This window comes from Williamsia sp. D3 (genome assembly GCF_000506245.1).
GTDB classification, from domain to species: Bacteria; Actinomycetota; Actinomycetes; order Mycobacteriales; family Mycobacteriaceae; genus Williamsia; species Williamsia muralis.
Map to the genome: position 1 here is coordinate 403,146 of NZ_AYTE01000031.1, position 98,328 is coordinate 501,473.

Annotated in this window: 82 protein-coding genes and 7 pseudogenes (1 of these 89 cut by a window edge); 19 read left to right on the forward strand and 70 right to left on the reverse strand. The window is 65.2% G+C overall.

The window, feature by feature from the left end; translation table 11 throughout:
* The 17 genes and pseudogenes from gltB to hisD form a co-directional block, all read right to left on the reverse strand.
* Window positions 1-3,932, reverse strand: a pseudogene (gene gltB / locus W823_RS49875) (glutamate synthase large subunit) (it extends 639 nt beyond the left edge of the window).
* Window positions 3,933-4,080: 148 nt separating this feature from the next.
* A complete protein-coding gene (gene lgt, locus W823_RS59005; protein ID WP_023960955.1) occupies window positions 4,081-5,502 on the reverse strand; it encodes a prolipoprotein diacylglyceryl transferase in 1,422 nt (473 codons plus the stop codon).
* Window positions 5,499-6,338 (reverse strand): tryptophan synthase subunit alpha, encoded by an 840-nt coding sequence (gene trpA, locus W823_RS49885; RefSeq protein WP_051406641.1) that lies wholly within the window; start codon window positions 6,336-6,338, stop codon window positions 5,499-5,501. The genes lgt and trpA overlap by 4 nt, the downstream gene beginning before the upstream one ends.
* On the reverse strand, window positions 6,331-7,620 hold the full coding sequence (trpB, locus tag W823_RS49890) for a tryptophan synthase subunit beta (protein ID WP_023960960.1): 1,290 nt from the start codon (window positions 7,618-7,620) through the stop codon (window positions 6,331-6,333). The genes trpA and trpB overlap by 8 nt, the downstream gene beginning before the upstream one ends.
* A 14-nt stretch (window positions 7,621-7,634) precedes the next feature.
* The gene (gene trpC / locus W823_RS49895; protein WP_030172965.1) at window positions 7,635-8,453 is read right to left on the reverse strand and encodes an indole-3-glycerol phosphate synthase TrpC; all 819 of its coding nucleotides are present in this window, start codon (window positions 8,451-8,453) and stop codon (window positions 7,635-7,637) included.
* Window positions 8,454-8,594: 141 nt separating this feature from the next.
* Window positions 8,595-9,377 carry a Trp biosynthesis-associated membrane protein gene (locus W823_RS49900; protein WP_023960963.1) on the reverse strand — a complete coding sequence of 261 codons (783 nt, stop codon included), beginning with the start codon at window positions 9,375-9,377 and terminating at the stop codon, window positions 8,595-8,597.
* Entirely contained in the window at window positions 9,374-10,930 is a 1,557-nt protein-coding gene (locus W823_RS49905) for an anthranilate synthase component I (protein WP_030172960.1), read from the reverse strand. The genes W823_RS49900 and W823_RS49905 overlap by 4 nt, the downstream gene beginning before the upstream one ends.
* Before the next feature lie 45 nt (window positions 10,931-10,975).
* Window positions 10,976-11,185, reverse strand: a pseudogene (locus W823_RS49910) (4-oxalocrotonate tautomerase family protein); the annotation flags it as partial.
* A 45-nt stretch (window positions 11,186-11,230) separates the two neighbouring features.
* Complete coding sequence (gene hisI, locus W823_RS49915) at window positions 11,231-11,578, reverse strand: phosphoribosyl-AMP cyclohydrolase (RefSeq protein ID WP_023960969.1); 348 nt, start codon at window positions 11,576-11,578, stop codon at window positions 11,231-11,233.
* Window positions 11,579-11,609: 31 nt separating this feature from the next.
* A complete protein-coding gene (gene hisF / locus W823_RS49920) occupies window positions 11,610-12,383 on the reverse strand; it encodes an imidazole glycerol phosphate synthase subunit HisF (protein WP_023960971.1) in 774 nt (257 codons plus the stop codon).
* Complete coding sequence (locus tag W823_RS49925) at window positions 12,380-13,240, reverse strand: inositol monophosphatase (RefSeq protein WP_023960973.1); 861 nt, start codon at window positions 13,238-13,240, stop codon at window positions 12,380-12,382. The genes hisF and W823_RS49925 overlap by 4 nt, the downstream gene beginning before the upstream one ends.
* Window positions 13,241-13,253: 13 nt before the next feature.
* Window positions 13,254-13,994, reverse strand: coding sequence for a bifunctional 1-(5-phosphoribosyl)-5-((5-phosphoribosylamino)methylideneamino)imidazole-4-carboxamide isomerase/phosphoribosylanthranilate isomerase PriA (priA, locus tag W823_RS49930; protein ID WP_023960975.1), 741 nt, complete (start codon window positions 13,992-13,994; stop codon window positions 13,254-13,256).
* An 8-nt stretch (window positions 13,995-14,002) separates the two neighbouring features.
* The gene (locus W823_RS49935) at window positions 14,003-14,257 is read right to left on the reverse strand and encodes a hypothetical protein (protein ID WP_023960977.1); all 255 of its coding nucleotides are present in this window, start codon (window positions 14,255-14,257) and stop codon (window positions 14,003-14,005) included.
* Window positions 14,258-14,294: 37 nt separating this feature from the next.
* On the reverse strand, window positions 14,295-14,954 hold the full coding sequence (hisH, locus tag W823_RS49940) for an imidazole glycerol phosphate synthase subunit HisH (protein ID WP_023960979.1): 660 nt from the start codon (window positions 14,952-14,954) through the stop codon (window positions 14,295-14,297).
* A complete protein-coding gene (gene hisB, locus W823_RS49945) occupies window positions 14,951-15,571 on the reverse strand; it encodes an imidazoleglycerol-phosphate dehydratase HisB (protein WP_023960981.1) in 621 nt (206 codons plus the stop codon). The genes hisH and hisB overlap by 4 nt, the downstream gene beginning before the upstream one ends.
* Window positions 15,568-16,698, reverse strand: a complete 1,131-nt coding sequence (locus tag W823_RS49950; protein ID WP_023960983.1) for a histidinol-phosphate transaminase — start codon at window positions 16,696-16,698, stop codon at window positions 15,568-15,570. The genes hisB and W823_RS49950 overlap by 4 nt, the downstream gene beginning before the upstream one ends.
* Entirely contained in the window at window positions 16,695-18,041 is a 1,347-nt protein-coding gene (hisD, locus tag W823_RS49955) for a histidinol dehydrogenase (protein WP_031332961.1), read from the reverse strand. The genes W823_RS49950 and hisD overlap by 4 nt, the downstream gene beginning before the upstream one ends.
* A gap of 110 nt (window positions 18,042-18,151) precedes the next feature.
* Here hisD and W823_RS49960 point away from each other — a divergent pair, with 110 nt between their 5' ends.
* Window positions 18,152-18,568 (forward strand): phage holin family protein, encoded by a 417-nt coding sequence (locus W823_RS49960; RefSeq protein WP_023960987.1) that lies wholly within the window; start codon window positions 18,152-18,154, stop codon window positions 18,566-18,568.
* Window positions 18,569-18,581: 13 nt separating this feature from the next.
* On the opposite strand, the gene W823_RS49965 is transcribed toward W823_RS49960, so the two are convergent.
* The 3 genes from W823_RS49965 to nadA all read right to left on the reverse strand — a co-directional run bounded on the left by W823_RS49965 (window position 18,582) and on the right by nadA (window position 21,640).
* Window positions 18,582-19,595 (reverse strand): NAD(P)-dependent alcohol dehydrogenase, encoded by a 1,014-nt coding sequence (locus W823_RS49965; RefSeq protein ID WP_200866401.1) that lies wholly within the window; start codon window positions 19,593-19,595, stop codon window positions 18,582-18,584.
* Window positions 19,596-19,754: 159 nt separating this feature from the next.
* A complete protein-coding gene (gene nadC, locus W823_RS49970; protein WP_023960991.1) occupies window positions 19,755-20,624 on the reverse strand; it encodes a carboxylating nicotinate-nucleotide diphosphorylase in 870 nt (289 codons plus the stop codon).
* Window positions 20,621-21,640, reverse strand: a complete 1,020-nt coding sequence (gene nadA, locus W823_RS49975; RefSeq protein ID WP_023960993.1) for a quinolinate synthase NadA — start codon at window positions 21,638-21,640, stop codon at window positions 20,621-20,623. The genes nadC and nadA overlap by 4 nt, the downstream gene beginning before the upstream one ends.
* A gap of 192 nt (window positions 21,641-21,832) precedes the next feature.
* Between nadA and W823_RS49980 the strand changes: the two genes are divergently transcribed.
* Complete coding sequence (locus W823_RS49980) at window positions 21,833-22,528, forward strand: NUDIX domain-containing protein (protein WP_023960995.1); 696 nt, start codon at window positions 21,833-21,835, stop codon at window positions 22,526-22,528.
* Between the two features lie 16 nt (window positions 22,529-22,544).
* Here the strand turns inward: W823_RS49980 and W823_RS59390 are convergent, their stop codons facing one another.
* Genes W823_RS59390 through W823_RS50015 form a run of 9 tightly spaced genes read right to left on the reverse strand, consistent with a single transcriptional unit; the run spans window position 22,545 to window position 29,622 of the window.
* Window positions 22,545-22,970, reverse strand: coding sequence for a MarR family winged helix-turn-helix transcriptional regulator (locus W823_RS59390; protein WP_023960997.1), 426 nt, complete (start codon window positions 22,968-22,970; stop codon window positions 22,545-22,547).
* Window positions 22,970-24,460 (reverse strand): MFS transporter, encoded by a 1,491-nt coding sequence (locus W823_RS49990; protein ID WP_023960999.1) that lies wholly within the window; start codon window positions 24,458-24,460, stop codon window positions 22,970-22,972. Before W823_RS49990 ends, W823_RS59390 begins: the two co-directional genes overlap by 1 nt.
* A gap of 54 nt (window positions 24,461-24,514) precedes the next feature.
* Entirely contained in the window at window positions 24,515-24,736 is a 222-nt protein-coding gene (locus W823_RS49995; RefSeq protein ID WP_023961001.1) for a hypothetical protein, read from the reverse strand.
* Window positions 24,727-25,107 carry a DUF2567 domain-containing protein gene (locus W823_RS50000; protein ID WP_023961003.1) on the reverse strand — a complete coding sequence of 127 codons (381 nt, stop codon included), beginning with the start codon at window positions 25,105-25,107 and terminating at the stop codon, window positions 24,727-24,729. Before W823_RS50000 ends, W823_RS49995 begins: the two co-directional genes overlap by 10 nt.
* Entirely contained in the window at window positions 25,104-25,340 is a 237-nt protein-coding gene (locus tag W823_RS50005) for a hypothetical protein (protein WP_023961005.1), read from the reverse strand. The genes W823_RS50000 and W823_RS50005 overlap by 4 nt, the downstream gene beginning before the upstream one ends.
* Before the next feature lie 29 nt (window positions 25,341-25,369).
* Entirely contained in the window at window positions 25,370-26,383 is a 1,014-nt protein-coding gene (gene bioB, locus W823_RS50010; protein WP_023961007.1) for a biotin synthase BioB, read from the reverse strand.
* A gap of 60 nt (window positions 26,384-26,443) precedes the next feature.
* Complete coding sequence (bioD, locus tag W823_RS0130185) at window positions 26,444-27,133, reverse strand: dethiobiotin synthase (protein WP_031332965.1); 690 nt, start codon at window positions 27,131-27,133, stop codon at window positions 26,444-26,446.
* Window positions 27,134-27,136: 3 nt separating this feature from the next.
* Window positions 27,137-28,318 carry an 8-amino-7-oxononanoate synthase gene (locus W823_RS0130190; RefSeq protein WP_031332967.1) on the reverse strand — a complete coding sequence of 394 codons (1,182 nt, stop codon included), beginning with the start codon at window positions 28,316-28,318 and terminating at the stop codon, window positions 27,137-27,139.
* Complete coding sequence (locus tag W823_RS50015; RefSeq protein ID WP_023961009.1) at window positions 28,315-29,622, reverse strand: adenosylmethionine--8-amino-7-oxononanoate transaminase; 1,308 nt, start codon at window positions 29,620-29,622, stop codon at window positions 28,315-28,317. The genes W823_RS0130190 and W823_RS50015 overlap by 4 nt, the downstream gene beginning before the upstream one ends.
* Before the next feature lie 182 nt (window positions 29,623-29,804).
* On the opposite strand from W823_RS50015, the gene W823_RS0130195 reads away from it, so the two are divergent.
* From W823_RS0130195 to xylB, 5 genes and pseudogenes are all read left to right on the forward strand, one after another.
* The gene (locus tag W823_RS0130195) at window positions 29,805-32,033 is read left to right on the forward strand and encodes an acyltransferase family protein (protein ID WP_031332969.1); all 2,229 of its coding nucleotides are present in this window, start codon (window positions 29,805-29,807) and stop codon (window positions 32,031-32,033) included.
* Between the two features lie 105 nt (window positions 32,034-32,138).
* A complete protein-coding gene (locus W823_RS59350; protein ID WP_023961012.1) occupies window positions 32,139-32,267 on the forward strand; it encodes a hypothetical protein in 129 nt (42 codons plus the stop codon).
* Entirely contained in the window at window positions 32,267-34,672 is a 2,406-nt protein-coding gene (gene glgX / locus W823_RS50020; protein ID WP_051406643.1) for a glycogen debranching protein GlgX, read from the forward strand. Before W823_RS59350 ends, glgX begins: the two co-directional genes overlap by 1 nt.
* A 70-nt stretch (window positions 34,673-34,742) precedes the next feature.
* Entirely contained in the window at window positions 34,743-37,061 is a 2,319-nt protein-coding gene (gene treY / locus W823_RS50025; protein WP_023961016.1) for a malto-oligosyltrehalose synthase, read from the forward strand.
* A gap of 57 nt (window positions 37,062-37,118) precedes the next feature.
* Window positions 37,119-38,515: pseudogene (gene xylB, locus W823_RS50030) on the forward strand (xylulokinase).
* Window positions 38,516-38,600: 85 nt separating this feature from the next.
* Here xylB and W823_RS50035 read toward each other — a convergent pair.
* Window positions 38,601-39,470 (reverse strand): aldo/keto reductase, encoded by an 870-nt coding sequence (locus W823_RS50035; RefSeq protein ID WP_023961018.1) that lies wholly within the window; start codon window positions 39,468-39,470, stop codon window positions 38,601-38,603.
* Window positions 39,471-39,578: 108 nt separating this feature from the next.
* On the opposite strand from W823_RS50035, the gene W823_RS50040 reads away from it, so the two are divergent.
* The gene (locus W823_RS50040; protein ID WP_023961020.1) at window positions 39,579-39,950 is read left to right on the forward strand and encodes a VOC family protein; all 372 of its coding nucleotides are present in this window, start codon (window positions 39,579-39,581) and stop codon (window positions 39,948-39,950) included.
* 16 nt (window positions 39,951-39,966) lie between these two features.
* Here W823_RS50040 and W823_RS50045 read toward each other — a convergent pair.
* Both W823_RS50045 and W823_RS50050 read right to left on the reverse strand, forming a co-directional pair.
* Window positions 39,967-41,459 (reverse strand): annotated as a pseudogene (locus W823_RS50045) (mannitol dehydrogenase family protein).
* A complete protein-coding gene (locus W823_RS50050) occupies window positions 41,456-42,505 on the reverse strand; it encodes an NAD(P)-dependent alcohol dehydrogenase (protein WP_235189617.1) in 1,050 nt (349 codons plus the stop codon). Before W823_RS50050 ends, W823_RS50045 begins: the two are co-directional and overlap by 4 nt.
* A gap of 109 nt (window positions 42,506-42,614) precedes the next feature.
* On the opposite strand from W823_RS50050, the gene W823_RS50055 reads away from it, so the two are divergent.
* From W823_RS50055 to W823_RS50075, 5 genes and pseudogenes are all read left to right on the forward strand, one after another.
* Window positions 42,615-43,607 (forward strand): sugar-binding transcriptional regulator, encoded by a 993-nt coding sequence (locus W823_RS50055; protein WP_023961024.1) that lies wholly within the window; start codon window positions 42,615-42,617, stop codon window positions 43,605-43,607.
* Window positions 43,607-44,986 (forward strand): sugar ABC transporter substrate-binding protein, encoded by a 1,380-nt coding sequence (locus W823_RS50060; protein ID WP_023961026.1) that lies wholly within the window; start codon window positions 43,607-43,609, stop codon window positions 44,984-44,986. Before W823_RS50055 ends, W823_RS50060 begins: the two co-directional genes overlap by 1 nt.
* A gap of 4 nt (window positions 44,987-44,990) precedes the next feature.
* The gene (locus tag W823_RS50065; RefSeq protein ID WP_023961028.1) at window positions 44,991-45,956 is read left to right on the forward strand and encodes a carbohydrate ABC transporter permease; all 966 of its coding nucleotides are present in this window, start codon (window positions 44,991-44,993) and stop codon (window positions 45,954-45,956) included.
* Window positions 45,956-46,831, forward strand: a complete 876-nt coding sequence (locus W823_RS50070) for a carbohydrate ABC transporter permease (RefSeq protein ID WP_023961030.1) — start codon at window positions 45,956-45,958, stop codon at window positions 46,829-46,831. Before W823_RS50065 ends, W823_RS50070 begins: the two co-directional genes overlap by 1 nt.
* Before the next feature lie 60 nt (window positions 46,832-46,891).
* A pseudogene (locus W823_RS50075) lies at window positions 46,892-48,000 on the forward strand (ABC transporter ATP-binding protein).
* Between the two features lie 17 nt (window positions 48,001-48,017).
* Here the strand turns inward: W823_RS50075 and W823_RS56790 are convergent.
* The 9 genes and pseudogenes from W823_RS56790 to W823_RS50105 form a co-directional block, all read right to left on the reverse strand.
* Entirely contained in the window at window positions 48,018-48,854 is an 837-nt protein-coding gene (locus tag W823_RS56790; protein ID WP_023961031.1) for a hypothetical protein, read from the reverse strand.
* Between the two features lie 73 nt (window positions 48,855-48,927).
* Complete coding sequence (locus W823_RS50080; RefSeq protein WP_369792654.1) at window positions 48,928-50,082, reverse strand: MlaD family protein; 1,155 nt, start codon at window positions 50,080-50,082, stop codon at window positions 48,928-48,930.
* A gap of 10 nt (window positions 50,083-50,092) precedes the next feature.
* Window positions 50,093-51,208 carry an MlaD family protein gene (locus W823_RS50085; protein ID WP_023961033.1) on the reverse strand — a complete coding sequence of 372 codons (1,116 nt, stop codon included), beginning with the start codon at window positions 51,206-51,208 and terminating at the stop codon, window positions 50,093-50,095.
* Entirely contained in the window at window positions 51,205-52,332 is a 1,128-nt protein-coding gene (locus tag W823_RS0130220) for an MCE family protein (protein WP_031332982.1), read from the reverse strand. Before W823_RS0130220 ends, W823_RS50085 begins: the two co-directional genes overlap by 4 nt.
* Window positions 52,326-53,307 (reverse strand): annotated as a pseudogene (locus tag W823_RS57450) (MCE family protein). The gene W823_RS0130220 and the pseudogene W823_RS57450 overlap by 7 nt, the downstream one beginning before the upstream one ends.
* Before the next feature lie 32 nt (window positions 53,308-53,339).
* Window positions 53,340-54,359, reverse strand: coding sequence for an MCE family protein (locus tag W823_RS50090; protein WP_023961035.1), 1,020 nt, complete (start codon window positions 54,357-54,359; stop codon window positions 53,340-53,342).
* Entirely contained in the window at window positions 54,359-55,660 is a 1,302-nt protein-coding gene (locus W823_RS50095) for an MlaD family protein (protein WP_023961036.1), read from the reverse strand. The genes W823_RS50090 and W823_RS50095 overlap by 1 nt, the downstream gene beginning before the upstream one ends.
* 3 nt (window positions 55,661-55,663) lie before the next feature.
* Window positions 55,664-56,530 (reverse strand): ABC transporter permease, encoded by an 867-nt coding sequence (locus W823_RS50100; RefSeq protein ID WP_023961037.1) that lies wholly within the window; start codon window positions 56,528-56,530, stop codon window positions 55,664-55,666.
* Window positions 56,530-57,336, reverse strand: coding sequence for an ABC transporter permease (locus W823_RS50105; RefSeq protein ID WP_023961038.1), 807 nt, complete (start codon window positions 57,334-57,336; stop codon window positions 56,530-56,532). The genes W823_RS50100 and W823_RS50105 overlap by 1 nt, the downstream gene beginning before the upstream one ends.
* A 386-nt stretch (window positions 57,337-57,722) precedes the next feature.
* On the opposite strand from W823_RS50105, the gene treZ reads away from it, so the two are divergent.
* The gene (treZ, locus tag W823_RS50110) at window positions 57,723-59,468 is read left to right on the forward strand and encodes a malto-oligosyltrehalose trehalohydrolase (RefSeq protein ID WP_031332984.1); all 1,746 of its coding nucleotides are present in this window, start codon (window positions 57,723-57,725) and stop codon (window positions 59,466-59,468) included.
* A gap of 35 nt (window positions 59,469-59,503) precedes the next feature.
* Here the strand turns inward: treZ and ilvA are convergent, their stop codons facing one another.
* From ilvA to lspA, 7 genes are all read right to left on the reverse strand, one after another.
* Window positions 59,504-60,877, reverse strand: a complete 1,374-nt coding sequence (gene ilvA / locus W823_RS50115) for a threonine ammonia-lyase IlvA (RefSeq protein WP_081729859.1) — start codon at window positions 60,875-60,877, stop codon at window positions 59,504-59,506.
* A gap of 23 nt (window positions 60,878-60,900) precedes the next feature.
* Entirely contained in the window at window positions 60,901-61,338 is a 438-nt protein-coding gene (locus W823_RS50120) for a nitroreductase family deazaflavin-dependent oxidoreductase (protein ID WP_023961041.1), read from the reverse strand.
* A gap of 86 nt (window positions 61,339-61,424) precedes the next feature.
* On the reverse strand, window positions 61,425-64,973 hold the full coding sequence (gene dnaE / locus W823_RS50125; protein WP_023961042.1) for a DNA polymerase III subunit alpha: 3,549 nt from the start codon (window positions 64,971-64,973) through the stop codon (window positions 61,425-61,427).
* A gap of 156 nt (window positions 64,974-65,129) precedes the next feature.
* Entirely contained in the window at window positions 65,130-66,428 is a 1,299-nt protein-coding gene (locus W823_RS50130; RefSeq protein ID WP_369792649.1) for a protein kinase, read from the reverse strand.
* A 1-nt stretch (window position 66,429) separates the two neighbouring features.
* Window positions 66,430-67,116 carry a hypothetical protein gene (locus W823_RS50135; protein ID WP_023961044.1) on the reverse strand — a complete coding sequence of 229 codons (687 nt, stop codon included), beginning with the start codon at window positions 67,114-67,116 and terminating at the stop codon, window positions 66,430-66,432.
* Between the two features lie 3 nt (window positions 67,117-67,119).
* Entirely contained in the window at window positions 67,120-68,046 is a 927-nt protein-coding gene (locus W823_RS50140; RefSeq protein WP_023961045.1) for an RluA family pseudouridine synthase, read from the reverse strand.
* Window positions 68,039-68,719, reverse strand: a complete 681-nt coding sequence (gene lspA / locus W823_RS50145) for a signal peptidase II (protein ID WP_369792650.1) — start codon at window positions 68,717-68,719, stop codon at window positions 68,039-68,041. Before lspA ends, W823_RS50140 begins: the two co-directional genes overlap by 8 nt.
* Window positions 68,720-68,743: 24 nt before the next feature.
* Here lspA and W823_RS56800 point away from each other — a divergent pair, with 24 nt between their 5' ends.
* Window positions 68,744-69,727, forward strand: a complete 984-nt coding sequence (locus W823_RS56800; RefSeq protein ID WP_023961047.1) for a hypothetical protein — start codon at window positions 68,744-68,746, stop codon at window positions 69,725-69,727.
* A gap of 65 nt (window positions 69,728-69,792) precedes the next feature.
* Here the strand turns inward: W823_RS56800 and W823_RS50155 are convergent, their stop codons facing one another.
* A complete protein-coding gene (locus W823_RS50155) occupies window positions 69,793-70,335 on the reverse strand; it encodes a hypothetical protein (RefSeq protein ID WP_023961048.1) in 543 nt (180 codons plus the stop codon).
* 147 nt (window positions 70,336-70,482) lie between these two features.
* Here W823_RS50155 and W823_RS50160 point away from each other — a divergent pair, with 147 nt between their 5' ends.
* Window positions 70,483-71,415, forward strand: a complete 933-nt coding sequence (locus W823_RS50160; protein WP_023961049.1) for an asparaginase — start codon at window positions 70,483-70,485, stop codon at window positions 71,413-71,415.
* 63 nt (window positions 71,416-71,478) lie between these two features.
* Here W823_RS50160 and W823_RS50165 read toward each other — a convergent pair whose 3' ends face one another.
* Together W823_RS50165 and W823_RS50170 are read right to left on the reverse strand one after the other, a co-directional pair.
* Window positions 71,479-73,044: an HNH endonuclease signature motif containing protein gene (locus W823_RS50165; RefSeq protein ID WP_081729863.1), complete on the reverse strand. Its 1,566-nt coding sequence runs from the start codon at window positions 73,042-73,044 to the stop codon at window positions 71,479-71,481.
* A 136-nt stretch (window positions 73,045-73,180) separates the two neighbouring features.
* A complete protein-coding gene (locus W823_RS50170; protein WP_023961053.1) occupies window positions 73,181-73,840 on the reverse strand; it encodes a 1-acyl-sn-glycerol-3-phosphate acyltransferase in 660 nt (219 codons plus the stop codon).
* Window positions 73,841-73,893: 53 nt separating this feature from the next.
* Between W823_RS50170 and W823_RS59700 the strand changes: the two are divergent.
* Window positions 73,894-74,052, forward strand: a pseudogene (locus W823_RS59700) (TetR/AcrR family transcriptional regulator); the annotation flags it as partial.
* Window positions 74,053-74,151: 99 nt separating this feature from the next.
* On the forward strand, window positions 74,152-74,466 hold the full coding sequence (locus W823_RS59705; RefSeq protein WP_369792655.1) for a TetR-like C-terminal domain-containing protein: 315 nt from the start codon (window positions 74,152-74,154) through the stop codon (window positions 74,464-74,466).
* A gap of 3 nt (window positions 74,467-74,469) precedes the next feature.
* Here W823_RS59705 and W823_RS50180 read toward each other — a convergent pair whose 3' ends face one another.
* Together W823_RS50180 and W823_RS50185 are read right to left on the reverse strand one after the other, a co-directional pair.
* On the reverse strand, window positions 74,470-75,831 hold the full coding sequence (locus W823_RS50180) for a DNA polymerase IV (protein ID WP_038254064.1): 1,362 nt from the start codon (window positions 75,829-75,831) through the stop codon (window positions 74,470-74,472).
* 67 nt (window positions 75,832-75,898) lie between these two features.
* Window positions 75,899-76,360: a nitroreductase/quinone reductase family protein gene (locus W823_RS50185; RefSeq protein WP_023961059.1), complete on the reverse strand. Its 462-nt coding sequence runs from the start codon at window positions 76,358-76,360 to the stop codon at window positions 75,899-75,901.
* A gap of 114 nt (window positions 76,361-76,474) precedes the next feature.
* Here W823_RS50185 and W823_RS50190 point away from each other — a divergent pair, with 114 nt between their 5' ends.
* Window positions 76,475-77,221, forward strand: coding sequence for a WHG domain-containing protein (locus W823_RS50190; protein ID WP_031332990.1), 747 nt, complete (start codon window positions 76,475-76,477; stop codon window positions 77,219-77,221).
* On the opposite strand, the gene ileS is transcribed toward W823_RS50190, so the two are convergent.
* From ileS to W823_RS50255, 17 genes are all read right to left on the reverse strand, one after another.
* Complete coding sequence (gene ileS, locus W823_RS50195; RefSeq protein WP_304413081.1) at window positions 77,218-80,448, reverse strand: isoleucine--tRNA ligase; 3,231 nt, start codon at window positions 80,446-80,448, stop codon at window positions 77,218-77,220. The two genes, W823_RS50190 and ileS, sit on opposite strands and share 4 nt — an antisense overlap.
* 239 nt (window positions 80,449-80,687) lie before the next feature.
* Window positions 80,688-81,044, reverse strand: a complete 357-nt coding sequence (locus W823_RS50200) for a hypothetical protein (protein WP_023961062.1) — start codon at window positions 81,042-81,044, stop codon at window positions 80,688-80,690.
* Window positions 81,045-81,064: 20 nt separating this feature from the next.
* The gene (locus W823_RS50205; RefSeq protein ID WP_023961064.1) at window positions 81,065-81,889 is read right to left on the reverse strand and encodes a DivIVA domain-containing protein; all 825 of its coding nucleotides are present in this window, start codon (window positions 81,887-81,889) and stop codon (window positions 81,065-81,067) included.
* A 338-nt stretch (window positions 81,890-82,227) separates the two neighbouring features.
* On the reverse strand, window positions 82,228-82,509 hold the full coding sequence (locus tag W823_RS50210) for a YggT family protein (protein WP_023961068.1): 282 nt from the start codon (window positions 82,507-82,509) through the stop codon (window positions 82,228-82,230).
* 66 nt (window positions 82,510-82,575) lie between these two features.
* The gene (locus tag W823_RS50215) at window positions 82,576-83,301 is read right to left on the reverse strand and encodes a cell division protein SepF (protein ID WP_023961070.1); all 726 of its coding nucleotides are present in this window, start codon (window positions 83,299-83,301) and stop codon (window positions 82,576-82,578) included.
* Between the two features lie 97 nt (window positions 83,302-83,398).
* Complete coding sequence (locus W823_RS50220) at window positions 83,399-84,160, reverse strand: YggS family pyridoxal phosphate-dependent enzyme (protein WP_023961072.1); 762 nt, start codon at window positions 84,158-84,160, stop codon at window positions 83,399-83,401.
* A complete protein-coding gene (gene pgeF / locus W823_RS50225) occupies window positions 84,147-84,860 on the reverse strand; it encodes a peptidoglycan editing factor PgeF (protein ID WP_051406644.1) in 714 nt (237 codons plus the stop codon). Before pgeF ends, W823_RS50220 begins: the two co-directional genes overlap by 14 nt.
* 14 nt (window positions 84,861-84,874) lie before the next feature.
* Complete coding sequence (ftsZ, locus tag W823_RS50230; RefSeq protein ID WP_023961076.1) at window positions 84,875-86,074, reverse strand: cell division protein FtsZ; 1,200 nt, start codon at window positions 86,072-86,074, stop codon at window positions 84,875-84,877.
* A gap of 203 nt (window positions 86,075-86,277) precedes the next feature.
* Window positions 86,278-87,276, reverse strand: coding sequence for a cell division protein FtsQ/DivIB (locus tag W823_RS50235; protein ID WP_081729864.1), 999 nt, complete (start codon window positions 87,274-87,276; stop codon window positions 86,278-86,280).
* Window positions 87,273-88,793: a UDP-N-acetylmuramate--L-alanine ligase gene (murC, locus tag W823_RS50240; protein WP_023961080.1), complete on the reverse strand. Its 1,521-nt coding sequence runs from the start codon at window positions 88,791-88,793 to the stop codon at window positions 87,273-87,275. The genes W823_RS50235 and murC overlap by 4 nt, the downstream gene beginning before the upstream one ends.
* Window positions 88,790-89,947 carry an undecaprenyldiphospho-muramoylpentapeptide beta-N-acetylglucosaminyltransferase gene (murG, locus tag W823_RS0130225; protein WP_031332997.1) on the reverse strand — a complete coding sequence of 386 codons (1,158 nt, stop codon included), beginning with the start codon at window positions 89,945-89,947 and terminating at the stop codon, window positions 88,790-88,792. The genes murC and murG overlap by 4 nt, the downstream gene beginning before the upstream one ends.
* Entirely contained in the window at window positions 89,944-91,731 is a 1,788-nt protein-coding gene (gene ftsW, locus W823_RS0130230; protein WP_031332998.1) for a putative lipid II flippase FtsW, read from the reverse strand. The genes murG and ftsW overlap by 4 nt, the downstream gene beginning before the upstream one ends.
* A complete protein-coding gene (gene murD, locus W823_RS50245) occupies window positions 91,731-93,212 on the reverse strand; it encodes a UDP-N-acetylmuramoyl-L-alanine--D-glutamate ligase (RefSeq protein WP_023961084.1) in 1,482 nt (493 codons plus the stop codon). The genes ftsW and murD overlap by 1 nt, the downstream gene beginning before the upstream one ends.
* The gene (mraY, locus tag W823_RS50250; RefSeq protein ID WP_023961086.1) at window positions 93,209-94,297 is read right to left on the reverse strand and encodes a phospho-N-acetylmuramoyl-pentapeptide-transferase; all 1,089 of its coding nucleotides are present in this window, start codon (window positions 94,295-94,297) and stop codon (window positions 93,209-93,211) included. The genes murD and mraY overlap by 4 nt, the downstream gene beginning before the upstream one ends.
* Before the next feature lie 32 nt (window positions 94,298-94,329).
* On the reverse strand, window positions 94,330-94,788 hold the full coding sequence (locus W823_RS0130235; RefSeq protein ID WP_051406628.1) for a hypothetical protein: 459 nt from the start codon (window positions 94,786-94,788) through the stop codon (window positions 94,330-94,332).
* Window positions 94,785-96,389 (reverse strand): UDP-N-acetylmuramoyl-L-alanyl-D-glutamate--2,6-diaminopimelate ligase, encoded by a 1,605-nt coding sequence (locus tag W823_RS0130240; protein WP_031333002.1) that lies wholly within the window; start codon window positions 96,387-96,389, stop codon window positions 94,785-94,787. The genes W823_RS0130235 and W823_RS0130240 overlap by 4 nt, the downstream gene beginning before the upstream one ends.
* 23 nt (window positions 96,390-96,412) lie before the next feature.
* A partial coding sequence (locus tag W823_RS50255; RefSeq protein ID WP_023961088.1) for a penicillin-binding protein 2 occupies window positions 96,413-98,328 on the reverse strand: 1,916 nt, incomplete at its 5' end.

Sequence of the window (98,328 nt, forward strand, 5' to 3'; positions counted from 1 at the left end):
CCGGCAGACCCCGTCAACGACACCGTGATCGTGTCTTCAGCCAGACCCTCTGCGCCATACCGTCGCGTCACCTCAGACCCCAGCAGGGTTCCGACCGTCCGGTTGACGTTACGAACGGGCAGGTCGAGGGTCACCGGGTGCGCATCTTCGAGCGCTCCCTCCGCCAGCTGGATCAACGTCTGGTCCAGCGCCTTGTCGAGGGCGTGGTACTGCTCGCGGGTCCGCCGCCTCGGCGAGTCGGTATCGGCCGTGTGGAAGATCGGCGACAGGTCGATCCCCTTCGACTTCCAGTGCGCCACCCCGGGGGCGGTGTGGAGCGCATCGGAACGTCCGATCGCTTCATCGAGGGTCCGGAATCCGAGCATTGCGAGATGCTCGCGGACATCCTCGGCGACGAACTTGAAGAAGTTCACGATGTGCTCGGCCTTGCCCGTGAACCGGGCTCGCAACTTGGGATTCTGTGTAGCCACACCCACGGGGCAGGTGTCGAGATGGCAGACCCGCATCATGATGCAGCCGGCCACGATCAGCGGAGCGGTGGAGAATCCGAACTCCTCGGCGCCGAGCAAGGCCGCGACCATGACATCTCGGCCGGTGCGCAGCGCCCCATCGCACTGAACGGTGATCCGGTCGCGTAAACCGTTCAGCATCAACGTCTGTTGGGCATCGGCGAGACCGATCTCCCACGGGGTGCCCGCGTGTTTGAGCGAGGTCAGCGGGGAGGCACCCGTCCCGCCGTCGTGGCCGGAGATGAGCACCACGTCGGCGTGGGCCTTGGACACACCGGTCGCGACCGTACCCACACCCATCGCGCTGACGAGCTTCACGTGGATGCGCGCCTGCGGGTTGGCGTTCTTGAGGTCGTGGATCAGCTGGGCCAGATCCTCGATCGAATAGATGTCGTGGTGCGGGGGCGGCGAGATGAGCGCGACGCCCGGCGTGGAGTGCCGTGTCTTGGCGATCCACGGGTACACCTTGTAGGCGGGCAGTTGCCCACCCTCACCCGGCTTGGCACCCTGCGCCATCTTGATCTGGATGTCGGTCGCGTTGACGAGGTAGTCGCTGGTGACACCGAAGCGCCCCGAGGCCACCTGCTTCACCGCGCTCCGGCGCGTGGGGTCGTAGAGCCGATCGGTGTCCTCACCGCCCTCACCCGAGTTCGATCGCCCACCGATGCTGTTCATGGCGATGGCGATCGTTTCGTGTGCCTCGGCCGAGATCGACCCGTAGCTCATGGCGCCGGTGTTGAACCGCGTCATGATCGACTCGACCGATTCGACCTCGTCGAGTGGGATCGGTTCGCGACCCTCGGTGTCGAACTCGAACAACCCACGCAGTGTGCCGCCCTCGCGGGAGAGCCGGTTCACCTCGTCGGTGTATTTGCGATAGACGTCGGTTCGGCCTGACTTGCTGGCGTGCTGCAACAAGAACACCGTCTCCGGGCTGAACAGGTGCAGCTCACCTTCACGGCGGTACTGGTATTCGCCACCCACCTCGAGCCGGCGGTAAACCTGCTCGGTGGGGTTGGGCGGGTAAGCCCGGTGGTGACGGATCCGGACCTCCTCGGCCAGTTCGTCCAGTCCGACCCCGCCGATGCGCGACACCGTACGGGTGAAGTACTCCTTCACGAGGTCGCCGGAGAGTCCTACGGCTTCGAAACACTGTGCAGCCGTGTAACTCCCGACGGTCGAGATGCCCATCTTGCTCATCACCTTGAGCACACCCTTGCCCAGTCCCTGCAAGTAGTTGCGGACCGCCTTCGACGGGGTGACGCCGGTGAGTTCGCCTTCGCGGACAAGGTCTTCGATGGTCTCGAATGCCAGATACGGGTTCACTGCCGCGGCTCCGAAGCCGATGAGCAGCGCGACGTGATGCACCTCGCGCGCATCACCGGTCTCGACGACAAGACCGACCCGAGTGCGTTCTTTCGTGCGGATCAGATGGTGGTGCACGGCAGACGTCGCGAGCAACGACGGGATCGGCGCATTGTCCCGGTCGGCCTCGCGGTCACTGATCACCAGCGTCGAATAGCCGTTCGCGATCGCCTCACTGGCCCGCCTGCGCAGTTCTTCGAGCGCGCGTTCCAGACCCGGTCCCCCTTCGGCGACCGGGTAGTGCGCGCGCAGCACCTTGGCAGCCAGGCCCCGATGATTGCCGTCGTCGTTGATGTGCACGATCTTGGCGAGTTCATCGTTGTTCAACACCGGCCAGGGCAGCAGGATCTGCCGGCACGACGCCGCACTCGGGTGCAGCAGATTCTGCTCGGGACCCATCACCCGAGCCATGGAGGTCACGATCTCCTCGCGGATCGCATCCAGCGGTGGATTGGTGACCTGGGCGAACAGTTCCACGAAGTAGTCGTAGAGCAGACGCGAACGCTGTGAGAGCACGGCGATCGGGGTGTCGGTGCCCATCGAGCCCAGCGCCTCGTACCCGGAGGCAGCCATCGGGGTGATCAGTACGCGCAGGTCTTCTTCGGTGTACCCGAACGACACCTGCCTGCGGACCACACTTTCGTGCGTCGGTAGAAACCGGGGACGTTCTGGGAGCCTGGCCAGTTCGAGCAGTCCGGCGTGCAGCCACTCCTCGTATGGCTGTTCGCCGATCAGCTGGCCCTTGATCTCCTCATCGGTGATCCGCCGGCCCTCCGCGGTGTCGATCAGGAACATCTTGCCCGGCTCGAGTCGGCCCTTGGCGACGATGTCGTCGGTGGGGATGTCGAGCACGCCTGCTTCGGAGGCAAGGACCACTCGTCCGTCGCGGGTCTGCCACCAGCGCCCGGGCCGCAGCCCGTTGCGGTCGAGCACAGCACCGACCATCGTGCCGTCGGTGAAGGTGACGCAGGCCGGACCGTCCCATGCCTCCATCATCGAGGCGTGGAACTGGCAGAACGCGCGGCGCCGAGGATCCATGTCCGGCACGTTCTCCCAGGCCTCGGGCACCATCATCATCACGCAGTGCGGCACGCTGCGGCCACCGAGGTGCAGCAGCTCCAACACCTCGTCGAGCGACGCGGAGTCGGAAGCATCCGGGGTGCAGATCGGGAACAGCCGCTTGAGGTCGCCGGGGATCAGGTCGGTGTCCAGAAGCGCTTCGCGGGCCCGCATGCGATTCCTGTTGCCCCGAACGGTGTTGATCTCCCCGTTGTGGGCGACAAACCGGAACGGGTGCGCCAGGGGCCAGGACGGGAAGGTGTTGGTGGAGAATCGCGAGTGCACGATCGCGATGGCACTCTCGGCCCGCTCATCGCGCAGATCCGGGTAGTAGAGCGGCAACTGCTTGGTGGTCAGCATGCCCTTGTAGACGATGGTGCGACTGGACAGCGAGGCGAAATACAATCCGCTGCCGTCGACCTCGAGGTCCGGTGTGACCCGCTCCGCGCGTTTACGCAGCGGGTACACGAGCCGGTCGAGCTCCAGCCCCGACGGTGCGATGCCGTCGTCGTCGAGTGGACCGCTCACGAACAGCTGGCTCATGAACGGCATGCAGCCCCGCGCCGTCTCACCGATGTCGGCTTCATCCACCTCGACGGGCAGGTCTCGCCAGCCCAAGATCCGGAGGTTCTCCTCGGCGGCGATGTCCTCCACCCGGGTGATCGCACGTCGTCGGGCGTCCGGATCGGCAGGAAGAAAACAGATTCCCGCAGCAAAAGTGTTCTCGCCGTTGAGGTTTGCCGGAGGCAGGTCGAACTCCACCACCTCACGTAAAAAGGCGTGGGGAACCTGCATCAGAATGCCCGCGCCGTCACCGCTGTTGGTCTGAGCTCCAGCCGCGCCGCGGTGATCGAGGTTCTCGAGGGCAAGAAGGCCGTCGGCGACGATCGAATGGGAACGCCGTCCGTGGATGTCGGCGACCATCGCCACACCACAGGAATCGACTTCGTTGTCCGGGTCGTACAGACCCTGGGCTTCGGGGAGCTGAGAGAACAGCAAATCCGACCTCCACGCCTAGCCCCCGCCTCGCGAGGGAACCAGCCAGCAATCCTCAGGACGTCTCTGGCCCGTGGGGTGAATACGACGCTGCGAACTTCACAGTGGCGTAAGTTCCGATGTTAGCAGCAAAGGTGGAGGAAAGACCGGGTCAATTGGAGCTCTCGTCGGCCCCGGTTGCGGTGTCGGGCTTGGGCTTCCGATACGGCTTCGCGGCCTTGTCGAGCTTCGAGTCCCCGGGGGTCTCGATGTCGGGATCCGGGGGCAGATCGTCCGGGGGCGGCGGAGGCAGTTCTGTCTCGGGCTCGGATTTGTCCGTCGCCGAGGTTTCCTGCTCGGTGGTCTCGGTGGTTTTTGCTGCGGTGACTCCTGCAGTCGCAGGCTTGTCCACCGTCTCGGTATCCGCGGCATCCGCCGACTCGGCCGCGCCGATCTCAGCCGGTGCATTCGCATCGGGTGCGGTCTCGACCGGTGTGGTCTCGTCCGGTGTTGCCTCCGCGGTCGTCGTCGACGGCGCGTCGGACTCGAGCCCGGCAACCGGTCCAGCCGAGTCGGCCGACTTGTCGAGATCGACGCGCTGTGTTCGGGTCGCACCGTCGTCGGAGTTCTTCGCGGTGCCCGCCGCAGCAACCGTCGCCGGTTCGCGTTCGTCTTCGACGTACCCGTCGACGGGGTGCTCGGTGGGTCCGGCCTCGGGGGCCGCACCTGGGTGATAGATCTCGTGCGGCGTCTCCCGGCCCTTGGGCGCGATGACCACGTACAGAGCCGCGCAGACGAACACCAGCGCCGAGGTGAACAGGTTGATCCTGATGTCCCACAGCATGGTGGCCGGGTCTGTCCGGAGGGTTTCGATGACAAAGCGCCCGACGCAGTAGCCGGCCACATAGAGCGCGAACAGCCGCCCGTGGCCGATCCGGAACCGCCGGTCGATGATGATCAGTGCAGCCACGATCAGCAGGTTCCACAGCAGCTCGTAGAGGAACGTCGGCTGCACTATCGCGTAGACCTCGCCGGTGGACTTGCCGTCGATGAGGTTGGGGCTGGTGAAGCCCGAGGAATCCGACCTCTCGTAGATCTTCAGACCCCAGGGCAGATCGGTCCGGTCTCCATAGAGTTCCTGGTTGAACCAATTGCCCAGCCGACCGATGGCCTGGGCGAGCAGGATCGGTGGAGCGATGGCATCGCCGAAGGGCGGAAGCTTGATCCCGGCGCGGCGGGCCCCGATCCATGCGCCGAGGGCACCGAAGGCAACGGCGCCCCAGATACCCAGTCCGCCGTCCCAGATCTTGAAGGCGTCGACCGGCTCCTTCGCACCGTCGCCGAAGTACGTGTTCCAGTCGGTGATCACGTGGTAGATGCGGCCACCGATCAGACCGAACGGCACCGCCCAGATGGCCACGTCCAGCACTTCGCCATCACGGCCGCCCCGTGCCATCCAGCGTCGGTTGCCCCACCAGATCGCGACGACGATGCCGACGATGATGCAGAGCGCGTAGGCCCTCAGCGGGAAGGGACCGAGATGCCAGACCCCCTGCGACGGGCTCGGGATGTACGCCAGCAGCTCAGTGGTCACGAAGGGACCTCGGTCGACACCGGGTCTTGCCCGGCGTACGTCGCCCGGACGCCCTCGGCAAGCTCGGCAGTCAGTGCGCGAAGCGCGTCGCCGCCCTTGGCCACCGCGCTCACCAGAGCGGATCCGACGATCACGCCGTCGGCGTATCCGGCGATCTCGGTGGCCTGCGCCTTGCTGCGTACACCCAGTCCGACCCCGATCGGGATGTCCGAGTGCAGACGGATGCGGGCACAGAGCTCCGGGGCCATGGTGGAGACGCTGTCGCGGGCGCCGGTGACGCCCATCGTGGAGGCCGCGTAGACGAAGCCGCTGCTGGCCTCCAGTGTCATGGCCAACCGCTCCTCGGTCGACGACGGTGCCACCAAGAAGATGCGGTCGAGATGGTGCTCGTGGGACGCAGCGATCCAGCTGTCTGCTTCCTCGGGGATCAGGTTGGGCGTGATCAGGCCCAGGCCGCCGGCGCCGGCGAGGTCACGCGCAAACGCATCGACCCCGTATTGGAGAACGGGGTTCCAGTACGTCATCACCACTGCGTTGCCGCCCGCGTCGGAGATCGCCTCGACCGCGGCGAACACGTCCCGGACGCGCACACCCGAGCGCAGTGCCTGATCTGCCGCGTCCTGGATCGTCGGTCCGTCCATGACCGGGTCGGAGTACGGGACCCCGACCTCGATGATGTCGCAGCCGGCGTCGACCATGGTGCGCATCGCGTCCAGCGACCCCGGAAGATCCGGGTACCCCACCGGCAGGTACCCGATCAGCGCGCTGCGCTTCTCCTCGCGGCAACGGGCGAACAGGGGGCCGAGCCGGGAGTCGGCCGTCGGGGATTCAGACATGACCATCCACTTCGAAGAGGCCGAACCACTTGGCGGCGGTGTCGACGTCTTTGTCACCACGTCCGGACAGATTGACCACGATGATCGAGTCGGGACCGAGTTCCTGGCCGAGTTTGAGGGCACCGGCAACGGCGTGCGCCGATTCGATCGCCGGGATGATGCCCTCCTTGCGACTCAGAAGCGCCAGTGCGTCCATCGCCTCTGTATCGGTGATCGGCCGGTACTCGGCCCGTCCGATGTCCTTGAGGTGTGCGTGTTCGGGCCCGACTCCGGGGTAGTCCAGTCCGGCCGAGATGGAGTGCGACTCGGTGGTCTGACCGTCGCTGTCCTGCAGGAGGTAGGAGTACGCACCCTGGAAGGCGCCCGGGGTTCCGCCGGTGAACGTTGCCGCGTGCCTGCCGGTGTCGACGCCGTCACCGGCAGCCTCGTAGCCGATCAGCCGAACATCGGTGTCCTCGAGGAACGGGTGGAAGATGCCGATCGCGTTCGACCCGCCGCCGACGCAGGCGACGACCGCGTCGGGCAGTCGACCCGCCGCTTGCTGGATCTGCTGGCGTGCCTCGAGCCCGACCACTCGCTGTAGGTCTCGGACCATCATCGGGAAGGGGTGTGGACCGGCCGCGGTACCGAAGCAGTAGTACGTGTCGTGGGCGTTGGTCACCCAGTCACGCATCGCCTCGTTGATGGCGTCTTTCAAAGTCGCCGAGCCGGTTTCGACCGCAACGACCGACGCACCGAGCAGTCGCATCCGGGCGACGTTGAGCGCTTGCCGCTCGGTGTCGACGCGACCCATGTAGATGATGCATTCCTGGCCCAGCATCGCGCAGGCGGTCGCGGTGGCCACACCGTGTTGGCCGGCACCGGTTTCGGCGATGATGCGGTTCTTGCCCATCTTCTTTGCGAGCAACGCCTGACCGAGCACGTTGTTGATCTTGTGAGAACCCGTGTGGTTCAGGTCTTCTCGTTTGAGGAAGATACGTGCACCGCCCGCGAGCTCGGAGAGACGCCGGGCTTCGTACATCGGTGAGGGGCGACCGGTGTAGTCGCGCTGGAGCCGGTCGAGCTCCCCGAGGAACTCGTCGTCAGAACGCACCTTCTCGTAGGCGGCGGTCACTTCCTCGATGACGGCCATCAGGGCCTCGGGGACGTGCCGTCCGCCGTAGACACCGAAGTGCCCGCCGCGATCCGGTTCGAACGACGTCCGGGAGGCGAGCCCGGCACTGGCCGGGGGCAGATCCGAGAACGACTGGGACGGTGAAGCAGATGAGGACGAAGACGTCATGTTGCGGCGAAGGCCTAACGGACTGGTTTGGGACAGGACGGGTGGGTTCCGGCGGTCACCAGTTCGGATACCGCGGCGCGCGGGTCACCTGAGGTGACCAGCCCCTCCCCGACCAGCACGGCATCCGCGCCGGCGCCGGCGTAGGCCAGCAGGTCGGCGGTGCCGCGTACTCCGGACTCGGCGATCCGGATGACCTCGGTGGGCAGGCCGGGAGCGATGCGCGCAAAGCTGTCCCGGTCGACTTCGAGGGTTTTGAGATTGCGGGCGTTGACGCCCACCACCGACGCACCGGCCTGTAGGGCCCGGTCGGCTTCTTCTTCGGTGTGGACCTCCACGAGTGCGGTCATCCCGAGCGACTCGGTGCGGTCGAGCAGCGACGCCAGGACGTTCTGTTCGAGCGCGGCGACGATGAGCAGGATGACGTCGGCGCCATGAGCTCGCGCCTCGTGGATCTGATAGGGCCCCACGATGAAGTCTTTGCGGAGGACGGGCACCTGTACCGCGGCGCGAACCGCGTCGAGGTCAGCGAGCGAACCGCGGAACTTCCGTTCCTCGGTGAGCACACTGATGATCCGGGCTCCGCCGGATTCGTATGCGGTGGCCAGTGCGGCCGGATCGATGATGTCGGCCAGATCGCCCTTGGACGGGCTGGCCCGCTTCACCTCGGCGATGACACCGATGCCTGGTTCCCGCAACGCGGCTTGGGCGTCCTTGGGTTCCGGCGCTTTTGCCGAGGCGGCCTTGATGGACGCGAAGTCGATCACGGACTCACGTGCGGCGACGTCTGCTTTCACCCCGGCAAGTATCGAGTCAAGGACGGTTTGCGTGCTCATGATCAACCCCTTTCTCACGCTACTGGCGAGGTTGCGCACAACACGCTAACGGCCACAGCTGCTCGTGATTTCCGTACACAAAGGGTAGCTGCGCTGCCATACCGTTCGGATTCGGGGTACCAGGCCGGTACGTGAGACGCGTCACGGTTGCCGATCGGACGGACCGACGGTCGGATCATCGCCTGTGTCGAGGGCGTCCCAGAGCATGCGTTCGTTGTTCGGCGCACCGTCCGCGGCCCCCTCGGTGGGCGAGGTGCGTCCACCCTCATGGGGGTCGTTCGAGCCGGAAACTCGCCCCGACTTCTTGTCGGCTTCCCGCTTGGCGAACACCTGCTCCTCGAGCTCGGCCCGGCGTGCCGCAGGCGATTTGTACTTCGACGACATGGGGGCATCCAGTGCGGCCGTCTGCAGCATGACCACGGCCCCGAGCACTGCTGCCAGCGCACCGAGAAGCACGACAATGCCTGGCAGCACCGAGGTGTCGACCTCGAGCGGCTGATACCGCGCCGGCATGTCGATCACCTTCGCGGCGTAGGTCGTGTGGTCATCGCCGGTGAGAAGGGTGATCGCGGGCAGGATCCCGAGGACGGCGATTGCCGCGACGATGACGGCGGCGATTCGCAGCGCCCAGCCACGCAGGGAGGCGGCCGCAGCGATCCCGGCCAGCAGTACGATCGCGAGCGGGGTCAACAGCAGCGTCCAGTCCGACCCTTTGACCGTGAATGTGCGAGGCGGCGCCATGCCGTCTGCGGCGATCAGTTCGGCCCACGTCATGCGGGAGGCGGCCCAGAACGCAACCGCCGCCACGCCGAGCAGAACGGCGATCACGCCGAGCCGCCGGCCACGTCCACCACCGCGACGACCGGCCACCGCCTCACCGGACGGCAGTTCGCCGGGGTTCGTCGTATCGCCGGGTTCGGTCATCGGTTGCCACCCACTCGTGACATCGTCTCGGCGGCGGCGATGGCCTTGAGGACACCTCGCGCCTTGTTGCTCGCCTCGTTGTACTCGTAGTCAGCCTGGCTGTCGGCCACCACGCCTCCTCCGGCCTGCACGTAGGCCCGCCCCTCGGTCATCACCGCGGTACGGATCGCGATGGCGGTGTCCGCATCGCCGGCGAAGTCGAGGTAACCGACCACACCCCCGTACAGGCCACGCCGCGTCTTCTCGTGCTCGTCGATAAGTTCCATCGCGCGCACCTTGGGTGCTCCGGTCAGGGTGCCCGCCGGGAAGCACGCGTTCACCGCGTCGAGAGCGGTGCTGTCATCACGCAGGTGGCCCGACACCGTGGACACCAGGTGCATGACATGGCTGTACCGCTCGATGTGGCGGTAGTCGCTGACCTGCACGGTGCCCGGTTCACACACGCGGCCGAGATCGTTGCGTCCCAGATCCACGAGCATCAGGTGCTCGGAGTTCTCCTTCTCGTCCGCCAGCAGGTCCTTCTCGAGCAGCAGGTCGTCCGCCTCGGTGTCCCCACGCCAGCGGGTACCCGCGATCGGATGAGTGGTTGCCACCGAATCTTTAACGGTCACAAGCGCTTCCGGACTGGATCCGACGATGGTGAAGTCCGGGCGTCCGATGCCGGGGATACGTAGGAGGTACATGTACGGGCTGGGGTTCGTGGTGCGCAGCACCCGGTACACGTCGATCGGATCAGCATCGGTCTGCATCTCGAAACGCATGGACGGTACAACCTGGAATGCCTCGCCGGCCTCGATCTCCGACACGAGGCTGGTGACGATGGTGCCGTACTCCTCACGGGTGCGCTGAGCAGTGAACTCGGGTTCGACCGGCCGATAGGTGGACACCGTCGAGGGCGCCGGAGCAGCGAGCGCCTCCGTCATCGTGTCGAGCCGGGCGAGCGCATCGGCGTAGGCGAGCTCGGCGCGTTCGGCGGTGCCGTCCCAGTTGACCGCGTTGGCGATCAGCGTGATGGTGCCCTCGTGGTGGTCGACCGCCGCGATGTCGGTGGCGAGCATCATCAGCATCTCGGGCAGGTGCAGATCGTTCTCGGTGGTGTCGGGCAAGCGCTCGAGCCGCCGAACGGCGTCGTACGCCAGGAACCCGACGAACCCGCCGGTCAACGGAGGCAAACCGGGCAGCCGGTCCGTCGCCAGGATCTTCAATGCCTCGGCGAGTGCGGCAAGTGGGTCGCCGCCTGACGGCGCGCCGGCCGGCCTGGTCCCCCACCACGTCGCCTCACCGTCCACGGAGGTCAACGCCGACGGTGAACCCGCCCCGATGAACGACCATCGCGACCACGAGCGCCCGTTCTCCGCCGACTCCAGCAAAAAGGTCCCGGGCCGGTCACCGGCCAGTTTGTGGTACGTCGACAGCGGGGTCTCCGCGTCGGCGAGAACCTTGCGGGTCACCGGGACCACCCGATGGTCGGCGGCGAGGTCGAGGAACTCGGCCAGCGTGGTGGTGTCTGAGAAACCCCCGGCGGGTGCGGCGGCTGTGGTCTTGTTCGGCATCCAGCCCATCATTTCATCAACGGACTTCGTCCCGGTCGGCCGCCGCTATTGACCGAGCGGTTCCCCACCCACACCCCACTGCGTGCGCGGTATCTCGGTGATCGTCACCCACACGGAATCAGGGTTCTTCCCGGTCGCGCGGGCGTAGGCCTCGGTGACCGCGGCGATGGTCTCGCGCTTGACCCGGTCGCTGAGTCCCGGGGTCTGAGAGATCTGGATCAACGGCATGTCGGCCTCACTGTTTCGCTGGGTTCTGCGTCGCTGGAATGTGCGGTCGGTATGGGTTCTGACAGGAGTTGCTCACGAGATGGAGGTGAAGAGAACGTCCGCGTCGAAACAACTGTGGTCGCCGGTGTGGCATGCCCCGCCGGTCTGCTCGACCGTGAGCAGCACGGTGTCACCGTCACAGTCCAGGCGCACCTCGAGAACCTTCTGGGTGTGGCCACTGGTGGCGCCCTTGATCCACTGCGTGCCGCGTGATCTGGAGAAGTACGTGGCCTCACGGGTGGTCAATGTTCGTTCGAGGGCGTCGTCATCCATCCACGCGACCATCAGCACATCGCCGGTCCCGGCTTCTTGCACCACCGCGCAGATGAGACCGTCGGCATTGCGCTTGAGCTTGCCGGCTGTCTCCGGGTCGAGCGACATGGGAACTCCTGGGGTTGAAACGGGCCGCGCGCTAGCGAACCGGAATGGACTCGGCCCGCATCGCGTCCTTGACCTGGCCGATGGTGAGCTGGCCGAAATGGAACACCGAGGCGGCCAGCACCGCGTCTGCCCCGCAACGCACCGCAGGGACAAAATGTTCCAGCGCGCCCGCTCCGCCACTGGCGATCACCGGGACCTGTACCGCTGCCCGGACAGCAGTGATCATGTCGAGATCGAAACCGTTCTTGGTGCCGTCCGCGTCCATCGAGTTCAGCAGGATCTCCCCGACCCCGAGGTCCTGGCCGCGTCTGGCCCATTCGACCGCGTCGATGCCGGTGCCCTTACGGCCTCCGTGGGTGGTGACCTCCCAACCCGATGGGGTCGGTGACTCGCCGTCGGGCACAGTGCGGGCGTCGACGGACAGCACGATGCACTGCGATCCGAAGTGCCGGCTCATCTCGCCGAGCACATCGGGGTTGGCGATGGCGGCGGTGTTCACACCGACCTTGTCCGCACCGGCCCGCAGCAGTCGGTCCACGTCGGCGACCGTGCGGACACCGCCGCCCACGGTGAGCGGGATGAACACCTGATCGGCGGTGCGCTTGACCACGTCGAGCATGGTGCCGCGGTTACCACTGGAGGCGGTGACGTCGAGGAAGGTGAGCTCGTCGGCCCCGTCCGCGTCGTATGCCGCGGCCAGTTCCACAGGGTCGCCGGCGTCGCGCAAGTTCTGGAAGTTGACCCCTTTGACCACACGGCCGGCATCGACGTCCAGACACGGGATGACCCGTACGGCGACCGTCATCGGTATTTCTCCTTCGGAACCTCGAACGCACGTGGATCGCCGAGCTGCGAGATGAGCTCGACCAGTTCGCCGTGCACCCCTGGCCCAGCGGCCAGGATGGACGGCGAGTTGACCGTCCACGGTTCGCCCGCGAGGTCGCTGATCTGACCACCCGCAGCGAGCACCAGCGCGGCGCCCGCCGCGTTGTCCCAGGCGTGGTGGCCGAAGCTGATCGCGCCGTTGATCTGGCCACCGGCGGTCAGGGCCAGGTCGAAGCCGGTGCTGCCGAACAGACGCAGTCGGGCAGTCCGTCTGCTGAGCTCGCCGAGCAACTCCACCCGGAACGACCCGGGGTAGCGTCCGCGGCTGTCGAGGTTGAAGGCACCGAAGGCCAGCATCGCTTCATCGAGCCGCAGGGTCGGCAGCGGATCGAGCAGCTTGCCGTTGCAGGTGAGTCCGCCACCCACGAACCCGGCGTACTTCAGATCCGAGAGCGGGAGCCAGGTGAGTCCCAGCACCGGCAGTCCGTTGTGCAGCAGCGCCAGCAGGATCCCGGCCACCGGCACACCGGCCGAGTAGTTGAACGTGCCGTCGATCGGATCGACCACCCAGACGGTGCCTTCGGTGAGGTCGGGGCCGCCGTACTCCTCACCGTGCACACCGATCCCGGTGCGCTCCTGCAGTTCGGCCGAGATGATCCGTTCCAGCTCCAGATCGAACTCGGTGGCAAAGTCGGTGTGGCCCTTGGTGATCGCGCTGGGTGCACCCAGACCATCACGAAAGCGGGCGGTGACCGAGTCGAGCACGTCGGCCGCGGTGGCGAGCAGACGGTTCGGATCGAGATCGGCCGGGAAACCGGGGACGTCGGTGGCGGTCATGCGGGTTCGACGTTCATGACGACACCGCCGCGAGCGCCTCCACCAGGGTGAACCGCCCGGCATACAGTGCCTTGCCCACGATGGCGCCTTCGACGCCACCCTCGACCAGGCCGGCGATCGCCACGAGGTCGTCAAGAGTCGACACCCCACCTGAGGCGACGACGGGGGCATCGGTCTTCGAGGTGACCTCGCGCAGTAGTTCGAGATTGGGCCCGGTGAGGGTGCCGTCCTTGGTCACGTCGGTGACGACGTAGCGGCTACAGCCGTCGCGCTCAAGCCGGGTCAGAACCTCCCAGAGGTCGCCGCCGTCGGACACCCATCCCCGTCCGCGCAGCCGGTACGAGCCGTCGACGAACTGGACGTCCAGACCCACCGCGATCCGGTCGCCGTGTTCGGCGATCGCGCGCGAGCACCACTGTGGGTTCTCCAGTGCAGCAGTGCCGAGGTTCACCCGCGCACAGCCGGTGGCGAGCGCGGCCTTGAGGGAATCGTCGTCGCGGATACCGCCCGACAGTTCGACCTTCACGTCCAGCTCACCGATCACCTCGGCCAGCAACTCGCGGTTGCCGCCCCGGCCAAACGCCGCGTCGAGGTCCACCAGATGCACCCACTCGGCACCGTCGCGCTGCCACGTCAATGCGGCCTCTCGCGGAGAACCGTAGGACGTCTCGCTGCCTGCGGCGCCCTGCACCAGCCGCACCGCCTGGCCATCGGCCACGTCGACCGCCGGAAGCAGTTCAAGTCGTGAGCTCATGCTGTGTGTCAATCCCTTTCGGTGTTCTTCGGGTCGATCTCGGCGTCATCGGCATGGGCTGCCCGGTCAACCATCCGGTTGGCCACAATACCCATCGCCGCGACCGCGACCACCAGTGCCAGCAGAGCGACGACCAGGGCGGCCAGCGGTGCGACCTGCGCCAACCAGATCACCACGGGCACCGAGAGCACCAGAACCGCCGTGCCGGCGCCGAGTGCGAACACGGCGAGTCGGGCAAAAGAGAACTGGCGCGCCGGGCTCATCGCCGTCCGCGCGTGATCGCGGTCGGGCAGGTCGAGCTCACTTCAACGACCGCACCCAGTTGCGCAGGAGCCGGGCTCCGGCGTCACCGGACTTCTCCGGGTGGAACTGGGTCGCACTCAGTGGGCCGTTCTCGACGGCGGCGAGAAATCGACCACCGTGTTCGGACCACGTGAGCTTGGCGGGTTTGAAATGTCCCTCGGAGTGCAGTTCCCATGTCTGCGCCGCATAGGAGTGCACAAAATAGAACCGCTCATCGGCGGGCATGCCCTCGAAGAGGACCGAATCCGGCTCCGCCTCAACGGTATTCCAGCCCATGTGTGGGAGCACCGGGGCCGGCAGCGCACTGACCGTGCCCGGCCACTGTCCGCACCCGTCGGCCTCGACACCGAACTCGACGCCCCGTTCGAACAGGATCTGCATCCCGACGCAGATGCCCAGCACCGGGCGACCGCCGGCGAGCCGGTCATCGATGATGCGGTCGCCTTTGATCTCGCGCAGCCCTTCCATACACGTGGCGAAGGCTCCGACACCGGGCACGACAAGTCCGTCGGCCTCCAGGGCCGTGTGTGCGTCCGAGGTGACGGTGACGTCGGCACCGGTGCGCTCGAGCGCTCGCTGCGCCGAGCGCAGATTGCCTGATCCGTAGTCGAGGATGGCGACTGTGCGGCCTTCGGTGCCGCTTCCGGTGTTGCTCACAGCGCACCTTTCGTCGAGGGAACCCCGCTCACCCGCGGGTCTGGTTCCACCGCGGCCCGTAGAGCGCGTGCCACTGCCTTGAACTGCGCCTCGGTGATGTGGTGGGGGTCGCGACCGTACAGCGTGCGGACATGCAGTGCGATCTGTGCGTTCATCGCGAGGGATTCGAACACGTGCTTGTTGATCACCGTGTGGTACGGCACACCCGGATTGCCACCGATCGTGCTGGTGAGAAGGTGGCCGGGTTCTCCGGTGAACACGCAGTAGGGTCGGCCCGAGACGTCGACGATCGCCTGCGCGAGTGTCTCGTCCATGGGGATCCATGCGTCGCCGAAGCGACGGATACCCGACTTGTCACCCAGCGCCTGTCGAATCGCCTGGCCGAGCACGATCGCGGTGTCCTCGACGGTGTGATGCGCCTCGATCTCCACGTCGCCCTTCGCCGCGACGGTCAGGTCAAAACTGCCGTGTGCCCCGAACGCGGTGAGCATGTGGTCGTAGAAGGCCACCCCCGTGGAGATCTCGGTGTTGCCGGTGCCGTCGAGGTTGATCTCGACGGTGATGGCTGATTCGCGGGTGGTGCGCTCGATCCGAGCGACGCGAGCCTGGGTTGTCATTGGTGTTGTCCTCCTACGAGGTCGGAGCCGGCCAGTTCGGCACTGCGTGCCAGCAGTGCGTCGTTCTCGGCGGGCAGGCCGATGGTCGCACGCAGATGCCCGGCGATGTGCATGTCCCGGATCAGCACACCGCCGTCGAGATAGTGCTGCCAGCTGGCTGTGGCGTCGGCGAAGTCGCCGAACAGGATGAAGTTGGCGTCGGAGTCCACCACGTGGAAGCCGAGGTCGGTCAGTCCCGCGGTGACCCGTTCGCGCTCGGCGACGATGGCCGAGACTCCCGCGAGGGTGTCGTCGGCGTGCCGCAGTGCCGCGCGCGCGGCGGCCTGCGTGATCACCGAGAGGTGATACGGCAGACGGACCAGCAGCAGGGCGTCGATCATTGCCGGGTCGGCGGCCAGGTAACCGAGCCGTCCTCCGGCGAACGCGAACGCCTTGCTCATGGTTCGGCTGACAACAACCGTGGCCGGGAACTCCTCGATCAGCGCCACAGCGCTCGGTGCCGCGGAGAACTCCGCATAGGCCTCGTCGACGATGACGATGCCGGGCGCCGCCGCTGCGACTGCCCGCATCTCGTCCAGCGGTATCGAGCCACCCGTCGGATTGTTCGGCGACGTCAGGAACACCACGTCGGGCCGCAGTTCCTCGATCGCGGCCAGTGCCACGTCGAGGTCGAACGAGAAATCGGCGCTGCGCTTGGCCTCGATCCAGGTGGTGTCGATACCCGTGGAGATGATCGGATGCATCGAGTACGAGGGCACGAATCCGAGTGCCGTTCGTCCGGGCCCACCGAAGGCCTGCAACAACTGCTGCAACACTTCATTGGATCCGTTTGCTGCCCACAAGTTCTCGACACCGAGCCGAATGCCGGTCCGGGTGGTGAGGTATGCGGCCAGATCCGTACGCAGGGCAACGGCGTCGCGATCGGGATAGCGGTGCAACTGACTTGCCGCAGCACGCACCGACTCTGCCAGGTCGTCGACCAGCGCCTGCGACGGTGGGTGCGGGTTCTCGTTGGTGTTCAGCCGATATGGGACTTCCAGTTGCGGTGCGCCATAGGGTGATTGGCCCCTCAGCGACTCGCGGAGCGGAAGGTCGTCCAACCCGATGCGGCTGCTGGGAGCGCTCACCGCTGCTCGCCGCCGGTACTGTCCACCGCGCCGGCGAACCGCAGGCGGACAGCTTCGCCGTGGGCGGGAAGATCCTCGGCACGCGCAAGTGTCTGCACATGCCCGGAGACCTCTTTGAGAGCGGCTTCGTCGTAGTCGATGACGTGGACGCCACGCAGGAATGTCTGTACCGACAGTCCCGAACTGTACCGAGCCGACCCCGATGTGGGCAGCACGTGATTGGAACCCGCGCAGTAGTCACCCAGACTGACCGGCGAGAACTCGCCGACGAAGATGGCGCCGGCGCTGTGCACCTGCGCCGCAACACCCTTGGCGTCGCGGGTCTGGATCTCGAGGTGCTCGGCCGCGTAGGCATTGACCACCCGCAGTCCTTGCTCGATGTCGTCGACGAGGATCACACCTGATTGCGATCCGCCCAGCGCGGTGCGTACCCGTTCGCTGTGTGTGGTGCGCTCGATCTGTACGTCGAGCTCGGCCTCCACGGCATCGGCCAAAGCCGTGCTGTCGGTGACCAGGACAGACGCCGCCATCACATCGTGCTCGGCCTGACTGATGAGGTCGGCGGCCACATTGACCGGGTTCGCCGAATCGTCCGCGAGGATCGCGATCTCGGTGGGCCCTGCCTCCGAGTCGATCCCGACAACGCTGCGGCACAACCGTTTTGCGGCGGTGACATAGATGTTGCCGGGGCCGGTGATGAGGTCGACCGGGTCGAGGTCGGTGCCATCGGTGTCGGTGCCGCCGTAGGTGAGCAGTGCCACCGCCTGCGCGCCGCCCACCGCCCACACCTCGGTGACCCCGAGGAGCGCGCACGCCGCCAAGATGGTCGGGTGTGGCCTGCCGCCGAACTGTGCTTGAGGCGGGGAACTGACCACCAGGGTGTCGACGCCGGCTTCCTGGGCCGGCACCACGTTCATCACGACGCTGGACGGGTACACGGCGTTGCCGCCGGGCACGTACAGACCCACACGGCTCACGGGGATCCAGCGCTCGGTCACCGTTCCGCCTGGACTGACCTCGGTTGTCACATCGGTGCGGCGCTGGTCGGCGTGCACCTTCCGAGCCCGGTCGATGGACTCGGTGAGTGCGGCGCGGACGTCCGAGTCGATGTCGGCCAGGGCCTGGTCGATCAACTCGGCCGGGACCCGCACGGTGTCGGGTGCGACGCCGTCGAACTTCTTCCCGTACTCCAGGGCGGCCTCGGCCCCGCGGTCGCGGATCGCGTCGATCACCGGCTTGACCTGTCCGAGGACTGCGTCGACGTCGGTCGCGCCGCGCGGCATCGCCCGGCGCAGTTGAGCAGTGGTGGCACGGGCACCGCGTAGGTCGGTGCGGGCAAGCATCGGCGAATACTCCTGACGGGTGGGTCGGCGATCCACAGTGCGCTATGGATCCGAGTTCAAGGATATGCGGTGCGGCCAGCCGTTTTCACCGGCGGCCCTAGGATCAGGACATGGTCTTCGTCGTCCGCCTGCTGATCAACGCCATCGCGATCTGGATGGCCGCGGCGCTCGTCACCGGCATCTCGATCGCCACCGACGGCCGCGACACGTCCGCACAGGTCCTGATCGTCCTGTTCATCGCCCTGGTGTTCACCGTGGTGAACACCGCGATCAAGCCTGTGGTGAAACTGCTGTCGATTCCCCTGCTGATTCTCACACTCGGCTTGTTCACGCTGGTCATCAACGCTTTGATGCTGCTGCTGACCGCGTGGATCACCGACTCCACCGAGTTCGGGCTCAGCATCGATGGGTTCTGGACCGCGGTGTGGGGGTCGGTGATCATCTCGATCGTCAACTTCCTGCTCGGCGCGCTTGTTCCCGATCGCAGATCGAGGGACCGCAGACAGGCGCGTCAGACGTTCAGATGACGACCGGCGGGGTTCACAGCGTCGAGTTGTCGATGACAAACCGGTAGCGGACGTCGGAAGCAATCACCCGCTCGTAGGCCTCGTTGATCTGCTGTGCGGGAATGACCTCGATCTCCGAACCCAGATCGTGCTCGGCGCAGAAGTCCAGCATCTCCTGGGTCTCGGCGATGCCACCGATCATCGATCCGGCCAGCGAACGCCGGTTCGCGGTCAAGGACATCGCCCGGACCGAGATCGGCTTCTCCGGCAGCCCGAGTTCCACCAGCGTGCCGTTCAGCGCGAGCATGCCCATGTACTTGTTGATGTCGAAGTTGACCGACACCGTGTTGATGATGAGATCGAACTTTCCGCGCAGCTGCTTGAACGTTGCCGGGTCGTCGGTGGCGTAATAGTGCTGCGCGCCGAGCCGCAATCCGTCTTCCATCTTCTTGAGGGATTGCGAGATCACACTCACGTCGGCGCCCATGGCCGCAGCGATCTTGACGCCCATGTGACCCAGTCCCCCGAGGCCGATGATCGCGACCCGTTTGCCCGGCCCCGCACCCCAATGCCGCAGAGGCGAGTAGGTGGTGATGCCGGCGCACAACAGCGGAGCGGCCACGTCGAGTCCCAGGGAGTCCGGGATCCGGAGCACGTAGTTGGCATCGACCACCACTTCTTGTGCGTATCCACCGGTGGTGGGTTTGCCGTCGCGGCCGGTGGCGTTGTAGGTACCGACCATCCCTCGCGTGCAGTACTGCTCCTGCCCGAGAATGCAGGCCTCACACTCGCGGCACGAGTCGACGAAGCAACCGACCCCCACTCGGTCGCCGACCTGGTACTTGGTCACCTCGGCACCGATCTCGGAGACCGTTCCGGCGATCTCGTGGCCGGGGATCACCGGGTATGTGGTGTACCCCCACTCATTGCGAGCGGTGTGGATGTCCGAGTGACAGATGCCGGCGTACGCAACCGCGATGCGAACATCGTGCGGACCCACCTCACGAGTGTCGATGGTGGTGGGGACCAGCTCTTCCGTCGCGGACATCGCGGCGTAGGCATTGACGGTCGGCACGTGTTCTACCTCCAGGGGATCGGGTGGGTGGTGCGAATGAATGGCGTCGAGCGCCGTATTCAATCGTACAGACGCATATGTCCCCGGCCCCTGGTCGGAAACTCGGGCCGACGAGCCCACCCCTGGTGAGGACTAGTCGCCGACCCAATCGAATCCGAGGTCGAGCGCGATGACCGAGTGGGTCAACGCTCCGACAGCAAGGTAGTCGACACCGGTTCGGGCGTAGTCCTCGGCGACATCCAGACTCAGACCACCCGAGGACTCGAGTTTGGTCTTCGGCGATCGCGAGTTCCGGCGCTGCACCGCCATCTGGGTCTGCCACAACGGGAAGTTGTCCAGCAGAACCAGCTCCGCCTCCAGCAGCAGTGCCTCGTCGAGCTGTTCGAGCGAGTCCACCTCGACCTCACACGGCAGGTCTGGCGACGCGGCACGCACCGCCTGCAACGCGGCCGTGACAGACCCCGCCGCGGCCACGTGGTTGTCCTTGATCAGTGCAGCGTCGCCCAATCCCATCCGGTGGTTCTCTCCCCCGCCACACCGCACCGCGTATTTCTGGAGCGATCGCATGCCGGGCAACGTCTTTCGGGAATCACGGACCTTGGCGCCAGTGCCATCGAGTTCGGCGACCCACTGCGCGGTGGCGGTGGCGATCCCCGACAGGTGACACAGGAGGTTCAACGCAGTGCGTTCGGCGACAAGCAGTCCACCGATCGGGCCTCGCAACGTCGCGACGACCGTGCCCGGTTCGACCACCGCGCCGTCCTCGAGGCGGTCGAGCACCTCGTACGCGCCGCTGCCGATCACCGCATCGAACACCTGTAGTGCAACGTCGAGGCCGGCCAGTACACCGGATTGCCGGCTCCCGAGGGCCACGGTCGCAACTGCTCCCTCGGGAACCGTTGCGGCCGTGGTGACGTCGGGTCCGTAGCGCAGATCCTCGTCCAGTGCGGTCGCGATCAGTGCGGCGACCTCAGCGGTGCCGGCAGGGTTGCCCGCCGTCACTCCCCCGACCCCGGATTGCCGATCTCGATCATTCGCTGCACGCTCAGCCGGGCGCGCTCGGCCGTGGCGGCGTCGACGTGCACCTCGTCCTTGCCCTCCGTGAGGCAACGCAGCAGAGCGGCCGGGGTGATCATCTTCATGTACGGGCAGGACGCGCGGTCGTTGACTGCCTGGAAATCGACGTCCGGGGCAGCCTTGCGCAGCTGGTGAAGCATGCCGACCTCGGTGGCCACCAGCACCTGCGTTGCGCCGGTGGCGCGGGCGGCGTCGAGCATCCCACCGGTGGAGAGGATCTTGACCTTGTCCGCCGGCACGAAGCCCTCGCCCGCGAGGTAGAGAGCCGAAGTGGCGCAACCACATTCGGGGTGCACGTACAACTCGGCGTCCGGGTGGGTCCGAGACTTCTCCGTCAGCTCATCACCGTTGATACCGGCGTGCACGTGGCACTCGCCGGCCCAGATCTGCATGTTCGTGCGGCCGGTCACCCGCTTGACGTGGGCTCCCAGGAACTGGTCGGGGAGGAAGAGCACCTCACGGTCGGGGTCGATGGAGTTGACCACATCGACGGCATTCGACGACGTGCAGCAGATGTCGGTGAGACCCTTCACCTCTGCCGTCGTGTTGACGTAGGAGACGACCACCGCATCCGGATAGTCGGCCTTCCAGGCCCGCAGGTCCTCGGCGGTGATGGAGTCCGCGAGCGAACATCCGGCTCGCTCGTCCGGGATGAGCACCCGCTTGTCGGGGCTGAGGATCTTGGCCGTCTCCGCCATGAAGTGCACGCCGCAGAAGATGATCTCGTCGGTCTCGGCCTCGGCCGCAATGCGCGACAGTGCAAGGGAGTCGCCCACGTGGTCGGCGACGTCCTGGATGGCAGGCAACTGATAGTTGTGAGCCAGCAAGGTCGCGTTGCGCGCCTTGGCCAGGCGCTTGATCTCGGCGAACCATTCGGGCGTGGGGTCGACTCCGGTGTAGAGAGGTGCGGTAGAGCCGATCGGGAGTTCCGTGGTGGTCATGTCCAACCACCTCCTGTTCGTGGCGCCGACCTACGGTGGCCGGCCTGGGATACTGGGCTGGGGTTTTCGACTGTAGATCGAAAACCTCGACCCGATCGTAGCACTCGCCCGCCACGGGCCATCGAAAGGCCGCATCCGCGACGCCCTCGACATGGTCAAACAGGGCACCGCACACCCACTACACTCGCAGCCATGCCTGCGCCGAGCGTCTTCCATGAAGTGCTCTGCGCCGTGTTCCAGGTGCGCGAATCGAGCGACTCCGACGCTCCCCAGCTCTCGGTCTTGCTGTGGCAGCGGGCGTTCGACCCGCAGGCCGGATCGTGGTCGCTACCCGGCGGCGGCCTTCGAGCCGACGAGGACCTCAAGACCTCGGCGCTTCGGCAGTTGGCCGAGAAGGTCGACGTGCGCGAAGTCGCCCACCTCGAGCAACTGTCGGTCTTCTCCGACCCCACACGGATGCCCGGACCGCGTGTCATCGCGTCCTCATATCTCGGTATGGTGCCGTCCGACTCACAGCCGAATCTGCCACCCGACACCCGGTGGCACCCGGTCTCGCAACTGCCGGAGATCAGTTTCGACCACAGCCAGATCGTCGAACGGGCACGGTCGAGACTGGCTGCGAAGTTGTCGTACACGAACATCGCGTTTGCCCTCGCGCCGGCCGAGTTCTCGATGTCGGCACTGAGCGACATATACTGCGCAGCCCTCGGCTACCCGGTGGACTCGACCAATCTGCTGCGCATCTTGTCCCGCCGCGGCGTGATCACGGCAACCGGAACAGTCGGTCGGACCGGCCCATCGGGTGGGCGGCCGCCGGCGCTCTACCGTTTTGCCGACAAACAACTGCGCATCACCGACGAGTTCGCGACGCTTCGCCCGCCGCCCTGACCCGCCGCGGAGGCGATCACCCGGTCCGCGTGTGTTCGGCCAGTTTGGCCAGGAGAACCGCGAGGGAAGCCACCTCGTCGTCGCTGAGCGCGTCGAAAGGCAGGGGCGCCGGATCCTCGACCGCTCGTGCCGCATCGAGCATCTCCCGCCCCGCCTCGGTCAGCGACACCACCTTGCTGCGCCGGTTGGCCGGGTCCGTTCGACGGTCCACCAGTCCCCGCTGCTCCAGCTCTGTCACGGCCACCGTGGCGGCAGGTGCGTCCACCGTGGCCGCCGACGCCAGCTGTTTCATGGTGAGTGGACCCCCGTCGAGCCGGCTCAGCATCCGGAATCGACTGAACGGCAATCCCGTTTGGTCGATCACCGCGCGGCGCCACGTCTCGCGGTTGCTGTGCACCAGCGTCGTCATCGTGCGCCACACCTCGTCACGCTGATCCCCCATCACCGACTCCTGCCGCCGGCGGGGGTGTGATGCGTCGGCTGGACGATCGGCTTCTCGTCAGACTCGGCGAACAGGTCGGCAACCCCCGACGCGGTGCGCGCCGACGCCGCGGTGGTGGAGAAGATCCCCAGTCCTGCGATGGTGAGGGCGAGTCCCGCCGTCACCCACCACAGCGGAGCCATCGCGGTGACGGACACCGGTGTCTCGGGCCCGGCCGCGATCACCGATCCGGCGATGGTCCCCGACAGTGCCACCCCCACGCTGATCCCGAGTTGGCGGCTCGTCGATGCGATCGCCGACGCAGCACCTGCGCGCTCGCGCGGCATCCCGCTGACGGCAGCCGTGGTGATCGGCGCGTTCACGGTTCCGAAACCGACCCCGAACATGCCGAAGACGATGAGCATCTGCCAGTTGGGAGTGTTCGGTCCCAGTTGCGTGAGCAGGCTCGATGCCAACGCGAGCATCACACCCGCGAACACCAGGGACGGGCGCGTTCCATAGCGGCCCACCAGGCGTCCGGACAACGGCGAGCAGATGATGGTGCCGATCGCGATCGGCAGAAACATCAGACCTGTCTCCACCGGGGAATAGCCGCGGATTCCCTGGAGGTAGATCGACATCATGAACAGGAACGCGCCATAGGCGGCAAAGGCGCAGATGCCGGTGACAGTGGCCGCCGAGAACGGGATGCTGCGGAAGAACCGTAGTTCGATGAACGGGTCGGTCCGGCGCAGTTCGTAGGCGCAGAAACCGCCGAATGCGACGATCGCCACCACAAAGATCCCGATCGTCCGCCAATCGGTCCAGCCCATGCCGGGTCCCTCGATCAACCCGATGACAACACCAGCCATGAACGTGATCGCCAGGCCTTGTCCGATGGGGTCGAGTCCGCGAACGCGTTGCGACTTCGATTCGGGCACAACAACAATGGTGGCGATCACCGCGATCAGGCAGATCGGGAGGTTGATCAGGAACACCGACTGCCAACTGAACAGATCGATGAGCACGCCGCCCACGATCGGGCCGAGCGCCATCGAGACCCCGACCACCGCACCCCAGACGCCGACCGCCCGAGCACGTTCGACCCGGCCGGAGAACGTCTGGGTGATGATGGACATGGCCACCGGGTTGAGCATCGAACCGCCCACCGCCTGGAGGAATCTGGCGGCGATGAGGACCTCGACATTGGGTGCCAGGCTGCACAGAAGCGAGCCCAGAGCGAACAACGTCAGGCCGATCTGGAACACCCGCCGCCGCCCGAATCGGTCTGCGGTGGTTCCGGCGAGCATCAGCAAACTGGCCAACACCAGCGTGTAGACATCGATCACCCACTGCAATTCGGTGGGCGTGGCTTTGAAGTCACTCCTGATCGACGGGATCGCGACGTTGACGATGGTCGCGTCCATCGAGACGATCAGCAGGCTGAGACAGCAGGTGGCGAGAATCGCCACCTTGCGATTGCGGCTGAGATCCTCGGCTGGTTTGGTCACGAAACTATTGTGAAACTACAACTGTTTCTGCGCAAGTGCCTGTGCAGGACGCCACTATCGGTGCGACGCACTCGCTTCGACGGGGGCACCCTCGTCGGTCGTCGACTCGCGGGGTTCGCCGCGTTCAAGAGCGACCAGCAAGATGATGGTGACCAGCGCGGTCAGAGGCGCGATCACCAGTAGTGCCCACGAGAATCCCACTCCCCCGGAGATGTCGAGCTGGGCGCCGACGATACGCAGGCTGGGCGGCTGAGTGAACTCCTGCCCTACGGCCACCCCATCTCTTCCCGAAAAGCGCAGACGCGCAATGGCATCGCCACCCATACCGCCCCGACACCGGCCATGATCGTCGACACGGTCAACACCACCACGCCCAACGGACCACGGAGTGACGGAGATACCCAGAGCACCACGGCCAGCACCACACCGGCGGCCAGTGCCACACAGAAGAAGATCGCCAGGGCGGAGAACTCGGTGCCGGCGTCACCGATGGCAACCGCCCGGCCCGATTCGATCACCCGGCCGTCGATGCCCGGGGTGAGCAGGCCCCAGATCACTCCCCATGCGATCCCGACCAACACAATCCCCGCCACGACCAGCGCGGCCGCCGATGCAGGAGGCGACAACGCCCGGCGCGGACCGGTCAACGCTGCGCCAGCTCCACCGAGTCGACCGTGCCGTGTCGTGAGCAGCGCGCCGACCATCCGTCAGGACGGACCTGAACGACCATCCGGCGCCCACACTGGCCGCAGTATCGCGGCGGTTCCAGGCCCAACTGCGCGGCCTTGGGCACCGAGTCCGGGTGCTCGAGCTCCAACCGCACGCCCGTGTACACCCCGAAGGTGAGAGGCGTGGCCAGCGGCGCGGGGATGTCGGTCATCGTCGGAGCGTTCCTTGAGATGCGAACTGTCAGATCGAGTCGTTGAGGGCCTTGATCGGCATCTGCAGCTCTTCGAGCAGATCCAGATCGGTCTCGGCCGGACGGCCGAGGGTGGTCAGGTAGTTACCGACGATGACCGCGTTGATCCCGCCGAGGATGCCCTGCTTTGCGCCGAGGTCACCGAGGGTGATCTCCCGGCCACCGGCGAACCGCAGGATGGTGCGAGGCAGTGCCAGACGGAAGGCGGCCACGGCTTTGAGGGCTTCGGCAGCCGGCAACACGTCGAGGTCCCCGAACGGGGTACCCGGACGCGGGTTGAGGAAGTTGAGAGGAACCTCGTCGGGATCGAGGGCAGCCAGATCCGCGGCGAACTCGGCTCGCTGTTCCAGCGTCTCGCCCATGCCGAGGATGCCGCCGCAGCAGACCTCCATACCGGCTTCGCGGATCATCTTCAGGGTGCCGAAACGCTCTTCCCAGCTATGGGTGGTGACGACGTTCGGGAAATGCGAGCGCGCGGTCTCGAGGTTGTGGTTGTAGCGATGCACGCCCATGGCCTTGAGCTCGTCGACCTGTTCCTGGGTCAACATGCCCAGGCTGCAGGCGATCTGGATGTCGACCTCGGCGCGGATCGCTTCGATGCCGGCAGCAACCTGAGCCATCAGCCGCTTGTCGGGACCGCGTACCGCCGCCACGATGCAGAACTCGGTGGCACCGGACTTGGCAGTCTGCTTGGCGGCCTCGACCAGAGCCGGGATGTCGATCCACGCACTGCGCACCGGTGATGCGAACAAGCCGGACTGCGAGCAGAAATGGCAATCTTCGGGGCAACCGCCGGTCTTGAGGGAGATGATGCCCTCGACCTCGACCTCTGGCCCGCAGTGCTTCATCCGCACGTCGTGCGCGAGCTGAAGAAGATCGGTCAGTTTGTCGTCGGGCAGCTGCAGGATCTGCAGTGTCTGCTCTTGAGTGAGCCCTTCACCGCGTTCCAACACCTGCTCGCGCGCGACGTCCAGAATGTCTGTGCGTACTGGTGCCTGGGTCACGTGGGGCCTCCCTCTTGTCATGAATATTGCAGTCTCAGTGTGCCCTATCACCGTGGGCGCTCAGTTTGGGGTGGGACACATGGCGGTCAGCCACTCACGATCGAACCATCCAACTGCCTGCGACACGAAGGCCTGACGGTCTAGGGTGCCCGCCCCGGCGGGCACTTTCCCGACGATGGGCACGCCGGTGACCTGCGGCAAGTCCTCGAGATTGCATCTTTCGGCAAGATCTGGATCGCCGGGCCAGGACCCGATCACGACCCCCGCACACTCGAGTCCCGCCCCGGTGATCGCCCGGACGGTGAGTTCGGTGTGGTTCAGACTGCCCAGTCCGGGCGCAGCGACCACGAGCACACGCGCGCCGATGGCATCGGCGACATCGAGAATGGTCAGGTCGGGAGCCAGCCGGACCAGTACGCCGCCGGCGCCCTCGATAAGGACAAGATCGGACCCGGCCAGACCGTCCACTGCCGCGACGACGTCGGACAACAGCACCGGCTGGACGCCTTCGTTACGGGCCGCACGCTCGGGGGCCAGTGGATCGCGGAAACGGGCACCTTCCGCCGTTGTCCTGACGCCGGCGAGACGCACGACTTCATCGATGTCGCCGGGATCGTCCGGACCGACCCCGGTCTGGGCGGGTTTGCACACGGCGACATCGAGGCCACGGGCCATCACCGCCGCAGCGAGGGCCGCAGTGGTGACGGTCTTGCCCACTTCGGTGGACGTACCGGTGATGACCAGATTCACGGATCAGAGCCCGTTCAGCACGGCGGTCACCACGCCGGCCACCGTGCGGATGTCGTCGTCGGTGAGATCGGCGCGCACGGTGAGACGCAGGCGAGAAGTTCCAGGCGGTACCGACGGCGGCCGGAAACACCCGACCAGCACACCCTGTTCGCGACACCGTTGCGCCGCCAGCAGAGCCTGAGCGGGATCGCCCACGATGATCGAGACGACGGCGGCCTCTGGCGGTTCGCCGCCACACAAGTGCGCCAGCAGTGCCGCGTTCGCCCGTACCCGTTCGGACAGACCCGGTTCGTCGCGGAGCACCGCGAGGGCGGCCTGGGCGGCTCCCGCCGCGGCCGGCGCCAGCCCGGTGTCGAAGATGAAGCTACGGGCCCGGTCGATGAGGTGGTCGCGGACCGCCTCTGTACCGAGCACCACTCCTCCTTGTGCGCCAAGGGATTTCGAGAGCACTGTGGTGGTCACCAGATCAGGGGCGCCGGCCAGACCCACCTCGTCCAGCACGCCGCGCCCGCCGGAGCCACGCACGCCCAACGCGTGCGCCTCGTCCACCAGCAGGGTTGCTCCGTGCTCGCGGGCGGCGGCGTACAACTCGGCAACCGGCGCGATCTGACCGTCGATCGAGTAGACCGAATCGGTGACGATCATGGCCCGCTGTTCGCTGCGTTCGGCGAGCTCGCGCCTGACGGCCTCGTGGTCGCCACGATCGACCACCACCACTCGTGCGCGCGAGAGCCGGCAGCCATCGATCAGCGATGCGTGGGCGCCACCGTCGCTGATGATCACGTCTCCGCGTCCCATCAGAGCGGCCACCGCCCCGACGTTGCCGAGATATCCGGACGAGAAGACCAGCGCCGCCGGGTAACCGAGGAACTCGGCCAGATCCCGCTCCAGCGCCTCGTGCAGGGCGGTGGTGCCGGTGACCAGCCGCGACGACGTGGAGCCCGCACCCCAGGTGTCGAGCGCGGCGTGCGCGCCGGCCAGGACCCTGGGATCGGAAGAGAGCCCGAGATAGTCGTTGGACGCCAGATTGATCAGCGCGTTGTCCGCCACGCGCGGCACCAAGGTGCGGTGCAGCCCGGCGGCTTCACGGACGTCGGCAGCCTCGGCCAGCCAGTCCAGGGCGCTGTCCGAATCGGTGTTTCTGTCGGTCGGGGCAAGTGGTTTCACTGACAAACAGAGTCTCATAACGCTTCGGCTGCGGCCGGCGAGGGTTGAGCCGTGCAGGCACGGACCGCAGCCGACACCCCACCGATCAGAACGTCGAGGTCGTCGTCGGTACACACATACGGAGGCATCGTGTAGATGTTGTCGCGGAAAGGCCGCAGCCACACCCCCGCCGACACCGCGGCGTCCGTCGCCACAGCCATGTCGACGGGGTGGTCGAGTTGCACCACCCCGATGGCACCCTGCACCCGGACGTCACGGACGCCAGGGAGGTCGGCGAGAGGGCCGAGTCCTTCCCGTAGTCGATCGGCGATGTGGGCGACCCGATCGCGCCACCCGGACGCGAGGAGCAGCTCGGTGGATGCCACGGCCACCGCACACGTGAGCGGGTTCGCCATGAATGTCGGCCCGTGTGCCAGTACCCCCACGTCGGACCGCGAGATCGTGTCCGCGATGTCGCGGGTACACAACGCTGCTGCCATGGACAGATAGCCGCCGGTGAGCGCTTTGCCGATGCACATGATGTCCGGGGACACCCCGGCGTGGTCGGCGGCGAACAACTCTCCGGTGCGGCCGAACCCCGTGGCGATCTCGTCGAAGATGAGGAGTACACCCTGCTCATCGCAGATCCGGCGCAGCTCGCCGAGGTAACGGGGATCGTGAAATCGCATCCCGCCGGCGCCCTGGACCACCGGTTCGACGATCACGGCGGCGAGTTCACCGCGATGCTCGGACACGAGGTCCTCGAGCTCTGTGACGTACTCCACGCTGAACTCGGACGGCGGCGCCGATGCGAACACCTGACTGGTGAGCACGTCGGTCCACAGCGAGTGCATCCCGCCTTCCGGGTCACAGACGCTCATAGGGGTGAAGGTGTCGCCGTGATAGCCGCCGCGCCACGTCAGCAGGCGGGTGCGGCCGGCTTCGCCCCGGGCCCGCCAGTACTGCAGCGCCATCTTGACCGCGACCTCGACCGACACCGACCCGGAGTCGCAGAAGAACACGGTCTGCAGCGGATCGGGGGTTATCTCGACGAGCAGCTCGGCCAGCCTGGCTGCAGGTTCGTGGGTGAGGCCACCGAACATCACATGCGCCATCGAGTCGAGCTGGGCGCGCGCCGCAGCGTCGAGCACCGGGTTCCGATAGCCGTGGATCGCGGCCCACCACGAACTCATGCCGTCGACGACCGTGGTCCCGTCCGCGAAGGTCAGGCGGACACCCGACGCAGATCGGACGACGCGGGGAACGGGGTCCGGATGCGGCATGGTCCCGTATGGATGCCAGATCATCTCCGAGTCGATCCGGGTGACCTGTTCTTCCGCCATGGGAGGCCGATTGATCTGAGATTCGGGCAATGTGGGCACCTACCCACCCTAATGAGCGCGCCGCGGCGTTCCAGGCCGGGGATTCTAAGGTGCAACAGGTAGATTACGTGCCGGAACCGCCCACCCCGCTGCTGTGACGACACCGATTTCAGCGCCACCGGACAAGTGAGACTAGAGAGCAGTTGACAGCCGCACCCAGCGTTGAGAAGAGGCCACCGGCGGTACCCGCCGACACGGTCCCCAGTTACCGCACCGACCTCGACGGTCTGCGGGGCCTGGCCATCGTCTTGGTGGCGTGCTTCCACATCTGGTTCGGGCGGGTGTCCGGTGGTGTCGACGTGTTCCTCACCCTGTCGGGGTACTTCTTCGTCGGCTCCCTGCTGCGGCACGTCATCGTCAGCGCACAGAACGAGCAGGCCGGACTCTGGCCCGCGATCAACCCGGTCAAACGACTCACCCGGCTCGGCAGGCGACTGCTGCCCGCGCTCGTCGCGATCCTGGTTGTCATCAGCCTCGGTACGTTGCTCATCTTCCCCGAGACCCGCTGGCGGGCGACGGGCCAAGAGGTCATCGCGAGCCTGTTCTACTACCAGAACTGGCATCTGGCGTTCAATTCGCAGGACTACACGGCGGCCAGTTCGGCGAACAGTCCTCTGCAGCATCTGTGGTCGATGTCGGTACAGGGCCAGTTCTTCGTGCTGACCATGCTCACCGCCCTGGCGGTCGCCGGGATCATCACGGTGTTGGTGCGTGCCGGAGTGCGCAAGCTGGCCGACCCCACGGTCATCCGTATCCTGATCGGCGTATCGCTCCTCGGGGTGGCGGCCGTGTCGTTCTACTGGGCGCACATGCGGATGGACGTCAACCAGCAGTTCAACTACTACGACACCATCTCCCGCGTGTGGGAGCCTCTCGCCGGCGGTCTACTCGCCGTCTGGATGCCGAAATGGCGGGTTCCCAACGTCATCCGCAACATCGTGGCCGTCGCCGCCCTGGGACTGATCATCACCTGTGGCTGGTGGATCGTGGGTGTCGAGCAGTACCCCGGACCGTGGGCGCTGGTTCCCGTGCTGTCGACGCTCGCCATCATCTGGTCGGGTGCGACCGCGCTGCAGCACGGCCCGAAGTCGGGACAACCGGTCGTCAATCACGCACTGTCCGCCCGACAGATGGTGTGGCTGGGGTCGATCTCCTATTCCCTCTACCTGTGGCACTGGCCCCTGCTGATCTTCTACCTGACGTGGCGTGACAAGAACCATGCATCGATCGTCGAGGGAACCGTTCTCATCGCGGTGTCCATCGCAATGGCGTGGCTGACCAAGAGGTACATCGAAGAGCCACTGCGGGCACCCCGGTCGGTGTCGATCCACAAAGAAGATCCGCCGCACAAGGGCACCCCGACGCGTCACCACCACCCGACGCACGCAGCCACCGTGAACCCGTGGCGAGCCCGACTCCTGGACTACACCACCGTGGTGACCAGCGTGCTGATCGTGAGCGCGGTGGTCATGACGGTCGGTTTCAAGGCCTGGGACTACCACGTGACCCACATGACGGTGGACACCACCAAGCTCGATCCCCGTGTCTATCCCGGCGCCCGGGCGCTCCTCGACAACGCCCCGGTTCCCCACGTCGACCCCCAGCCATCTGCACTACAGGTCGTCAACGACCTGCCGGTGACCTCGTTCAATGGCCACATCAGCGACTTCGACGACACCGGGGTGCACGTCGGGGTGTACGGCGATCCGTTGGCCACCAAGACGATTGCGCTGGCAGGTGGCTCGCACGCGGAATACTGGATCACGGCGCTCGACATCATCGGCAAACAGAACCACTTCAAGGTGAAGACCTATCTGAAGATGGGCTGTCCGCTGTCCACCGAGCTGGTGCCGAAACAACGCGGAGTTCCCTATCCGCAGTGTCATGACTGGGTGCAGAAAGTGGTCCCACAGATCATCGCCGACAAGCCGGATGCACTGTTCACCAACACAACCCGGCCCCGCGACGACGGGCCCGGCGACTGGGTGCCAGGCGACTACCTGCCGATCTTCGACCAGTTCGCCCAGGCGAACATCCCCATCCTCGGGATACGCGACAGCTCGTGGCCCCACAACGCCGACGGACCGATCAACACCCCGGACTGCCTGGCCAACACCCGCGACAGCGACAACTGCGACACCGCGCGTTCGGCCTCCTTCGCGCCGACAAACCCCACGCTCGACATCGTGGCGGACCACCCGAACGTCTTGCCGCTCGACCTGACGGACGGCATGTGCAACGACACGACCTGCCCTGCTGTGGTCGGGAACATCACCGTCTACCACGACTGGCATCACTTGAGTGCGACGTATGTGCGCAGTCTCACAGCCGAATTGCAGCGTCAGATGCAAGCCGCGCTGCCCTGGACCTGAGGCACCCTCTACTCTTCCGGTGATCTGGTGCGATGGCTCCGCACTGACAGTGCCGCGGGCCTCCGCGAACAGTAGGGTCATCAACATGAAAATGCGAGGGTGCCCATGACATCAACCCCCGGAAGCGACGCGTCGTCCGCCAGAACCGTGGACGACTCGACCGGCTCGGACGACGTCGCGGTGGCCGTACACGGCACCACCGCCGACGCACGGGCGGCGTGGTCGAGGAGCTGATGGTGTGGCCGGGCAGCGCATATCCCCTCGGCGCGACGTTCGACGGAGCGGGTACCAACTTCTCGCTCTTCTCCGAAGTGGCCACCGCCGTGGACCTGTGCCTGATCGGTCCTGACGGGTCTGAGACACGCGTGCCCCTCGAAGAGGTCGATGGCTACGTCTGGCACGCCTACCTGCCGTCGATATCGCCCGGTCAGCTCTACGGCTATCGGGTCCACGGCCCCTACGACCCTCGCCAGGGCCATCGCTGCGACCCCTCAAAGCTGTTGGTCGATCCGTACGGCAAGGCATTCCACGGCGAGTTCGACGGAGACGCGTCCCTGTACTCGTATCCCATCGTGCTCGACGAAACTCCGCAGGACCAGGAGTCAACCGAGCCCGCGGCCGACACGAACGGCGGCAACGACGCGAGTACGCAGCCCGACACCGACACCGACACCGAGACGCCGGGTTTGCTCGATACCGGTTCGGAGAACGGCGGCACCGCAGCGTCAGACCAGCTCACAGACCCGTCCGCCGACGTTGAAAACGTCGCGACTGCAACCACTCTCAAGTCCTCGGTTGACGACACCGACGATGGCCCGGCAGAACCCGCACAGGAGACCACGCCCCAACCGCGATCAGAATCGACGCCCGACCCCCTGTTCGGCGAACCTCCCAGACTCGACTCGCTCGGGCACACGATGACGTCGGTGGTGATCAACCCGTTCTTCGACTGGCAGCACGATCGGTCTCCCAATCGCCCGTACTACGAGACCATCATCTACGAAGCCCACGTCAAGGGCATGACGGCAACCCATCCCGAAGTGCCCGAACAGCTCCGCGGAACGTACGCCGGCCTCGCCCATCCGGCGATCATCGACCACCTCACGTCCATGGGCGTCACGGCCATCGAACTGATGCCCGTGCACCAGTTCCTCCAGGACCAGACCCTGCTCGATCAGGGTCTGCGAAATTACTGGGGGTACAACAGCTTCGGCTTCATGGCACCCCACGCCGACTATGCAGCCAACCAGCGGGCCGGCGGTGCGGTCCCGGAATTCAAGGCGATGGTGCGGGCATTCCACGAGGCCGGGATCGAAGTGATCCTCGACGTGGTCTACAACCACACCGCCGAGGGCAACCATCGCGGTCCGAGCATCGCCTTCCGCGGCATCGACAACGCGGCGTACTACCGACTCGTCGACGGCGAACCCTGGCACTACATGGACTACACGGGCACCGGAAACAGTCTGAACGTGCGCCATCCGCACACGCTGCAGCTGATCATGGACTCGCTCCGGTACTGGGTGCTCGAGATGCACGTCGACGGTTTCCGGTTCGACCTGGCCTCGACACTCGCCCGCGAGCTGCACGACGTCGACAAGTTGTCGGCCTTCTTCGATCTGGTGCAACAGGATCCGGTGGTCAGCCAGGTGAAGTTGATCGCCGAGCCATGGGACGTGGGCGAGGGCGGCTACCAGGTGGGCAACTTCCCAGGACTGTGGACCGAGTGGAACGGGCAATACCGCGACACCGTGCGTGACTACTGGCGCGGCGAGCCCGCGACACTCGGAGAATTCGCATCGCGGCTGACCGGCTCGTCAGATCTCTACGAGGCAACCGGGCGCCGTCCCAGCGCCAGCATCAACTTCGTGACGGCGCACGACGGCTTCACCCTGCGAGATCTCGTGTCCTACAACGAGAAACACAACGAGGCGAACGGCGAGGACAACCGGGACGGGGAAAGCCACAACCGTTCGTGGAACTGCGGTGTGGAAGGTCCCACCGACGACCCCGACATCGAGCGTCTTCGTGCGCGTCAGCAGCGCAACATCTTGGCAACGCTGATGCTGAGCCAGGGCACCCCGATGATCGCCCACGGCGACGAGATCGGCCGCACCCAGAACGGCAACAACAACGTCTACTGCCAGGACGGCCCGATCGCGTGGATGGATTGGGAACTGGCGGAGAAGAACTCAGATCTGCTCGAGTTCACCCGACGGGTCATCGCCTTGCGCTCGTCGCATCCGGTGTTCCGCAGGCGCCGATTCTTCGCCGGGCGCCCGATCCGGTCCGGCAACCAGGCACGTGACATCGCCTGGCTCACGCCCAGCGGCGAGGAGATGACCGAGGAGGACTGGGACAGCGGTTTCGGCAAATCCCTGGCCGTCTTCTTGAACGGATCCGGCATCAACGAGAAGGACGTCCGCGGACGGCTGGTTGTCGACGACGATTTCTTGATGTGTTTCAACGCGCACTACGAACCGATCGTCTTCCGGGTGCCGACCGATTTCTACGCCAACGAGTGGACCGGCGAGCTCGACACCGCCCACCCGACCGGCTCGAGCACGGTCAACGCGAAAGCCGGCAGCGCACTGTTGGTTAGGGAACGGTCGTTGTTGGTACTCCGCAAAGTGAATTGATCTTCGATCTTGTGCCAACGCCTTGGCCGGACACCGATACCGGCCTGGCTCGACAACCGCTGGAGTACCCATGATCCTGCCGCTGACGGCCACCTACCGGCTTCAGCTGCACGGCGAGTTCACCTTCGCCGACGCAATTGAACAGCTCGACCACATCGAAGGGCTGGGCGTCAGCCATCTGTACCTGTCGCCGATTCAGACCGCCCAACAGGGCTCGACGCACGGGTACGACTGGGTTCCGCCGCCCGCGGTCGCCGAGTCGCTCGGTGGAATCGAGGGATTGCGGGAACTGCGGTCGGCTGCAGCCGACCGCGGCATCGGCGTGATTGTCGACATCGTCCCCAACCACACCGGTGTCGAGGACCCCCGGCAGAACCCGTGGTGGTGGGACGTCTTACGCAACGGCCGGACGTCCGAGTACGCCGACTACTTCGACATCGACTGGTCGGCGGACAACGGGGCCGACGGCAAGATCGCGCTGCCGGTCCTCGGCTCCGCCGACGACGTGGCATCGCTCGAGGTGGACACAAGTGGGGACGAACCAGAACTCTCCTTCTACGAACACCGGTTCCCGCTCGCCCCCGGCACCGAAGCCGGCCAGTCCGCCCAAGAGGTCCATGACCGGCAGCATTACCGGCTGGTGCCGTGGAACATCGGCGTCATCGGTTATCGCCGTTTCTTCTCCGTCAATGGTCTGGCGGGATTGCGACAAGAGGACCCCGCCGTCTACGCGGCCACCCACGACCTGATCCGTCAGCTCGTCGCGGAAGACCTCGTGGACGGTCTTCGCGTCGACCACCCGGACGGTCTTGCGGATCCCCAGGATTATCTGCAGCGGCTGCGTGCGGACATCGGACCGGACCGGATCCTGTTGATCGAGAAGATCCTTGCCCATGACGAGCCCCTGGATCCGAGCCTCCCGGTCGACGGCACCACCGGCTACGAGACGATGCGATCGGTGGGCGCGGTGCTCATCGACCCCACCGGTGAATCGGCTCTCGGACAGCTGCATCAGAAATACACCGGTGATCGCGGCGACAAGCTGTGGCTACACGCCGCGGAACGACAGCTCAAGCTGTCGATACTCGACGAGACCTTCCCTGCCGAACGGGCCCGTCTGCGACGGGCGATCACCGCGACGGCCCGTGATCGCGAGGTGTTCTCGAACGACGACCTCGATTCGGCGATCGGTGCGGTGATCGCGGGTCTGGGCGTCTATCGCGCCGACTACCCGATACTCGCCGGAACTCTGGATTCGGTCATCGCAAGTGAGCGAGAACGGTTGCCGGCCCTGGCAACTGCCTTCGAACTGCTCGCATCGGCAGTGGCCACCGACGACGAATCGCGCAGCCGACTCGCCCAGGTGTGCGGCGCCGTCACCGCGAAGAGCGTCGAGGACTGCCTGTTCTACCGGACCGCCCGGCTGGTCAGCCTGCAGGAGGTCGGCGGCGACCCGGCGGCATTCGGTGAATCGATCGACGACTTCCACGCCGCCAACGTGATTCGGGCGAAGAGCTGGCCGCGGGCATTGACCTCGCTGTCGACTCACGACACCAAGCGGAGTGAGGACGTCAGGGCACGCATCGGCATCTTGTCCCAGATCCCGCAGAGGTGGACCGATTTCGTTGACCGTTCGGAGTCCCGCAACCCCGCGCCCGCCGGGGTCACCGGACTCTTCTTGCGCCAGAACCTGTTCGGGATCTGGCCGACCGACGGCGTGATCACCGGGGCCCTGCGTACCCGTTTCCACGACTACGCCACGAAGGCGATCCGCGAAGGCGGGGTGGGCACCACGTGGACCGACGTGAACGAACAGTTCGAGACCGCAGTACATGCCTGGATCGATGCCTCGTTCGACGGCCCGTGTGCGCCCGAGTACACCCAGCTCGTACAGGAAATGCTGCCTCACATCGAATCCGACGCTCTGGTGCAGAAGGCGCTGGCGTCATTGCTGCCCGGAATCCCGGACGTCTATCAGGGCACCGAGTGGTTCGACGATTCCCTCGTCGACCCGGACAATCGCCGGGCGGTGGACTACACGCGCGACGGCAACCACCCGAAGACCCGTGTGGTGCGGGCGGCCTTGACCCTGCGCCGGCGCCGGCCGGAGGTGTTCGTCCAAGGTGGGTACGAGCCGCTGTCGGGCACCGGCCCGGCCACCGATCATCTGGTGGCCTTCGGCCGCACCTCGACGGCGGGGGTGATCGAAGTGATTGTCGCGGCAGCTCGCTGGACCGTCGGCCTCGACGCCGAGCTATGGGCCCAGACCCATCTCGAACTCCCCTCCGGTACGTGGCGGGAGCAGATCACCGGCACCGACGTCGACGGTAATGTGACGCTGTCAGGGCTGGCCACGCCGGTCGGCATTTTCGAGCGTGTGAGGGAGTGACCAGCGTCCTGGTTGCGGGCTTCACCAACGCGATCGCGCACTGAGGAGTTGGACACCATGTTGGTCGCAGGAATCGATTCGTCGACCCAATCCAGCAAGGTGGTGGTGTGCGACGTAGCCGACGGCCGCGTGGTGCGCTCGGGTAGCGCGCCACACCCCACGGGTACCGAGGTGCATCCGGATCAATGGTGGCAGGCCCTCGGGTCGGCGATCGAAGCTGCCGGGGGGCTCGACGACGTCGCAGCGGTATCCGTCGGAGCGCAGCAACACGGCATGGTGTGTCTCGATGAATCCGGTGAGGTGGTGCGTGAGGCGCTGCTGTGGAACGACACCCGGTCCGGTCCCGCCGCCGACGAACTCATCGCCGACCTCGGCGGGCCGCAGCAGTGGGTGGACGAGGTGGGAGTGGTCCCGGTCGCGTCGATCACCGCCACCAAGCTGCGCTGGCTCGCCGACAACGAACCCGCCAACGCCGATCGCACCGCTGCGGTGTGTCTCCCCCACGACTGGCTCAGCTGGAAGCTCACCGGCAGTACCGACCTGGCCGACCTGTGGACCGATCGCAGCGACGCCAGTGGCACAGGCTATTTCAGCGCAGCCGCCGATGAGTACCAGCCTCGGTTGCTGGAGTTGGCGATGAGAGGCCGGGCGCCGATGGTGCCCCGGATCGTCGGCCCAGCACAGAACGGTGGCGCCATGCGGTCGGGCGCGGGCATCGGTGCGGGCGCCGGCGACAACGCAGCGGCGGCGCTGGCGCTCGGCGCCGTCCCCGGCGACTGCATCGTGTCACTCGGCACCTCTGGAGTTGTCAGCGCGGTCAGTGACAGTGCGCCGACCGACTACGCCGGACTCGTTGCCGGTTTCGCCGACGCCACAGGCCGCAATTGCCGCTGGTGTGCACTCTGAACGGGGCCCCCGTGCTGGCGGCCGTGGCCAAGATGCTCGACGTCGACTTCGACACGTTGTCCGACCTTGCCCTGTCTGCGCCTGCGGGCGCCGACGGGCTGTCCCTGGTGCCGTACTTCGAGGGAGAACGCTCCCCCAACCTGCCGCGCACGCGCGGAGCCCTGCACGGCATGACCGGACGAAACCTGAACAGCGCCAACATCGCCCGGGCGGGCGTCGAAGGTTTGCTGTGTTCCCTCCAGTACTGCGCCGACCGGATCCGCGACCAAGGCATCGAGATCAACCGGATCATCCTCGTCGGTGGCGGCGCACGCTCTGCGGCCATCCGGGAGCTGGCCCCGGCAATCTTCGCCCGCCCCGTCGTGGTCCCGGAACCGGGCGAATACGTGGCGCTCGGCGCCGCTCGTCAGGCCGCCTGGTCGCTGGACCCCACGTCCGAACCACCTCGCTGGTCGGCCGCCGACGAACGTGTCTACGAGGCCGCTCCGACACCTCATGTCGTCGAGCAGTACCACGAGGCATCCGGATTGACCGTCGGCCGGAACTGACCCGCACGCCGACACCGACCCCGGCACCGACGCCGACATCGTCCCCGTCGGTATGCGCCGAGGGCGTGGTGCCCTCGGCTACCTGTCACGCGACTGATGTCGGCGCTGCCGCTTCGGTGAGCCGATCGAGTTCGCTGTCATCGAGCTCGATGCCGATGGCGGCCACGTTGTCGTGCAGATGACGCACACTCGTGGTCCCCGGAAGCGGTACGACGACCTCATCTCGTCTCCGGCCCTGACAGTGCACCCAGGCCAGGGCCACCTGCCCCGGCGACACCCCGCGGTGTCGGGCGATGTCGGCCAGCGCCACACCGAGGGGTGAGGAATCCTCCGCACGCAGTGCGCCGTGGCCGGTCGGTGAATGCGCGACCAGTGCAATACCCAACTCTGCCAATGTTTCCGACATCGACCGGGGTATGGGCGTCGAGAGCGACCACGCCTCCTGCACCGCGTGGACGGGATGGACCGCGTGCGCTCGGCGAACGTCCTCGACGGTGACGTTCGACAGGCCGATCGAGCGGATCTTGCCCACCTCGATCAGCCCGGCCATGGCCGAGACCGTCTCCTCGATCGGGGTGTGCTCACTGCGGTGGTGCAAGTAATAGAGATCGATGACCTCAGCCCCCAGGCGGCGGAGACTGTCCTCGCACGAGGAGACCACCGACGCGGCGTCGGCGTGCACACTCCAATCATCGAACCGACCTGAATCACCCCATCTGACACCGAACTTCGAGCACAGGATGACCTCTCCGCGGCGTCCGGCGATGGTACGCCCGACCAGTTCCTCGTTACGGTACATCTCGGCGGTATCCAGCAGGGTCACGCCAAGGTCCAGTGCGGCATGCACCACCGCCGTCGGATCACGATCAGGGTCGGTACCCGCCTCCGTCAATCGCATGAGTCCGAGCCCCTGCTCGGGCGGATCGTCAGCAGACCATGGCTGCGTGTTCGTCATCGGGCGAACGATAAGACCTCAACGCGACTTGAAGTCAAGAGCGGGGACCCTTGCCTTCAGAGGCCCTTCGCCCCACACTGTCACCACAACACAGCCGAAGGAGGGCCCATGAAACCCACCGGTGTCACAGCGAATCTGTCGGTGCCCGACATCACCGTCGCGCGCGACTTCTACTCTGACTATCTCGGCCTCGACATCGAGGCTTTCAACCTGGGCTGGGTGGCCAACTACCAGTCGGCAGACGGGCGGGCCGCGATTCAGCTCGTCACCGAGGATGCGACCTCACCTGTCGATTCGGTGATCTCGGTACATGTAGGCGACCAGGTGGAAGAGGCCTATGCCGAAGCACAACGACGCGGGTTCGAGATCGTCCACCCGTTGACCACGGAACCGTGGGGCGTGCGCAGGTTCTTCGTCCGGGCACCCGACGGCAACGTCATCAACATCGTCAGCCACGACGACGACGCGGCGTCCAAGTAAACTCCGGGCGGCCCCGTCAGACTCCTCGGGGGTCGTTGTTCTCCACCAGCAGTTGCTGCAACGTCTCTCGAGCGCCATTGCGGCGCAACGACTCCAACGTCCACAGGTAGGGGCGCACAAATCGGTTCTCGTCGGCGAGGTCACCGAACAGCTCACGATTCTGCACAAACGCCAACGGCTCGTTGCGGCTCCGGACCGCTAGAGGGACCAACGAATCCGCGAGCGGGTCGACCACGTCGATCGGCTCGCCTGCTTCGTCCACCCCTTCCGCGTACCGGGTCCAGCTGGCCACCACCGCCGCAGCCAACACCACGTCCCCGCCGGCCTCGAGTTGCTGACGGATGACGGGCAACAACCACTTCGGTATCCGGTCCGACGAGTATTGGCAGAGCCGCGCGATGGTGTCGGCGATCGACGGGTTGCAGAACCTCTCGATCAGCGTCTCGATGTAGGCGTCGACATCCACACCGGGCAAGGGCAACAGCGTGTGCCGAGCCTCGTTGTTCATGTAGCCCAGCAGGAGACGTCGGATCAACGGATCCTGCGCTGCGTCGTGCACAAGCCGGTAGCCCATCAGATGGCCGAAGTAACACAGGGTCTGGTGGCCCGCGTTGAGCAGCCGGAGCTTCATCAGCTCGTACGGTCCCACGTCGGAGACCACCTGCACACCGACCGACTCGAGTCGAGGACGCCGGCCGAGAACGAGTCCTCGAGAACCCACTGGGTGAAAGGTTCGGCCACCACGGGCCATCGGTCCGTGATGCCGGTGCGCGCCTGCACCTCATCGCCGAGTTCGGGTGGCGTTGCCGGGGTGATCCGGTCGACCATCGAATTCGGGAAAGCTGTGTTGTCGCTGATCCATTCGGCCAGACCGGGGTCCTTGCTGCACGCAAAGGCCGTGAAGGTCTTGCGTGCGATGTCCCCGTTGCCCTCGATGTTGTCGCACGACATCACCGTGAACGAGGGGTGCCCGGCGTCGCGACGTCGACCGAGGGCCTCGACGACGAGGCCGAACGTCGTCGACGGAACAGCACCCGGCTGGAGATCGGCCTGGATCGCCGGATTGGTCAGATCGAATTCCCCTGTCGCGGACGAGAAGTTGTACCCGCCCTCGGTGATGGTGAGCGATACGATTCGGGTGGCTGGGTCGGCGAGCTTGTCGATCACCGCTGCCGGGTCGTCGGGTGCGAACAGATACTCGGCGATGGAGCCGACAATCGAGGTCTGCATCGTCCCGTCGGGATGCTTGAGAGTCAACGTGTAGAGCCCATCTTGGGGTACCAGCGCATCTCGCATGTGCACATCGCCCGGTAGCACTCCTACGCCGCAGATCGCCCAATCCCGCGAGGCCGGATCCGAGGTGAGTAACGCGTCGACGTACATGGCCTGATGAGCACGATGAAACCCGCCGACACCGAAATGCACGATGCCGCAGCTCAGTTGGGTTCGGTCGTACTCGGGTTTCGGCACCGCGACGAGATCGGCCAGACTTGCGTTGTCCAGTTTCACGATGCCCCCGCCCCTGCCGATCCACCGAGCCTGCCCGGGTAGACAACAGCTTTGATACTCCCCGGTTGCCGGTCGGCATCCAGGGCTTCGGCCACCTCGGACAAGCCGAAGCGCCCGGTGACCATCGAGTCGAGATCTACTTTGCCCGACGTGACCAACTCGCGCGCGATCGGCCAGGTGTTGGCGTACCGGAACACCCCTGTCACAACGAGTTCCCGATTCTGGACAAGCGAGATGGGAAACGCCATCGTCGAGTTCGCACTCATGCCCACCAGGACCACGCGGCCACCGGGTCGGACGGCGGCGATGCCGGATGAGATCGCCGATTCCGCACCCGATGCGTCGATGAAGGAGTCGACGCCGATCGTGGTGTCCAGCTCATCCGGGGTGAGAACGTCCGTTGCCCCGAATCCGGCCGCGACCGCCAGTCGCGTGCGGTTCACGTCGGTCACCACGATGCGGGTGGCACCCGCCGCCCGCGCCACCTGGACACAGAGCAGACCGACGGGACCCGCACCGGTGATCAAAACGCCGTCACCGATCCCGACCTCCGCCTTGCGGCAAGCAGCGATCGCCACCGACAGTGGTTCGAACAACGCGGCCGCCTCATCGCTCACCGAGTCGGGCACAGGGTGGGCAAAGGCCGACCCGATGGTCACGAACTCGGTAAGTGCACCGTCCACCGGTGGAGTTGCGTAGAAACGCATGTGCGGAGACAGGTTGTACTGCCCGCGTCGCGTCGGCTCGTCGTCGGGGTCCGGTCGTTGGGGTTCGATGGACACCCGCTCCCCGATCCGCGACTCCGGCACTCCGCTGCCGACCGCCACGATCCGCCCGGCGGCTTCATGTCCCAGCACCAACGGCGACGACACGACGAAGTCACCGATCCGTCCATGTCGGTAGTAGTGGGTGTCGGATCCGCACACCCCTACCGCGCTTACCTGGACCAACACGTCGCCGGGGTCGGGCGACGGGACCTCTCGCTGCTCGATGGTCAGGCTGCCGGGTGCGGTCAGGACGCTCGCGGTCATGGTGGCTGGAGTCATTCGCCGGTCCTCTGTGGGTGTTGCGTGGGTCACATTCAGGATGTTAGCTTACTGAGCATATGCACGACCAGTGAGCATTTGCTCACACACACCTCGATGAGGAGGGCGCGTGAACGCGTCACCGCTGGAGCCCACCGCCGACACCGGGCAAGACCTGCGCCTACTTGTTCGTGCGGCCACGATGTACCACCTCGAAGGGCTCACCCAGGCGGAGGTCGCCGCGCGGTTGGGCCTCTCCCGCCCCACCGCCGGCCGGCTCATCGCCAGGGCGCGTGCCCAGGGCCTGGTGCGTGTGGTCATCGACGCACCCCCGCACATGGCCGGCTCCATCCACACCGACGAGGAGCGCGAACTCGAGACTGCGTTCGGACTCAAAGAAGCCCTGATCATCGACCAGCTCGCCGACGGGACGCAGACCGGCGACTCCGCGCTCGGAAGGGCTGGAGCATCGGTTCTCATCCGGAGACTCGACCCGAACAGCACACTCGGCTTCACATGGGGGCCGGAAACGGTCGCCGTGGCCGACTCGATCACTCCCCGCTCTGCCAGCTGCCGGCGGGTGGTGCAGATGGACGGCTCCATGACGTCTGTCGAGTACCACACCGGCGTTGATCACGCACTGTCCCGATTCGCCGAACGCCTGGGCGCACAACCACTTCGACTTGTCGCCCCGCTCTACGCCGATCCCGACACCGTGAAGGCGCTGCAGCGGGACTCCATCCTGTCGCAGTCGTTCAAAGCCGCCGAAGAAGCCGATGTGATGGTGTTCGGTGTCGGGTCGGTCACCACGTCCACCACCCTCTTCGAAGGGGCGTACATCGACGCCGCCATCCTCGACGAATTGACCGGACTCGGGGCGGTCGGCGAGATCGGCGGGCGGTTCTACGACAAGGACGGGGTCACGGTCGAATCGTCGCTCGTCGACCGCACGGTCTCCGTTCCACTCGAGGCCGTCCGTTCCTGCCCCACCACCATGCTCATCTCCGGTGGAACCCACCGCCGGGAGTCGATCCTGGGTGCCCTCCGAGGTGGCCTCGCCACCACACTGATCACCGATCTGGGCACTGCGCACTGGCTCATCACGCAAGAGAAAGGTCAATGATGACTGACTCGACGAAGCCGAGAAGACGGGCTAGATGGCGCAAGGCCCTTGCGCCCCTTGCCCTCGCGGGAACCGTTGCGCTGACGGCCTCCGCCTGCAGTGGCGCCGGATCCTTCACGGACGGCGGCGGTGAGGCAGTCACCATCGCGTTGGTCTCCAACTCTCAGATGCAAGATGCGATCGCATTGTCTCCCCAGTTCGAGAAGGAGAACCCCGGCGTCAAGCTCAAGTTCGTCACGTTGTCCGAGAACGAGGCACGCGCCAAGATCACCGCCTCGGTGGCAACCGGCGGCGGCGAGTTCGACGTGGTGATGATCAGCAACTACGAGACGGCGACCTGGGCCGAGAACGGGTGGCTCGTCAATCTCACCCCGTACATGGTCTCCAGCCCCGGCTACGACCAGGACGACTTCATCCCAACCCTCCGCGAGGCACTGTCCTACGAGGGCAACATGTACTCGGCACCGTTCTACGGTGAGTCCTCGTTCCTCATGTACAACAAGCAGATGCTCGCCGACGCGGGCATCAACATGCCCGCGGAGCCGACGTGGCCCCAGGTCCAGGAGGCCGCCAAGACCCTGAACAGGGGCGAGGTGTCGGGTATCTGCCTGCGCGGCAAGCCGGGATGGGGTGAGACCCTGGCACCGCTGGACACCGTGATCAACGCCTTCGGTGGACGCTGGTTCGACGAGGACTGGAATGCTCAGCTCGACAGTCCGCAGGTCAGAGAAGCAGTCGAGTTCTATGTCGACACCGTCCGTCAATATGGCGAACCCGGTGCTGCCTCAACAGGTTTCCAGGAATGCGCCAACTTGATGTCGCAGGGCCAGGTTGCGATGTGGTACGACGCGACCTCAGCGGTCTCGGTGCTCGAGAGCCCGGACGACAGCAATATCGCGGGCAATGTCGGGTACGCCATGGCTCCCAGCATGGCCAAGGGCGGCAACGGCTGGCTGTACGCCTGGTCGCTCGGTATCCCCGAGAGCAGCAAGAAGAAGGACGACGCCTGGAAGTTCATCGAATGGATGACCAGCAAGGACTACATCAAGATGGTGGCCGAGCAGCTCGGCGCGGCCAGCGTCCCGCCCGGCAGCCGGCTCTCCACCTATGAGCTGCCGGCGTACAAGGAGATCTCGGGCGCCTTCGCCGAGCCGACCCTCAAATCGATGCAGGCCGCCGATCAGAACAAACCGACAGTGGACCCCGTGCCCTACACCGGAATCCAGTTCCTCGCCATCCCCGAGTTCCAGGACTTCGGCACCCGGGTGAGCCAGCAGATCAGCGCGGCAATCGCCGGACAGATCTCTGTCGACGAAGCGCTCGAACAGTCCCAGAAGTACGCCGAGGTAGTCGGCGAGTCCTACAAGAAGGAGCAGTGAGGACATGGCCACCGCACTCGCAGAGCGAGGCACCGAGCCCGATCCGGGTTCCGCGCCGCCGCCGATAACGTCCAAACGGGACAGGATCTCGCGCGCCGAGGGATGGCGACGACGGGGGCCGCTGCTACCGGCGTTGATTTTCATGATCATCGTCACGCAGATCCCCTTCATCGTGACGCTGTACTACTCCACCCAGTCATGGAACCTGGTGCGCCCCGGGTCTCGGGAGTTCAACTGGCTCAACAACTATGTCGATGTATTCACCGACAGCCAGTTCCGGACGGTGGCACTCAACACGGTGATCCTCATCGTCGGGACCGTTGTCATCTCGGTTCTGCTCGGGTTGTTCTTCGCCATCCTCCTCGACCGCAAGTTCATCGGACGCAGCATTGTCCGCACATTGCTGATCACCCCGTTCCTGGTCACCCCGGTGGCCGCCGCCCTCCTGTGGAAGACGAGCCTGCTCTCCCCCACCAACGGACTGGTCAACTGGGCCCTGAGCCCATTCGGTCTCGGCGACGTCGACTGGCTCAGCGAGTTCCCGCTCGCCAGCGTGATGGCCGAACTGGTCTGGCAGTGGACACCTTTCATGATGTTGCTGATCCTCGCCGGCCTGCAGTCGATGCCGAAGGACATCCAAGAAGCCGCCCGCGTCGACGGCGCCACCAGCTTTCGGCTGTTCCGGGAACTGACGCTGCCTCACCTGCGCAGGTTCATCGAACTGGGATCTGTCCTCGGAGCCATCTACCTGGTCAACACCTTCGACGCCGTGTACATGATGACCTCAGGAGGTCCGGGTGTCGCCAGTTCGAACTTGCCCTTCTACATCTACCAACGCGCGTTCCTCGGTTTCGATGTCGGACAGGCGGCCGCGATGGGCGTGGTCACCGTGGTCGCGACCATCATCCTGTCGAGCCTGGCCCTTCGCCTGATCTTCAAGAGTTTCAGCGGGAAAGAGGAGGCAGCCTGATGTCCACCGCAGTGAACAACACACCGGCACAAGCACATACCGACATCAAGGACATCAAGAAGCGGCGCAACCGAGGCGGGAGCCTGCTGACCGCCTTCACCTGGATCATCGCCATCGGGTTCTTCTTCCCGGTCGCCTGGATGGTGCTCACGGCGTTCAAGCAGGAGAGCGATGCGGCGACCAATCCCCCGACCTTCTTCTTCACCCCGACGCTCGACCAATTCAAGGCGGTCTTCGACGCGGGCGTCGGGACCGCGCTGCTGAACTCACTGTTCGTGACGACGGTGTCGACGATCATCGTTCTGCTGCTGGGCATCCCGGCCGCGTTTGCACTCTCGCTGCGTCCGGTGAAGAAGACTAGCGATGCCCTGTTCTTCTTCATCAGCACCAAGATGCTCCCCGTGGTCGCCGTCATCATCCCCCTGTACGTCATCGTGGGCCAGATCGGGATGCTCGACAACGTCTGGACACTCATCGTCCTGTACACCTCGATGAACCTGCCGATCGCGGTGTGGATGATGCGATCGTTTTTCCTCGAGGTACCCAGCGAACTGCTGGAGGCCGCCGAGATCGACGGCGCCAGTCTCTGGACGTCGGTTCGCGAGGTGATCCTTCCGCTGATCTCCCCTGGAATCGCGGCCACCGCACTTATCTGCGTCATCTTCTCGTGGAACGAGTTCTTCTTCGCGGTGAACATGACGGCCGTGAACGCCCAGACGATGCCGGTGGCCCTCACCGGGTTCATGTCAGGGCAGGGGCTCTTCTGGGCCCAGCTGTCCGCCGCCTCGGTGATAGCCGCTCTGCCGGTGGTCATCTGCGGCTGGATCGCTCAGAACAAACTCGTCCGCGGCCTCTCCTTCGGAGCCATCAAGTGAGCTTCGGCAGAGCACATCAGTCGGGCTCCGCCCGGGCCATCAAATAAACAGGAGCACACAATGGCAACCATCAGCTACGAAAACGCCTGCTGCGTCTACCCGGGCGCCGATTCACTGGCCGTCGACTCACTCAACCTCGACATCGAAGACGGCGAGTTCGTTGTTCTCGTCGGCCCCTCGGGTTCAGGTAAGTCGACCGCCCTGCGCATGCTCGCCGGTCTTGAGGAGATCGACAGCGGAGCAATCAAGATCGGCGGCAACAACATGGTCGGCGTCGCCCCCAAGGACCGTGACATCGCCATGGTCTTCCAGAACTATGCGCTCTACCCGAACAAGACGGTCGGCGAGAACATGGGCTTCGCGCTGAAGATGCGCGGTGTCGGGCTCGAGGAACGCAAGCGCAAGGTCGCCGAGGCGGCCAAGGTCCTCGACCTCACCGACTACCTCGACCGCAAGCCGGGCAAGTTGTCCGGCGGCCAGCGCCAGCGGGTGGCGATGGGCCGGGCCATCGTCCGCGAACCGCAGGTGTTCTGCATGGACGAACCACTGTCGAACCTCGACGCGAAGTTGCGAGTTCAGACCCGCACCCAGATCGCTGCGTTGCAGCGACGACTCGGCACCACCACCGTCTACGTCACCCACGACCAGGTGGAGGCCATGACCATGGGTGACCGCGTTGCGGTACTCAAAAACGGTGTGCTGCAGCAGTTCAGCACACGACCGAGCTCTACGACCGACCGAAGAACGCATTTGTCGCCGGCTTCATCGGGTCGCCCGCGATGAACCTGTTCACCGCGCCGGTACGCGACGGTGCAGTGACCGTCGCCGGGTCCAGGATCGACCTCGACGCGGACTCGACCACGTTGATCGAGAAGTCCGGTCTGCAGGAGGTCACCGTGGGCATCCGACCCGAAGAACTCTCCCTCGGCGACGGTGGCGACGGACTCGGTGTGACGGTGGCGCTCATGGAAGAACTGGGCAGCGAGACGTACGTGTACGCCACGCTCGACGACCCGCATGTCAGGAGTCTCGAGGGCGGGCCGCTGACACTGGTGGCACGATCAGGTCAGCGGTCACCCGCGAAGTTGGGCGAAGCAGTCCGGCTGCGGCAGAACAGCGGAAAGGTGCACCTGTTCCATCCCGAGACCGGCGAGCGGATCAGCCTTTAGCGCTGGACGATCAGCGGTCAGCCGGCGGGCGCCGGGGTCACCGGCGCCGGCTCCACCGGTGCATTCGGCACGACCGAAGCGTTCGGATCCACGGGGGCATTCGGATCGACCGGTGCTCCTGAATCTGCCGATCCCGCACCTGAGCTGGACGGACCCGGATCCATCTGGGACACCAGCCATTTACCGTCGTGCTTCTCCAACGTCAGACGGAACATGCCGACGTTGGTCACGGGTGTGGTGGCAACGCTGCTGGTTCCGGTGATCTCGGCGATGATCAATGTGGTCGCCGAATCCTCTTCGGCCGACACCACACCCGACGACCAGATCGACGGCGTGATCTTCAACTGCATCTGCGTGATGTCGGCCTGGGTCTTTTCCCGCTCCTTGAGCAGGTTGTCCCTGAACTGACCGGTGGTCAGCGGTGACATCGTGTCGACGTACTCGCCCGCGGTGGTGGTGTTCATGGAGTTGAGCAACTGGGTGACGAAGTAGTCGGAGGCCTGTTTGGCATCTTCGGCCGCAGTGATCTTGTCCTGGTCGGATTTCCACTTCAACCCGAAGAACACCGTCACCGCGATCAGTGCGATCAGCAACGCTCCGGCTGCCACCTTGCCGATTGCCGAGACACTGATGGTTATCTGTTTGGCCTGCTTGGTGTCCGCTCCGGTCGACGCTGCGGCGGAGGCGGCAGAACTCTTCGCGGACGACGACGTGGCCGATCCCGATGTTCCGGAGGTGGACTCGGCGACAACCGGCTTCGCCCGCCGGGACTTGCCCGATGGAACCTTCTTCACCGACGGTTTGTCGGCGTCATCGCCGTCGCCGGTGGGCGCTGATACATCTTTGTCTGCCATAACGGCGTTTCTACCTCACAACAGGTTTCGAGAACGGTTGACGGCATCTGCCGGACCGTGAAGCGGTTGGCTGTCAGCCCAGCGGCGCGGTGCGCGCGTTGGGGTCCATATTGGGCGGAGGGCCGGCGGTGTCGTCGCCCGGCGGCCGTGGTGCGTTCGCGGCTCCCCTGATCTGCTGCGTCGGATCTTCGGTGACACAGTACATATTCACCGGAACCGAGCTCTCCAGGATCTGGGTGGGCCGCTGCGGCATCGTCGGGTACTCGCAGTACGGACGCGGATAGATCGAGCCGAACGCCCACCACGCTCCGTCGTGGAACATCGCCTGCGCGGTGGTGGCACCATCACGGATCGACGGGAGCAGGTTCACCATCGCGGGAGCACGGAGCGCACCTTGCTGGGCGATGTCGAGGAACTGTTTCAGGACATCGGTCAGCGGGTCCTGCAGTTGATTGAGCGAGCCCGCCAGGGTGGTCAGCCGCGCCGGCCCGCTACCGAGGAACGTACGCAGTTCCTCGTCAGAGGCCACGAGAGCGTCGATCAATCCGCTCATCCCGCCGGTGAGCCGGCCGAGATCAGGCTGAACGTCTGCTGTCGTCTCCAGGATGGTGCCGGTGTTCTGGATCAGCGTCACCGTCTCGGGCAGCACTCGGTAAAGGTCGGCGAAGATCACACCACCGCTGTTGAACAAGGCGCGGAGCTGATTCTTACCACCGGCGTCGAGTGCGATGTCGAGTTCGTCGATCGTGGTCTGCAATTTGACCGGATCGATCTGCTTGACCACTCCGACCGTCGACTCGAGCAATTTCGGGAACGCAACCGTCGACGAGGTCTGGACCGACGAGATCTTGTCGCCGTTCGAGAAGTACGGGCCGTCCGAGGTGGGTGGCTGAAAGTCGACGTACTGCTCACCGACCGCGGAGAGTCCGAGAGCCTTGACCTCGGAATCGGTGTTGATCTGATACTTACTGTCGATCGTGACCTTGACCTCGACAGACGCCGGGGTGACCCGAACGGTGTCCACCTCACCGATCCGCGAGCCCCGGAGCGTGACCTCGGAAGTCTCCTGGACACCGCCGGAGTTCGCGAATTCAACTGTGAGCGAGTAACTGTCGTCGAACGGACGCCAACGGAGGACGCCCAGTGTGAGATAGCCGAACCCGATCAGCATCACCAGGATCAATGCGAGGTTGGACAGCAGGATCCGGTGATTACGGAGGAATGTCATCATCGTCCCCTCACCCACAACATCCGCGGGTTCCGGTGAGCCGGGCGAGGACTCGGGTGAGCGTCTGGTTCAAGCTGTTGACACCCTGATTGAAATCTTCCATCTCCGGTAGCCGGCTACCCGAGTCGAACCCGAATCCTGGTGACAGATACCAGAGCCTGGCACTCACCGTGGCCGCCGTGCCGGGGGTGGCATCAACCCACTTCGGGGTCAGGACACGCAGTTTGTCGGCCAACGGACCGAGTTCTCCGACGGCTTCGCCCAGGGCATCGATGTCCACCAGCAGGTTGTTGGTCATCTCCACCGCATTCTCTGTCTGGGTGTCGAGGAAATCGTTCAGCGCATCGGTGACCGTACTGGTCTTGTCCAGCGTGGTGACCAGGGCCGGGATCTGACCGTTGACCACGTCCAGTGCAGGACCGACCGTGTTGATGGAGGCGACCAGCTGCTCCCGCCCGTTCGACAGGTCCTCGGCGAGTCCGTTGAACGATTCGAGCGCAGTGTCGAACTCGACGGTGTTCTGGGCGAGGCGGCTGATGCCTGTGGTCATGCCTTCGATCAGGCCGGTCAGCTCGGGCGCCTTGCCGCCGAGCGCGTCCGACAACTCGTTGATGATCTCGGTCAGGTTCTTGATGGAGCCACCGTCGACAAATGCGGTCGCGGTGACCAGCAGATCCTCCACGGTTGCCGCCTCGGATGTCTCGCCTGTCAGCTCGTCGCCGGGCGCCATTGTCCCTTGGGTGTCGTCACCTTCCGGTGGCTTCAACGCGACGAACACGTCACCGAGAGGTGTGCCCTGACGGAGTTCGGCCCCGGTGCCCACCGGCAGCTTGATGTCCTTGCGGATCTTCATCGTGACGTCGGCCGCGTAGTTGTTTGCCGAAATCGACTCCACCAGCCCGATGTCGTTGCCGTTGAGCTTCACCTTGGCCTGCGACGGCAGGTTCAACGCGTTGCCGAACGAACCCTTGATCTCGTAACCGTCACCGACCCCTCCCGGCGCCGGCAGCGGGATCTGGTCGATCGTCAAGCCGGGGATGGAGCCGCAACCGGACAGCAACATCGTTGCCGCCAGGCCCGCCACGACTGCCCCCCGGGCCTGCATCACCGATCGTCTGCGTGTCATTTTGTCATCTCCACCAGCGCCGAGAACACACCCAGATCGGGGCCGAAATCTTTCAGTTTGCCAGTCCGGCAGCCGTTTTCCTGCAAGTTGATGGCTTCACAGAAGGTCGACAGCAGCTCGGTGTCGAGCAACGACTTGTCGATCAGCAACTGGGCGCGCCACGCTCTCTGCTCCACGGACACCGAGTTGGCCAGATTGTCGAAAGCCAACGGCGCGACATCGATCGTGTCGACCAGTTGACGCGAGTAATCACTGAGATTGCTGATCAGTGCGGCCAACCGGCCCATCGAACTGTCGACGACATTGACGTTCCCTTCGAGGAAGGTGGCGGTGTTGTTCAATGTCTGGTTCAGCGCCTGCATGGTTGCCTGCAGACCCGGCGACTGGTCACCCAGCATCTGCGAGACCTGGGTGATGGCCGACGAGAACGCCGTCATCTTCGGATAGTTGTCCACCAGGGCCGTGGTCAGAATCGAGATCTTCTTGATCATCTCGACGAGTGCATCTCCGTTGTCGACGCCGACCTGCGCGACCTTGTTGAGTTCTTCCAGCGCAACGGCCATCCGCTCGCCGTTGCCGCCGAAGATCCCCGACGAGATCGTCAACATGTCGCCGAGCGGCCCACTGCCATCCGGGTCCGCCTTGAACTCCTCCACGAGGTTGTCAACGGTGTCGAAGAGCTCCCCGATCTCCACCGGGCTCTTTGCATTGGCCACGGTGTCACCGTCTTCGAGCTTCGCACCTTCGGTGTAGGTGGGCGACAACTCGATGTGACGGGTGGTCACCAACGAGGTGTTGATGATCGCGGCGGTGGCTTCTGCCGGGATGGGTATCGACTTGTCGACGGTGAACTCCACTTTGACCCGGTCACCCTGAGGCGTGATCGACAGGACACGGCCCACGGGCATGCCCAACACATCTACATCGTTGTCGGTGTAAAGACCTGCCACACTGTCGAAGTAGGCGGTCAGCTTGATCGACTCGCCCGCTGCGTGACGCAATTCGGCGGGGATCAGCGTGCATCCGGTACCGAGGAGTGCGGTGGTGATCAGTAGTGCCGTCATCACCACCGAACGGCGTACCGTGCTCGCGGCTCGGCGCGAGACATGCTGTTTGCTCAACATCCGTCGACCACCCTCGCTGCGCAGAGCCAGTTGTCGGGGAAGATGCCCCACGGGAGGTAACCCATTGCGTATGGACGGATCGGTGGTGTTGGCGATCGCCCGGACGGTGAGCGGCAGGACCTCGAGCATGTGACGGAGGTTGTCGCGGTTCTTTTCCATACCCTCGGAGATCGTGTTGAGGTTGGCGATCAAGGGCGCGAATTGATTGTTGTTCTCCGCGCCCATGGCTGACATCTGGTTCGACAGGTCCGCGACGCCATCGAGCATCTTGATCACCAATTGCTGCCTGGTGGCGATCTTCTGAGCCAGCAGCTGGCCCTGACCGACGATCACCGACAGTTGATACTGGCTGCTGTTGACGATCTCGGTGACGGAGTTGGTGTCCTTGATGAGCAGGTTGATCTGATCACTGCGGTTGCTGATCACCCTGGACATCTCGGTCAGGGAATCCAACGTGGTGCGGGTGATCCCCGGCGCGCCGGCCAACTGTTTGTTCAGCGCATCCACACTGTCGCTGAGGCTTTCGGCGTTCACCCCCGACAGGATCGGGGTCCCCCGCTCGATGGTTTCCTGCAGGTCGTACGGCACCTGGGTGCGGGCGATCCTCGAGCCGCTGAGACGTGCCGTCGATTCACCGACCTTGATGTCGACGTAACGCTGACCGAGCAGCGTCGAGAGCTTGATCTCGGCGGAACCGTCGGACATCACCTCGACGTCCTTCTGCACCTCCATGGCGACCGCGACGTGATCACCGGCCAAGGTGGTCTTCGAGACCTCCCCCACGTCGATACCGGCGACGCGGACCTTGTCACCGGGGCGGATACCGCCGGCCTGGGAAAAGTCGGCGGTGTACTCCCGCTTACCGATTCCGGACTCCGAGATCGCGAACGTGGACACCACGATCAGGACCAGCACCACCGACCCGATTGCTCCGAGCCAAAAATATCGATGCTCGGACCAGCTGCGGCGCAACATGTTCGGCTTCACAGCATGTGCCTCCCCGGGGCTCATCGGCACACCACCGAGTGCTGGGTGCCGCCGATCTGGCTGATCAATCCCGGCGGGAAGAGAACACCACCGATTGATACGTCCAGTTCGCAGGCGTAGATGTTCAGGTAGGCGCCCTGTCCCATCACCATGGGAAAGTGCACCAGGAACAGCGGCAGATCGATTGCCAGCTGATCGAGTTTGGACCCGATGCCGATCATGCGGCCGGTTGTGTCCCGCAAGCTCTGCCCGAGTTGCTCGGCATCAGGACGGATCCGGCCGAGCAGCCCACCGAGGCGGCTCGTCGCGTCACCGATGCTGTCGACCGAAGCACCCAGCGACGTCGAGTTGCCGTTCAGCCCCTCGATCAATCCGGCGAGGTTCTTCACCAGTACCTGCATCTGATCGCCCTGCGAGCTGAGGTCTCCCATCACCGCGCTCAGATTGGTGATGAGGGCTCCGATGACCTGATCTCGATTTCCGAAGTCTGAAGCCAGCTTTCCGATCTGCTCGATCGTGTAGCTCAGCGATACCTGGTTGCCCTGGAAGGTCTGCACAAGACTCTCCGACAGCTGGTTGACCTGCTCGGGTTCGAGGGTGTCGAACACCGGCTGGAAGCCCGCGAGCAACGCCGAGACGTCAAACGAATCCTGTGACGGTTCTTCGAGAGTGGACCCCGGCTTGAGCTTCTTCTGTTCTGCGCCTTCGACGAGGTCGAGTCCCAGGTAGCGCTGTCCGATCAGGTTCTGGTAGCGGATCGACGCCTGCGTGTTGGAGAAGATGGTCTGGTCGGTCTGCAGGTCGAACGTCACCTTGGCCCGGTTGCGATCGAGGGCTATGTCCGAGACCCGGCCAACCCGGACCCCGGCCATCCGCACGTCGTCACCGGGGTGCAGGCCCGAGGCGTCGCTGAAATAGGCGGTGTACCCGTTGGTCTGACCCGGCACGGCTCGTTCCAGTGTCGACCAGATCGTGTACGTGAGCAGCAGCGCCAGCACTGCGAACAGGCTGAACCCGATGAGTGGCTTGCGGTAACCCATCAGCCCTCACCGCCGGTGTTCTGCTGTACCCGCACCGACTGGACCAGCGGGCCGAGCATCAGCGTGTCGGCTGCCGAGGGTTCGCGATCGAGTGCAGCGCGCAGCGTCTCGTTGTCGGTGCCCGTTGTGACCGCCTTGGGAAAGGTGGATTCCTCGGTGTTCGTCTCGGTGTCAGCTCCGGCGGGCCGCACCACGAGGGGCCCGGAGTTCGTCGGTCCGGTGCCGGTCCCGGGTCCGGTACATCCCGGTCCCCGGGTGATGCCGTACTCACCGCCGTTGTACACAGGGCAGTTCTGGCGGTTGTACTGCAAGAACGGGCTCAGGCTCACGCCGATGTTCAATTGCGGCTTCCCATTGGTTCCGGTGAAAACGGTCAGGACCTTGCCGGCCAGCTGGTTGAGTGCCCGGATGCCGCCTGGGAGCGCCTCGGAGTCCACGGCGACCGCGCCGGTCATCGTGTTCAGGTTCTGCACGATCTGTATGCCCGAATCACCGTTGCGCGCGAACAACTCCTGGATGCGGTCGATCATCGACTGGGCCGCAGTGAGCGTGCTCGCGAGGTCGCGTTGGCGTTCGATGATCGTGATGGACGGGATCACCGCACGCCCCATGGTGTCGAGTAGCTGAGGTGTCGATTGTTCGATCCCCTGCATGGCCCGGTTGAAGTTGTCGAATCCGGGAGGTGCGCCATCGGGGAACTGGGCATTGATCTGCTGCCAGTACTGGTTGAGCGTGCCCACGAAGGCGGAGAACACGTTTCCACCGCCACGCAGCGCATCGGCGATGGTCCCGAGGACGCGACCGATCTCCTCCGGCGGGACGGCGACGAAGAGCTCGCGTAGATCGTTCTGCACGGTCTGCAGGGCGATGGTCTCCTTGGACTCGTCCGCGGTGATCTTGCTCCCGTTGGACAGGTGCCCCTTGGGATCAGGTGGTGCGATGAGTTCCACCGAGTTGACGCCGAACAGGTTGCTGGGCACCGTTCGTGCCGTCACGTTGGCGGGCACGCCCTGCGCCTGCTCAGGGGCCACCTCGATGAGGACGTCCGAGAGGTCGTTGTTCGCGGTCTCGATCGACTTGACGCTGCCGATGATGACACCGTTGTACCGCACGTCCGCCTGACTCGTGAGACCGTCGCCGACATCGTCGAGAGTGGCCGTCACCTCGAGTTTTTCCTCGAAAGTGCCCTGGTACCTGAGCATGAGGACAAAAAGGATCAGCACGAGCGCCACGACAAATGCGACGCCGCGCAGAAAGTACTGGGTCACAGACGGATTGCGTCCGGTGGTGTCGACGAACATGTGTTACCCCGAAATCCTGATGCCGGGCGACAGGCCCCAGAAAACAAGTGTCAAAAGAAGATTCGCGAAGACCAGCACGATGATCGACAGCCGGATCGCGTGGCCGGCTGCCACCCCCACACCCTCTGGTCCGCCTGATGCGAAGAAACCGTAGTAGCACTGGATGAACGTCGTGAGCAGCACGAACACCACAACCTTCATCACCGAGAACACCATGTCCTTGGACAGGATGAACTGGTAGAAGTACGACAGGTATGCGCCGCGGCCCTGCCCGCTCTGCACTTGGAACATGAGTTGACAGGCCAGGTAGTTCGCGGCCAACGACACCGAGTACAGCGGGATGATGGCGATCACGGCGGCGATCATGCGGGTGGTGACGAGGTACGGCATCGGCCGGATCGCGATGGATTCGAGTGCGTCGATCTCTTCACTGATCCGCATCGAACCCAACTGAGCGGTGAAGCGGCACCCGGATTGTGCGGTGAACGCGACCGCAGCCAGCAGGGGTCCCAATTCGCGGGTGGTCGCGAATGCCGAGATGGCGCCGGTGACCGGCGACATGCCCAGCAGGTTGAGGGCTGTATAGCCCTCGATACCCACGGTTGCACCGCCCATGATGCCGAGCAGGATGATCACGCCGATCGTTCCGCCGCCCACCACGATGGCGCCGTTACCCCAGGTGACGTCGGAGAGCAGGCGCCAAATCTCTTTGCTGTAGTGCTTGAAGGCAATCGGGACCGCACCGACCGACCGGACCAGGAAGGTGACCTGGTGCCCCATCAGCACCAAGGTGTCGCGGGGTGACTGATAGACCTTCTTGCCCCATTCAAGTGGCTTGAGGGCAGGCGGCGTGTACTTGGAGGCAACCATCAGACCACCCTTGCCGGGACGACAATCGCAAAGATCTGGGTGAGGATGACGTTGACCGTGAACAACAGGATCACGGAATTGACCACCGCCGCGTTGACCGAGTTGGCGACACCTGAGGGTCCCCCTTTCGTGGTGAGCCCGCGGTCGCAGGCCACCACGGCGACGATCGCGCCGAAGATCACTGCTTTGGTGATGGCGAACGCGAGGTCGGCCGGGGATGCAAAGGACGCGAAGGTGCCGGTGTAACTACCCGGCGTACCTCCCTGGAAGTAGACGTTGAAGACGTAGCCGGTGACGAAGCCGATGAAGCACACGAATCCGCAGAGCAGGAAACTCACGACCATCGTGGCCAGCAGTCGCGGCGAGATGAGCCGCTGGGTGGGATTGACTCCCATGACCCGCATCGCGTCGATCTCGTCGCGGATGGTTCGCGAGCCCAGGTCGGCGGCAATGGCCGACCCCACCGCGCCGGCAAGCAGAAGAGAGGTGACCAGCGGAGCGCCCTGCCTGATCACGCCGAGACCGGTTGCCGCGCCCGAGAACGAGGTGGCGCCGATCTGGTTGGCGATGTTGCCCACCTGGATGGAGACGATCACACCAACCGGGATAGCAACCAGAAGAGTAGGGATGACGGAGGTGTTGGCCATGAACGCGCATTGGCGGATGAACTCGCCGAATGGGAACCGTCGCTTCACGATGTCGACGAACAGCACCTTGAAGACCTCGAGGAACAGCGTCATCTGCCGCCCGAAGGTCTCGAACGATGCGATCACGTGGCCCCGGAACCAGCGCTTGGCGGGCAGCATTGCACTACGAGCCGAGGCTGTTCGCCTGCTGCGTGACGCCACGGTTTCTGTACTCACACCCTGCCTCAGTGATCCCCGTCATACGCACACCCTGCGTATGAGTTCGCTCATAGTGCCATATAGCTAATCGAAATCGCCGACGAACCAACGTTTCCGACCCGACACGATGTTCTTTCGTCGCACCGCTGTCGTACGCAGCGGCGATCGTGTTCACCACGATCTGAAAGCGCGCGTGCTCACATTAGCCCAAAAGCTCTCGCAGTCCTACCATTGCCGTGATTTGTCGTTAACTTAAGCGGTTCCGGCGGCGATCCGCGCGGTCCACATCATGGACGCGCCGGGCGACCACCTCGGCGGCGCGGATGGATAGCACCTACGGTTTAGAGGTGACCTCTCTACCGGTATGGGCGCCGACGGCGCAGCAGATGCGAGTGACGATCGACGGCGACATCCATTCGATGCGCGAGACCGGGGATGGCTGGTGGGAAAGTCCTGTACCTGCGTCGCCCGGCGCCCGCTACGGCTATCTCATCGACGACAGCACCGACCCACTCCCCGACCCTCGCTCACCGCGACAACCCGATGGCGTCCACGGCCTGTCTCAAGTGCACGAGATCGACCCGGACATCTGGTCCGATTCGGACTGGCAAGGCCGGCCCGTCGCAGGCGCAGTCATCTACGAATTGCACGTCGGCACGTTCACTCCCGACGGCACACTCGATTCTGCGATCGCCAAACTGGACCACCTGGTGGACATCGGCGTGGATTTCGTCGAACTGATGCCGGTCAACACCTTCAACGGCAGCCACAACTGGGGCTACGACGGCGTCGGCTGGTACGCGGTGCAAGAGACCTACGGGGGTCCCGACGCCCTCGCGCGCTTCGTCAATGCCTGCCACCTGCGGGGGCTCGGCGTGATCATCGACGCGGTGTACAACCATCTCGGCCCGTCGGGCAACTACCTCCCCAACTACGGCCCGTATCTCACCGAAGGTGCCACCTCGTGGGGGCAGTCGGTGAACCTCGACGAAGCCGACTCCGACGAGGTCCGCGAGTTCATCCTTGGTTCGGCGCTGCGCTGGCTCGAGGTGTTCCATGTCGACGGACTGCGACTCGACGCCGTGCATGCCCTGGTCGACCGCACCGCGCTGCACCTCCTCGAGGAAATGCAGATGCGTACCGATGCTTTGTCACACCGGGTCGGCAGGCCGCTGTCCTTGATCGCGGAGAGCGACCTGAACGATCCCAAACTCATCACCTCCCGCAATGACGGCGGATATGGCCTCGCCGCCCAGTGGAGTGACGACGGCCACCATGCGATCCACACCACCGTGTCGGGGGAACGACAGGGTTACTACGCCGACTTCGGCAGTCTCGAATGCCTGTCGAAGGTTCTGCGAGAAGGCTTCTTCCACGCCCTCACCTACTCGTCCTTCCGGCGGCGCAGGCACGGAAGGCCGATCAATCATCAACGGGTGGTCACCACTTCGCTGGTGGTCTACACCTGCAATCACGACCAGATCGGTAACCGCGCGATCGGCGACCGGCCCTCGCACTATCTCGACCCGGGCCAGCTGGCGGTCAAGGCAGCACTGGTGCTCACCTCACCCTTCACGCCGATGCTCTTCATGGGTGAGGAGTGGGCAGCCAGCACCCCGTTCCAGTTCTTCACCTCCCACCCCGAACCAGAACTCGGTGAGGCCACTGCGAACGGCCGTAAGGCCGAGTTCGCCGAACACGGGTGGGATGCGGCAGACGTGCCCGATCCCCAGGATCCGGAGACCTTCTCGCGGTCGAAGCTGAACTGGGACGAACTCGCCGAGCAGCCACACGCCGCATTGCTGGGGTTTTATCGCGACCTGATCGCGCTCCGCAAGAGTCAACTCGAGTACTCCGACGACGACTTCGACTCGGTCGCAATCGATTTCGACGAGAGCAACACCTGGTTTGCCATGCATCGTGGAGCACTGTCGACGATCGTGACCCTGACCGAGGCGCCGGCGGAACCACCGTTCTCGGGCACCGTTCTGCTCGCATTCGAGAACGGCGCGTCCGATGGGATCGAACCGGGCAGGAACGTCACGTCACCGACGCTGGCCGGGCACAGTGTGCTGATCATCCGGCGCGACTGACGTCACGCGGCCTCATCTGACTGCCCGGCAGGCGGTCAGGTGAGGTAGCGGTACGCCGGCGAACCCGGTTCGAGCCGTTCGCATTTGAGCCGCGAAGCGTCCATCCGGGCGAGCAGCGGGCCGAGACCTTCCGGCGCACCGAGCTCGACGCCCACGAGCGCGGCTCCGGTCTCACGGTTGTTCCGTTTGACGTACTCGAACAGGGTGACGTCGTCGTCGGGTCCGAGGACTTCGTCGAGGAACCGGCGAAGGGCACCGGGTTCCTGCGGGAAGTCGACCAGGAAGTAGTGCTTGAGGCCACGGTGGACCAGCGACCGTTCGATGATCTCGCCGTAGCGTGACACATCGTTGTTGCCACCGGATAGCAAGCACACCACGGTCCAGCCGGGTTCGATCGGAAGATCGTCGAGTGCTGTCGCTGCCAGCGCGCCTGCGGGCTCGGCGATGATGCCCTCGTTCTGATAGAGCTCGAGCATCGCCGAACAGATCGCACCCTCGTCGACGTGGGTGATGTGTGTGGCCCCGGCGGGCAGTTGCTCGTGTCCTCGATGCACAGTGCCGGACGGTGGCAGATCGGGATGCTGGGCCACCGTTGCGCCGGCCGCCGCCATCACCCGATGACCCAGTGCGCCAATGCGTTTGACAGCCGCACCATCGACAAAAGGGTCGATGTCGGTCAGGGTGACCGGGCCGCCCTCCACAAGAGCGGCCGACATCGACACCGCACCGGTGGGTTCCACCCCGACGATACGGACCTCCGGGCTGTGCGCACGCAGATACGTCACCATGCCTGCGAGCGCCCCACCACCGCCGACCGGTATCACCACCAGGTCGGGGGTGACACCGAGTTGCTCGACGATCTCCTTGGCGATGGTGCCTTGACCTGCCGCCGTACGAGTGTCGTCGAACGCGTGGATCCAGGTCGCGCCGGTCTCCAGCACATCGGCTTGCGCAGCCGCAGCCGCGGCATCGTAGGTGTCCCCGACGGCGATCAGTTCTACGAAATCGCCTCCGTGCCAACGAATCCGGTCACGCTTCTGCTTCGGCGTGTTGGTGGGGACGTAGATCCGGCTGTGGATCTGCATCGTGCGCGCTGCGTAGGCGACGCCCTGGGCGTGGTTGCCCGCGCTCGCCGCCACCACACCGGCTGCACGCTCGGCCTCGGTGAGAAGCGACATCACGTTGTAGGCGCCGCGGATCTTGTACGAACGGACCGACTGCAGATCTTCACGCTTGAGGTAGACCTGTGCGCCCGTGTTCGCGGACAGACGCTCGCTGAGCTGCAGTGGGGTCGCCACCACCACGTTGCCGATTCGCTCCGCCGCCGCCTCGATCGCATCGGCGTCGAGGTCGGGAGCGGTGGCGTGCGGAGTCGGATCAGCGGTGTGTCGTGTGGTCACGGTCCCTATGGTCTCACTGAACTTCCAGTGATTTACTCAGCGGGTTCGAGCACGAACACCGGGATCTGCCGATCGGTGTTGTTCTGGTAGTCGGCGTAGGGCGGGTAGGCCGCCACGGCGCGCTCCCACCATTCGGCCTTCTCGTCGCCGGTGACCTCGCGTGCGATCATGTCTGTGACCACCGGGCCATCGCGCAGCTCTACATGCGGATTGGCCACCACGTTGTAGTACCACACCGGGTTCTTCGGTGCACCACCCAGCGAGGCAACAGCAGCGTACTTGCCCTCGTTTTCCACGCGCATCAGCGGCGACTTCCGGAGCTTGCCGGACTTGCGCCCCACCGACGTCAGGACCACCACCGGCATCCCGTTGAGTTCGGTGCCCTCGGTTCCGCCGGAGGCCTCGATCTTCTCGGCCTGCTCGCGCGCCCAATCGCTGGTACTCGGTTCGTACTCGCCCTGAAGTGGCATCGGCTCTGCTTCTTTCCGCTGAAGTGACGTTCGGTTCGATCAGCTACAACCCCGGGGTCGCCCGAGCCTATTCCGTACGTGCAACCTCAGGTGGCCAGGCAGGAGGGCCCCAACAGCGCCTTGAGGTCACCCATCAGCGCCGACGTCGGGTTGACCCTCAGCTGGTCGTCGAGTTTGAGGGTGGTGGCCTTGTCGCCGCTGATCAGGCGCACGTGCACATCGGCGGTGCCAGGATGGCGCACCAGTACCTGCTTGAGCGCACTGACGCGGTCCGCGGTACACAGCCTGGTCGGCATCGTCAGGGAGATCGGCTTCCCGACGCCCACGTGAGACAGGTCCGGAACCGCGAGGTCGTTGGCGGAGATCATCATGCTGTCGTCGCGCAGATTGACCCGTGCCTTCACCAGCACCACCGCGTCCGATGCGATGTCCATGCCGTACGCCTGGTAGGCGCGGGGGAAGAAGTAGACCTCGACCCCACCGACCATGTCCTCGATCTGCACCACCGCATACGACTCGCCCTTTTTGTTGACACGCCGGGTCACCGCGGAGATGATGCCGCCGATCACGATCTGGGCCCCGTCCTTGACGTTGCCCTCCAGGAGCGAGCTGATCGAGGTATCGGTCTGGGCAGAGATGACGTGCTCGACCCCGTTGAGTGGATGCCCGGACACGTACAGTCCCAGCATCTCTCGCTCCAGTGCGAGTTTGTGCTTGGTGTCCCACTCCTCGTCCGGGACCTTGACGGCGAAGGCGTCGTCGGTCATCGCACCACCGTCACCGCCGGCGTCACCGAACAGGTCGAATTGGCCGACGGCTTCGGCCTTTTTGGTACCCAGGACAGCGTCGACCGCATCGGCGTGGACCAGGAACAGTCCTTTACGGGCGTGACCGAGCGAGTCGAAGGCGCCTGCTTTGATGAGCGACTCGGTGACCTTCTTGTTGCAGGCCGTGACGTTGATCTTGGCGAGGTAGTCCGAGAAGCTCGAAAAGTTCGACTTCTCTTCGCGCGCCGCGAGAATCGAGGCGACCACACCTGTTCCGACGTTGCGCACCGCAGCGAGTCCGAACCGGATGTCGTCACCGACGGCCGCAAAGTTCTGCTGAGAGTGGTTGACATCGGGTGGCAGCACCGTGATGCCGAGGCGCCGGCAGTCGGCCAGGTAGATCGCGGCCTTGTCCTTGTCGTCGGCAACAGACGTGAGCAGACCGGCCATGTACTCGGCCGGGTAGTTGGCCTTGAGATAGGCGGTCCAGAACGAGACCAGCCCGTAGCCGGCTGCGTGCGACTTGTTGAAGGCGTATCCGGCGAACGGGAGGATGGTGTCCCACAGTGCCTTGATCGCCGCTTCGGAGAATCCGTTGTCGAGCATTCCCTGGCGGAAACCGGCATACGCCTTCTCGAGTTCGGACAGCTTCTTCTTACCCATGGCCCGACGGAGCAGGTCGGCCTGTCCGAGCGAGTAGCCGGCGACCTTCTGGGCGATCTGCATGATCTGCTCTTGGTAGACGATCAGGCCGTAGGTGTCGGCCAGGATCTCCTTGAGCGGGTCCTCGAGCTCGGGATGGATGGGGGTGACCGGCTGCCTGTTGTTCTTGCGGTCGGCGTAGTCGTTGTGGGCGTTCATGCCCATCGGCCCGGGGCGGTACAGCGCGAGCACCGCAACGATGTCGCCAAATCCCGTGGGCTGCATACGTTTGAGGAGCTCACGCATCGGCCCGCCGTCGAGCTGGAACACGCCGAGGGTGTCTCCCCTGGCGAGCAACTCGTAGGTCTTGGGATCATCCAGCGGCAACGAATCCAGGTCGAGATCCATGTTGCGGTTGAGCTTGAGGTTGTCGATCGCGTCGCCGATGACCGTGAGGTTGCGCAACCCCAGGAAATCCATCTTCAACAGGCCGATGGCCTCACACGAGGGGTAGTCCCAGCCGGTGATGATGGCGCCGTCCTGCGGGCGCTTCCATACCGGGATTGCCTCGGTCAGCGGTTCGGACGACATGATCACCGCGCAGGCGTGCACACCGGCGTTCCGGATCAGCCCTTCGAGCCCCAGTGCGGTGTCGTAGATCTTCTTGACATCGGGATCGGTCTCGATGAGCTGGCGGACCTCGCTGGCCTCTTTGTACCGATCGTGCGTGGGATCGGTGATGCCCGCGATCGAGATGTCCTTGGCCATGATGGGCGGCGGCAGTGCCTTGGTGATGCGGTCAGCGATGGCGTACCCGGGCTGACCGAACTGGACGCGGGCGGAGTCCTTGATCGCGGCCTTGGTCTTGATGGTTCCGAACGTGATGACCTGAGCGACCTTGTCGCTGCCCCACCTCTCGGTGGCGTAGCGCACCATGTCGCCGCGGCGGCGGTCGTCGAAGTCGATGTCGATATCGGGCATCGACACACGCTCGGGGTTGAGGAATCGCTCGAAGAGCAACCCGTACGGGATCGGGTCGATGTTGGTGATGCCCAACGCCCAGGCCACCAGCGAACCGGCGGCCGAACCACGACCGGGCCCCACCCGGATGCCCACCTCGTTCGCGTGCCTGATGAGGTCCCCGACCACCAGGAAGTACGCGGGAAAGCCCATCTGGATGATGACGTCCAGCTCGTAGTTCGCTCGCTCGAGGTACTCCTGCGGCACCTCGCGGTCCGGGAACCGCCGGGTCTTGAGACCTTGGGCCACCTCTTTGCGCAACCATGTCTGCTGCGTTTCGCCTTCCGGCACCGGGAACACCGGCATCCGGTCACGGTGTTCGAACACCTCGGCGTAGCTCTGCACCCTCTCGCCGATGAGCAGGGTGTTGTCGCAGCCACCGGGCACCTCTTTGTCCCACAGCTCGCGCATCTCGGCGGCCGACTTGAGGTAGTAGCCATCGCCGTCGAACTTGAAGCGCGTGGGATCGGACAGTGTCTTGCCGGTCTGCACACAGAGCAGGGCCTCGTGGCTCGCCGCGTGGCCCTTGGTGACGTAGTGGCAGTCGTTGGTGACCAGGGGCGGGATCCCGAGCTTGCGGCCGATCTCCAGCAGCCCGTCGCGGACCCGGCCTTCGATCTCCAGTCCGTGTTCCATCAATTCGAGGAAGAAGTTCTCTTTCCCGAAGATGTCCTGCCATTTGGCGGCCGCTTCGAGCGCCTCACGCTCGTGGCCGAGACGCAGACGCGTCTGCACCTCGCCGGACGGGCAGCCGGTGGTGGCGATGATGCCCTCGGCGTGAGCCGCGATCAGCTCGGCGTCCATACGTGACCACTTGCCGAGCTGACCTTCGATGGATGCCAGCGACGACAGCTTGAACAGGTTGCGCAGACCGGTGGCGTTCTCGGCCACCATCGTCATGTGGGTGTAGGCACCCGAGCCCGAGACGTCGTCGCCCTTCTGCTCTCGATTTCCCCAGAGCACCCGCTTGGTGTTGAAGCGCGACTCCGGCGCGATGTAGGCCTCGATACCGATGATGGGCTTGACCCCCATGTCGGTGGCGACGTTGTAGAACTCGCTGCCGCCGAACATGTTTCCGTGGTCGGTCATGCCGATCGCGGACATCTCCAACCTCGTGGCCTCGGCGATCATCGGTTTGACCTTCGCCGCCCCGTCAAGCATCGAGTACTCAGTGTGGTTATGCAGATGCACAAACGAATCCGACACGCGTCGCCTCTCATTTCGAACTCTCGAGCGCCTGCGCCGGCCACCGGAGACGGGGCCGTGACGCAAGGTCTTCAGTCTAGGCGGGGGTACCGACGCCGGCGGGCAGGCGCGTCCGACGCCTCCCAGAGTGGTGACGCATGGTGCTGATGTGACAACTCAGGCCACGAGCAGGATGGCGATCAGTATCGCGATCGCCACCACCACCAGTCCTACGAGCAGCGCGATCATCACCGCATTGGAACCCGACGGCGCACCGGTGTTGTGTCCGGCAGCGCCTTGGCCTGACTGCGGGTGCACGGACCTCCCATGAGCCGTGGGCGCCGGGGTGTGCTGAAATCCCTGACCGTACTGCTGGGAGACAAGATGCTGCGGGGGCGGTGACGGCGCAAACCGCTGGTGGGTCGGGGGCGTTCCGGCGTCAGGGCGTGCGATGGGCATCGGCGGCGGCGTGGAGGTGATGGGTCGGTGTGCCGCCTGGGCCGGGTATCCGACGGGCCCGTTTGCCTGCCGCAACGCGGACTGCAACGCATCGGTGAACTGGCGGCAGTTCGCGAATCGGTCATCGGCTTCCTTGGCCATGGCCTTCGCAATCACCGAGTCCACGGCAGGCGGCACCGACGGAACCAGTTCCGAGAGCTTGGGGACCGGCTTGCTCAGATGACCGCTGATCGCGTCCGCCGTGCTGTCGCCACGGAAGGGCACCCGGCCCGCGATCAGATGAAAGACGGTGGCGGCCAGCGAGTACTGGTCGGTGCGCGGATCGACGGGCTGGCCCTTGAGTTGTTCGGGTGAGGCGTACGACAGTGTCGCGAGGACGGTGCCCACCACGGTCAGCGACTCCGTTTCGTTTGCTGCCTTCGCCACACCGAAATCCGTGAGCAGCACGCGCTGCTCGTCATCCTGGAGCGAGTAGCGCCGCTCGATCCCGTCGCCGTATTCGTCGCTCTCCACCTCCGACAGGAGGATGTTGGCCGGTTTGATGTCCCTGTGCAGCAAACCCTTGCGATGGGCGTAGTCGAGTCCTCTGGCGATCTCACCGGCGATCCGCACCACGCGCTCAGGGGGCAGACCGACGTCCGAACCGGCCTTCTCCTGCGCCCGATGCAGTTCCTGCGCGCAGTCGGTGCCGGGGACGTACTGCATTGCGATCCACAGCATGCCGTCGTTGCGGCCGCGGTTGTAGATGGTGACGATGTTGGGATGATCCAGCCCCGCCGCGACCTCGGCCTCGCGCAGGAAGCGCTTGCGGAACTGTTCGTCGGCGCCGACCTGTTCGCCGAGGACCTTGATGGCATCGCTGCGGGGAAGTTCGGGGTGTTTGGCCAGGTAGACGGCGCCCATACCGCCACTACCGAGAGCGCGCTCCACCCGGTACCCCGCTATCCAGGATCCCGGCTGCAACATGATCTCCCCTAACCGGCCTCCGTCCGCGGGAGGGCCGTCTTCGGAAGACACCTTATAACGACCTAGGCGGCCGGGACCTCGCCACGTCGGGCCCCGGGCCGACCACCGTGGTAGCAGAGGGCAACAGCGGGATGACGGTGAACAAGCCGGCGAGCGCATCAGGGGGCAGTGCCTGGACCGCGCGGACACCCGGTTCCCCGGCGATCGATCGGAGTTGCCCGAGATCTGCCCGTACGACTATTCCGATCAGGCATGAGCAGCTCGCCTGCAGCCGTCGGGCCGCGACCTCGTTCACCTGCTCGGCTCTCGGCGTACCGGGTGTCCGGCTCATCACGGCCTGTGCGCCCACCACCGACGACGCGGCGAACGACTCGCTGGTGTTGCCGGCCGGCACCACCACGGTGGGCGTCTGCACGCGATCAATCGGCACGTTGAAGATGTTCTGCGACAGCATTACCCGTGGCCGGGAACCGACCAGATCCCACGCTGCACCGACACTCACCGGCGCCGACAACGACACCAGGGCCCAGCGTGACGAGTCCGGCGAGGTCGTCCCCTCGAGCGAACGCGTGGCCCGAGCGATGTAGTCCGACACCTGTTCGCCGTTCTCCGGACCCAAGATGTCGGTGGTGACGGGGGCGGTCGGCGCAGGGTTGAGCCGCCCGACCACATAGAGGCCGCCGACGACGAACACCAGGACGGCGACCGCCACGACGGTGGTGCGAGCTGCGACCTTCACCTGCTAGCCGGCACGCAATTCATCAAGCGCATGCTGCAAATCGTCGGGGTATGGGCTGGTGAACTCCACCAGACGACCGTCGGAGGGGTGGGCAAACGACAGTGCGCGGGCGTGCAGCCATTGGCGCTCCAGCCCCAGCCGTTTGGCCAGTACCGGATCGGCACCGTAGGTGAGGTCGCCGCAGCACGGATGGTGCAGAGCCGAGAAGTGCACTCTGATCTGGTGCGTCCTCCCCGTTTCCAGATGAACGTCGAGAAGGCTTGCCGCGCGGAACATCTCGATGGTGTCGTAGTGGGTGATGCTGGGCTTGCCCGCCGCGGACACCGTGAACTTCCAGTCATTGCCGCGACTGCGACCGATCGGGGCGTCGATGGTGCCGGTGGGCGGGTCCGGATGACCTTGCACCACAGCGTGATAGCGCTTGTCCACAGTTCGCTGTTTGAACGCCCGTTTGAGCAGTGTGTAAGCCCGTTCCGACGTGGCGACGACCATCACCCCGGAAGTCCCGACGTCGAGGCGGTGCACGATGCCCTGCCGTTCGTGCGACCCGGATGTGGATATCCGGAAACCCGCGGCAGCCAGTCCACCGATCACCGTAGGTCCGGTCCATCCCACCGACGCGTGTGCCGCGACGCCGACCGGTTTGTCGACCACCACGATGTCGTCGTCGGAGTAGATGATCTCCATGCCCTCGACCGGCTGGGCCTCGATGGTGAGCACGCGGGCCGGTGCCGGTAACAGCACCTCGAGCCATTGACCGCCGATAAGCTTGTGCGACTTGCCGACCGGCGAACCGTCGACGCTGATGTCCCCGTCGTCGGCGAGCTGAGCCGCCACCGTCCTCGACAATCCGAGCATGCGGGCAACGCCCGCGTCGGTGCGCATTCCGTCGATCCCGTCCGGGATCGGCATCGACCGTGATTCACGCATCGGGTGCCTGACGGTCGCTCTGCGTCGAGCCGGTCGCGGTGTCGGAGTCGGTCAGGGCGGGGTCGTCGGCGTCTTTTGCTCCACCCGAACGCGTTCCGTCGAACTCGAATCCGAACAGGGTGAGCACCACCAGACCGATCGCGCCGCACACCACGGCGGAGTCGGCGACGTTGAACACGGGCCACCAGCCCACCGACATGAAGTCGACCACATGGCCGCGCAGCGGGCCTGGGGCCCGGAAGATGCGGTCGATCAGGTTACCGAGAGCACCACCGAGCACAAGACCGAGACCGAGCGCCCACCAGATCGAGCCGAGCCGATGGCTGTAGCGGATGATCCCGGCGACCACGGCGAGCGCGATCAGCGTGAGGATCCACGTATAGCCGGTGGCCATCGAGAATGCGGCGCCGCTGTTCCGTACGAGCTTGAAGGTGACGGTGTCGCCAATGATTTCCACCGGGTCGCCGGGTTCGATCAGGGCGACCGCGACGATCTTGGTGATCAGGTCGGCAACCAGCACGGTGACCGCCACGACCAAGAGGATCAGCCACATCCTGGGACGGGTGGGGTTGCCCGTCGTGCTGTCGGCCGGGGAGGGCGTGGGCTCGTTCGACGGCCGGGGTTCGCTCGACGGTCTGGACCCTTTCTCGCTTGTCACCTGTCCATCATCCACGACCCGGTCGATACGCTGGCTGCCGTGTCCCATCCAGCTCTGGCCCGCGCCACCTCCGGCCCCCTGTCGTCCCGTCTGCTCAGCACGCCGGTTGTGATCTCCGCGGTGACGGTTGTGGCGATCGGGCTCGCCGGTTGCGGTTCCGATGACGAACCGCCGCCTCCGCCGCCGTCGGGGTGCGCCACCGATTCGACGGCGGGTTCCAGCTCTGCGGCGCTCTTGCCGGTGCCTCCGGCGAAGGTCACGGTGGAGACGAACGGCGCCGAGCCCAGGTCGGTGCCGGTCGCGGGATTCGATCGCGGGACCGCGCAGTCGGCGAAGTTGGTCACCACGTCCACGTTTGCTTCTGCGACCGGGCAGCAGGATGCCGACTCGGGCGCGACCACGGTCGATCTGCCGATGACGGTCAGGGTCAACTGCACGGACGCAACCGACATCGATCTCCGGATCGGAGATGCAGGTTCCCCCGACACTGCCCTGGACCAGGCGCTCGAGGCCCAGAACGGCTCGCGCGCGGGCATGAGCATCGGGCCCGGCGTGGCGCCCATCTCGCTGCGAATACTGCCGACCGAGAAAGCCGACGACAGTGCCCGTCAGGCCGTCGAAGAAGCGCTGGTCGCTACGCTGCAGCGGTCTGTGACCCTGCCGACCGAGCCGATCGGGGTCGGGGCGCGCTGGCAGGCCGTTCGGACGGTGAACGCCGGGGCGACGGTGCGTCAGACGATCACCGCCACTCTCACCGCCCGCGAGGGCGAGCGGCTGACCATCGACTACAGCATCGACGAGTCGCCCACCGACTCTGCGTTTCGGCTCCCCGACGGTGGCGTGTTGACCATCGACGCCTACTCGATGACGGGGGCCGGTTCAGTGGTGATCGACCTGGCCAGGGGCGTGCCGATTTCGGGCCAGCTGAAGATCTCTGGTGGCCGGACCCTCGTCGGTGCCGAGGGAGCACAACCGTTCAGTCAGCTGCTCGGCTTCGATTCGGCGTGGTCGCCGGCCAACTGACGTCGACACAAAAAAGCGCCGCAGACGACATGTCGTCTGCGGCGCTTTTGGTTCTGATGTGGGTGTCAGCTAGTTGCTGGGCACATCGGGCTCTTCTCGTTGGCTCCGCTGAGCAGCAGGCACACCGTCGTCTTCGACAGCTTCCAGCGTCCTTCGTTATAGGCGATCAGCGCCTCGACCTGCGTCTGCGGCTGGTCGGGGAAGTTGATCTTCACGTTGGCCTTGGCCTGGTTGGCTCCGGCGGGACGCACGGGGGCGACGATCTCGTAGGTGACGTCGGGGTTGGCCTTCATACCCGCGATCAGCTTGTCGAAGATCTCCGGATCCGCATCCGATCCCTCGACGAGTTCGGTCTTCTCGGTATTCGGGATGTTGGGGTCGAGTGCGGTCACCAGCATGTCGTTGAGCGCGGCGGCCGTCGGCGGCTTCTTGGGGTCGGTGAGGACGCCGTCGCCGCCTGGGGCGGTGGAGCCGCTTGGCCCGGCATCCGAGGTGGTGGTGGTCGTGGTGGTGGTGGGGTCACTGCTGCCGCCGTCATCTGAACAGGCAGCGATGGAAACAAAGGCGCATAGTGCGACGCCGGCGGTCACGAACTTGCGAAGCTTCAAAATCCGTCCTTACTCATTGTCACCGCTACCACCGAAATGGAGGCAGTGAGAACTAGTCGGTCGGCCGCTTGGGCCGTCGGTCCTGCCCCACTATGCCAAAAACATGTCGAGTTGACGCATAGCGGTGAAGCCGTCGAAGCTGGCGGCGTGGTCAGAACACAACCTCTGGTGTCGATTCTCACCACCGGTGGCACCATCGCCAGTCGCCGATTTGCCGATGGCGCGCGTCCGGCGCTGGCCGCTGATGAGCTGGTGGCGGGCAGTGCCGAAGCCGGCGTCGAGCTTCGGAGCCGCGAGGTGCTCCACCTCGATTCCTCGTCTCTGCTGCCGGAGGACCTCGACGCGGTGCGGTCGGCGGTGGTGGCCGAGCTCGAGGATCCATCGGTGACGGGAGTGGTGCTGACCCACGGCACCGACACCATGGAGGAGACGGCGATGCTGATCGATCTGATGCACGCCGACCCCCGGCCGGTGATCATGACCGGGGCCCAGCGTCCGGCGGATTCACTTCACGCCGATGGTCCGGCGAACTTGTCCGCTGCCATTGCTGCGGCGGTCGATCCCTTGTCTCGCAGGCGAGGGGTTCTCATCGCGATGGGTGGCTCGCTGGTACCGGCTCGTGGCACCGCCAAGTTCGACAGTGCCGCCGATGCACCTTTTGCCACCGTGCGCGCCGATCTCCCCCGGGCTCTGCTCCCGCCGACCTCCATCGCCGGCACGAGGGTGGACATCGTGATGTTGTATCCCGGCGTCGACCCCTCGATCATTGGTTGGTGCGCGGGCGCGGGCGCGACGGGAATCGTGTTGGTAGCCACGGGTTCCGGTAACACGCACACCCGGGTGGTGGATGCGGTGGCCGATGCCATCGGCCGTGGCGTTGTGGTGGTCGTGTGTTCCCGGGTTCCGCGGGGAGAGATCGTCGCGACGTACGGCGGCGGCGGCGGCGCTGTTGATCTGGCCGCCCGTGGCGCGATCATCTCGCCGTGGTTGCGGGGGCCCCAGGCACGAATTGCGTTGCAGGCGTTGCTCGCCGGTGGCGCAGGGCATGCCGATGTCGCGGAATTTTTCGCCGCCGAGTAGACGTCCGGCCCCTGAGCTCGCGCGCCGGCGCCTTATGTGCGCTTGGGCCGCTTACTACTTGGATCAATTCGGTGATTCGTCGCAGTCACCCGTGTCGTCATTGTCTGGGCTCGCAATCAACTCGGCCACGTTGTGTTGCTGGAGCTGCATGCGTTCTTCGCGTTCAATGAGTGCTTGTTGTCGTTCGGTGATGATGTTTTGCCATGCCGCTTCGATGGTGTGGTCGGTGTGGTGGGCCCGGTTGATGCGTGGGTGTTGGTCGGGGTCGATGTATGTGGGTGGGATCCAGGCGACTCGTCCGGCGTCGGGGCCGTCGGTGACCATGACTGTCTGCCATTGATCCTCGCCGGGTCCGATCATCTTGTGGTGAGGCGGACACGCAGGCGCGAGTTCGTCGACGTCGGTGTGTCCGCCGTCGGCCCAGGCGGTGGTGTGATGAATTTCGGTCCAGGAGATCGGGTTACGACAGCCCGGGCTGGTGCAGCCTCGGTCTTTAGCGAACAACGCCATCCGCTGGCCTTGTTGGGCAGTGCGTTTGGCGCGTCCGAAGTACAGGACGTCGGCCGTGTGGTTGGCGAACACCGCCAGTGATTTGTCCGACCGCGCCGCCAACTCCAACGCATCCTTCACGGGTACATCGACGCCGGAGGCGGTATGGGCGATCCCCGCGGCCTCATCAAGCTGCTGCTTGGTCATCGTGATGATCACCTGCACCGGCAGGCCACGGTGGGAGCTACCGAGCAGTTTGTACTCCAAAATGGTCTTCATGATCGCCTTGAAAGCATCATGCTGACGCTGGGCTCTACTCCGGGAATCGCGCCCCGCGGCAGCCTCGATGATCGCCGGATCCATGGTCGGATCGTCAGCAGCGCCGGTCGGTGAGTTCGGGTCATCAGGATTGTTCATTCCCGGTGCGGCCCATACATCCATCACCGTGCGAAACAACGCCAACGTCTGAGGGTCGAGGTTGCCGGTGATTTTGGCCATCATGTCCAACCCCTGATCACCATCAGACAGGCCGCGGTTGCGTCTGCGGTCGGCATCATCGGTCAGTGAGCCATCGGGATCAACCCGGGCCAACACTTCCCGACCACACACCTCGAGTTCGGTGGGAGTGGATATGCGGGCGTTGTCGGTCATCCACGCATCGACCACGTCATAGACTTCCGGTGCTGATTTGTGCGGAATCTTGTCGCGGACTTTGAGCATCACATCCATGTGCGCCAACCCAATTGCCCCGTCGGCGAGGGCTTGGGCAGCGGCCGGGCATTTCGGGGGCAGCGGCTCGCCTTGCATCGACATCAATTCGCCGGCAGCATCCAGTGCTTTCAACCGCGATGACGCATCACCGCGAGACACCCGCAGCTCATTCATCACAAACCGATGCAACGTCGAATGACCAGCCTTACGAAACAAGCCCCGATCATTGACCTCCTGCAACCGCTTGAGGCCCTGAAACGTCAGTGCCCGAACCACTCTCTCGTTCACCCGCACCAACTCAGCAACCTGCACATCATCAACGTCCACCGACGACGCACTAGCAATCCTCTGCAGCAGCGCATCAAGATCGCGATACAACCCCACCAACACCGGCATTGGCGGTGGATCCACCGTCACCGAATCACTCATCGACAAGCCCCCCAGCCCTCGAACCCCTTTCACCGAGTCTACCAACAGAACCGGACAATGTCGAACACATGTTCTATTTCAACTCTGTCCCCCACCTACGATGAAAGGGGGCCAAATTTATTGGTAGAGAGAACAATCAAGCAGCGCGCTGCGTGTAGCTGTCGACATACTGCTGGCCCGACAATCGCGAGAGGGTCGCCATCAGATGGTCCGTGGCCTCACGTACATCCGTTGAACTATCGGCCGAAAACTGCGACAAGACAAGGGGCTGCCCGACTACGACGTCCACCTTGCCAGGCCGCCACAGCCGCGCGCCAGGAGGGTTCACGCGGTCGGTTCCCTTGAGCGCCAAAGGCACAACCGGCGCACCCGTCGTCAAGGCGACACGCATCACGCCGGTTCTCCCCCGGTGCAGCAGCCCATCTCTCGATCGCGAGCCCTCAGGGTGGATGCCCCACACACCGCCGGCACCGACGATGGCGACAGCTTCATCGAGTGCGGAAACGCTTGCGGCACCCCCTCGGCGGTCAATGGCAAGTTGCCCGGTGGCCGAGAAGAACCACCGCTGCACACAGCCACGAATACCCGTGCCCGTGAAGTACTCCGCCTTGGCGACAAAGGTGACCCGGCGCGGCAACACGAGAACCATCAGCAGAGAGTCGACCACCGCCAAGTGGTTCGCCGCCACGATCACAGGTCCGGTCGGGGGAAAGTTCGACAACCCGACAACGTGTGGACGCGCGACGAGCCGCAGAAAGGGACCGATCAAGACATATTTGAAAACCCAGTACCACATGGATCGACCTCCTCTTGTAGACATCGTCTACTCCGTTGGTAGACACTGTCTACATGGCGGATCCTCCAGATACAAGAGCGCTCTTGGTGCAGGCAGGCATCGAACTCGTCGACTCTGCGGGGCTCGCTTCGGTCGGACTCAGATCGATTGCGCGACACGCGGGCGTGTCACACGGAGCGCCAAGACGCTATTTCCCCACTCACCGGAGCCTGTTGGCGGCAATCGCAGCGGCCGGCCTGGACGATCTGAAAACAGCTATGGCGGAGTCAGATTCGGAGCCGTCTACTTCACCGAACACAACACTGTCAGCGATGGCTCGCGCTTACGTCGATTTCGCCGCACGCCGACCCGGGATGTTCGAACTGCTGTTCCGCCACGATCTACTCGAAGGTGGTGGCGAAAACTTGCGCGGCACGACGATCCCCATGCTCACGACCGTGGAGGGGCTGGTCGCGACCGTTGTCGGGCGCGACCAGGCGAGCAGCCGAGCCTTGTTGCTGTGGGCGTCGATACACGGAATCGCCTCGCTGACCGCGACTCGCGCGCTCGACGTGTTCGAGACAGACCTCGACGCCATGGTGACCGACGCCGTGTTTGTCCACCTGCATGCAGCCGCCGAGCAGTGATCGTTACTCATCCTCGTTCGCGAACCGGAGATGTTCTTCCGGCCAATCCAGGCTGAGCAGTGGATCCGCCACTTCCAACTGCGGATCGTCCAGCGAGAACGTCTTGGCGAATCCCGGCCCGCCACTTCGTGTTTCGAATCGAACCGTGACCCGGCCGTGTCCGCTGCCCTGGACCCACCCGTGCCCGTACTCGCGATGGTGCACATCGTTGCCGGTGGTCCAACGCAGTCGGTCGGCGTTGGGGTCGCGACCGCCCGGGTGGTACATCTCCTCCGATGTCGATTCCGCGCTTGACTCCGGGGCCTCGAAAGTGGAGTCGAGCTCGGGGAACATCGCAAACTGCTGCACCGCCGTCAGTCCCGAGAAACCAACGCCGACAAGGCGGATGGGCCCGATCTCCTGGGGATCCAACGCTAGTCGCTGCGCGGCAGCAGTGAGTACGGGCAGCTCGGTGGTCGCAGCCGCAAGAGTGGTCGACCGGGTCAGCACCGACATGTCCGACTTCTTCAGTTTGACCACCACCGTGCGCGAGCCCCGCCCATCGGCGAGCAGTCTCCGATGCGCAGACGTCGCAGCCCGCTCGACAGCACCGCGCAGATGCCCGAGGTCGGTGATGTCCTCGGCAAAGGTCGATTCGGCGCTGATCTGCTTGGCCGATGCCCGTTCAGCGACCGGCCGGTCGTCTATCCCCTGAGCCAGCAGGTGCAACCCGGGCCCGACGGTGGCACCGAGAACCGACGACACCTCCAGCGTCGACATTCGTGCAAGGTCTCCGATGGTGTCGATTCCCAAGCGCTGCAGTCGCTCCCCGGCGACCGGGCCGATGCCCCACAGTTTGCGCACGGGCAGCCGGGCGAGGAACTCGCGCTGCTCCCCCGGCGTCACCACCACCACACCGTCCGGTTTTGCCATACCCGACGCGATCTTTGCGATCTGTTTGCCACTCCCGAAGCCGACCGAGGCGGCCAAGCCCAGCTCGTCCCGAATACGGGCCCGGAGGCGCTCGGCAAAAGCTGCGGCGACGTCGGCCGACGCGCCTGCCAGTTCGACCGGCTCGGCGAAAGCCTCATCGAACGACAACATCTCGATGACAGGAACCTGGGCGCGAATCAGACCGAAGACCCGCAGGCTCACCGCCCGGTAGACGGATCCGCGGGGCGGGAGGACGACGGCGCCCGGGCCGACCAGTCGGCGCGCTTGGTGCATCGGCATTGCCGAGTGTGCACCGAAAACCCGCGCCTCATAACTACAGCCGGCGACAACTCCTCGGCCGCCCAGTCCCCCGACCAGCACCGGGCGGCCTCGAAGTGTTGGACGGGTGAGCTGCTCGACAGATGCGAAGAACGCATCCATGTCGATATGCATCACCCACCGGGAACTGATGTTCCCGTCCTGCACCCGCACACAGTGATGGTATGCCCCATTCAGCGGATCAGCGGACGTGCACCGGCGTCAGCTCGAACACGGGAATGGCCGGGCCCGCGGCGATCAGTTCATCATCGCTCGAGCCTGCGGAGATCTTGACGGGCATCAACGACGCAACCTCCCAGCCCCAGCGCTTGAGATACGGGCGAAGCACCGGCGGCTTGTCCGCATGGGCCAGCTCGGTGACGCGGTAGGTCGTCGAAGTCCGGCCACCGCGCAGCGTGCACTCCCCCGACGCCCGCACATTCCTCGCCCACTGCGTCTCTCCGCGAGCACCGATCAGGAATGTCCGGCCGTCCAGACGCAACGGGTTGACCGGGATGCGCTGGATCGCACCGCTCTTGCGACCGCGGACCTCGAGCGTGCGGGCGCCGGCGAGAGTGATCCCACGGTCGGCCATCCACGCGACAACCGAGTTGAACACGGCAACGGACTTACCAGGCTTGTTGTAGTGGGTCGCGGCGGTCACGGTGGCTCCTGGGTTTCTCGAGTTGATGAGAGCACTGCTCTCTGATTCTCCGAGTGTGCGCCCCCGTCGCCAAAAGTGCAAGAGCACTGCTCTCTTTTGTGTGAAGATGGACGGGTGCCCCCGCAATCGCCTCACCGAGAGAAAACCGCGACGGAGTCGACGCCGCGCGCGATGGCCCGCGCCCGTACCCAGGAACGCATCCTCGAACTCGGCCGCGATCATCTGGCCAGATATGGCGCTGCGGCGCTGTCGCTGCGTGCCATCGCACGCGACCTCGACTTGGTCTCGTCCGCCGTCTACCGGTACGTCGCCAACCGCGACCAGTTGTTGACGCTGCTGGTGGTGGATGCGTACACCGAGCTGGCAGATCACGTGGCGGAAGCCAACGAATCGGCCGCCCCGGACGCATTCCGGGAACGACTGATGGTCAGCTGCCAAGCTTTCCGACGATGGGCAGTGGCCGAACCGGCCCGCTACGCACTGCTCTACGGCAGCCCCGTGCCCGGCTACCAGGCACCCGCAGAACTGACCACCGAGCCGGGCACTCGCGTCGTCGGACTGCTGCTGAAAACGTTGCAGCAGGCGGCATCTGCCGGGCGGATCGGAGATCGACCGAGATATGGCGACCTACCAGGTGCCGGCTTCGCACCGATCAGAGACGAGTTCGCCCTCGACATCGGCGACCAGCACGTTCATACGGCGATCCTGCTGTGGGCCACCACGGTTGGGCTGACCAGCCTGGAAGTGTTCGGCCAGTTCGGATCCGAACCGCCAACCGATCTGGAGGTCCTGTTCGACCTCCAGATCGGCGGCGTGCTCGATCGGATCGGACTCGGGCGCGACCAGTCGACGGGTGACTAACTGGCCGTGGTGGCCTTCGCCAGCGTCGCCTGCACACCGTCACCCAAGGCCACCCACTCGCCGGCGGCGTTGCCATCGTGACCGGCCACCAGGTCGAGCTCGACCGCAAGAACTTCCCCGGCGATCAGATCGCGGTGCCGCCGCGCCCACTCGACGTGGTTGTCGGGCACCGCGAGTGTCACGCGGATGCGGTCGGACACGTCCAGACCTGCCGCACGGCGCGCTTCTTGCAGCTCGCGGATGCGGTCCTTGGCCCAGCCCTCGGCCTCGAGTTCCTCGGTGACGGACGTGTCCAACACCACCAGACCCGCCCCGGCAGGCAGCTCTGCGGTCGACTCCGGCTGCACTGCAACGAGTTTGCGAGTGTACTCACCTTCGAGCAGCTCGATGCCGTCGGCGCTGACCACATCGACACCATCACGCTCGTCGATCGTGACGTTGCCGGCCTTGACCGCCTTGATGACGCGCTGGACGTCCTTGCCCAGACGGGGTCCGGCAACCCTGGCGTTCACCGCGAGCTCGACCCGGCCGTATTGGTCCGCATCGTCGGTCAGACGCACCGACTTCACGTTCATCTCGTCGGCGATCAGATCTGAATACGGCCTCAACCGCTCGGCATCGGCGGAGGCGACGGTCAACGACGGCAGCGGGAGGCGCACCCGGAGCTTGTTCGCCTTGCGCAGACTCGACGCCACCGAGCAGACGGCCTGCACATCGTCCATCGCCGCAACCAGATCAGGATCGGCCGGCAACTCGTCGTCGGCCGGCCAATCGGTGAGGTGGACCGAGCGACCTCCGGTCAGGCCCCGCCAGATCGCCTCCGTGGCGAGCGGCAGGAGCGGCGCCGCCAGGCGGCAGGCCACTTCGAGCACGGTGTACAGCGTGTCGAAGGCCTCGGGTGCGTCGTCCTGGCCCGCCCAGAAACGCGAACGCGACCGACGCACATACCAATTGGTCAGCGCATCGCAGAAGTGACGGAACTCGTCACACGCCCCCGCGATGTCATAGGTCTCCATCTGCCCGGTCATCACATCGCGAGTGGCCGCCGCCTTGGCCAGGATGTACCGATCGAGCACATTGGTCGAGCCGGTGCTCCACTGCGCAGGCCGGTCCGCATACAACTGCAGAAAGCTGTACGCGTTCCACAGCGGTAGCAACGCCTGCCGAACACCCTCGCGGATGCCGCGCTCGGTCACCACCAGGTTGCCACCACGCAGGATGGGAGACGCCATCAGGAACCACCGCATGGCATCACTGCCGTCACGGTCGAACACCTCGTTCACATCGGGGTAGTTGCGCTTCGACTTCGACATCTTCTGCCCGTCGTCGCCGAGCACGATGCCGTGGGCGGCAACGGTCCGGAACGCCGGGCGGTCGAACAGTGCGGTCGACAGGACGTGCAGGTTGTAGAACCATCCGCGCGTCTGCCCGTTGTACTCGACAATGAAGTCGCCCGGACTGTGTCCCGGTAGAGAGTCCGTTCCCTCGAACCAATCGGTGTTCTCGAACGGGTAGTGCACCTGTGCATACGGCATCGAACCGGACTCGAACCAGCAGTCCAGCACTTCCGGAACCCGTCGCATCGTCGACTTACCGCTCGGATCATCAGGATTGGCGCGGGTGAGCTCGTCGATGAACGGGCGGTGCAGGTTGTCGGGACGCACGCCGAAGTCGCGCTCGAGCTCGTCGAGACTGCCGTACACGTCGACCCGCGGGTACTCGGGATCGTCGGACACCCACACGGGGATGGGCGCACCCCAGTACCTGTTGCGACTGATGTTCCAGTCCTTGGCCCCTTCGAGCCACTTACCGAACTGGCCGTCCCGGATGTGCTCCGGCGACCACTCGATCTGCTTGTTGAGCTCCACCATCCGGTCGCGGAATGTGGTGACCGCGACGAACCACGAGGGCACGGCCATGTAGATCAACGGCTTTCCCGACCGCCATGAATGCGGATAGGAGTGCTCGATGGTCTCGTGGCGCAGGATCTTGCCCGCGGCTTTGAGGTCCTTGATGATCACCGGGTTCGCGTCGAAGACCTGCAGGCCCTCATAGGGAGCGACCAGGCTCGTGAATCGCCCGCCCGCATCCAGTGGTTGCACCACCTCGATGCCGTACGCGGTCGCGAGCTCCATGTCCTCTTCACCGAAAGCCGGTGCGAGGTGGACGATTCCGGTACCGCTGTCGGTGGTGACGTAGTCACCCAGCAGAACACGGTGCGCCCCCTCGTGACCCGCGAAAAAGTCGAACGGCGGGGTGTAGTGCACGTTCTCCAGTTCGGCACCTCGGTAGGTCCCCAGAACCTCGGGCTCCGAACCCAACTCACGTGCGTAGCTGCCGAGCAACGCGCTGGCGAGCAGGTACTGCTGCCCGTCCTCTCCGCGAACGTGACTGTATTCGAACTCCCGATTCACGGCGATGGCCAGGTTCGACGGCAGTGTCCACGGTGTGGTCGTCCAGATCAGGGCTTCCACCCCGTCGAGCGCGGCAGGACCGGTATCGCTGGGACGCAGGGTCATTCGCACCGTGACAGCCGGATCCTGGCGCATCTTGTAGGCGTCGTCGAGCTTGCTCTCCTGATTCGACAACGGAGTCTGCTCGTACCAGGAGTACGGCAGCACGCGGTAACCCTGGTAGATCAGGCCCTTGTCATGGAGCGCCTTGAACGCCCACATCACCGACTCCATGAAGTCGATGTCGAGGGTCTTGTAGTCGTTGTCGAAGTCGACCCACCGGGCCTGGCGCGTCACGTACTCCCGCCACTCGTCGGTGTAGCGCAGCACCGATGCGCGGCAGTAGTCGTTGAACTTCGCGACGCCCATGGTCTCGATCTGGGACTTGTCGGTGATCCCGAGCTGGCGTTCGGCCTCCAGTTCCGCAGGCAGGCCGTGGGTGTCCCAGCCGAAGCGGCGATCGACCTTCTTGCCTCGCATGGTCTGGAAACGCGGAACGAGGTCTTTCACGTACCCGGTGAGGAGGTGACCGTAGTGCGGCAGTCCGTTGGCAAAGGGGGGCCCGTCGTAGAAGACGAACTCAGGCGCGTCGGCGCGGTTGTCGATGGAGGCCCGGAACGTGCCGTCGGCCTGCCAGTAGTCGAGCACTCGCTTCTCGACATCGGGAAAAGACGGCGCTCCGGCCTTGGTTCCCCCGGTGAGATCGACCAGCGGGTACACGCGAGTTGCTGAGCCACTCGTCGATGGGGCTGATATCGGGTCCTGTGTGGTCACTACCGTCTCCTCGTGCGTCGGCTTTGCTGCCTGGCACGGGGACGAACCGATGAATCATCGGCCGCGGTACCACCCCGCTTGCGTCCGTGGGACGCCACTCGGTCGATCTGCCGGCGAGACGCCGGTAATCGTCGAGGCGTTGACGGGCCTCACCCGCCCGGTTCTACTGGGGACCGCCAGGGCGATCCTGTTCTTCCGAGAGCTCCCCGGTGATGGCCGGATCAACGCTGATAACAAGTCTAACGCGGCTTGTCTAGATGTATTTCCTCGGTGGGCGGGTCATCGTCGTACCGGTGACCCGGCGCATCCAAGTGATCCTGCGCATCCGCGTCCTGCTGATGCCCGCTCTGGTCTCGCAACTGCTCGGCTGACCCGGGGTCTGCTTGGTCGTCCCCGCCCGAGTCTGCCCGGGCGTCGTGGTCGGCCTGATCAGAGTTCGACCGGCGGCCGAGCCCGATCAGGTCTGCCAGCAGGAATCCGACTCCGATCACGCACACCACGATGCACGCGACCGCGAGCCAGAGGATCCCACTGATCAGCGCCGCCACCAGCAGGACGAATCCCACCAGTGTGGCGCCCAGCGCCAGCACCAGCACGGATCAGACCCCTACGAAAATCAGTTGTTCGGCTTGCTGAATCCGCCGGAGTTGGTGAAACCACCATTGCCGGGATCGGACGAGAAAGCGTCGCCACCACGTGCGTTGTCCACCGGTGCGGCGCTTCCACGCTGCTGCAACTCTTCGAGCTGGGATTCGAGGTACGTCTTGAGCCGCGTGCGGTACTCACGCTCGAACGTCTTGAGCTGCTCGATTCGACCCTCGAGCACCGAGCGCTGCTGGTTGATCGTGCCCATGATCTCGGTGTGCTTGCGCTCGGCGTCGGCCTGCAGAGCGTCGGCCTTCTCCTGCGCCTGCCGGGTCTGGGTCTCGGCGCGCGACTGCGCGTCGGCCAGAATCGCCTCGGAACGCTGACGGGCATCGCTCAGCATTGCCTCGGACTTCGAGCGGGCGTCGCCGACGAGGGCATCGGCACGTGCGCGTGCGTCGGCAACCATGGCCTCGGACTCGCTGCGCGCGTTGTTGGTCAGACGATCCGCGGTCTCCTGGGCCAGGCCCAGCACGCGGGCTGCCCGGATGCTCTGGTCCTCGTTGGAGGACTGCTGCGGCTGCTGCTGGGCCACCGGCTCGGGGGCCGGGGGCTGCTGCTTGGCGAAGGTCTGTGTCGCCGGCTCTTGCGCGGGCGCAGCCTTCTTGGCCTGATCCACCTCGCCTTCGAGCTCCTCGACGCGCTGCTTCAAGTCGGAGTTCTCTTCGATCAGACGCGCCAGTTCAGCTTCTACGAAGTCGAGGAACTGATCGACTTCGTCCTCGTTGTAGCCGCGCTTACCGATCGGCGGTTTGCTGAACGCGACGTTGTGCACATCAGCTGGTGTCAGCCGCATTGGTCGGTCCCCTTATACCTTGTGTCGAACATTGGTCTGCTTGTCTGGAGGTGCTGGCTGGCGTAGTCACCGCCCATGAATTCCACTTCTGACGCGACCCAGATCATGGATCAGTCAGCCATATTATTCACGATCGACATCTAGCCTGTAACTGGCGTCCATCCTGTCACACTAGAACCGTTCGTCGCACCCTTTGGTTGCTATGTCGAAATCAAACGGGTGTCAAAACGCACCATTTACTTCGGCGCGTCCCGAGTTTGTGACCCGTTCGTTATCAACCTACTCGATACTAATGCCCCCGCTTGCCATCCGGGGGTACGACCCGCGGTCGAATCCGGCTAGGCGGCGACCAACGACATCGCGATGAGAACCACGATCATCGTGATCATCAGCGAGAGGTCCAGGCGAACAGGTCCGAGCGGGATCGGCGGCAGAATTCGGCGCAGGGCCTTGATGGGTGGGTCTGTCGTGGTGAAGACAGTTTCGATGACCACCACCGAGGCTCCGGTGGGTCGCCACTCCCGGGCGAAGGTTCGCACCAATTCGATCACCAACCGACCGAGCAGAAGCAGCCAGTAGATGAAAAGGAGGTAGTAAATAATCTCGCGTGCGATCGTCACGCCACAACTCTGCCCGATTTCGGTCCCGGATGTGAAAACGACAGGCCGGCGGGCCCGTCGGCCGACCTACTGGTGGTTGTAGAAACCGGTTTCGGCGATCTTCTTGCGATCCTCGGGCGAGACGTCGATGTCGGCAGGAGCCAGCAGGAACACCTTGGTGGCCACCTTGTCGAACGAGCCGTGCAGCGCGAACGCGAGACCGGCGGCGAAGTCGACGAGTCGCTTGGCGTCGGCGTTGCTCATCTCAACGAGATCCATGATCACGGGGCTACCGTCGCGGAACCGCTCGCCGATCGTGCGCGCCTCGGCGTAGCTGCTGGGCCGCAGGGTGGTGATCTTGCCGAGCGGGTTGCCTTCTTCGAAGACCCGGTCGAGTTCTGCGCGCGGGTCGATGGCGAGGGCGCCCCGGGTGGAGGGGCCACCGACTGCGGAGGGCCGGGTGCCGACCGTGCGTGTGGCGAGCGGTTCGAGGCGACTCGTCATCCGTGCCGGCGCGGGGGCAGCAGCGTAACGGTCGATCGATTCGAACTGCGGACGCCGGGCGCCGGCGTAGGCGTACTCGGGAACGCGCTCGTACTCGCCGTCCCGGAAGTCGGCTTCGCGGTAGTCGCGGTCGTCCACGTCGTCGCGGTACTCGGCGCGGTAATCGCCTTCGCGGAAGTCGGGCTCGTCGCGGTAGTCGCGCTCGTAGCGGCGCGACCGCGCGGGAGCGGGATCGTCCAGGTAGTCGTCTTCGTAGTCACCGGGAGGGACCATGCCGAAGTACGCCTTGAACTTGTGGATGGTGCTCATCGCAATTCCTCTTTCAGCCGCGGCCGGTACTCGACAACTCCTGCAGTCCTGTTGCCACTGTTAGTCATGTTGTCGCTGTTACTGATGTGACTAACCGTTATGGCGAGATTAGCGGCCTGTCCCCCATGATCGCGGTACCGACACGCACGCAGGTTGATCCGTGTTGCACTGCGATCTCCAGGTCTCCCGACATACCGGCGGACAGCTCTCGCGCCGCGGGGTGCTGGGCCACGAAATCGCGGTGGATGCGTGCTGACTCCGCCATCCAGCGGTCCGCCGAACCGTGCAGCGGAGCGATGACCATCAGCCCGCACAGCACCAGGTTGGGTAGTTCGGCGATCGACGCGGCCAGCCCGGCGAGGTCGCTTTCCGCCACTCCCCCACGGCCTTTCGCCTCGTCATCGTCGAGGCCGACCTGAATCAGCACCTCCAAGGCGGCAGCGCGGTCACCATTGTCGAGGGCGACGCCGGTGGCGCGGTCGAGGGTGTGCGCCAACTTCAGGCTGTCCACCGAATGCACTCGATCAGCCCAGCGCGCAACGGACTTGGCCTTGTTGCGCTGCAGTTGACCGATCATGTGGAAGCGCAGATCCGTGCGGCCGGTGGCCGTTCGCACATCTTCGGCCTTCCGGCCGGCCTCGGGTTCCCGAGACTCACCGAACTCGGTGGCACCGGCCTCGATCAGCGCCAACACGTCCGCCGCAGGGAAGAACTTCGTCACCGGCAGCAGTGCGACCTCGGCGGGAGAACGACCGGCCGCCACACACGCCTCGTCCACGCGCCGGCGGACGCCGGCCAGATTGGCCGCCAGTTGCGACGCCCGTGCAGGGGACACCGACTCCTGATCAGGCACTGCCACTGTCCATCCAGATCACACAGGCCAGTCGGCCGGTCGGATTGTCGCGGCGATGACTGAAGAGCGCCGGATCCTCGATGGTGCACCGCGGGTCCTCGGCCACCGCAGAGACGCCCGAGGACAGGAGCTGACGGCGAATCCCCGCACGCAGGTCGAGTCCGGGAGTCCCCTTGGCGGTGCGGGTCGCGCTACCGGGGAGGTGCTTTTCGACATCGGCCTGCATCTGCGCGGGCACCTCGTACTGACGACCGCTGGCGGCGGGGCCGAGGAACGCACCGATCCGGCTGACCTTGGCGCCGGCTTCCTCCATGGCCTCGAGCGTGCGGGGGATGATCCCGATGCGCGCTCCGACCCGGCCTGCGTGCACTGCGGCGATTACACCCGCTGCCTCGTCACTGAGCATCACCGGTACGCAATCAGCACTGAGGACGGCCAACGCGAGGTCGGGCGTGGTGGTGATCAACGCATCGGTGGCAGGCACTGCGCCCGTCACCGGCTCGTCTACCCGGGTCACGTTGCGGCTGTGGATCTGCTCCATCCACACCATGCGCGCCGGGTCCACGCCGATCTTCTCGGCGAGGCGAAGCCGATTGCGGCGCACCGCATCCGGATCGTCGCCCACATGATCACCGAGATTGAACGACGCGTACGGACCGGTGGAGACACCACCGGACCGGGCGGTGACAACCCGCCTGATCCGTATCCCCACTGCGGGGCTCAGCGCTTCATGAACGGTGGGACATCCACCTCGTCGTCGGCCTCGTCGAGACCGTGAGCCGGACGCGACGAGCCGTTGCGCGACGAGCGATCGTCAGCGAAGGGGTCACCGGCGGGCACCTGAGCGAACAGCGGGTCACGCCGTTCGGTGGTGTTGCCACCGGCCGACACCGACCCGGCGCGTGCCGAACCGATCGAGCCACTCGTACGTGCTGCAGCAGTCGCAGCAGATTCGACGGGTTTGCGTGCGGGCGAACCACTGTCGAAGCCGGCGGCGATCACCGTCACCCGCACCTCGTCTCCGAGGTTGTCGTCGATGACCGTGCCGAAGATGATGTTCGCGTCGATGTGTGCGGCTTCCTGCACCAGCGTCGCTGCCTCATTGATCTCGAACAGGCCGAGATCGCTTCCGCCGGCGATCGAGATCAGCACGCCGTGAGCACCTTCCATGGAGGCCTCGAGCAATGGCGAGTTGATCGCCGACTCGGCGGCCTTGGTCGCCCGCGACTCTCCCCGCGCCGAACCGATGCCCATCAGGGCACTGCCTGCATTGCTCATCACACCTTTGACGTCGGCGAAGTCGACGTTGATCAGACCAGGCGTGGTGATCAGATCGGTGATGCCCTGCACACCGTTGAGGAGAACCTCGTCGGCGCTGCGGAAGGCATCCATCAAACTGACTGCGGCATCACCCATCTGGAGCAGCCGGTCGTTGGGGATCACGATGAGGGTGTCGCATGATTCACGCAGTGCGGCGATACCGACCTCTGCCTGGCCACCACGACGCTTTCCCTCGAAGGAGAACGGGCGGGTCACGACACCAACCGTGAGTGCACCCAGTTTGCGTGCGATGCTCGCGACGACAGGAGCGCCACCGGTTCCGGTACCGCCACCCTCACCCGCGGTCACGAACACCATGTCGGCGCCCTTGATCAATTCCTCGATCTCGTCCTTGGCATCTTCGGCGGCGCGGCGTCCCACCTCGGGATCGGCACCGGCGCCGAGGCCACGCGTGGAGTCGCGACCGACGTCGAGTTTGACGTCGGCGTCGCTCATCAGCAGGGCCTGTGCGTCGGTGTTGATCGCGATGAACTCGACCCCCTTGAGGCCTTGTTCGATCATGCGGTTGACGGCATTGACTCCGCCGCCGCCAATACCGACGACCTTGATCACGGCAAGGTAGTTGTGCGGGGGCGTCATAGCGCTCGCCTTCCTTTTGTTTCGATCCGAACCATCTGGCTCTGCTGCTCGCACCCACCGGGACGAAAACCCTCAACCTAAACCACAGGCTTAGAGTTATGTCAAGTAGTCACGTGCTGGGGGAAACGCTAGGCACCATCGGACTGTGGAGCCAGCAAGCGCTGCGGCGTGTCGCCAAGAACCGAAGAAATCGGGCTCGAAATCTACTTGAAGGTCGGATTCTGCGGGCTCGACACGTTGTACTCGGTGCCTTCCTGCCCCAGAACGTGTCGGAGTGTCTCCGCTTTTTCACCGTTGCGTTCGTCGTCGCCCCACACCACGGTGCGATTGTCCTTGAGCTGCAGCACGATGTTCACCGGCGAGGTGACCTCGATACGGGCGACCTGATCGGCCACATAGGCGGGGACCCCGGTCATCACACTGAGCGCCGCGCGGGTCGAGGGATCTCCGGAACCGGGATTCGACGTGACCAATTCGGCCAGACCGGGCGGTGGATCCTGTTGCGCGAACTCGAAGCCCAACTTGTCCATGAGGTAACGCTTGCCGTCTCGCTCGGTGAAGACCACCGGCTGGCGTTCGACCACGGAGACGGTGATGGTCGACGGGTACTCGCGCTTGACCCGCACCGTGGCCACCCGCGGGATCATCGACACGCGCTGGGCCGCAGCTGCGGTGTCCACCTGCATCAGCGGCTCGCCCTTGGAAAGTGCTGCCGCGGCAACAATCTCCGCAGACTGCACAATCGAATTACCCGTCACCTCGATGGTTCGCACCGACATCAGAGGAGAGAAGTAGGCCACCGCGGTCAGTGCGATCACCACCACGATGGCCCCCACTGTGAGCAGCAGTAGTCGCAGACCACTGACACCCCGTGCGCGACGGGAGGCTCTGGCTCCTCGGCGAGCTTTGCGCGCGACCGCACCGGATCGGTCCGAGTCCACCGGCTCGTCGGGGTCGACCGAGTCGCCGGGTTCGCTTCCGATCCCACCACCGACCGTCACGTCGACCAGGTCGGTGAGGTCATCGGGTTCGGATTGATCGGGCTCGGTCAGGTCATCGGGCTCGGTCAGGTCATCGGGCTCGGTCAGGTCGTCAGGGTGCGACTGTCCCTTCGGATCCACCGGAACGCTGCCCGACCCCTTGGCATCTCGATGATCGCCACGTCTGCCGCTGCCCCGGCGGGGCCGGCGCCGCTCGCTCATCGGCCACCTTTCGGCGTCCCGCCATCAGCTCGGTGATGCCCCCGATCACGCAGAGCCTCCACGATCTCGGCGGCCTGCATCGTCACATCGCCGGCGCCGATGGTCAGGATCACGTCGTCGGGAGCAGCCATGTCGGCGATCTGAGCGGGCAGCGCCGAGACATCAGGCTGAAAGGCAACGGGTTTGGTGATCTGGTCGGCGATGGTCAGACCCGAGATGCCCGGGATCGGTTCCTCCCGGGCACCGTAGACGTCGAGCACGATCACCTGGTCGGCCAGACTCAGCGACTCGGCGAACTCACGGGCAAAGGTTTCGGTGCGCGAATACAGGTGCGGCTGGAATATCGCCACCACGCGACCGCCGTCTGCATCCACCATGTCCCGGGCCGCGGTGAGCACAGCGCGTACTTCGGTGGGGTGATGGGCGTAGTCGTCGAAGACGCGTATGCGTCCGACTCGGCCACGGAGCTGGAAACGACGGTGCACTCCGGCAAAACCCTCGACGCCCTCGATGACGCCCGAGACCGACGCCCCCAGACACACACCCGCGATCATCGCAGCAATCGCGTTGAGCGCCATGTGTTTGCCGGGAACGGTCAGGATGATGGACCGCTCCTGCACATCGCCGTCGACATCGGTGAACCGCACCTTCGCGATGCCACCGCTGGCCCGGCTCTGCCATTCGAGCAACTGGACGGTGAGTCCCACACCACCGGCCAGGTGCGCCTGGGTACCTTCGCCATATCCGAGCACGGACACCCCACGCTCGGCCATCCGCGCAGCCACCCTGCCGGCCAGCGCAGCCGAGCCGGGATCGTCCAGGCACACGATCAAAGCGCCACCGGGATTGATCCGGTCGGCGAAGTCATCGAAGACCTGCACATAGGCCTCGGTGGTCCCGAAGAAATCGAGATGGTCGGACTCCACGTTGGTCACGACCGCGACGTCCGGGCTGTACTGGAGCAGCGAGCCGTCGCTCTCGTCGGCTTCGGCGACGAACACGTCGCCCGAGCCGTGATAAGCGTTGGTACCGGACTCGTTGAGCTCGCCCCCGACGGCGAACGACGGCTCGAAGCCGCAGTGCTGCAACGCGACAACGGCCATCGAAGTGGTGGACGTCTTTCCGTGGGTGCCCGCGATGAGCAGGTTGCGATGACCCTCCATGAGCGTCGCCAACACCGCCGGCCGCAGCAGTACCGGGATATCCAGTTCACGCGCGGCGACGAGTTCGGGATTTGTCTTCGGGATCGCCGCGAAGGTCGTGACGACCACGGTGGGCCCACCCTCGAGCAATTCGAGTGCCGACCGGTCGTGACCGATCTGAATCTTGGCACCGCGAGTCCGGAGATCGATGACGGCGCGTGACTCCTTGGCATCGCTACCCGACACCTGTCCCCCGCGCGCCAGCAGGATGCGCGCCAACCCGGACATTCCGGCCCCACCGATACCGACCATGTGCACACGTGAGAGTTGCGGTGGCAGAGCCTGTTCGACACCGGTGGTCGAGGTCTCGTTCATGTCGACCCCCCGGAGCGATGCGCCTGCGCGAGCTCGATGCCGGCCCGAGCCACGGCCTGGGCCGCACCCCGAGCTCCTGCGCCCGCCGCGGCCTTCGACATCGCGGCCAGCCGGCCGGGCTCGGTCAGCAGGGGTGGAATGGTGCGGGCCACGTAGTCGGGCGTGAGATCGGCGTCGTCGACCAAGATCCCGCCACCGGCCGACACCAGCGGTGCCGCGTTCAACCGCTGCTCCCCATTGCCATGTGGCAGGGGCACGTACACCGCGGGGAGTCCGGTCGCCGACACCTCGGCAACCGTCATCGCTCCCGATCGACAGATCGCCAGGTCTGCGGCGGCATAAGCCAGATCCATCCGCGAGATGTACGGCAGCGCCACGTAGGGACACTCGGCCTCGAACGGTTCGAGCGTGTTCTTCTTGCCGTAAGCGTGCAATACACCGATCTTGTTGTCCGCCAACACCTGAGCGGCACCCCGCACCGCGGTGTTCAAACTCAGGGCGCCCTGCGATCCACCGAACACCAACAGCGTCGGCGCATCGGGGTCCAGCCCGAAGAACTCACGGGCCTGCGCACGAAGACCTGCGCGGTCCAGATCCGAGATGGATGCCCGCACCGGAATGCCGACGACTTCGGCATCCAAACCCGAGCCGGGCACGGCGGCGAGCACCCGCTGTGCCAGCCGAGCGCCGACCTTGTTGGCCACGCCTGCACGTGCATTGGCCTCGTGGATGACCACCGGCACCCGCCGCGACCGCGGGCGCATCCGCGCAGCGATATAGGCGGGCAGCGCCACGTATCCGCCGAATCCGATCACCACGTCGGCGTTCACCTCGTCGAGGACTCGACGGGTGGCCGCCACCGACGCGCGAAGCCGAAGCGGCAGCCTGGCCAGATCGGCGTTGGGCTTGCGGGGCAACGGGACGGGCGGGATCAGTTCGAGCCGGTAGCCACGCTCTGGAACCAGAGTGGTCTCCAGACCGCGAGCGGTGCCGAGCGCTGTGACCTCGATACTCGGATCGAGGTCGCGCACGGCATCGGCGACAGCCATCGCCGGCTCGATGTGTCCGGCGGTCCCACCGCCCGCGACCACGATCGACAACGGACGGGTCGACTCACTCACTTCGGGTACCGCCGCAGATGCGGGTCCGGTCACCGCCACCGTTCCGGATCCCGGTAACGCGGTGCCGGGGTGCTCCCACGGCGAGGATCTTGTTGCTGACGCTGTCGGGCATAGGGGTCATTCTTGCGCAGGGGCCGGGCCCGTGTCTGCGGTGGGCTGGCGGTACCGCCGTATCCCCAGTCCTGCTGCCTCGGGACCCCACGCTCGCGCCTGGTCCGCTGTGGTGGCGGGTAACTGCGTGGCGGCTGCGTACCGCGGGTCCGACGCCGAGCAGGTTCGGCGACCGCGGCTCTGCGAGCACGGGTGGCCGGGCGCGAATCCTGCTTCCCCCGGCGACGATCGAGTCGTTCGCGGAGCACCTCGGCGCGGGTTTGCGAATACGGGACCGGATTGGGCAGTCGCAACATCCGGCCGAAACGGCCATCTCCCCCAGCAGCCAACGCGGCGACCGCCTCGGGTTCGTGTCGTGCTGCGTTCGCGAGCAGGCCGAACATCACCAACGTGGTGAACGTCGATGTGCCACCGGCCGACAACAGGGGCAGCTGGATGCCGGTGACCGGCAGGAGGCCGACAACGTAGCCGATGTTGATCAGTGCCTGGGCAGTGACCAGCACGGTGATGGTTGCGGTCAGCAGCCGCAGGAACGGGTCCACCGAGCGCGTGGCGATGCGCAGTCCCACGTACGCGAGAAGTCCGAACAGGAGCAGCACGAGAACACCACCGATGAGTCCGAGCTCCTCACCGATGATCGCGAAGATGAAGTCGTTGTGGGCGTTCGGGAGGTAGTTCCATTTGGCGCGACTCTGGCCGAGTCCTTCACCGAAGACACCTCCGTTGGCAAGGGCGTAACCTGCCTGTCGCGCTTGATATCCCGCACCCTGCGGGTCGTCGATGTGTCCGAGGAAGCTCTGCACGCGTTCACTTCGGTACCCGGCGGTCATCGCCAGGACACCCGCCGCAACCACACCGGTGGCGGCGAATGACAAGAACACCTTCACCGGCAGGCCGGCAAACCACAGCAGCGCACCGACGATGACCGCGATGGTGATGGTGGTACTCAGGTTCGGCTCGAGGATGATGAGCACGCAGACCAAAAAGGAGACCGGAATCAGCGGGACAAGCAATTCGCGAAGCGATGCGTTGTCACGCCGACGCGACGCCAGCAGATGAGCGCCCCATACACACAGGGCCACCTTGGCCAGTTCCGACGGTTGGACCGACAGCCCACCGACGGTGAACCACCGCCGCGAACCCTGGACCAGACTGCCGATGCCCGGCACCAGAACGAGCATGAGCATGATCGTCGCGACGATCATGGCGGGCGCAGCCAACCTGCGCATCAACCTGATCGGCATCCGGACAGCGAAATAGAACAGCACCACCCCGAGCGCTGCGAACACCAGCTGTGTGGTGAACAGGCCATAGGACGATCCGGTCTTCGAGTACCCCTCGACCGAGGAGGCCGACAACACCATCACCAGACCGAACGAGGTCAACAGCACGGTCAGCGTGACAATGAGATGGAATGAGGCGAGCGGGCGGCTCAGGACGCCGGAGATCGCCGTGACGACGTTGCCGATGCCTTCGGCGAACGTGATGACCTTGCGTTCGGGCCGACTGCGGGTAGTCGATGCACTGGCCGCCGGCTTGTCGTCGACAACCGAATCCGTTCCGGCAGAATCTTTCTCACCGGTTGCTGAATCGGACTCCGTGCCGTCGACATCGGCGGCCTCGTCGAACGCCGAGTCGTCGGCAGCCTGATCATCGGACGAGCGCCCGGTTGTTGTGGGTTCTTCGGGATCGAGTCCGCGCGGCATCAGGATGCCCCCAACACACGCGCACCCGGCAGGGCGCGAGCGCTGGCGGCGAAGGCATCACCACGGACCCCGTAACCGGCGAACATGTCGAGTGAGGCCGCGGCGGGAGCCAGCAGGACCGCGTCCGGTGTGTCCGGGTCGGCAACGCACATCTCCCAGGCGGCGCGCACCGCCCTGGCCATGACGGCAGTGGGGTCAGCAGTGTTCACCGCCCCATCTTCCCCTGTTACTACTGTGACTGTTGGTACCAGAGGGGCGTGTCGTGTCATTGCGTCCGCAATGATGTCGCGATCGGCTCCGATGATCACCACCCCGGCGAGCCGATCGCGAACCGCGACGACGAGGTCGTCCACCGAAGCCCCCTTGAGGAGCCCGCCGGCCAGCCACACAACCCGGCGATGTCCCCTGATGGATGCGAGCGCGGCGTGAGGGTTGGTGGCCTTGGAATCGTCGATGAAGGTTGTGGAGTCGATGACGGCAACCGGCGTGCTGCGATGACCGCCGACGGTGAACGATTCGAGCCCGGCTTCCACGGCCTCTGGTCCGACACCGATGGCCCGGCACAGCGCTGCGGCAGCCAGAGCATTCAACTGTCCCGACGGCCCGGTCGGCCGGACCTTGTCCAGGGCGATCAACGCGACAACTGAGTTGTCGCCACTCTCGTCCCAGTCCACCCGATCAACGAGCTGTCCGTTGGAGACCCCGAGCTCGCCGGGGTGCGGGGTACCGAGCCGGAACCCCACGGTCCGTGCACCTTCCGAGGTGGCGGCAAGGATGCCGGCGACCGGGTCATCGAGCCCCACAACGGCAATCGGCCCGGACAACGCGACCGACTTCGCTTTGATGTAGGCCGACATGGAACCGTGCCAATCGAGGTGATCTTCGGCGATGTTGAGCACGGCACCTGCGGTCGGCCGCACCGATGGCGCCCAGTACAGCTGGAACGACGAGAGTTCAACCGCCAGGACGTCCGACCGCGGCTCGGCCACCAGGGCATCGAGCACCGGCAGGCCGATGTTGCCGCACGCGCTCACCGACGCGCCCGCAGCGGTCATGATGGCCTCGACCATGCCGGTGGTGGTGGTCTTGCCGTTGGTCCCGGTCACCACGAGCCACTGCCGCGGCGGTCCGGTGATGCCGGACCGATCGACGTGCCAGGCCAGTTCGACCTCACCCCACACAGGTAGACCGGCATCCGCCGCGGCGACCAACATCGGATTGTCAGGACGAAAGCCCGGAGAGGTGACCACAAGATCGAAGTCATCAACCCACGCGTCCCGCGCGAGGATCTCGTCCACCGTGGATGCCGCGGCTCCGAGATCCACGAGTGGACGTGTGGCCTTGCTGTTGTTGTCGCACACCGTCACCGATGTGCCCTGGCCGAGCAGGAATCGGATCGCAGAGGCACCGGCGATCCCGGCACCTGCCACCAGGACGCGTTGTCCCCACGGCGTGCCGGTGCCGGAGGCTGGCACGGTCATCCTCCGCTGGCCGCCAGGAACTCGCTGTAGAACAGCGACAATCCCAGGGCACAGGCGATGGCCGTGAGCAACCAGAACCGGATGATGACCGTTGTCTCCGCCCACCCCGACAGTTCGAAGTGGTGGTGGAACGGCGCCATTCGGAACACTCGTCTCCCGGTGGTCCGGAACACTGCGATCTGGATGACAACCGAGATGATCTCGGCGACGAACAGTGCGCCCACCACGACCATCAGTAGTTCTGTGCTCGTGGTGATGGACAGCCCGGCAAGCATGCCTCCGAGGGCAAGTGATCCGGTGTCGCCCATGAATATCTTGGCCGGAGCGGCATTCCACCACAGAAAGCCGAGGCAGGCCCCACCGCCGGCGACCGCGATCAACGCCAGATCCAGGGGGTCGCGGACCGTGTAGCAGCCGGGTTCGGCCGTCTTTGGTCCACCCACGCAGGCATTTCGGTACTGCCAGAACGTGACCAGCACGTACGAACCGAGGACCATCGCCATCGATCCTGCGGCCAGACCGTCGAGACCGTCGGTGAAGTTCACCGCATTCGACCACGCCGACACCACCAGCCAGCAGAAGACGACAAACAACACCGAGCTCATCGTGATGGCGTCGATGTCACGCACATACGACAGCTGGGTGCTGGCGGGCGTGTAGCCGGCCTCGTTGCGGAACTGCAGTGCCAGGATGCCGAAGAGCAGGGCCGCGATCAGTTGGCCGACCGACTTGGCTGTCTTGTTCAGGCCCAGGTTGCGTTGCTTACGGATCTTGATGAAGTCGTCGAGGAAACCGACGATGGCCAGTGTGGTCGCGAGCGACAGCACGAGGACACCCGAGGCTGTCGGTCCGCTCCCATCGGTCAGGAGACCGACGAGATGAGCGCCCCAGTAGCCCGCCCAGAGTGCCGCGACGATGGCGACGCCGCCCATCGAGGGCGTACCGCGTTTGGTCTGATGGCTCTTGGGCCCCTCGACCCGGATCTCCTGGCCGAACCCCTGCCTCGAGAAGACCTTGATCAGCACCGGCGTCAGCAGAATCGCCACAGCCAGCGAGATCACGCCCGCAATCAGGATCTGCCTCACCTATAAGTCCTCACCTGTTCGAATGCCATCAGTTATTCGGACCCTTGTCGCATCAGGAGTTTGTCGGCCGGGACGTGCTCGTCCAACGCCTCGACCAGCCCCAACTCGCGTCCACCCATCACCAGCACCACGTCGTGCTCGCCGAGTTGAGCGTCCAGTATCTCCATCGCCTGCTCCGTTGCCGACACCAGGACCGCTTCGGAGCCCCACGATCCTTCCATGACCGCACCCTGGTGCAGGCCGTGCATGGCCCGGGATGTCCCCACACAGATGATCTGACCGATGTCCAGACGCACGGCCAGCCGTCCCAATTCGTCGTGGGCGACAACCCAGGACGTCATCGCCGCTCGATCGTCGGGGTCGAAGTCGGCAGGTTTGTCGAGTTCGCCCAGCACGGCCCAGCTGCGCCGACCGGGGGCCGCATGTACGGCATCGGCGAGCTGTCGCAGTCCCGCCCGCACGCTTGCGGTGTCAAAGGCACCTGATGTCATGACCCACCTCCCGAAGGTGAATCCGGCCTGGTGACGAGGTCGTCGATGGCCTCGGCCAACACCTGCCGGTCGTCGAACGGGTACTTGACGCCATCGATCTCCTGCCCCGCCTCATGGCCCTTACCTGCGATCAGCACCACGTCGCCCGGTTCCGCCCAGGCCACCGCAGCGCGGATTGCCTCACGCCGGTCCCCTATGTCGCGCACCGACGCGGCGCCGGGCGGCCGTTCGGCCTCTGCCACTTCACGAGCCCCCGCCAGCACCTGCGCGCGGATGTCGTCGGGACGTTCGGTGCGTGGATTGTCGTCTGTGACGACAACGAGTTCGGCTCCACGTACCGCAGCTGCGCCCATCAACCGCCGTTTCCCGGTGTCCCGGTCGCCACCCGCCCCGACCACGACGGCCAGCCGCCCGTCGATCTGGCTCCGCAAGGTGGCGATCACCGCCTCGAGCGCCGCGGGCTTGTGGGCGTAGTCCACCACGGCCAGAAACGCCTGGCCTCGATCCACCTTCTCCACCCGCCCGGGCACCGCGACTCCGGAGATGGCGTCGATCACCGTCCGGACCGGGATGCCGATGTGGTCGCAGATGGCCAGCGCGGTCAACGCGTTGGCGACGTTGTAGCGCCCAGGCATCGGGACCGTCATGGAATAGGTATCGCCGGACGGGCCGGTGACGGTCACGCTCTGGCTGCCGTCGGCGGCGACCTGCGAGTCGGACGCGTGCCAGTCGGCCGCGACACCGGTGGTCGACAGCGTGATCGCGTCAGGCCCGGCAACGCCGGCCATCTCCCTGCCCCACTCGTCGTCGACACACACCACCGACCGCAGGGCGCGTACCGGTGAATCAGGTTGGAAAAGCAGAGATTTCGCGTTGAAGTAGTCCCGCATCGTCGGATGGAAGTCGAGATGATCCTGCGACAAGTTGGTGAACGCGCCCACAGCGAAGGCACAGCCGTCGACCCGGCCGAGTGCCAACGCATGGCTGGACACCTCCATCACCACCGAGTTCACCCCCTGCTCCACCATCGCGGCGAGAAGGCCCTGCAGTTCCGGTGCTTCCGGGGTCGTCAGGGCGCTCGGCTGGCGGATGCCCGCGATCCTCGTCTCGACCGTTCCGATCAGCCCCACCGACTGCCCGGACGCCATCAACGCTGCTTCTGTCAGATAGCTGGTGGTGGTCTTGCCAGAGGTCCCGGTGATCCCGATGACGGTCAGACGCCGCGACGGCTGCCCGTAGATCCGGGAACTCAGATCGCCGAGAACCTGCCGCGGATCGGGGTGTACCAGCACAACACAGTCCAGCGGGCCGTCGAGACCCTGGATGATCGCGCTGCCCGCCGGATCGGTGAGCACAGCTGTGGCGCCGGCCGCCAGTGCATCTGCGGCGAACTGGGCACCATGGAAACGGTTGCCGGGCAACGCCGCGAACAGATCCCCACGACGCACATCCTGGGCACGCAGGGTGACCCCGGTGACCGGCGTTCGTTCGTCGACCGAACCGATCAGATCCATCCGTGCGTGGCAGGCGGCCGACAGCACCGACACTTCGGTCGGGGCGACCACGGCAGGGCGCAGCACCGAGTCATCGGAAGAAGACATTCGATCAACATACCGCCGACGGGTCACTCGGCTCGCAGCACCAGCGGCGGCGTCGGCTGCGCCGACATCGGCACCTGCTCGCGCTGCAGCATCCAGGACGCAATGCTCTGGAACAGCGGAGCAGCACTCTGGCCTCCGGTGCCGTCACTGCTGCGGGTGGGGGCGTCGAGCATGATCCCGATGACGTATCGGGGGTTGTCGGCCGGGGCGATCCCGGCGAATGTGATGTTGTAGCTCGACTGCGAGTAGCAACCGCAATCGGGGTCGACCTGCTGGGCGGTACCCGTCTTTCCGCTGATCTGATAACCCGGGACCTCGGCCTTGGCGCCGGTACCCATCTGAACGCCCATCGGGTCGTTCTGGATGGTCGCGCGGAACATGTCCCGCACCGTCCGAGCCGTCTGCGGGCTCACCACTTGCACGCCCTCGGGCGCCGGCAGCTGGCCGTCCTGACCTGTCCCCTCGATCGACTTGATGATGCGAGGCGGAATGCGCAGACCGTCGTTGGCGATCGCCTGGTACATCGCTGTCATCTGCAGCAAGGTCATCGTGAGGCCTTGTCCGATGGGCAGATTGGCGAAGGTGCCTCCCGACCACTGGGACCGTGCCGGCACCACGCCTGCGCTTTCGGCGGGGAGCCCGACGTCTGATCGCTGACCGAGGCCGAAGCGCTTGACCATGTCCGCGAATCGGTCCTCACCCACCTCATCGGCGAGCATGAGTGTTCCGACGTTCGATGACTTACCGAAGATTCCCGTGGTGGTGTAGGGCTCGACACCGTGCGCCCAGGCGTCTTTCACCGTGACATCGGCCATGTCGATACTGCCCGGCACCTGATGCACCTCGGTCGGGTTGGTGATCCCGTATTCGATGGCGGCAGCCGCCGTGACGATCTTGTTCACCGACCCCGGTTCGAAGGGCGAGGTGATCGGCAGGTCGCCCAGCTGCGCGTTGTCCTGCTCGTCGAGCGGCTTGGCGGGGTTGAAGGTGCCGTCGTTCGCCATCGCGAGGACCTCGCCCGTCTTCGCGTCGAGCACCACCGCCGACGCGTTCTTGGCCTTCGACAGTTTCTTGGCCTTCTCGACCTCGTTCTGGACGTACCACTGGATGTCCGAGTCGATGGTGAGTTCGACGGTGCCGCCGTCGACCGATGGATGCAGGTTTCTCGAGCTGCCGGGGATCACTGCGCCATCGGAGCCGCGGTCGTAGGTTCGCGATCCATCGGTGCCCGAGAGGATGGAATCCATGGACGACTCCAGCCCGATGAGACCGTTGCCGTCGAAGTCGACGTCGCCGACGATGTTCGCGGCCAGCGACCCACCCGGGTAGAGGCGCACGTCCTGTCGCTCGGACCCCACCTCCGGGAATTCGTCGATGATCTTGCCTGCCGCCTCGGGGCTGATGGCCCGGGCGAGGTACACAAAGTTCTCGTTGCTGCGCAACAGCTCTTTGATCGAATCCTGGTTGTACTCACTACCCAGTTCCGCACTGATGCCCGCCGCGATCTGGTCGATGCGTTCGTCGACACCGGGCAGGGTCGGGGTCTTCTTGTTCGCTTCTTCGATCTCCTTGCGGACCTTCACAGGCTGAAAGGTCAGGGCACGGGCGTCATCGGTGTATGCGATCGCCTTCCCGTTGCGGTCCTCGATCGCGCCGCGCTTGGCGGGGAGCACCTCGGTGACCGCTCGCTGACTCGCCGCCTCCGCGGACAACCCCGAGGCATCCACGACCTGAAGCATCACCATCTTGATCGCGACCACCGCCACGATCAGGACGATCACCAGGCTGGCGAGCCGATGCCGCACCAGAAACTGGCGTCCGGCCCGCAGTGCCTGTTGATTCGAATGCTGGGAACCACCGATCGGGAACCCGGACCGCGTTGCCGCCGACCGTCCCGCCGCCACATTGTCGCCCTCGCGGGCACCGGCTCCGCTCTTGC

Coding starts and splice junctions, on each gene's coding strand:
- W823_RS59350 (WP_023961012.1), top strand. CDS start 32,139: ATGACATCAACCCCCGGAAGCGACGCGTCGTCCGCCAGAACCGTGGAC.
- W823_RS50120 (WP_023961041.1), bottom strand. CDS start 61,338: ATGCCACTTCAGGGCGAGTACGAACCGAGTACCAGCGATTGGGCGCGC.
- W823_RS50090 (WP_023961035.1), bottom strand. CDS start 54,359: ATGGGTTACCGCAAGCCACTCATCGGGTTCAGCCTGTTCGCAGTGCTG.
- hisF (WP_023960971.1), bottom strand. CDS start 12,383: ATGACGGTCGCCGTACGGGTCATCCCGTGTCTGGACGTCGATGCCGGC.
- W823_RS50015 (WP_023961009.1), bottom strand. CDS start 29,622: ATGGCGGAAGAACAGGTCACCCGGATCGACTCGGAGATGATCTGGCAT.
- W823_RS0130190 (WP_031332967.1), bottom strand. CDS start 28,318: ATGAGACTCTGTTTGTCAGTGAAACCACTTGCCCCGACCGACAGAAAC.
- ftsW (WP_031332998.1), bottom strand. CDS start 91,731: ATGCCGCGCGGACTCGATCCCGAAGAACCCACAACAACCGGGCGCTCG.
- W823_RS49980 (WP_023960995.1), top strand. CDS start 21,833: ATGCCTGCGCCGAGCGTCTTCCATGAAGTGCTCTGCGCCGTGTTCCAG.
- W823_RS50085 (WP_023961033.1), bottom strand. CDS start 51,208: ATGACACGCAGACGATCGGTGATGCAGGCCCGGGGGGCAGTCGTGGCG.
- W823_RS0130235 (WP_051406628.1), bottom strand. CDS start 94,788: ATGACATCAGGTGCCTTTGACACCGCAAGCGTGCGGGCGGGACTGCGA.
- hisB (WP_023960981.1), bottom strand. CDS start 15,571: ATGACAACCCAGGCTCGCGTCGCTCGGATCGAGCGCACCACCCGCGAA.
- nadA (WP_023960993.1), bottom strand. CDS start 21,640: ATGACCACCACGGAACTCCCGATCGGCTCTACCGCACCTCTCTACACC.
- W823_RS50140 (WP_023961045.1), bottom strand. CDS start 68,046: ATGCGTGAATCACGGTCGATGCCGATCCCGGACGGGATCGACGGAATG.
- W823_RS49925 (WP_023960973.1), bottom strand. CDS start 13,240: ATGACCGCCACCGACGTCCCCGGTTTCCCGGCCGATCTCGATCCGAAC.
- priA (WP_023960975.1), bottom strand. CDS start 13,994: ATGAGCTCACGACTTGAACTGCTTCCGGCGGTCGACGTGGCCGATGGC.
- W823_RS49900 (WP_023960963.1), bottom strand. CDS start 9,377: ATGACCGAACCCGGCGATACGACGAACCCCGGCGAACTGCCGTCCGGT.
- W823_RS50005 (WP_023961005.1), bottom strand. CDS start 25,340: ATGACCGACATCCCCGCGCCGCTGGCCACGCCTCTCACCTTCGGGGTG.
- W823_RS50080 (WP_369792654.1), bottom strand. CDS start 50,082: ATGACATTCCTCCGTAATCACCGGATCCTGCTGTCCAACCTCGCATTG.
- W823_RS56790 (WP_023961031.1), bottom strand. CDS start 48,854: ATGGCAGACAAAGATGTATCAGCGCCCACCGGCGACGGCGATGACGCC.
- W823_RS50205 (WP_023961064.1), bottom strand. CDS start 81,889: ATGCGGCTGACACCAGCTGATGTGCACAACGTCGCGTTCAGCAAACCG.
- murC (WP_023961080.1), bottom strand. CDS start 88,793: ATGAACGAGACCTCGACCACCGGTGTCGAACAGGCTCTGCCACCGCAA.
- W823_RS49965 (WP_200866401.1), bottom strand. CDS start 19,595: ATGTCCGCGACGGAAGAGCTGGTCCCCACCACCATCGACACTCGTGAG.
- murD (WP_023961084.1), bottom strand. CDS start 93,212: ATGACCGTGCCAGCCTCCGGCACCGGCACGCCGTGGGGACAACGCGTC.
- W823_RS49905 (WP_030172960.1), bottom strand. CDS start 10,930: ATGCCGAACAAGACCACAGCCGCCGCACCCGCCGGGGGTTTCTCAGAC.
- W823_RS50035 (WP_023961018.1), bottom strand. CDS start 39,470: ATGACGAACACGCAGCCATGGTCTGCTGACGATCCGCCCGAGCAGGGG.
- ftsZ (WP_023961076.1), bottom strand. CDS start 86,074: ATGACGCCCCCGCACAACTACCTTGCCGTGATCAAGGTCGTCGGTATT.
- hisI (WP_023960969.1), bottom strand. CDS start 11,578: ATGTCGCTCGACCCGGAGACAGCCGGCAAGCTCAAGCGCAATGCCGAC.
- trpA (WP_051406641.1), bottom strand. CDS start 6,338: ATGTCTGAATCCCCGACGGCCGACTCCCGGCTCGGCCCCCTGTTCGCC.
- W823_RS0130240 (WP_031333002.1), bottom strand. CDS start 96,389: ATGTCTTCTTCCGATGACTCGGTGCTGCGCCCTGCCGTGGTCGCCCCG.
- trpB (WP_023960960.1), bottom strand. CDS start 7,620: ATGACGTCTTCGTCCTCATCTGCTTCACCGTCCCAGTCGTTCTCGGAT.
- W823_RS50070 (WP_023961030.1), top strand. CDS start 45,956: ATGTCCACCGCAGTGAACAACACACCGGCACAAGCACATACCGACATC.
- W823_RS49960 (WP_023960987.1), top strand. CDS start 18,152: ATGGTCTTCGTCGTCCGCCTGCTGATCAACGCCATCGCGATCTGGATG.
- W823_RS59705 (WP_369792655.1), top strand. CDS start 74,152: ATGGCTCGCGCTTACGTCGATTTCGCCGCACGCCGACCCGGGATGTTC.
- W823_RS50180 (WP_038254064.1), bottom strand. CDS start 75,831: ATGCATATCGACATGGATGCGTTCTTCGCATCTGTCGAGCAGCTCACC.
- W823_RS50040 (WP_023961020.1), top strand. CDS start 39,579: ATGAAACCCACCGGTGTCACAGCGAATCTGTCGGTGCCCGACATCACC.
- W823_RS50060 (WP_023961026.1), top strand. CDS start 43,607: ATGACTGACTCGACGAAGCCGAGAAGACGGGCTAGATGGCGCAAGGCC.
- trpC (WP_030172965.1), bottom strand. CDS start 8,453: ATGAGCACGCAAACCGTCCTTGACTCGATACTTGCCGGGGTGAAAGCA.
- W823_RS50050 (WP_235189617.1), bottom strand. CDS start 42,505: ATGACTCCAGCCACCATGACCGCGAGCGTCCTGACCGCACCCGGCAGC.
- W823_RS50215 (WP_023961070.1), bottom strand. CDS start 83,301: ATGAGCACCATCCACAAGTTCAAGGCGTACTTCGGCATGGTCCCTCCC.
- W823_RS50165 (WP_081729863.1), bottom strand. CDS start 73,044: ATGAGTGATTCGGTGACGGTGGATCCACCGCCAATGCCGGTGTTGGTG.
- hisD (WP_031332961.1), bottom strand. CDS start 18,041: ATGCTTGCCCGCACCGACCTACGCGGTGCCCGTGCCACCACTGCTCAA.
- W823_RS50235 (WP_081729864.1), bottom strand. CDS start 87,276: ATGAGCGAGCGGCGCCGGCCCCGCCGGGGCAGCGGCAGACGTGGCGAT.
- W823_RS50095 (WP_023961036.1), bottom strand. CDS start 55,660: ATGTTCGTCGACACCACCGGACGCAATCCGTCTGTGACCCAGTACTTT.
- W823_RS59390 (WP_023960997.1), bottom strand. CDS start 22,970: ATGGGGGATCAGCGTGACGAGGTGTGGCGCACGATGACGACGCTGGTG.
- W823_RS50105 (WP_023961038.1), bottom strand. CDS start 57,336: ATGCTGCCCGCCAAGCGCTGGTTCCGGGGCCACGTGATCGCATCGTTC.
- W823_RS0130220 (WP_031332982.1), bottom strand. CDS start 52,332: ATGTTGAGCAAACAGCATGTCTCGCGCCGAGCCGCGAGCACGGTACGC.
- W823_RS49935 (WP_023960977.1), bottom strand. CDS start 14,257: ATGAGCCCGGCGCGCCAGTTCTCTTTTGCCCGACTCGCCGTGTTCGCA.
- W823_RS50065 (WP_023961028.1), top strand. CDS start 44,991: ATGGCCACCGCACTCGCAGAGCGAGGCACCGAGCCCGATCCGGGTTCC.
- treY (WP_023961016.1), top strand. CDS start 34,743: ATGATCCTGCCGCTGACGGCCACCTACCGGCTTCAGCTGCACGGCGAG.
- glgX (WP_051406643.1), top strand. CDS start 32,267: ATGGTGTGGCCGGGCAGCGCATATCCCCTCGGCGCGACGTTCGACGGA.
- W823_RS50100 (WP_023961037.1), bottom strand. CDS start 56,530: ATGGTTGCCTCCAAGTACACGCCGCCTGCCCTCAAGCCACTTGAATGG.
- W823_RS50170 (WP_023961053.1), bottom strand. CDS start 73,840: ATGTGGTACTGGGTTTTCAAATATGTCTTGATCGGTCCCTTTCTGCGG.